The organism is Streptomyces sp. NPDC085866, assembly GCF_044541035.1.
GTDB lineage: Bacteria > Actinomycetota > Actinomycetes > Streptomycetales > Streptomycetaceae > Streptomyces.
Map to the genome: position 1 here is coordinate 542008 of NZ_JBITSQ010000003.1, position 115343 is coordinate 657350.

Here is a 115343-nt window from a genome sequence, read left to right on the forward strand (position 1 = left end):
CCGCCGGCGTGACCCTGCGGCGTCGCCGCAGCCGGCGCTGAACCCACCGCGGTCAAGCAGGCCACCGCCGTCCGCACTTGCACACCGCTCGTCCGCCCGCCCGTCCTCACAGGAGGAACTCATGTACCACCGCACGGGCCAGGACGTCCTGCGCGACGTGGTCCGCCGCGTCGCTCCGGCCGAACTGGAGAAGCTGGACGAGACCTGCCGGGCGTACCTGGCCCGGCCCCATCCCCCGCAGCGCCTGCACCGGCCGGCCGGGGACCCGCTGGGCATCGGCTTCGAGTCGGCGGTGGTGCTGCCGGTTCTGGTGGCGGTGGTCTCACAGGTCCTCGCCGACCTCGCCTCCGGGCGCATCCAGGCAGGCGGCACCCGGCTCAAGCTCTGGTGGCGACGCCGGCGCGAGGCCGACACCGAGGGCAGACGAACCGCGCTGACCGCGGCCGTCCCGGAACTCTCCGGGGTGACCCGGCAGGAACTCGCGGACTGGGCCCTGGCCGTGGGCCGTTCCGCCGGTCTGTCCGCGCCCGAGGGCGAGAGCTGCGCGGAGGTGATCGTCGTGGCAGTGGTGCGTGGGAGCGCGGGCACGCAGCCGGTGCCGGATGCGGCGGTTGCGCCGACTACGCCCATGACACCGGTTGCGCCGACGGACCCCGGGCACCGAGCGGATCCGGAGCCCGAGCGACGTGTCGCCCCGGCCCCGCGGGCTTCGGCCGCCGGGGCGGGCGACCGCGACGACGCGGGGGCGGGGCTGCCGCCGGAGACCGGTGGTGCGCCGGAGATCGATGGCGCACCGGACGTTGGTGACGCATCGGCTGCCTCGAACCCGTCGCCGTCGTGAGCGCCTTGCCGGGCCCCGAAAGCCCGCCCTGCCCCTCCCACTCCACCACCGCCACCACCGCCGCCGCCACCACCACCGAGCAGTCGGACGTGGCACGCGCACTCGTGTCCAGCCCCCTGCCGCTGCCGACCACCACCCGGCTGGCCCTGCTGGTCCTCGTCGCGGGCGCCGGTGCCTCGTTCGCCACCTGGTGGTGGCTGGTCCTGGGCCGGGACAACTGGCCGGGAGCCCAACTCGCCTGCCTGCCCGACGCCGACGCCGCGCCCGACGAGGTTCTCGCCGGTTTCACCGGCTGCGTGAACGACGTACGGCTGGCGCAGTCGGCGGTGGTGTTGTGCGGGCCGCTCGCCCTGCTGGCCCTCGCCGTGCTCTGCCGAGCCGCCGGACGCCGGCTGAGCCTGTGGCGGTGGAAGGCCACGCCGGACCACTCCTCGGCGCTGGCCCGGCGCCTTGCCGCCGTGGTGCCGGAAGGAGAAGGCCCCCGGCCGGTGCTGTGGGTGCGCGGCCGGGGCGTCGGGATCCGGGCGCGTGCCTCGGGCACCGTCCGCCGGCCCCGGATCGTGGCCGACTCCTACCTCCTCAGCCAGTCCGGAGCGTGGACGCGATCTTCCGGCATGAACTGGCTCATCTGCGGCTGCGGGACGTGGGCCGGGTACGGCTGGCCATGGCGGCCGGGTGGCTCCTGCTCCTCGGCGTCACCCTGCCGATGGTGGTCGCACTGGCCCGCGACCCCGGACTGCTGGGCACCGGCCTGCTGGTCCGGATGGCGGTCGTCCTGGTCGTCGTGCTGCTCACCCTGTGCGCCGTGCTGCGCGTGCGGGAGCACGACGCCGACCTCGCCGCGGCGGCGGATCCACGCGCACCACGGGACGCCACCGCCACCCACATCGGCCGGGCCCTCGCGCCGCGCCGCACCGAGCGCCTCGTACGGTCCCTGGGCCTCGCCACGCATCCCGCGCCCGCGGTCCGCCTGGCCGTGCTCGCCGATCCGGCGCGGTCCTGGGGGCTGTCGTCCCTGGAATGCCTCACCACCGGGCTCGCCGCAGGGCTGGTGTTCACCGACCTCACCCTGCTGGTGGCCGCCCTGCTGCCCGATCACACCCAACTGGCCTACATGGTGGGCGGTTTGTTGACGGGCTGGGCCGTGTCCGGGGTGGTGACCGTGGCGTGGTGGCGGGCCGTCGCCGTGGGACACCGGGACGCGGACGGCCCACGCGCGGCGACGGCCGGGGCCGCGATCGGAATCGGTGTGCTCCTCGGCAGCCAGCTCGCCGGGCGGGCGGCCGGTGACTGGGTACGGGACACCGGCACGGCGGACGGACTGGCGACGGCGCTGTCCCTGACCCAGGTGCCGCCTGTGCAGGCACTGGCCCTGGGGGCGGTGCTCGTGGCCGGCGGGGCGCTGTTCGCCCTCTGGAGCACCTCCCTCGCCCGAGCCCTGGGGGCCACGGTGGACGGTCCCCGTTCCGCACCGGTCTGCGCGACGGCCGTAGGACTGTCCGGGCTCCTGCTGGCCGTGCCGCTGGGCAGTTGGTTCCTGTTCGCCCGGCTGACGGCGGCCCGCGCCGCTCCCGACATCCGGTGGGCCGTGATCGACACGCCCTGGTGGGTGGCGGGGGCGCTGACGGCCGTCGTCGGCGCGCTGGTACCGGCGGCCGCCGCCCGCGGGTCGAGGCACCCGGGGCCGCGCGGCGCCGGGCGGTTCCGGCCCCCGGTCCTGCTGGCCGCTGCCACGGTCCTGGTCACGGCCGGAGCCGGCTGGGCGGCGTTCGGCAGCGAGCCGAGCCGAGCGCCGGCCACGCACATCTCCGGCGACTCACCGGTGTCCGCAGCCCGGACGGACTCGCCGAACTCGCAGAACCAGCCGGACCCTGCCGCCTCACCGGTCTCCGGCAGCGGTGACCGTACCGTCCCCCTGGACCAACTCCCCGTGCTGCCGCCCAAGGAGGAGCGGACGGATGCCATGCGGGCGGACACCGCCCTCGTCTGCCGTGCACTGTCCCTGGGCGGCGCCGCCATCTGGACCGACCCCCGACGCCGCGCCGACATGGCCGAATTGCTCGGCGGTCTCGACGACACCGTACTGCGGGCCGCCTCCGACGTCCTCCGGCGCGACCCGTCGGGCCCCGTGGACACTCACGCGCTGGTCGCCTCCGTCCTGCGCTGCGACCTGTACTTCCGCTACGGCCGCTGACCGGCCGCGCCAGACGATCCCCCGCCGTCCGAAGGAGGCACCCGTGAGCCCGAGATCCGTAGCGAATGCCGCCACCGGGCGCCGACGGCTCGCCACCCTGTCGGTCGTGGCGGCGGTGCTGGCGGGTGCGACCCTCGCCGGCTGCGGCAGCGAGGGCCACCGATCGGACACCGTGCCCCCGACGCAGGCACCCGCGCCCTCGGCCTCCACCGGCACCGAGGACCTGTCCGCGGCCCTGCTCACCACCGCCCAGTTGCCGGCCGGCTATGTGAAGACCGTCCTCCGAGACGATCCCCCGACGCGCTCCGACCGGCCCGAATGTCTCACCGCGCTCAACTCCCTGGAGTCCGCTCGCAGTTCCCACCCCGACGCGGTCGAGGCCAGGGTCAACTTCGCCATGAGCCAGAGCGGCCCGTTCCTCCAGCAGGTGCTGCGCCGGCTGCCGGGAACCGGGGCACGGCAGAACCTGAGGCAGGCCGCGCGCACCCTGTCCGGCTGCCCCTCGTTCTCCATCGGCTGGAGCGACGGATCCACGGGTACGGAGCAAGCGGTGCCGCGCGGCTCCGCGGGGATCGGTGACACCTCGTGGCACGCCACGGTCACCGCGACCACCGGGACGTTCACGGTCCAGGAGACCCTGGTCCTGGTGGCCGTGGGCAGGACCCTGCTCGTACTCAGCGACGCGGGCAGCCCCACGGCACCCGAGCGCTCCCGGACACTGGCTCTGGCCCGCACCGCCGCATCCAGGCTCCCTTGATATCCCTGACCAGTCGCTTTCCGAGGACGGCGGCGGACGCGGCGCCGGCTGTCTTGGGGCGCCTGTCAGCACTCCCTCGGCAACTGTGCCTCAAGACATCCGGGCGGGACCGTCGACGGCCCCGCCGACGCCTCAACCCGGCAGTTTCCAGTTCTGGGCCGTCGTACCGTTGCAGGTGAACAGCTGAAGCTGGGTGCCGTTCGTGGTCGAGGAGTTGGGGTCGTCCAGGCACAGGTGCGACTCGGGGTTGACCAGGGACCCGTCGGCTCCGGCGGTCCACTGCTGAGCGCCGGTGCCGTTGCAGGTCCACAGCTGGATCAGCGTGCCGTTGGTGGTTCCGCTGTGATCGGCGTCCAGGCATTTACCGAGGGCCCGGACCGTTCCGTCGCCGCCGACGATCCAGTCCTGGGCGTACGTGTTGTTGCAGCCCCAGATCTGGACGTGGGTGCCGTCGGAGGTGCCCGAAGACGCGTCGTCCGCACAGAGGTTGGAGGCCACCGCGGAGGTGAGCGGACCGATCCGCGGCGAGGTCGGCGCCGTGGTGTCCCCCGCGTACGAGGGCGGGGCCGCGCCGGCCGCGGTCGCCCACGACGTGTTGGCGCTGGTGCCCAGTGTGAAGTCCAGCGTGCCACCGGCCGTGATCGCCGTGGTGGGAGCGTAGGCGTTGTTCCACGCCGTGCCGTTCCACGCCGCGGACTGGATGTAGGGGGCGTTGTCGGCGGCACCGTTGCCGTTGACCGTCAGCGTGTTGCCCGAGGGAAGAGTGACCACGGCTTGCGTGAACAGCGGTGATCCCAGGGCGAGATCAGAGGTTCCGGGCGTCTCGGGGAACATGCCGAGCGCCGACCAGACGTACCAGGCACTCATCGCACCGAGATCGTCGTTGCCGTCGGCCAGGCCGCCCGGGGTGTTCGACCAGATCTGGTCCTGGATCGCCCGCACCGTGCCCTGCGTCTTGTAGGGCTGCCCCGTGTAGTCGTACTCCCACGGCAGTTCGATGCTCGGTTCGTTGCCGACCCAGGCGTAGCCGTTGGCGCCGGTGTAGCTGCGCAGCACGGTGTCCAGGTAATGGTTCATCGCGGTGTTGCCGCCCTTGGCGTGCGCCAGGCCGCCGATGTCGAACGGGACCATACCGGTGTAGATCCACGAGTCGGCCTCGACCATGTCCGTGCCGCTGGTGGGGTCGAAGCCACCGGTCCACGAGCCGCCGGCGTTACGGGGTTCGACGAAACCGGAGGCGGGGTTGAGCACGTTGCGCCAGTCCTGTGCACGGTTGGCGTACGTCCTCTGGTTCGCGGTGTCGCCGAGTGCCCCGGCCATCGCGGAGAGCGCGAAGTCGGCGGTGTCGTACTCCAGGGTGGTGGCGACCGGGCCGTAGAAGTTGCAGCAGCCGTAGCTGCCGTCGTGGGGCATGTATCCCGGCGAGTTCAAGTAGGTGAGGCCGGGCCGGTCGTTGTTGGCCGTGCTCGCCTGCTTGACCATGTCGGCCAGGGCGGTCTTGGCATCGAAGTCCCGGGCGCCGAAGGCGTAGTAGTCGGCGAGGATGGCGTCCGCCGGGTCACCGACCATGACGTACGACTCGCCGTTGTTCTCCGACCACTTGGGGAAGAGCCCGGTCTGCGCGTAGTCGTCGACCATCGACTGCGCGGTGTCGGAGGCGACCTGAGGAGCGACCAGGGCTTCGAGCTGGGCCTGCGAACGGTAGATGTCCCAGCCGGAGTAGTTCGCGTACACGGCGCTGTGGCCGGCGTCCACGGTGTGCGTCTTCCCGTCGAAGCCGTAGTACCGGCCGTTGGTGTCGCTGATCACGTTCGGATGCAGCAGCGAGTGGTAGAGCGCGGTGTAGAAGGTCTGCTGCTGCGCGGCCGTCCCGCCGGCGATCCGTACCTTGCCGAGCGCGCTGTTCCACGCGTTCTGCGCCGCGGTGCGGGTCGCTTCGAAGTCCCAACCGGCGTTCTCCGCGGTCCGGTTGGCGACCGCGCCCGCCACCGACACGTAGGAGATGCCGACCTTGGCCTGCACTACCGGGTTGGTCGTGGTGTCGAAGGTGACGTAGCCGTTCGAGGCGGCGGCATCCGGGGCAGCGCCGTCCTTGGTGGACTTCGCGGACTTCGAGTCCGAAGCGCTGGGGTTCTTGCCGTGCAGCACCGGCTTGTTCGGCTTCTCGGCGGCGTTCTTCGACGCCTCGGCCGGCGCCGTGGAAGGCGCGGACGCCTTGGCGACCGAGCTGCCCTGCGAGGAGAACGGCCGGTCGAAGACCATGTCGAAGTAGACGGTGTACGTGTTCGCGGCGCCGCAGAAGCGGCCGCTGGTCACCTGCCCGCTCACCTCGGTGCTCGACACCTTGGTGAACTGCGTCGACGTGGCGCCGTTCTGGCTGCCCGTCAGCTTGAAGACCAAATTGGCCTGACTGGTCGAGGGGAAGGTGAAGCGCGCCATACCGCTGCGCGTCGTGGTGGTCAGCTCGGTGGTCACCTGGTTCTTCAGCGCGACCTTGTACGACCCGGCGGAAGCCGACTCGTCGGCATGCGAGAACGCGTCCGTCGCACCGGTGTTCACGGCCCCCACCGTGGGCAGCACCGGTATGTCACCGGCCGCGCCACAACCGGGTCCGGCGATGTGGGTCAGACTGAAACCGGTGATCGACGAGTCGTTGTACTCGTAGCCCCCGCCGTCGGGGCGCGACGGGGTGTCCGGGCTCCACTGCACCATGCCGAACGGGACGTCGGCCCCCGGAAAGTCGTCGGCCTGGTTCGACGTGCCGATGAACGGGTTGACCAGAGTCGCCGGCGCGGTGACTGGCGCAGCCTTCCCGGCCGCCCACGCAGGGGTGCACAGCCCGGCCGCGGCCAGCGTCGCAGCGGCGAGGAGACCGATCGCCGTGCCTCCCGGTCTCGACAGTGGTGTCATCACGGGGTTTTCTCCTCTACTCGGAAGCGAGGGCCGACAACGTTGTCTCCGTGCCGAGAAAGCAACCCCGGGTGATGAGCGAGCTTGTCGAGATGTCTGGAGCCGGATCACCGAGGGCTGACAACGTTGTCCAACCGTGGAGATGAGGTGCCTGGAATTCGAGCGCTTCGATGGGGCCCTGGGGCTGCGGACGCCCGGAGGCGCGGGGGAACTCCTCGCGAAGCTAGCCATAAGACAGGGACATGTCAACGATTCGCGTAGGTCCGTACGGTCAGGACCGGTCGGCGGGCAGCCGGAACAACCCACGCCGTCGTCGGAGGGGAAGGCGTACGACTTCTGGGCGATCTCCCGGGACTTGGCCGGGAGATCCACCGCATCGACCAGCTGCTCGGAACCGACCCGCTGCACGGCGCCTGCCACTGCGGGGCCGAACACACCGCGCAGGACCCGTTCGAGATGTGGGAGTGGATGCTCGGGCATCCCGAAGGGCACCGACCCCAGGAGGCCGCACGTGAGTTCGCCGCCGACGGCGTTCTCGCCCGACCCTGCCAGACCCGGACTGGAACGGCAGTACTCTCTGTGCGGCGACCGGGACTCCCCTGCCTCGGAAGGGACCGGGCTCCTCAAGGACGCCACTCACCGCGAGTTCGAGGTCGAACTGGCGCGCAGCCGTCGTACCGTCGCCGTCCCGGCGGACGTCTCCGTGCTGGACGCGGTGCGCGGCGCCGGGGTCGAGGTGCTGTACTCCTGCACCGAGGGCACCTGCGATGCCTGCGGGACGGACGTCCTGGACGGCGTCCCCGACCACCGGGACTCGGTCCTCATGGAGGAGGAGCGGGCAGCGGGCGACACGATGATGATCTGCGTGTCCCGGTGCCGGGGCGCTCGCCTGGTGCTGGAGCTGTGACGCTCGGGCCGGGTCAGGAGGTGAGGTAGGCCTCCACCTCGCTGAACTGCCCGGCCGGCCAGCCCGTGTTGGCGCTGACGCTCAGGCGGAGGTAGCGCAGGTCGGTGCTGCCGGGCAGGGCGACGGTGGCCGTGTTGCCGGTGGCCGGGTCGAAGCGGTAGCCCTGGGAGCCGACCACGGTCGAGTAGGTCGAGCCGTCGGTGCTGCCGAGCACCGTGATGGTCTGGGTGCGGGCGCCCCAGGCCGAGGACGGGGGCAGCTTCAGTACCAGGCGGCGGACCGCGTAGGAGGAGCCGAGGTCGACCGTCCAGGACTGCGGGAACGCGTTGTTGGTGGACTCCCAGTAGCTGTTGGCGTCTGCGTCGACCGCCTTGCCGGGGGTGTAGACGTCCTGGGAGCCGGTCGCGGTGGCCGGGCGGCCCTTGGCGAGGTTGCGGTTCGGGTCCGGGTCGGGGTTGCCCTGGCCGGGCTGGGGCCAGGTGGAGCAGTCCGACCAGGTGCTGGACCAGCCGGAGTTGCCACCGCCGTCGGTGAGCGTGAAGGAGCCGGAGTTCGCCGGGTAGGGGCAGTTGTAGATGCCGGCGGCGCCGACCTGGGTGGCGGTGACGTTGCGGAAGGTGGCCGCGCCCTGTGCCTCGGCCTGGACGACGACCGTCCCCGTGTTCCGCACGGTCGCTCCGGTCACGTTGACGTTCCTGACCGGATGGCCCTGCCCGCCGCCGGAGACGAACTCGAAGGCGCTGTAGGGGCTGTCGGTGATCGTCGTGTTGGTGAGGTTGACCGTCGCGTTGATCGCGCTGTCGTAGGAGTCGACGCGCAGCGCCCCCATCGGATGATTCCAGTTGGGGTTCATGGCGCCGGCGCGGACGAGGGTGTTGCCGTCGACCGTGATGGTGCCGGACAGGGGGGAGAAGGGGTCGAGGAACTTCTGGTTGGAGATCGCGATGCCGCTGCCGAGGGCGTTGGTGTCGGAGATCAGGTTGTTCTTCACCGCGATGTCGGTGCCGCCGTAGATCGCGATGCCGTTGGCGAGGTTGGGCTGCGAGATCGTGTTGTTCTCGAAGCTGGAGTTCGTGTCCGGGGAGTACAGCGACCACATGGCGAGTGCGTCGTCGCCCTGGTTGCGCAGGAAGTTGTTGCTGACGCGGACGCCCTTGGCGGTGCCGTTGAGGTTCAGGCCGTCGGCGGTGGTGTCGAGGATGCGGTTGTTCTCCACCACCAGGTTGTCGTTGTTGCCGGTCAGCCAGAAGCCGACCTTCATGTGCTGGATCCACATGCCGGAGACCGAACTGCCCGGCCCCAGGGAGCCGTTGACGAAGTTGTCCGGGCTGGAGTCGACGCGCTCGGTGACCTCGCCGATCACCGCGAAGTCCTTGATGTGCACGCCGCCGGAGGAGCTGGACTGGTCGATGAACCGGGAGGTGTGCACGACCGAGTACCAGCTGCCCGCGCCCTGCAGGGTCACGTTCTGGACCCCGCCCAGGGAGGAGGTGATCCGGTAGTCGCCCGGCGGGATCCACACCACTGCGCCCTGGGCCGCCGCGATGGCGTCCCGGAAGGCCTGGGTGGAGTCGCCGTTGCCGCTGGGGTCGGCGCCCTTGGACACGACGGACACCGAACCGGCGGGCTGGGCGGCGGCCGCCGCGACCTGCTCGAAGTCGGCGACGTCCACGGTGACCTGGGTGCCGGTCGACTCGAAGGCGATCTTGTCGCCCGCCTGGACGTTCTGCCCCAGCAGCAGCCGGGCGTTGTCGAAGAAGTGGTGGGTCTTCGCGCCCGGGATCCAGCCGGTGTCGACGTAGGAGTACTTGGAGGTCACCGGGAGTGTCCTGGCGAGCTTGGTGCCGTTGACGTACACGTCGAGGGATCCGGACTGCCCGTCCGGGACGCTGTAGGCGAGGTTCACGGCGTTGGACGCGCGCGGCACGGTGAACTCGACCCGCTGCCCGGAGGTCAGCCGTACGGCCTGCCGTCCGGAGGCCTCGGAGGCCTGTGTGCCCTGCGTGTAGTCGGGGCCTGTCTTCGTGCCGGTGGTGCTCGCCGACTCGGCCTCGACGGAGGTGAAGGGGAGCGTGGCGCCCGAAGCCGCGTGGGCGGTGGGGGCCACGGCGACGAGCATGCCGGCGGCCAGGGCGACTACCGCCCCGATTGCTGGCATGCGCCTGACATGTTTGGTGGTGCTGCCGTTGTGCATGTGCTGATCCCTTCGTGGTGGGGGTGCGCGGGATAGCAGGGGGTGCTGGGGCGGCTCAGGCGCGCAGCCAGGCCGCCGTGTCCTGCGGGAGCCGGCCCCGGTCGTCCAGCGGGCCGCTGCTCAGCAGGAGTTCGCAGTGCGCGGGCAGCTCGGCGGGTGCGGCGGCGAGGTTCACCACGCACGTCATGCCCTCCGCGCGGGAGAAGGCGAGCACGCCCTCGGGGGCGGGCAGCCAGGTCAGGGGTCCGTCGCCGAAGACCGGGCGGGTGGCGATGGCCTCGCGGTAGAGGGCCAGCACGGAGGACGCGTTCTGCTGCTGACGGTCGACCGCGTACGACGGCCAGTCGACCGGCTGCGGCAGCCACGGCTCCTCGCGTGAGCCGAATCCCGCGTACGGCGCGCCGGCCGTCCAGGGCAGTGGCACCCGGCAGCCGTCGCGGCCCGGGTCGACACCTTGCGACCGGAAGTACATCGGATCCTGGATGCGGTCGACCGGGATCTCGGCCTCCGGCAGGCCCAGCTCCTCCCCCTGGTAGAGGTACACCGCCCCGGGCAGCGCCAGCGACAGCAGTGCCGCCGCCCGGGCCCGGCGGGTGCCGAGCGCCAGGTCCGTCGGGGTGCCGAAGGCCTTGGTGGCGAAGTCGAAGGCGGTGTCCTCGCGGCCGTAGCGGGTGACCGTGCGCGTCACGTCGTGGTTGCAGAGCACCCAGGTGGCCGGGGCGCCGACCGGAGCGTGTTCGGCGAGGGTGCTGTCGATGGCGGCGCGCAGCCGCTCGGCGTCCCAGGGGCAGGACAGGAAGGCGAAGTTGAAGGCGGTGTGCAGTTCGTCGGGGCGCAGGTAGCGGGCGAAGCGTTCGGGGTCGGGGAGCCAGACCTCGCCGACGAACACACCGCCGTAGGCGTCGGCCACGGACCGCCAGGAGCGGTAGATGTCGTGGAGTTCGTCGCGGTCGACGAAGGGGTGCGGCTCCGGGTGCCCGGCGAGGTCGGGCAGGTCCGGGTCCTTGGCCGGCAGGGCCGCCGAGTCGATGCGCACGCCGGCCACTCCGCGCTCGAACCAGAAGCACAGGATGTCCTCGTGCTCCTGGCGGACCGCCGGGTGGGCCCAGTTGAGGTCGGGCTGCTCGGGAGTGAACAGGTGCAGGTACCAGTCGCCGTCGGGCAGCCGGGTCCAGACCGGTTCGGCGGAGCCGACGAACTGCGAGGGCCAGTCGTTGGGCGGGAGTTCGCCGTGCGGGCCGCGTCCGGGCCGGAAGTGGAACAGCTCGCGCTCGGGGCTGCCGGGCCCCGCGGCGAGGGCCGCCCGGAACCAGGGGTGCTGGTCGGAGACGTGGTTGGGCACGATGTCGACGATCGTGCGGATACCCAGCTCGCGCGCCTCGGAGATGAGCTTCTCGGCCTCGGCGAGGGTGCCGAAGGCCGGGTCGATCGCTCGGTAGTCGGCGACGTCGTAGCCGCCGTCCTTCATGGGTGACAGGTACCAGGGGCTGAACCACAGGGCGTCGACCCCCAGTTCGGCGAGGTACGGCAGCCGCGCGCGGACCCCCGCGAGGTCGCCGGTGCCGTCGCCGTCGCCGTCCGCGAAGCTGCGGACGTACACCTGGTAGATGACGGCCGAGCGCCACCAGTCGTGGTCCGTCGGGGCATGGGTGGGCTGTCCCACTTGGCTTGCCTTTCTGTAGACGGGGCCGCTGTCTCAGCCCTTGGTGCTGCCCGCGCTGATCCCGGCGATGATGTGCCGCTGGAAGACGAGGAACAGCGCCACCATCGGGATGCTGGCGATCACCATCGCGGCGATGAGCACGGTGAGCTGGATGTTCTGCGACAGCTGGACGAGGGCCACGCTGATCGGCTGCTTGTCGGTGTCGGAGAAGACCATCAGCGGCCACAGGAAGTCCTGCCACACCGCGACGAGCGCGAAGATCGACACCACCCCGAGGACCGGCCGGGACATGGGCAGCACGACCGACCACAGGATCCGCAGCTTCCCCGCGCCGTCGATCTCGGCGGCCTCCAGGACATCGCGCGGCAACTGGTCGAAGAACCGCTTCAGCAGATAGAGGTTGAAGGCGTTGGCGACCGCCGGGAGCCAGATGGCGAGGGGGTCGTTGAGCAGGCTGGTGTGGATCAGCGGGAGGTCGGCGACGGTCAGGTACTTGGGTACGACCAGCGCCTGGGCCGGGAGCATCAGGGTGGCCAGGATGCCGCCGAGGATCACCTTGCCGAAGGCGGGCCGCAGCTTGGACAGGGCGTAGGCGGCGGCCGTGCAGAACACCAGCTGGAAGGCCCAGGCGCCGGCCGCCTGCACCACCGTGTTCCACAGGTGCTGCGGCAGCTGCATCAGGTCCCAGGCGTCGGTGTAGCCGGCCGTGTGCCAGTGCTTCGGGATCAGTGTCGGCGGGGTCCGGGCCACCTCGTCCGGGGACTTCGCCGCGCCGGTCACCATCCAGTAGACCGGGAAGAGGAAGGCGAGCGCGAAGAGCAGGACGACACCGGTGAACACGGTCCAGTAGACGGCCCTGCCGCGGGGGCGGGCGAGCGTGGCCGGCGAGATCAGGGTCCGGGTGCTCATGCGTCCCCCTCGGCGCGGGTGAGCCGCAGATAGACGGCGGAGAAGGCGCCGAGCAGCACGAGGAGCATCACGCTGAGCGCGCAGGCGCCGCCGAAGTCGTTGTAGAGAAAGGCGTACTTGTAGATGAGGTAGAGGACGGTGACCGTGGCGTTCTCCGGTCCGCCGCCCGTGATGACGAACGGCTCGGTGAACACCTGCATGGTGGCGATGATCTGGAGGAGCATCAGCATGAGGATGACGAACCGGGTCTGCGGAACCGTCACGTGCCGGATGCGCTGGAGCAGGTTCGCCCCGTCCAGTTCGGCGGCCTCGTACAGCTCGCCGGGGATGGACTGCAGGGCGGCCAGGTAGACGAGGACGGTGCCGCCCATGTTGGCCCAGGTCGCCACGATCACCAGGGAGATCAGTGCGGTGTCGGTGCCGTTGGTCCAGTTCGAGGTGGGCAGGTGCAGGAAGCGCAGCGTCTCGTCGGCGAGGCCGGCTCCGGGGTCGTAGAACCACTTCCACAGCAGGGCGCTGACCACCGGCGGGATCATCACCGGCAGGTAGACCACGACCCGGAAGAAGGCCTTCGCGTGCCGCAGCTCGTTGAGGACGAGGGCGAGGACGAAGGGGACGGCGAAGCCGATCAGCAGGGCCAGCAGGGTGAAGGTGAGGGTGTTGCGCCAGGCCGCCGTGAACTCGGGGTCGTGCCAGACGCGGGTGAAGTTGGCGGTGCCGACCCACTCGGGCGAGGAGCCTGGCGTGTACTTCTGGAAGGCGATGACGACCGCGCGGATCGCCGGGTACCAGGAGAACAGCGCGAAGCAGACGAGGCCGCCGAGCAGGAAGGCGTGGGCGCGGGCCTGTTCGGCGAGGCGGCGCCGCCCCCGGCCCCCTACCGGGGACGGCGCCTGCACCGGGTGGGTGGCGGGCTCCTCGACCGGGCGCCGCTCGGCCGTCTTCGTCATGGCGGTCAGCTCCGGGCCAGAATGCTGTCGATCTTGCCGGACGCGTCCTTGAGGAGCTGGTCGATGTCCGCGTCCTTCTTGGTGAGGACGGCGGAGACGACGCCGTCGAGGACGGAGTAGATCTGCTGGGCGTGCGGCGGCTCGATCTTCATCCGCAGCTGCTGGTTGCCGTCGAGGAAGGCCTGGTAGTTCTCCACCGGGACGTTGGCGTTGGCCTTCTTGACCTGCTGGTCCTTGGCGTCGGCGGCGCCGGTGAACAGGCGCGGCTCGGGCAGGCCGACGGGTGCGTCGTTCTTCTTGGCACGGGCGTAGTCCCCGAGGAAACCGGATCCCGGGGTGAGGAACATGTGGTCGAGCCACTTCAGGCCGGCGCGGATCTGGGCGGGCGTGTCCTTCTTGTTGAACATGTAGCCGTCGCCGCCGATGAGGGTGCCCTTGCCGCCGGGCATGGGGGCGAGGGCGAGGTCCTTGTAGTCGCCGCCCTTCTCCTTGACCAGGATCGGGATGTTGTCGGGGGCGCTGAGGTACATGCCGAGCTTCCCCGAACCCATCATCTGCTGCACGTCGTTGATGACGAGGAGCTGCTTGCTGCCCATCGAGTCGTCCGTCCACCGCATGTCGTGCAGGTTCTGCAGGACGGCATGGCCCTCGGGGGTGTCGACGGTGGCCTTCTTGCCGTCGGCGCTGACGACGTCACCGCCCTGCGAGTACAGCTCGGCGGTGAAGTGCCAGCCGCCCTGGTTCTGCGCGCTGTAGTCGGCGTATCCGACGGTGCCTTCGCCCAGGGCGGCGATCCTCTTGGCGTCGGCACGGACCTCGTCCCAGGTCGCCGGGGGCCTGTCGGGGTCGAGTCCGGCCTTCTCGAAGAGCTTGCGGTTGTAGATCAACCCCATGCTGTATCCGGTACGCGGTATGCCGTAGACCTTGCCGTCCACCGTGTAGATGTCCCGCAGCTGCTTCTGCACGGTGCCGTAGCTCTTGAGTTCCTTGAGGTACGGCGTGAGGTCGGCGGCCTGGTTGACGTCGACGACGTGCCCGGCGTCGGTGAAGTACGTGTAGAAGACGTCCTCCATCTGCCCGCCGGCGAGCTTGGCGTCGAACGTCTTCGGGTCCTGGCAGGGGAAGGCGTCGTGCGCGACGACGTCGATGTCCGGGTTCTGCTTCTCGAACGAGGCGATGTCCTGCTCGAAGAACCGCCGGTCGACCTTGGCGCTCTTGGGCGGCTCGCAGTTGACCGTGATGCGGGTCTTGCCGCTCGCCGAGCCGTCGTCGCCGGACCCGCAGGCGGACGCGGCGAGAGCGAGGGAGGAACAGACGCCGATCGCGGCGACGGTACGGCGGAACCCGGTGCTTCTCATCGGTGGACCCCTCAAGGCAGGAGCGGTGGGCGCCGCACACTCAAGCACCGACGACATCGTCCCGCAAGATGTCGCGTAGAATCTGTAATTATTCGACAGTCGAGTGGATCTCAGGGACGAGGCGCTTGCGCGGTCGACCCCCGGACCACCAGTTCCGGTTCGAACAGCAGCTCCTCCGCCGGTACGGCCGTCCCGCCGATCTGTACGTTCAACAGCTCGACCGCCGCCCGGCCCATGGCCTCGATGGGCTGGCGGACGGTGGTCAGCGGGGGTTCGGTGCAGTTCATGAACGCGGAGTCGTCGTAACCGACCACGGAGACCTGGGACGGGACGTCGAGCCCCTTGCGGCGGGCCGCCCTGATCGCGCCGAGCGCGAGCGGGTCGCTGGCGCAGATGATGCCCGTGACGCCCTGGTCGATCAGCCGGGAGGCCGCCGCGTGACCGCCCTCGATGGAGAAGATGGCCCGGGCGACGAAGGCGTCCGGCAGCTCGCCCGCGACCGCCCGCGCCGCCGCCAGCTTCCGCGCGGACGGCACATGGTCCCCGGGCCCGAGCACGAGACCGATCCGCTCGTGCCCGAGGGAGGCGAGGTGCCGCCAGGCCTGCTCGACGGCGACGGCGTCGTCGCAGGACACGCCCGGGAAGCCGAGGTGCTCGATGGCCGCGTTGACCAGCACGACCGGGATGTTGCGGTCGGCGAGCAGCCGGTAGTGGTCGTGCGGGGCGTCGGCCTGCGCGTACAGGCCGCCGGCGAAGACGACGCCGGAGACCTGCTGCTGCAGGAGCAGCTCCACGTAGTCCGCCTCCGAGACCCCGCCCTTGGTCTGCGTGCACAGCACCGGGGTGAGTCCCAGCTGAGCGAGGGCACCCCCGATGACCTCGGCGAACGCCGGGAAGATGGGGTTCTGCAGCTCCGGCAGGACCAGGCCGACGAGGCGGGCGCGTTCACCGCGCAGCTGGGTGGGCCGCTCGTAGCCGAGGACGTCGAGGGCCGTCAGCACCGCCTGCCGGGTGGCTTCGGAGACTCCGGGCTTGCCGTTGAGCACCCGGCTGACCGTGGCCTCGCTGACCCCGACCTTCTTCGCTACTTCCGCAAGTCGTCGCGTCATGCGCGCAAGCGTAGCGCAAGTTACGCAAGCCGTTTGCGTAAACTGGACAGGGGGTGTCACAGGCTCGGACCTGGGCGTCGTCGGACGGAGAAGGGTTCCGGCCCGGCCCCGTCGGCGACCTGAACGCCGACGGAGCCGGGTCAGTCCTCGGGGTCCGGGACGACCGTCAGATGGGTGCCCGCTCCGCGCGCCCGGCGCGGCCGGCGCGAGGCCGCGGCCGGACGGCGGGCGTCACGCAGGACCATGGTCAGGCGGGCACAGCCGATCTCCTGGAGTGTCCGGGGCGTCTCCTCGACGATCCGGCACTCGGTCGGACCCCGCCGCGGATCGGGGTGGACCAGGAGGCGTACGGCGCCGTCGAGCTGTGTCCCGGCCTCGCCGACGGCGCGGATCCAGTGCGGCAGACCCTGCCGGTAGGCGGCCTCCATGATCGGGTCCTGGGCGATGTCCCGGCGGACGGCCTGCAGTTCGTGATCGTGGCCGTAGCGCTCCACGGCGGTCTTGAAGTGGGCCAGCATCGGCAGGCACCAACCCGCCTCGTGATCGTCGAGGATCTCGGCGGCGTCGGGGTGGAACAGGACGAACCGGAGGAAGTTCTCCCCGGGCATGGCCGTCGGATGAGGGCGCACGCCCCGAAAAAGTGTCTCGAACGCGCCGTTGGCCAGCACCACGTTCCAGCGGTGGTCGACGACCAGGGACGGGAGCGGAACAGCCTCCAGAAGCGTGGCGTAGTCCTGTAGGTACGCCTGGACCTCGCAGCCCTCGGGGACGGGCCGCGGCGCCGGCCACTGCCCTCCTGCCTGATGTGCCATCGGGAGGTCACCCCTCTTGCCTCTGCGGCCTTCACGCGGCGAAGCGATCCTGCTGCCCCGACGAGAACCATGTCAACTATCGTGGCATTCCATGCCGGTTGACGGCCGAAATTCGCCACAGTTGTGGCGAGACCTGGCTGCGAGTTCGAAGCACCCGCTACTCTCCGGGAAGTTCACGACAACCGCTTGTGAGAAGCGACGCACCTCAAGCCCTCGAGAGACGTAGGAGTTCTGTCGGTGACGGATGGCTACGAGGATCCGGGCGCCACGGAGACCACTCAGCTGCCGGCCGTCGTCGCCCGCGTCACCGCACTCGCCGACCGGCTCGGCGTGCCGCACGCCGAGGTCTTCGACGTCGGGCGGCTCTCCGTCGCCTGCGGTGTCCCGGAACCGGTGGTCAAGGCCCTGCTCAGCGGCCGCCCGGCGGGCGAGCCGGACGTCCAGGCCCGCTTTCTGCAACGCCTGGACCTGCTGCGCCGCACCCGGCTGAAGCCCAACGGGCGCAAGCACACCCAGCAGGAGATCGCCGACGGCGCGGGCATGTCCCGGCAGCAGGCCGGCGCTCTCATCAACGGCGACCGGCGGCCCACGATGGAGCACTGCGACGCCTTGCAGCGGTTCTTCCGGGTGCACGCAGGCTTCCTCACCGCGGAGGACCCCGAGGCCCTCGCGGGCGCGCTGCAGCGCACCGAGCAGGAGCTGCTGCAGAAGCTCGCCGACCGGGAGCGGGCCGCCGCCGCGGCCGCGGCGGCGGACGATCCGCTGGAGCGGCTGCTGCAGGACCACGGGGTGCGCGGGATCGCCTGGCGGGCCGCGCAACTGCCCACCGACCAGCACCGGGACAAGGTCGCGGAGTGGCTCGACATGCTGCTGGAGAGCGTCAAGCGGCCCGAGTCGTGAACCAGGGGAGGACTGTGGGCATCGGCAGGGACATGCGCCGGTTGTGCGCCGAGCTGGTCGGGGAACTCACCCTGCCCGCGCCGGCCCCGCCGCACGAGCTGTACCGCGCGCTGTGCGACACGATGAGCCGCCGCCGCGGCCGCCCCGTCCACTTCCGTACGGCCGCCTTCCCGCCCGGTACGGCCAGCGGGCTGTGGCTGGACATGGCCGACCGCGACCTGGTCGTCGTGGAGCAACGCACCGCGCCCGCCCACCAGTTGGTCATCCTCGGTCACGAGCTGTGGCACATGCAGGCCGACCACTGCGGCCACCACCTCGACCATGCCGGAAACGGCGTCGCGACGCGTCTGCTGAGCGACGACACCGACCAGGCCGCCCTGCAGGCCACGATCCATCGCGTCGCCGCCCGCACCCGCTTCGACCAGACCGAGGAGCGCGAGGCCGAGACCTTCGGCCTCCTCCTCGCCAGCAAGTGCCGCACCTGGCTGTCCGGTTCGGCCCTGCGCGGCCCGGGCCGCCGGGACGACGTGGCCGGCCGCATCGAGACGTCACTCGGGTATCCGGGACCGCAGGGCTGACCCGCCCCGCACCCCGCCGCGAACCTCACGTCGCACCGCGTGCGCTCGCCTCGCGCGTTTCCGGCACCGGTGCGCAGCCGTACGGCCCGCACCGGGCGCCGTCGCGGCATGCCGGCCACCCCTGCATCCAGGGGTTTCGGTGGCGTTTCGCCTCGGCTAAGCGGGCGAACCGAAGCAGAGCCGAACAGCGTTGTCAGTGGTGGACGGCAAGCTGGAGGTGTGCGCCGTGCGACTGCGGTGCACGGCGCCGCAGGGCGCGCGACCGTGACGCCGAACCGGGGAGAGCCGACCGATGCCCACCGCCGTACTGACCGACCGTGAGCGCACCGCCGTACAGGCCTATCTGAGGCTGCTGCACACCGTGCGCGCAGCCTTCGACGGCCCCGTGGACGGCGGCCGGCCCGTCATGGTGCCGCCCGCCGTGCTCGCCGAGGCGGACGGGGCCCTGGCCCGGGCGGGGCTCGCGGGCAACGAGGAGGAGTTCTTCAGGTTGCTGCGCCACTGGTGCCCACAGGAGTGAGCCGGCGACGCGCGCCCGTCCCGTTCAGTGGTGCGGGACGGCGACCGTCGTCAGTACGAGACCGTCCGACACCAGCCAGCGGCCGTCGAACCCGGTCAGGCGTACGCCGTCCACCTCCGGCCCCGGGACGAGGAGCCGGGCATGGAAGCGGCCGCGCAGGCCGGGGCCGGGTTCGGGTTCGGCTACCAGCTCGATGTCGGCCTCGGAGAAGTCCAGCCAGGCGCGGGCAAGGGGAAACCACGCCTTGTAGACGGACTCCTTGGCGCTGAACAGCACCCGGCCCCAGTGGACCCCGGGCCGGGTGGTGCACAGATGACGGTGCCGGTCCTGCTCGGCGGGCAGCGCGATGCTCTCGAACACACCCTCCGGCAGTGGTCCGTGGACCTCGGCGTCGATCCCGAGGGAGGCCAGATCCGCGGCGCGGACCAGTGCGGCGGCGCGGTACCCGTCGCAGTGGGTCATGCTGCCGACCAGCCCGGCCGGCCAGCGGGGTGCACCGCGCTCGCCGGACAGCACGGGCTGCGGCGGCACGCCGAGCTTCTCCATGGCGCGCCGGGCGCAGACCCGTACGGCCGCGAACTCCCGGCGGCGCTTGGTCACCGCCCGCGCCACGAGCTGCCGCTCCTCCGGGTACAGCGAGCTCTCCTGGTCCTCGTGGTCACCGAACGCTTCCACGGCCACCACCGACTCCGGGAGCAGCTCCTCGATCACCGGGTTCGACCTCCATCGGCAGGATGCGGCGCGGCTGCCCCGGGGGTACCGAGCGCTTGCGCCATTCACGGGGGTATCCCACGGACACCTCTTCGAAGCGGACACCCTCGTGCCAGGTGGTCCGCGGGATGTGCAGGTGTCCGTAGACCATGGTCTCGACCCGGAACCGGCGGTGCCAGTCGGCGGTGAGGGCGGTGCCGCACCACATGGCGAACTCCGGGTGCCAGAGCACGTCCATCGGGTGCCGGTCGAGCGGGTAGTGGCCGGCGACGACGGTGGGCAGGTCCGCGGGCAGCTCGGCGAGTCTGCGCTCGGTCTCGGCGACGCGGGCCCGGCACCAGTCCTCGCGGGTCGGGTAGGGGTCGGGGTGGAGCAGGTACTCGTCGTTGCAGACGATGCCGGTGCTCTCCGCGTAGGCCAGCCCCTCCTCCTTCGTGGCGCAGCCGGCCGGCAGGAAGGAGTAGTCGTACAGCAGGAACAGCGGGGCGACGACGACCGGGCCGCCCGGGCCGTGCCAGACCGGGTACGGATCCTCGGGCGTGGTCACGCCCAGTTCCCGGCACAGGGCGACGAGGTGCTCGTAACGAGCGACGCCGCGCAGGGTGACGGTGTCCCTCGGATGCGTCCACAGGTCGTGGTTGCCGGGCGCCCACAGGACCTTGCGGAAGCGGCCCGCGAGGGTGGCGAGGGTCCAGCGGATGTCCTCGACGGTCTCCGCGATGTCCCCGGCCACGATCAGCCAGTCGTCGTCCGTCCCGGGCTGCATACGCTCCACGAGCGCGCGGTTCTCCGGATAGGAGATGTGCAGGTCACTGATGGCCAGCAGCTGTCCGGCCCCGGCCGTCGACTCCACCCCGCACCCCTTCCGATCATCCTGTCCGCACCACGACAACACATTTCACCGGCCGGGGACAAGGGGATCCCGCGCCGGTCGGGTCCCGCTGGACAGGCGCTGGAAATCCGTAACATCAGCGTTGCACGCGGGGGCTCTTGAAAGCCGTATGATCGCCCCAACGCCAACGCCCCTAATCCCCCTTCGCACAGGGCCGTTTGGTGACCCTTCCTCCCTCCTGCCCGGGCACGGGCCGCTGAGCCCTGCCCGAAAACCCTGAAAGGCGGCCTGCATGCTCTCTCGCGTACGCGTCTGGCTCAACCGCACGTACGCGGAGAACGTGTTCTTCATGGATCAGCTGCGGAGAAATCCCAGCGACCGGGCGGTCGAGATCCACGCCACGCACGGGGACGCCGACTCCCCCGTGCTGGCCGCCGCCGACACCGCCGACCTGGAGCCGGAGGGCCTGTCCCCGGCCGCGTACGTCGAGTACGCCCTCGACCAGTGCGCGCGGCGCGGGATCGACGTGTTCGTGCCCCGGCTGCACCAGGCGGCGATCGTGGCGCACCGCGCCGATTTCGCGGCGGTGGGTACGGCGCTGCTGGCGCCGACCCCCGAGGCGGTGGCCGTGTTCGAGGACAAGGCGACCGCGTACGAGGCGGTCCGCTCGGTCGGCGTGCCGGTGCCGCCGTGGTGGCGGGTGCGTACGGCGGACGAACTTGTCGCGGCAGTGGAGGAGTTGGAGGCGGCCGGGCACAGGGCGTGCTTCAAGCCGGCCGCCGGCGCGGGCGGGGTCGGCTTCCGTGTGATCACGCGCGCCCCCTTCTCCCTCATGCACCTCGACGGCTTCCCGGGCCCGTACGTCCAGCTGGACCTGGTCGTCGAGGCCCTGGAGCGGGCCGAGGAGACCGTGGACTGGCTGGTGATGCCGCGCCTGGAGCAGCCGGAGGTGTCCGTCGACTGCCTGACCGGTCCGGACAACCATGTCCGGCTGGCCGTCGGCCGCACCAAGAACGGCCGCCGCCGGGGCTTCACCCTGCACGAGCAGTGGTTGGAGCCGGCCCGGCTGATCGCGGAGGGCTTCGGGCTGCACTACCTGTCCAACATCCAGTTCCGCATGCTCGGCGACCGTCCGGTGCTGCTGGACGTCAACACGAGGCCCGCGGGCGGGCTGCACCAGCTGTCGCTCTGTGGGGTGAACGCACCTTGGGCGGCTGTTCAGTTGGCGCTGGGCGAGGACCCGGGTGTGGTCGAGCCGCCGTTCCTTGGGCAGGACTACACGGTGGTGTCCGGGCCGCGTCCGCTGCGGCCGGTGTCGCTGCCGCAGCAGAGGGTGGCGGAGGCGGAAGTCCTGCTGCCGGCCGTACCGACGCCCGCTCCCGAGGTCACCACGGAGGCCGGTGCACCCGCCACCGCCCCCGCATGACCTCGACACGCACACCGGTCTGGACCAATCTGGGTTCACCCTCTTGACACCCTGATTGGTCCATACCAACTTGGTTGGCGCACCCCGCACTCCCCCGCACTCCCCCGCACTCCCCTGCACACTCCCGAACACCCCATTCCCCACAGGGAGATCGCGTGCGCCACACACTCAGACGTTCCAGACGTCGGCTTCTCGCCCTCCTCGGCACCGCCGCCCTCGCGCTCGGCGGCGCCATCGCCCTCCCCGGCACCGCTCAGGCCGCCAACATCCTCACCAACCCCGGATTCGAGTCGGGCAGCCTCTCCCCCTGGAGCTGCACCGGCAACCTCGGCTCGGTCGTCTCCTCCCCCGTGCACGGCGGCTCCAAGGCCCTGCAGGGCGCGGTGACTTCGAGCGACAACGCGCAGTGCAGCCAGACCGTCTCCGTGCAGCCGAACACGACGTACAGCCTGAGCGGCTGGGTCCGCGGCTCGTACGTGTACCTCGGCGTCAACGGCGGCGCCTCCACCTGGACGACGTCCCCGTCCGCGTACAGCCAGCTCAGCGTCTCCTTCACCACCGGTGCCTCGCAGACCAGCGCGACCATCTATGTGCACGGCTGGTACGCGCAGGGCACCTACTACGCCGACGACATCAGCCTGGACGGCCCGGGCGGCGGCGGAGGCGGCGGGGACACCCAGGCGCCGACCGCGCCCAGCGGGCTCACCTCGACGGGCAAGACCTCGTCGAGCGTGTCGCTCCAGTGGAACGCCTCCTCGGACAACGTGGGCGTGACGGCGTACGACATCTACAGCGGCTCCAACCAGGTGCTCAGCGTCTCCGGTACGTCCGCCACGGTCAGCGGGCTGTCGCCGAGCACGGCGTACACCTTCACGGTCAAGGCGCGGGACGCGGCCGGGAACACCTCCGCGGCCTCCAACTCCGTCTCGGTCACGACGGACGCGGGCAGCGGCGGCGGCACCGGCTTCAAGCAGGCGGCACCGTACCTGTACGAGGGCTGGGGCGATCCACCGAACCCGAGCACGGTGATGAGCGCGACCGGCGTCAAGTGGTTCACGATGGCGTTCGTGCTGGACTCGGGCGGCTGCACCCCGGCCTGGGACGGCAGCCGGGCGCTGACCGGCGGTGTCGACCAGACCGCCGTCAACCAGATCCGCTCGGCGGGCGGTGACATCGTCCCGTCGTTCGGCGGCTGGCAGGGCAGCAAGCTGGGCGCCAACTGCTCCTCGTCGAGCGCGCTGGCCGGGGCGATCCAGAAGGTGATCGACGCCTACTCGCTCAAGGCGATCGACATGGACATCGAGAACACGGACGAGTTCGAGAACGAGGCCGTCCAGGCGAAGATCCTCACCGCCCTGAAGACGGTCAAGGCCAACAACCCCGGCCTGAAGACCATCGTCACCTTCGGCACCTCGACCACCGGCCCGACCTACTACGGCAACCGGCTCATCGAGCAGGCGCAGTCGCTCGGCGCCGGCATCGACGTCTTCACGATCATGCCGTTCGACTTCGGCGGCGGCTCCGACATGTACGGCAACACGGTCAACGCGGCCGAGGGGCTGAAGAACAAGCTGAAGTCCACCTTCGGCTGGGACGACGCGACCGCCTACTCCCACATCGGCATCTCCGGCATGAACGGCCTGTCCGACCAGCAGGAGAACACCACCCCGGCGATCTGGACCCAGATCCGCGACTGGGCGAACTCGCACCACATCGCCCGGCTCGCCTACTGGGCCGTCAACCGCGACCGGCCCTGCCCCGGCGGTGGCGTGGTGAGCAACTGCTCCGGCATCAGCCAGAACACCTGGCAGTTCACCTCGATCACGGCCGGGTTCACCGGCTGAGGACGGCATCGGCACGACCGGAATCCCCCGGCTCCCGAGCCGGGGGATTTTTTTTCCGCCCAGGGTGTATCAGGCGGCGACCTGGCCGCTCTCCATATCGGGAACGGGAAGCACGGGGGATCAACGGGGGAAGCACCAACGGGGAAACGGGGGAAACGGGGGGAACGGGGGGAACGGGGGGAACGGGGGGAACGGGGGAAGCACCAACGGGGGATCGGGTCGGTCGGTCGCGGTCACGGGGAGCGACCGGCCGACCCGATGCACATGTCCCGGGGCGAAAGCGGCTGCGCCGCCGTCAGGAGCGGCCCGCTCCCCGGTAGAGCTCCAGCTCACCGGCCAGTTCCACCGCGAGCACCGTGGCATGCGGGTCGAGGTCGGCCGGCGCGGGCGGCTCGATCCACAGCACCCCCGGCGTCTCGTGCAGACCCCCGGTGACCCGGTGGGCCAGCTCCCTGCCGCTGCCGAGCACGCTGACCCGGCGCACCTCGCCGAGCAGCCCGCGTACGTTGATCTCGGCGCGCGGGGCGTCGAACAGCACCAGATACAGGGTGCGGCGGTCCTTGGACAGGGTGCTCGGGCCGTAGTGGTGCCCGGCGGGCAGCCCCCGCACGGTCCCGTACACCGCCTCCGCGTGTCTGCGGATCCAGTCGCCGAGCCCCTCCAAGCGTTCGGCCTGCTCGGCCGGGATCGTCCCGTCCTCCCGCGGGCCGACGTCGAGCAGCAGGTTGCCCCCGCCGCCGATGGTCTCCGTGAAGTACCGGATCAGCTGGTCGACCGACTTGTGGTTGTGGTCGTGGTGCTGCAAGCCCCAGGAGTCGTTGACCGTCAGGCACAGCTCCCAGGGCCCGTCCGGCGGGACCACCGGGGCACCCTGCTCGGGCGTGGCGTAGTCGCCCTGGCCGAGCATGCGGGCGTTGAAGACGACGTCCGGCGTGTACGAACGGATCAGCGCGGCGAGTTCGGGGATGCGCCACTGCTCCTCGCTGCGTTCCCACTCGCCGTCGAACCACATCAGGTCGGGCCGGTAGCGGGAGGCCAACTCCGTGATCTGGCCGTCCCGGTAGGCGATGAACCGCTCCCAGGCCGCCAGGTCCTCGAACTCGGCCGCGACCTCGGAGTAGCGGTTGTCCTCCTGCTCCGGCGGCCGGCCCGGCCTGCGTGTGGAGGCGTAGTCGGGGTGGCTCCAGTCGGAGTGGGAGTAGTAGAGGCCCACCTTCAGGCCCTGTTCGCGCAGGGCCTCGGCGTACGGTCCGATGAGGTCGCGGCCCAGGCCGAGGTCGCCGTGCGCGGTGTCCCACAGGGCGACGCCGTCGTGGTGCCGGCTGGTCAGCACGGCGTACCGGGCACCCGCGCGGGCGAACAGGGCCGCCCAGTCGCGTGGTTCGTAGCGCGCGGCGGTGAACCGGTCGAGCTGGGACATGTAACGGTCGTACGGCACGATGTCGTCGTAGAACGACCAGGACTCCTGGACGCCGTCGACGGCGTAGATGCCCCAGTGGACGAAGATCCCCAATTTGGCGTCGGTGAACCAGGGTTGTACGGCCATGGGTCAACCCACCTCGGCGCGCCGCAGCCGCAGGGTCAGGATCTGGAAGGGCCGCAGGGCGACGGAGATCCCGCCGTCGTCCCGCACGACGGCGTCCTTTAGGGGCCGTTCCAGCAGGTCGGTGACCTGGGCACCGGCGAGCGGGAATCCGGTGCGCAGCACACCGCTCGCCCGCCCGCCCCGGGACTCGTAGAGGCGTACGACGACGTCACCGGAGCGGTCGTCGGCGAGCTTGACCGCCTCGACCGTCACGCCCTCGCCGGCCACCGAGACGACCGGCTCCGGCGCGCCCGCCGCGTCCGTCACCCGCAGCGGGAGATTGAGCGCGTAGCCCTCGGCGACCGCGTCCGCGATGTCCGCGCCGGGCAGCAGGGAGTAGGTGAAGCGGTGCCGGCCCTGGTCGGAGCCCGGGTCCGGGACGCGCGGGGCGCGCACCAGGCTCAGGCGGACCGTGGTGGTCGTACCCCCGTCCTCGCGGACCGTGCGGGAGACGTCGTGGCCGTAGGTCGAGTCGTTGAGGACCGCGACGCCGTAGCCGGGCTCGGCGACGTGCACCCAGCGGTGGCCGGAGACCTCGAAACGGGCCGCCTCCCAGCTGGTGTTGGTGTGGGTGGGGCGCTGGACGTGGCCGAACTGGATCTCGGCCGAGGAGTGCGGGGCGCGGACGTCCACCGGGAAGGCGGCCTTGAGGATCTTCTCGGTCTCGTGCCAGTCGATGTCCGTCTCGATGTCGATCCGGGGGCTGCCCGCGCGCACGATGAGGGTCTGGGTGATCTTCGAGCCCTTGCCGAAGGAGCGCGCGACGCGGATCGCGCCGACGAGCGGCCCGTCCTCGGCGACGGTGACGGAGTCGGCGTCCAGGAGGTCCGTGTACCGGTTCTTGTAGTGCTTGTCGATGTCCCAGGCGTCCCAGTAGTTGGGGAGGTCGGTGTGGAGGCGGAGGAGGTTGCCCGGCTCGGCGAGGACCTCGCGGTCCGCCCGCAGGTCGTACACGGACGACAGCGTTCCGTCTGCTGCCACCTCCACCCGGACCAGACCGTTGTCGAGGACGCCACCGCTGACCGTGACCGGCTGCGGGGGTTCCGCGTCCGCGACGGGTGCGCTGCCGTTCGCGGGCACGCGCACGTACGCCGGCGCGCCCCCGGACGTGCGGACCACCTCGGCACGGTCGTACGGGCTGGTGTTGAACACACGCGTCCCGCCGGTGCCGAGCGCGGCCACCGCCTCGGCGGTCAGCTCCTCCAGCTCCCCTGCCACGCGGGCGTACTCGGCCTCGGCCTCGCGGTGCACCCAGGCGATGGACGAGCCGGGCAGGATGTCGTGGAACTGGTGCAGCAGGACCGTCTTCCAGAGGCGGTCGAGCCGCTCGTACGGGTAGGTGTAGCCCGGCGCGTGCAGCGCGGCCGTCGTCGCCCACAACTCGGCCTCGCGCAGCCGGTGTTCGCTGCGCCGGTTGCCCTGCTTGGTGCGGGCCTGGGAGGTGTAGGTGGCGCGGTGCAGCTCCAGGTACAGCTCGCCGACCCAGACGGGGGCGTCCGGGTACTCGGCGCGGGCCTTCGCGAAGAACGTGTCGGGGTGTTCGATCTCGACCTTCGCGGAGCCCTCCAGATCCTTCAGCCGCCGGGCCCGCTCCATGATCTCGCGGGTGGGGCCGCCACCGCCGTCGCCCCAGCCGAAGGGGGCCAGGGAGCGTGTGGCGCCGCCCTTCTCGCTGTAGTTGCGGACCGCGCGGGCCATCTCCTCGCCGCTGAAGCGGGCGTTGTAGGTGTCGACCGGCGGGAAGTGGGTGAAGATGCGGGTGCCGTCGATGCCCTCCCACCAGAAGGTGTGGTGGGGGAACTTGTTGGTCTGGTTCCAGGAGATCTTCTGGGTCAGGAACCAGTCGTTGCCCGCGAGCCTGGCCAGCTGCGGGTAGGCGGCGGTGTAGCCGAAGGAGTCGGGCAGCCACACGCCCTTGGTCTCGACGCCGAAGTGCTCGATGAAGAAGCGCTTGCCGTGGACGAGCTGGCGGGCGAGGGCCTCGCCGCCGGGCAGGTTGCCGTCGGCCTCCACCCACATGCCGCCGACCGGCGCCCACTGGCCCTTCTTGACGGACTCCTGGATGCGGGCCCACACGTGCGGGTAGTTGTCGCGCACCCACTCGTACTGCTGGGCCTGCGAGCAGGCGAAGACGAACTCCTCGTACTCGTCGGCCAGGGAGGTCACGTTGGAGAAGGTGCGGGACGTCTTGCGCTTGGTCTCGCGGATCGGCCACAGCCAGGCCGAGTCGATGTGGGCGTGGCCGACTCCGGAGATGAGGTGCGCGCTGGCGTTCGCGGGCTTGGACAGGGCCGGCTTCAGCGCCTCGCGCACGTCGGCCGCCGAGCCGGAGACGTCGTCCAGGTCGAGGAGGTCCATGGCCCGGTCGAGGGCGTGCATGATCTCGTGCCGGCGCGGGTCGTGCTCGCCCAGCTGCAGCATCAGCTCGCGCAGTACCTGGATGTCGAGGTCGAGGTGCCAGACCTGCTCGTCGAGGACGGCGATGTCGGCGCGGCGGAAGGTGTACAGGGGACGGTCGCCTGCCGTCAGTACATCGCCGAGCGGGGTCGGACCCGCGAAGTCGTTGGCAAGGATGTCCGGGTTCGAGGCCGCCTCGACCAGGTAGTCGACCGTCTCACCGCCCGCCGCCGGGTTGGCGATCGGCACGTACTGGTTGAGCGGGTTGACGGCCTTCAGCGGCGTCCCGTTGGCCAGGTGCACCAGCGCCTCGGCCTGGTTGCCGGGCCAGTCGCCCACGAAGCCGAGGTCGATGACGGCCTCGACGCGTCGGCCCGCGAACTCGGCGGGCACGTGGCCGCGCATCCGGAACCAGGTCGTGCCCCAGGGCGGTCCCCACGGGGTGTTCATCGCGAAGGGCTCGTACGGCGCGGCCGCGGCCTCCTCGAAGGGGACCGGCTCTCCCGGGGCCTGCCAGGACTCCACGTCGAAGGGAACGGCGGCCGCGTAGATCGCGGGCTTGATGCGCTGGTGGTGGAGTCGCTCTACGCGCTCCTCGATCCGGCGGCGTTCATCGTGCATGGAAGTCTCCAGGGAACGGGGAGGGAAAGCGCTTACTCAAGATACGCCAGGCCCGGATGGACCTGGGTGTAGCCCTCGACCAGCCTGCGGGCCACGTTCACGGAGTCGACCAGCGGGTGCAGCGCGAAGGCCTTCACGGCCGTGGCACGCGAACCGGACTCGGCGGCGGCGAGCACCTCACGCTCGACCGCCTTGACCGCGCACACCAGACCGGTGGCGTGACCGGGCAGTGGATCGACGGCGACCGGATGGGCCCCGTTGGCGTCGACCAGACACGGCACCTCGATGACGGCGTCCGGGTCGAGGACCGACAGGGTGCCCTGGTTGCGGACGTTGAGGATCAGGGTGGTGCGCTCGTCCCGGGCGATGGCCCGCATCAGGGCGAGGGCCACCTTCTCGTAGCCGCCGGAGAGGTCGTCGGCGTCGCGCTCGCCGGCACCGGCCGTCTCCCGGGCCTCGGCCATGTAGGTCGCCTCGCGTTCGGCGCGGGTGCGGTCCCAGGCGCCGAGGGCGGAGACCTCCGCACGCCGGGCCTCCTCGTAGAACCGCGCCTGCTGGTCGCGCAGGAAGGCACCGCGGGTCTTCTCGGCCTGCTGGTAGGCGCGTACGGCCTCGCGGTTGAAGTAGTAGTAGTGCAGGTACTCGTTGGGGATCGCGCCGAGGGACCGCAGCCAGTCGGCACCGAACAGCTTGCCCTCCTCGAAGGAGCCGAGCAGGCCGGGGTCGGCGAGCAGGCGCGGGAGTTCGTCGCGGCCCGCGATGCGCAGACCGCGCACCCAGCCGAGGTGGTTGAGGCCGACGTAGTCGATCCACGCCTCGTTCGGGTTCGCGCCGAGGACCCGCGCGATTCGGCGGCCGAGGCCGACCGGCGAGTCGCAGATGCCGATGACCCGGTCGCCGAGGTGGCGGGACATGGCCTCGGTGACCAGTCCGGCCGGGTTGGTGAAGTTGATGACCCAGGCGTCGGGCGCCAGGCGGGCCACCCGCCGCGCGATGTCGACGGCGACCGGGACCGTCCGCAGACCGTAGGCGATCCCGCCCGCGCCGACCGTCTCCTGGCCGAGAACGCCCTCCGCGAGAGCCACCCGCTCGTCGTTCGCCCTGCCCTCCAGGCCGCCGACGCGGATCGCGGAGAAGACGAAGTCGGCGCCGCGCAGGGCTTCGTCGAGGTCGGTGGTCGCGGTCACGCGGGGGGCGTCGGCGACGGCCGACGCCTGCTCCTCCAGCACCCGGGCGACCGCGTGCAGCCGGCTGTCGTCCAGATCGTGCAGGACGACCTCGGTGACCCGCCCCTCCGCGCGGTCCGCCAGCAGCGCCCCGTACACGAGCGGCACCCGGAATCCGCCGCCGCCCAGAATCGTCAGCTTCACGTCTGCACCCTTCCCGCCAGGACCACTTCGACGCCCGCCTCCTCCAGTGCGGAGCGGGTCACCGGGTCGACCGGCGCGTTCGTCACCACCACGTCCAGGTCCTCGGGACCGCAGACCTTCGCCATCCCCGTACCCGGGAACTTCGCCGCGTCGGCGAGCAGCACGACCCGGTCACCGGCCTTGATCATGGCGCGCTTGACCGGCACCTCGACGACCGTCGTGTCCATCACCTGCCCGCCCGGGCGCACTCCGCTGGTGCCGAGGAAGAGCCAGTCGGCGTGCAGTTGGCGCAGGTTGTCCTCGGTGAGGAAGCCGACCAGGGAGCGGTACTCGCGCCGGACCATGCCGCCGAGCAGCACCAGTTCGATGCCCTCGTCGTCGGCCAGCTCCTCGTAGACCACCAGGTTGCTGGTGATCACGGTGAGCCGGCGGCCGTGCAGCTGGCGGGCGAGCCGGTAGGCGGTGGTGCCGATGTCGAGCAGCACCGACTGGCCGTCCTCGACCATCGCCGCCGCGCGCGCCGCTATGGCGTCCTTCTCGGCCACGCGCACCTCGGCGACCTCGGCGAAGGGCTGGTCGCCCTCCTCCGCGACCGCGCCGCCGTGGACGCGGGTGAGCAGGCCGTCCTCCTCGAGTTTGACCAGGTCGCGCCTGATCGTGGCGGGGCTGACGCCCAGCTGTTCGGAGAGGTCGGTCACGGCCGCGGGGCCGCCGGAGCGCAGGGCCCGCAGGATGAGTTGGTGTCGTCGTTCTGCCAGCACGGCATGAACACTACTCGTCATCTTCAATCAAATCCATGCTCACTTCTGCTCGGGTATTGACCAATCTCCCGCAGCGGCGCACGATTCCGTGCACCGAAATTGAACAGTTCTGACGAACGGTTCCGACGAGAGGACGTCTCCGTGGATGACGACCGGCCCGATGTGCTGCTGACCGGGCTGCTCTTCTACGACCTCGTCCTCACGGGTCTGGGCAGCCCGCCGACACCGGGCGAGGAGATCTGGACCTCGGGCATGGGCTGCGGCCCGGGCGGCATAGCCAACCTCGCGGTGGCCGCCTCCCGGTTCGGGCTCGGCACCTCGCTCGCCACCGTCTTCGGCGACGACTTCTACGGCGCCCACTGCCAGGAGATCCTCGCCGGCCAGGAGGACGTCGACCTCTCCCTCTCCCGCACGGCGGACGGCTGGCCCACCCCGGTCACCGTCTCCCTCGCACACGGTGCCGACCGGGCCCTGGTCACCCACGGCAGCGGGCCGCCGTACTCGCAGGACGCGCTGATGGGCGACCCGCCCGAGGCACGCACCGCCCTCGTGCACCTCGAGGCGGAACCCCGCGCATGGCTCGCGAAGGCCGCCGCGAACGGCACCCACATCTACGCCGACGTCGGCTGGGACCCCACCCAGCAGTGGTCCCGTGACCTCCTCGACCAGCTCTCCCTGTGCCACGCCTTCCTCCCCAACGAGGCCGAGGCGATGGCCTACACCCGTACCGACACCGCCGTCGCCGCGCTCGGCACGCTCGCCGAACTGGTCCCGGTGGCGGTCGTGACGCGCGGCGGCGACGGAGCGCTCGCCGTCGACCAGACCACCGGCGAGTACGCCGACGTCCCGGCCCTTGACATCGATGTCCTGGACGCGACGGGCGCCGGTGACGTGTTCGGGGCGAGCTTCGTCGCCGCGACGCTCTCGGGCTGGCCCCTGGCGGAACGGCTGCGGTTCGCCGTCCTGGCCGCCGGCCTGTCCGTCCAGCGGCACGGCGGGGCACTGGCGGCACCGGGCTGGTACGGCGTCGACCGCTGGTGGCGCTCGCTGACCGACCCCGAACTCAGGCGCACGTACGGCTTCCTCGCCGACCGTCTTCCGGCGGACCCGGGCCCGCCCGTGAGGTACGCCCCGGTCACTCCCCCCGCACGGCAGCACCGGCACTGAACCCCCCGCACCCATGCGAAGTCCCGAACAGATCCGAAAGGCGGTGGGAGCTGTGCGGCTCTCACGAAGAGGCCTGCTGCGCGCGGGCCTGGCCCCTGCGGCCGCCACGGCGCTCGGCGGCCTGGCGTCCGGCTGCGCCGTTCCGACCGGCTCCACCGGCCGGAACATGGTCCTGTGGTACTGGGACGGCGGCCTCGGCGACACGGTCCTGAAGAGGGCCGAGGCACGCTACGGCGGCTCCGTCGACCTCCGGCCCATCAAGATCGGCGGCTACTACCGGTCCAAGCTGATCACCACGATGACCGGCCGCGCCCACGTCCCCGACATCGCGGGCCTCAAGGGCGAGGACATGGCGTCCTATCTGCCCAACGCCGACCAGTTCGTCGACCTGCGTACCCTCGGCGCCGAGAAGTACCGCGCCCAGTACCTGTCGTGGAAGTGGGACCAGGGCACAGCCGACGACGGCACGATGATCGGCTTCCCGATCGACTGCGGCCCGGTCGCGCACTACTACCAGTACGGCGTCTTCCAAAAGGCCGAGCTGCCGCACGAACCCGACGACGTCTCCCGGGAGTTGAACACCTGGGACAGGTTCTTCGCGGCGGGCGAGCAGCTGCGGAAGCGGATCCCGGGGACCTATCTGCTCACCGACGTCAACGCCGTCTTCGAGAACGTGGTGCAGCAGGGAAGCAGGCGCTACGTCGACAAGGACCGCCACTTCATCGGCGACCAGGACCATGTCCGCCAGGCCTGGGCGCTGGCCGTGGAGGCGAAGCGGCGGAAGATCGTCTCGGACCTCGTCACCGGCACCCCGGACCAGCTCTCCGCCATCCAGGACGGCAAACTGCCGAGCCAGCTCAACGCCTCCTGGGCGACCAACGACCTCAAGAGCGGTGTACCGAAGACCAAGGGTCGCTGGCGGGTGGCCCAGATGCCGGTGCGCCCCTCCAACAGCGGCGGCTCGTTCCTCTCCGTCACCAAGGCGTGCCGCGAGCCCGAGCAGGCCTTCCAGATCATCACGTGGATCCTGAACGCGGCCAACCAGGCCCAGGGCTTCGTCGACGCGGGCCTCTTCCCCTCCACTCCCGCCTCCTACGGCCTCGGGCAACTGCGCGAGCCCGACCCCTTCTTCGGCGGCCAGGTGACCATGGACGTCTTCGGACCCGCAGCGCAGCGGATCGCGGTCGCCTACAACAGCCCGTACGACATCGCGCTCGGGCAGCCCCTCAAGGACGAGATCAAGAACGTCGGCGTCCTCGGCAAGGACCCGAAGAAGGCCTGGAGTGACGCCATGAGCAAGTGCCGGCGGATCGCGCAGCACCTGGGGGTGAGCCACTGATGGCCACCGCACTGGAAAAGCCCCGGGTCACCGTGGAACGGACAGCCACCCCGCGGCCCCGCGGGGGCCTGCGCAAACACTGGCACCTCTACGCCGCGATCTCCCCCTTCTACCTCCTCTTCCTCGGCTTCGGCCTGATCCCCGTCGGCTTCTCGCTCTACGTCTCCTTCCACCGCTGGGACGGCCTCGGCTCCATGGAGTGGGCGGGCCTGTCGCAGTACCGGTATCTGCTGGGCGACAGCGACTTCTGGAGTTCGGTCGGGAACACCATCCTCATCTGGGCGCTGGCCACCTTCCCGATGATCTTCCTGGCGATGGTCACCGCCGTGATGCTCAACTCGGCGGTCCGCTTCAGGAACGTCTACCGGTTCGCCTACTTCCTGCCGAACGTCACCTCGGTCGTCGCCGTCGCGATCATCTTCGGCTCGGTGTTCTCCACCAACTTCGGCCTGGTGAACGCCCTGTTGCAGGCGTTCGGTCTGGACCAGGTGGCCTGGCTGAACACACCGTGGGGCATCAAGGTCGCCGTCGCCACCCTGATGACCTGGCAGTGGACCGGCTACAACGCGATCATCTTCCTCGCGGGACTGCAGACGATCCCCGGTGAGCTGTACGAGGCGGCCCGTATGGACGGTGCCGGTCCCGCGCAGACCTTCTTCCGGATCACGCTGCCGATGATGCGGCCGGTGCTGCTGTTCGTACTGGTCGTCTCGACGGTCACCGGGTTGCAGAGCTTCTCCGAACCGCAGGTGCTGCTGCAGACGACGGCCAACGACTCCACGTTCTCCGGCGGTCCCGGCCACGCCGGCCGGACCATGGTCCTCTACTTCTTCCAGCAGACCTTCGACAACAACGACTTCGGCTACGGCGCCGCCGTGGCCTGGGGGATCTTCCTCGTCGTCGTCCTCTTCTCGATCGTCAACTGGCGCCTGCTGCAGCGCCGGGGCGAAGAATAGGCAGGCCGGTCACCATGGCATCCATCAAGGGAACCCGCGGCAGAGGGATCGCGCTGCACGCCGTCCTGGTCGTCGGGCTGCTCCTGTCGGCCTTCCCGTTCTACTGGGCCGTGATCATGTCGACGCACACGTCGAGCGAGATCTTCTCCTACCCGCCGAAGCTGCTGCCCGGCTCGCACTTCCTGCAGAACGTCCGCCATCTCCTCGACAGCGTCGACTTCTTCGGCTCGATGCTGAACTCGCTGCTGGTCGCGGGTTCGGTGACCGCGCTGGTGCTCTTCTTCGACTCGCTCGCCGCGTTCGTGTTCGCCAAGTTCGAGTTCCCGGGCCGGCGGCTGCTGTTCGGGCTGCTGATGGTCATCTTCATGGTGCCGGCGCAGCTCTCCGCCATCCCGCAGTTCGTGATCATGGCGAAGCTCGGCTGGATCGGCTCGATGACCTCGCTGATCGTGCCGGCGGCCGCCAACGCGTTCGGCATCTTCTGGATGCGCCAGTACATGCGCGGCGCCATCCACGACGAGCTGCTCGACGCCTCCCGCATCGACGGCGCGCACTTCCTGCGCCAGTACTGGCACGTGGCCCTGCCGGTGGTCCGGCCCGGGCTGGCCTTCCTCGGCATCTTCACCTTCATGGGCCAGTGGAACGACTACGCCTGGCCCCTGATCGCCCTGACCGACCCGGGCAACGTCACCCTCCAGGTGGCCCTCTCGCAGCTCAACGGCACCCACGGCACGACGGACTACGGCATGGTGATGACCGGCGCGCTGCTGGCCCTCGTCCCCCTGCTGATCGTCTTCGCGGTCGGCGCCCGGCAGATCATCGGGGACCTCGGCAAGGGGGCCATCCGCTGATGGACCCCCTGCTGGCGCTGCGTCCCTGGGAGGCGCCCGAGGTGACCTCCTGGGGGCGGTTGCCGATGCATGCGGTCGACCGTCGACGGGACGCGGTGTCCCTGGACGGTGAGTGGCGCTTCCAGTTGCTGCCGGCGCCGGAGGCCGCGGTGCGCGGTACGTGGTCGACCGCGTACGTGCCGGGCGTCTGGACCATGCAGGACACGGACGACCTTCCGCAGTACACGAACGTCCGCATGCCGTATGCGCAATTCCCTCCGCGGTCGCCCGCGGACAATCCGACGGGCGTCTACGAGCGTGCGGTGGACATCCCGGCCGACTGGTCCGGCCGCCGTGTCGTCCTCCAGGTCGGCGCCGCCGAGAGCGTCCTGCTGGTGCACGTGGACGGGCGGCCCGTCGGCATCTCGAAGGACTCCCACCTGGCCGCCGAGTTCGACCTGTCGGGTGTCGTACGCGCCGGGGAGCGGTGCGTCGTACGGCTGACCGTGGTGAAGTGGTCGGACGCCTCGCACATCGAGGACCAGGACCAGTGGTGGCACGGCGGGATCACCCGGTCGGTGCTGCTGTACGCGACGGATCCGCTGCACCTCGCGGACGTGACCGTTCGGGCGGGGATCGACGGCGCACTGCAGGTGGACTGCCGGGTGCGGGACGCGGGCGGTGCCGCGCTGCCCGACGGGTGGTTCGTCGGCGCGGAGCTGGACGGGCGGCCCCTCCCCCGGGACGAGGAGTTCGACCGGGCCAACGCCGAGGACGAGCGGATCTCCGACTTCCTGGGTGAGGCGCGTGTCGGCGCCGTCGTCCCCGAGGTCCGCACCTGGACCGCCGAGACCCCCGAGCTGTACGACCTCACCGTCCGCCTGCACCGCGCCGACGGCACGGTCGCCGACGTCTCCCGCCACCGCGTCGGCTTCCGCGACGTCGAGATCGTCGGACGCGACCTGCTGGTCAATGGCGAGCGCGTGTTCATCCGGGGCGTGAACCGGCACGACTTCCATCCGCTGACCGGGCGGACGGTGTCGTACGACGACATGCGCGCGGATCTCGTGCTGCTCAAGCGGTTCGGCTTCAACGCCGTCCGCACCTCGCACTACCCGAACGACCCGGCCCTGTACGACCTCGCGGACGAGCTGGGCTTCTACGTCGTCGACGAGGCCGACATCGAATCGCACGACCACGCGCACGAGATCGCCGACGACCCTCGCTACCTGAACGCCTTCGTGGACCGGGTCTCCCGCATGGTGCTGCGGGACAAGAACCACCCGTCGGTCATCATCTGGTCGCTGGGCAACGAGTCCGACTACGGCGCGCACCACGACGCGGCGGCCGGCTGGGTGCGGCGGCACGACCCGACCCGGCCGCTCCAGTACGAGGGGGCCGCCAAGCGCGGCTGGGCGGATCCGGACGTGGCGTCCGACATCGCCTGCCCGATGTACGCGCCGATCGAGGACTGTGTGGCGCACGCCCTGTCCGGGGAGCAGACCAGGCCGCTGATCCAGTGCGAGTACTCGCACGCGATGGGCAACAGCAACGGCACGCTCGCGGACCACTGGGCGGCCATCGAGTCAACGCCGGGTCTTCAGGGCGGCTTCATCTGGGAGTTCTGGGACCACGGAATTCTGCAGCGCGTGAGCGACGGAAGACCGGCCGGGCGCGCAGGCGCCGGGCTCCATGACAACGGTGTCGCCGCGCCCGGCCATCGCTGGGCGTACGGCGGCGACTTCGGCGAGACCCTCCACGACGGTGCCTTCATCGCCGACGGGGTCGTCTTCCCGGACCGCACGCCCAAGCCCGTGATGTACGAGCACCGTGAGCTGGCGGCACCGGTCCGCATCCGGTGCTACCGGCACGAGGGGATCGTCCTCGCCAACCACCAGCACTTCCGCGGCCTGAACTGGCTGGCGGCCACCTGGGAGCTGTCGCTGGCCGACGGCCGCGTCCTGACGGCGCCGGCCGAGCTGCCCGATCTGCGCCCCGGCGAGACGGCCGCCGTACCGCTGCCCTTCGCGCTGCCCCGGGACGGCGGTGAGGCGTGGCTGACACTGCGGGTGACGACCGCGGAGGACGAGCCGTGGGCGCCGCGCGGCACGGAGGTGTGCACGCCGCAGATAAGGCTGCGGGCGGCCGCCGTACCGGAGCCGCGGCCGGCCGTGGCCGGCCCGCCGGTGGAGGTGGACGACGACGGGCTGCTGACGCACCCGCTGCTGACGGCCGCGCCGGTGCTGTCCCTGTGGCGGGCGCCCACCGACAACGACGAGCTGGGCGGCGTCGCCCGGCGCTGGCGCGCCTGGTGTCTGGACGCGCTGGTCCGCAAGGTCGTCTCGGTGCGCCGTGAGGGCGGGGCGGTGACCGTGCTCGCCGAGTACGCGGGGACGGCCGGTGTCGTACGGCACCGGCAGGAGTTCACGCCGGTCGAGGGCGGCATCAGGGTGGCCGAATCGGCGGAACTGCCCGCCGGGTTCGACGATGTGGCCCGGGTCGGGTCGGTGTTCGAGACGGTGCCGGGGCTCGATCTGCTGGAGTGGTTCGGGCAGGGTCCCTGGGAGTCGTACCCGGACCGCTCGGCGGGGGCACCGGTGGGCCATCACGCCCTGCCGGTGGACGAGTTGTTCACGCCGTATCTGCGCCCGCAGGAGAGCGGCGGGCGGCACGGGGTACGGCGGTTCACGCTGTCGGCGGCGGACGCCACCGCGCCGGACGACCCCGGGGAAGTTCGGGCACGCCCCCACGCCGCCCGGCACGCACTCTCGCCGCACCGGCCAAAGTCCCGAGCAGCACCACTACGAGAGCCTTCGTCCGGCACGCCGAGCGCACGCACCGAACGACGCGGGGACGCACCCGCACTTCCCCGGGGGCGCCTGGCGGTCGAGCTGGACGAGCCGCGGCAGGTGTCCGTGACGCGCTATCGCGCCGAGGACCTGACCGCCGCCGCCCACCATGACGAACTGGCGCCGCGTCCTGGCTGCGTGGTGCACCTCGACGCCGTGCACCGGGGCCTCGGCACCGCGTCCTGCGGTCCCGACACGGCTGCCTCCTACCGCGTTCCCGCCGGGGTCCACCGCTGGAGCTGGACCCTGCGCGTTCTCTGACTCCCCCCCACGCCTCCTCTCCCCCGTCACCTCTCACGGAGCACACGTGTGTACTTCGCATGACCACCCCCAGGGCGAGGCCGCGCAGGCCGGAGCCGGACGACGCAGCTTCCTCAGGGCCACGGCGCTGCTCGGCGCCGCCGCCACTGCCGGGGTCGCCCTGCCGACCGCCGCCGAGGCGGCGCCCCGGCCGGCCTCCCGCCGGGGGCCCGATCCGGAGAGCCGCCGCTTCACGCTCGCGGTGATGCCGGACACCCAGTACCTCTTCGACGGCCCCAGCATCGACAAGGCGCCCGTCGAGGCCTCCCTGCGCTATCTGCTGGAGCACGGCCGGGACGAGAACATCGTCTTCCTGTCCCACCTCGGTGACCTCACCCAGAACGGCGCCAAGGAGGAGTTCGCCGCCATCGGCGAGGCGTTCGGGATCCTCGACCGGCGGGGCGTCGGCTACAGCGTCCTCGCCGGCAACCACGACGTGCGGTCCTCGACGGACGACCAGCGCGGTGCGACGCCGTACCTGGACGCCTTCGGGCCGCAGCGCTTCCAGGGCACGAAGACGTTCGGCGGGGCCTCGCCCGACGGCTACAACACCTTCCACCTCTTCCGGGCCGGCGGACGGGAGTGGATGGTGCTGGCGCTGGACTGGCGGCTGTCGGCGAAGGGATACGCCTGGGCGAAGGACGTCCTCGCCCGGCACCCGAAGACGCCGGTCGTCCTCACCACGCACGAGCTGGTCGTCGAGGACGACACCCTGTCGGCCTACGGGCAGCAGTTGTGGGACCAGCTGATCGAGGACCACGACCAGATCTTCCTGACCCTGAACGGCCACTACTGGCCCGCGGGCCGCGCGACCCGCAGGAACGCGGCCGGCAACGAGGTGCACCTGCATCTGACGAACTACCAGAACCGCTACTTCGGCGGCGCCGCGATGATCCGCCTCTACCGCTTCGACCTGGACCGGGGCGTCATCGACGTGGAGACGATCTCCCCGTGGATCCTGGGCCGGGCCGCGAAGGGCCTCAACGAGCTGGAGCGGCAGGAGATCGAGCTGAGCGGCGACGCGGACCGCTTCTCGGTCGAGATCGACTTCGCCGAGCGGTTCTCCGGCTTCGACCCGGTACCGGCCCGCCCGGCACGGCCCGCCTCGGAGATGCTGATAGGGGGCACGGTCGCCTACTGGCGCTTCGATTCGCCTGTCTCGGGAACCGTCCGTGACCTGTCCGGCCGCGGCAACGACCTCACCGTGGTCTCCGTGGGCGGCGGCCGGCTCGGCTGGTCCGCCGACCACCACCCCGACCAGCCCGGACACGGCAGCCTGGAGTTCCAGGGGGACAAGTCCCCGCTGAAGGGCGCCTATCTGCGCACGGTCGACGGAGCCCCGCTCAACTCGGCCACGTTCAAGGACGGTTACACCATCGAGGCGTTCTACCGCCTGCCCGCCGACTGGGACGCCCGGCACAACGCCTGGTCCGGCCTGGTCAGCCGCACCGGCCGCAACGGTTCCGTCGGACCGGTCACGGACGATCCCGACGAGCCGCTCGCCACGCTGTCGATCTCCGACGGACCGGGCCCGCAGTGGGCGGCCCATCCGCTCAACCAGCAGCGGCTCGCCACCAACTGGGGGGACGAGACCGCCCGCGAGAAGTGGTGGCACCTGGCCGTGGTCAACGACGGACGGCACACGACGATGTACGTCCAGGGCTGTCCCGTGGCCCGCAACCCGCACGCCGCCGCCGTCGGGATCGCCTCGGCCGGGCTGCCCTGGCTGCTCGGCGGCTACGAGTACGCCGACAGGATCGACCAGATCCTGCACGGCCGCCTCGGCGACGTCCGCATCGTCGAACGGGCGCTGCCCGTCACCTCCTTCATGACCCACTGACGCCTTCACAGAGGACCTTGACGATCATGACCGAGCAGCAACTGCCCGCCTGGGCAGACCCGTCCGTGTCCGCCGCATCCCTCGACGCGCAGGGCGTGTCGAGACGCGGACTCCTGCGCCGCGCCGGCCTGTTCGGCGCAGCGTTCGCCCTCGGCTCGGCCGCGACGCCCGCCTTCGCCGCCAATGCCTCCGCCTCCGCCTCCGACAAGAAGGGCTTCGGCGGCGACGACCCGCACCTCGCCTACCTCGTGGGCGACCACCACGTCCACTCCGTGTACAGCCACGACGCCAAGTACACGTTCTCGCAGCAGGCCCAGGCCGCCGCCAGGTACGGCCTGGACTGGATGGTGTTCAACGAGCACTCCAACTTCGGGCACGCCCGCTACGGCGCAGCGCTGGAACACCAGGAGATCCTCAAGGCCCGCGCCGAGAATCCGCGCCAGCTGATCTTCCAGGGCCTGGAGTGGTACATCCCGGCCGCCGAGCACTGCACGGTCTTCGCCGCCCCCGGCCCCCACGAGGTCGACCTGCTCACCCGGTTCGAGCTGGCCTACGACGGCAAGCTGCTCGGCTACACCGACGGTGCCCCGGGCAACGCCGACACCGCCCGCAACGAGGCCCATGCCGTCAAGGCGGTCCAGTGGCTGGCCGAGCAGCGCCGCACCGGCTACGTCGACGACGTCCTCGTCCTCGCCAACCACCCGCTGCGCCTCGGCATCGACTCCCCGCACGAGATGCGCAACTGGCGGGACGCGGCTCCCGAGATCGTGATCGGTATGGAGGGCGCGCCCGGCGCCCAGGGCGCGGCCATCCCGGGCTGGCGCGGCTCGACGTCGATCCGCGGCGAGTACGAGAACAAGCCGTCCGCCAACTCCTTCGCCGGCTACCCGGCGGACGCCTACCTCACCTATGGCGGCTTCGACTGGGCGACCGCGACGGTCGGCGGTCTGTGGGACTCGATGCTGGCCGAGGGCCGGCTGTTCTCGATCACCACCAACTCCGACAACCACCGCACCGTCTTCGACACCTGGAAGAACGGCGACTGGCAGCCCGGCCAGAACTTCGACAACACCGGCAGGCTGCCCGACCCCGTCGACACCGACACCCCGCAGCCCGGCAGCGACTTCTGGCCCGGCGAGTTCAGCCGCACCCACGTGGGTGTGACCCGCTACGGCTACCGTGCCGTGATGGCGGGCCTGCGCGCGGGCCGCGTCTGGCTGGACCACGGGCATCTGCTCGACGGGCTCGACGTGCGGCTGAAGCGGGACTGCGACTTCGGGCGGGGCGTCACGCTGGGCGGACGGCTGCGCGTCCGCAGGGGCGAGAAGATCACGCTGTACGTGACGGTGACCACCGCCTCCCGGGCCAACCCGCAGGGGATCCTGCCCCAGTTGGCGCACGTGGACGTGATCCGGGGCGCGGTGCGCGGCCCGGTCGCCGATCTCGACAGCTGGCAGGCGCCGGACACCAAGGTCGTCCGGACCAAGGACGTCAGCGGCCGCAACGGCACGTACACCCTGCGCATCCCGCTGACCGCGGGCGACGAGTCCTTCTATGTGCGCCTGCGCGGCAGCGACGGCAACCGGCACGGCGCCGGCTACCTCGGCGCGGCGATCGATCCGCACGGTCCGATCACCCACGAACCCGGAGACGGTGACCCGTGGGCCGATACGTGGTTCTATTCCAACCCCATCTTCGTCGACGTGGCAGGAGCCTGATGAGACGTCATCTCCTCACCCTCACCGCCTTATCGGGTGTGCTCGCCCTGGGCGCCCCGAGCGCCTCCGCCGCCGAGGGCCCCCAGTGGGCGCAGGCCGGGACGTCGTACACCGACACCCTCGGCGGCGGTCAGGGGCTCGCGAGCCGGGCGGACGGTTCGCTGCTGCACCGCGGTCTGCTGGACATCCCGCTGGACCTGCGGATCAAGGGCTGGAACCACGTGGGCGACCCGGACATCGTGCGCGGCTACGTCTTCGACGCCTACCAGGGCGCCGACACGGCCACGTCGAAGATGTACGCGGTCACCACGCCGTCCGGGAAGCGGTACGACTACGTGCACCGGCTGGATCCCGGCGAGAAGGTGAACAACTCCTTCGCGACCGTCTCGCCCGACGGCCAGTGGCTGGTGTCGGGCGAGTGGGGCGACCAGAACCGGCTCCAGGTGTTCCCGGCGCCCCTGCTCAACCCGGCCACGCCGGCCACCGGCGGGTCGCTGGCACAGGCCGGGCAGATCAGCCTGGACAAGCCGGTGCGGGACATCCAGGGCTGTGACTTCGTCACCGCCACCCGGCTGGTGTGCGCCTCGGACGACGCCTCCGGCGCGCTCTTCCCGCAGAGCAGGCCCCTGCTCCAGGTCGACCTGCCGCACCCGCTGGACGGCAAGCCCGTCACCGGCAGGGTGACGAGCCTGTTCGGTCTGGAGCAGAAGAGCGTGTGCACCGACACGTTCGAGGCGGAGGGCGTCGACTACGACCCGGGCAGCGGCACGCTGCGGGCCGAGGTGATCCCGCCGGGCGTGTGCGCGGTCGCGACCACCGTGTACGCCTACCGGCAGCAGTAGCCGCTCACGCGTAGAAACGGGAGAGACTCTGCAGGACGGCGGCGGGCTTCCCGCCGCCGTCGATCTCCATCGTGCCGTCGACGGCGATCTGCACCCCGCCCGGCACCTCCTCGACGGAGGCGAGCCGCGCAACGAGCCGGATGCGCGAGCCCACCTTCACCGGGGCGGGGAAACGTACCTTGTTCAGCCCGTAGTTGACCTTCGTGGTCACGCCCTGGACGTCCAGCAGCTCCGTGAAGAGCGGGATGAACAGAGAGAGGGTGAGGTAGCCGTGGGCGATCGGGGCGCCGAACGGGCCCTCCTCGGCGCGTTCGGGGTCCACGTGGATCCACTGGTGGTCGCCGGTGGCGTCGGCGAAGGTGTCGATGCGTTCCTGGGTGACCTCGATCCACTCGCTGGTGCCGAGGTCGCTGCCGGCCAGCTTCTTCAGCTCGTCCAGACCGCTTACGGTGACGCTCATGAGGTGCCTTTCTCCTTAGGGGAGTCGGTGACCGAAGTGCTTGCGCACCCGGGACTTGAGCAGCTTTCCGGAGGCGGTGCGCGGGAGTTCGTCCGCGACCACCAGCGACTTGGGGATCTTGTACCTGGCGAGCCGGCCGGCCAGCGAGGCCAGCACCTCGTCCGGGTCCAGGTCCACGCCCGCCTCGGGTACGACGACCGCGCGGGGCACCTCGCCCCACCTGGCGTCCGGGACGCCGATGACCGCACACTCGGCGATGCCGGGGTGGGCGAGCAGCAGGTCCTCGATCTCCGCGGGGTAGACGTTCTCCCCGCCCGAGATGATCATGTCCTTCATGCGGTCGACGATGTACACGTAGCCGTCCGCGTCGACACGGGCCGCGTCCCCGCTGCGGAACCAGCCGTCGGCGAAGGAGGCGGCCGACTCCTCGGGCAGTCCCCAGTAGCCGGGCATGACGTGCGGCCCGCGCACGACGACCTCGCCGGTCTCGCCCACGTCCACCGGGGTGAGGTCGGGCCGCACGACCCGGACGTCGCTGAAGAAGTGCGGTACACCTGCCGAGCCGGCCTTGCTCACCGCGTGCTCGGCGTCCAGGAACAGGGTGCCGGGCGCGGCCTCGGTCATGCCGTAGCCCTGCAGGAAGGTGAGACCGCGCTCCTGGTAGGCGGCGATGAGCGGTGTCGGGACGGGTGAGCCGCCACAGGTGAGGATCCTGAGCGAGGACAGGTCGGCGGCGGGCCAGCGGGGGTGCCGGGCGATCTGGTCGAACATGGTCGGCACGCCGAACATGAAGGTGATCCGATGCCGTTCGACCAGGTCGAAAGTGGCCTGTGGGTCGAAGGACTCCACCAGGACGCAGCTGCCGCCCTTCAGCAGGACCGGCAGGGTCAGCATGTTCAGGCCGGCCGTGTGGAACAGCGGGGCACAGACAAGGGCGCGTTCGTCGGTGGTCAGGTCGGTGTCCACCAGGACGTTGACCGCGTTCCAGGTGAGGTTGCCATGGGTGAGCACCGCCCCCTTGGGCCGACCGGTCGTCCCCGAGGTGTACATGATGATGCAGGTGTCGTCGGGAGTGACCGGCTCGTCGATCGGCTCGTCGTCCGCCGACGCCAGCAACTCCTCGTACGCGGCGCCCACTTCGACATGCGTCCGCACCTCGGGGGCGTCGGGCAGTGCGGTGCGGGCGGGGGCGTGGACCAGGACTCGGGCGCCGGAGTCGGCCAGCTGGTAGGCGAGTTCGGGGCCGGCGAGGCGGGTGTTGAGCGGGACGAGGACGGCACCGAGCAGGCCGGCCGCGAACAGGGTCTCCAGGTAGGCGGGGTGGTTGGGTCCGAGATAGGCGACGCGGTCGCCGCGGCGGACGCCCCGGGCGCGCAGGGCCCGGGCCAGCCGGGTGGTGCGGGTGTGCAGTGTGCGGTAGTCGGTCGACCGGTCACCGTGTACCAGCGCTGTGCGGTGCGGGGTCTTGCGAGCCCGGCGTGCGGGCCACGACCCCAGTCCCTGGTTGCGCATCCGGCACCCCTTACGGTTTCGTCAGCCCGAGCAGGCGGGCGGCGTTCTCCTTGAGGATCTTCGGCCTGACCTCGTCCTTGACGGACAGCGCGGCGAAGTCGGCGAGCCAGCGGTCCGGGGTGAGGACGGGGAAGTCGGAGCCGAACAGGACCTTGTCCTTCAGCAGCGTGTTGGCGTACTGCACCAGCTGCGGCGGGAAGTACTTCGGCGACCAGCCGGACAGGTCGATGTGCACGCCCGGCTTGTGGGTGGCGACGGCCAGGGCCTCGTCCTGCCAGGGGAACGAGGGATGCGCCAGGATGATCTTCAGATGCGGGAAGTCGGCGGCGACGTCGTCCACATGGAGCGGGTTGGAGTACTTCAGGCGGATGCCGCCCCCGCCGGGCACGCCCGCGCCGATACCGGTCTGGCCGGTGTGGAACAGGGCGATGGCGCCGGTCTCCTCGATCACCTCGTACAACGCGTACGCCACCGCACGGTCGTTGGGGAAGAAGCCCTGGATGCCGGGATGGAACTTGAAGCCCTTCACCCCGTACTCCTCCACCAACCGCCGGGCCTGCCGTACGCCGGCCTTCCCGCGGAAGGGGTCGACGGAGGCGAAGGGGATCAGGACGTCCGCGTTGGCCGCGGCCGCCTCCGCCACCTCCTCGTTCGGGACGGGCGCGGTGCCGGTGGCGGACTCGGCGTCCACCGTGAAGATCACCGCGGCCATCCTCCGCTCGCGGTAGTACGCGGCCGTCTCCTCCAGGGTGGGCTTCCGCTTGCCCTCGACCTTGAAGTACGCGCAGGAGGCGTCGTGCAGGTCGTCGTCCAGGGAGGAGTGGCCCTTCGAGGACACCTCCGCGTGGGTGTGGACGTCGATCGCGACCAGGTCCTCGATGTCCATCACGCCCCCGGAACCTTCGGAGCCGGGATGCCGACGGTCTGGGGTTCTGCGCCCACCGACGTGTGCCAGGCGTCGGCCAGCGTCTCGGGGCTCCAGCCGCCGTCCGCATAGGCGGCCCGGATCTCCTGCGGGTGCGACCAGAGTGCCACCTTGTCGCCGCCGATACCGATGGCCTGGCCGGTGATGCCACGCGCCGCCTCGGAGGCGAGGAAGGGTACGAGGGCCGCGCAGTCCTCGGGGGTGCCGAAGCCCTCGCCCCTGCGCAGGAAGTCCGGCAGCGCCTCGCCGCCCCGCATCGCCTCGACGTAGGGGGCGAAGGCCGGGATCGTCTCGGTCATCGCGGTCGCGGCGACCGGCACGATCGCGTTGACGGTGATCTGCGCGCGGGCCAGCTCCATCGACCAGGTGCGGGCCATGGCGGCGATGCCTGCCTTGGCGGCGGCGTAGTTGGTCTGCCCGAAGTTGCCGCGCTGCCCGGCCGGGGAGCCGACCAGGATCAGGGTGCCGCCCTCGCCCTGCGCGCGCATGCGGACGGCGGCGGCGCGGGCGCAGGTGAAGGTGCCCCTGAGATGGGTGGTGACCACGGCGTCGAAGTCCTCGTCGGTCATCTTCCACAGCACCTTGTCGCGCAGGATGCCGGCGTTGGTGACCAGGACGTCGAGCCGGCCGAACGCCTCGACCGCGCGGGCGACCAGCCGGTCGGCGGCCTCGGCGGTGCCGACCGGGACCACCTCGGCCACGGCGGTGCCGCCGGCCTCGGTGAGGGACTTCACGGCCTGTTCGGCCACGGCCTCATCGACGTCGTTGACGACCACCGAGGCGCCGTGGGCGGCGAGGGCTTGGGCGTAGGCGAGGCCGAGACCCCGGCCGCCGCCGGTGACGACGGCGGCGTTGCCGGTGAGATCGATGGGGGGCACGTGCGGGTCCTTTCGGACGGGAACGGCTCGAGAGGCGGACGGCTGCGTCCGCGAGATCGAAGCTAAGAGCAATAATTGTTGTCGTCAATAGTTGTTGCTGCCCTTCGGATGCGGCATGCTGGGCTCCACCCACCAGCCGAGAAGACCGAGACCAGGGGGCCCGCCATCACCCGCCGGCACACGAAGAACCCGAGCCCGATCGACGCGGACGAGCCCTGGATGCGCGGCCTGCACGCGGACACGGGCTATCTGCTGTACCGCCTCGGTCTGCGCTCCGGGCAGATGTTCAACGCCTCCCTGCAGGAGTCCGGGCTGCGGCTGCGGCACTACGCGGTGCTGCGCTTCCTCGCCACCTCCGAGGGCGCGCTCCAGCGCGAGCTGAGCACCCGGCTCGGCTACGACCCGAGCGCGATCGTGGGCCTGGTCGACGACCTGGAGAAGCTGGGCTTCGCCGAGCGCCGCCCCTCCCCCGACGACCGGCGCAGCAGGATCGTCGTACTGACGGAAAACGGCCGTACGTTCCTGCGCGACACCGACCAGGCGGGCCTGAGGGTGACGAACGACCTGCTGGCCCCGCTCGACGCCGCTGAGCGCGAGACCCTGCACGCGCTGCTCCTGCGGGTCGCCGACCAGCCGTGACCGCCGTCCGCTCGGCGCACGAGCGGCCCGCGGGCCCGGCGCTCCGGCAGGTCGCGCTGCCGTACCTGGAGGACCTGCACGAAGCGACCCGCGAGAACGTGCAGTTGGCGGTGCGCGACGGCGCGGACGTCGTCTACATCGAGTGGCTGTCGGGGCGTTCGATGGTCGGCGTGCACCTCCGCGTCGGCGCCCGCCGGCCGCTGCACGCCACCGGAGTCGGACTCGCCGTCCTCGCCCACGGCGACCCCGGCATCCAGGAGGTGTACTGCGCCGGACCACTCGCTTCCTTCACACCGGACACGATTCGCGATCCCGTACGGCTGCGCCGCACTCTGGCCGAAGTCCGGTGCGCCGGCGCAGCAGTGAGTAGCCGTCAGGTCACTGACGACGCCCTGTCGGTGGCGGCCGCGGTTCGCGGCGGCCGGAGAAGAAGTCCGGATGAGCGGCCCGTGCTTGCGAGCTCGCAGTCTCCTCGGCCACAGGGGGCGAATCACTGGGTGGGGCGCTCAGCCTGAGCCCTCCCCAGGAGTTCCGTGAAGGGTGTCTGTGCCATTGAGCCACGCACGTCTTCGAGGCCGTACCGATCAACGGCATCTTGGTTCGCGTGGATGTCGTATGAGTCGAAGCCCTTCCTTTCACCCGGTGGCGCCACATTCACATAAATGGCCGGCTTCTCGCGATCATCAACCCGCCACAGCGTCACGCGTTGCCGACCTCGAGTCAAATTGAGAATCTCATCACTGTTCGAGATGTCGGATTGATATCTGAGATATTCGCCGTCAGGCCCCTGAGGGTCTTTGTCTTTATGCTGCTCCTTGAGTCGCCAGGCATGCTCCCCCGAACGATCATAGCCGGCACCCATTCTCACCCTGTCTCTCCTGATCACGTAAACCTCGGTCTGGACCCTGACTGCATCATATTTGGACTTTTCAGGGTTCTTGATTTCCACGACCGCATCCTGCGCAACTTCTTCCCCTGGGTTCAATGCTCGCCCCAGTGGCGTGACGAAATCGCCAGAGTTGATCAAATCGTATGTTGCACGCTCATCCCTGCCGTGAATCCAGAAGATACTACCGAGGATGTAGACGGAGATCTTGCCGGAATTCTTTACATAAAGATGGACCGGCAGATACATCACCGTCCCCTCCCTGTTCATGCTCGGCGTCTCGAATTCAGCTCCACTCTGCACCAGCGGATCTGTCGTATAGGGAACATAGACTTGCGAATACGTCAAGTTGGCGATCGCAAGGAGGGCGGATGCGGTCGCCCCGATCGCGATCCGCCTAGGATTTCGAATGCCCTTCCATGCCTGACCACGGACGAGTATCCACAGGGCCCATGAAGACCAGAACACAAGGGCTACCCAAAGCAGAAGGCGACCGTTGACCACCCGGCCGTGGACTTGCACGGCGAGTAGCAACAAGCCGACACTGAGGGCGACCAGGACGCCGAACAGAATGACCGCCCCCGAGTATTTCATTTTCCGCTTACGCCAATAGTCGAGAGTGGCGAAGGCGGCAACTAATTCCACGAGGGCCAGGAAAATAAAAATCGCCCCTGTGATTCGCCCGGCATAGGTCAGTGAATTAGTGGAATCCACTACGCCGATCCTGATGAGCACACAATCTGCAGCCACAAGACCGACTGCCATGAGGGCGCCGATTGTTCGCCGCCGCCACGGGCGGTCTGGCCAGACAGTTCCGTCGACGCCGAGCCATTCGATGTCGTACCCGGATGCCAGACCAACGCGACGCAGGAGTCTTTGCAGCTCCCTCGGACACCGCACCCTGTCCACGGTCCTGCCGCCGATCATGACTTTCCGCAAGCCGAGGTCATCCGGTGCCCCGACCGTCACCACGGGTGTGTTCGCCATGACATCAGCCTGCTGCTCGCACCCGGTGAGTGCACCTCTGGAGCGCCTCCCGTGTCACGGCACGGGCACGCCCATCACCCGATTGGAGTAATGGGGCGCGCACCTCGCATCGCGCGGGGTGAACCTGGCCATGTCCTGTCACTCGTCCGTACAGGAGCTCCTCATGCGCACACGACGACTTCTCGGGTTCATCGCCGCCGTGATACTTGCTGCTCTTGGCGCCATGGGCCCTGTTGCCCAGGCTGCCGTGACTGGTGTCGACGGGCAGAAGTGTATGAGCGCCGGCGGAAAGGTGAAGTACGACTCTGGTACCGGCCTGTGGACCTGCATCGGCGGCAAGTACGACGGCGAGCCCATCTCCTGACAAATTCGGTTTGCGAACACCTCGAACCCTCGCCGTCATCGGCGAAGTCCCCGTGCCGTGGGGTTCCGGCACGGGGATTTTGACGGCGGGCGAACTCCGCCGCGGGGATCAGCAGTTGCCCTTCGTCTCCTTTCCGTCGAACCGGTCGCCGAGCCAGGCCACGACATCGCCGACCGCCTGGGCGTCGCCGGTGAGGTGGTCACCGACGTACGACGTCCACTGGGTGGTGATCCCGGCGGCGCAGTAGGCGCGGCGGGTCTCACTCGCCATCTGCGCCGGGATCACCTCGTCCGCCAGGCCCCGATACTGCAGCACCGGGAAGCCGATCTCGTAGCGGGCGCCCGAGCCGGGGGTGCCGACCCCGGCGCCCAGTTTGTTGGCCGCGACGACGTCGCCCCAGGTGGCGCCGCCGGAGCCGTGCAGGGCGTACATCTGGTCGAGCGTCAGCCCGTCCTTGGTGTACTGCTCGATCCGCGCGCCCGGGAAACGGCTCACGGTACCGACCGCGCACAGCGACTCGGCGTCCTTGACGGCCTTGCGGCCGCTGTCGTTGAGGAGGTCGTCGAACGGCATGTCGGGATGGGTGACGGACAGACCGATGAACGCGTCCATCAGGAACCCGGCGAAGAACTGTCCGTCGAGGTTGCTCGCCACCTGCTTGAGGTCGGCGGGGACCCCGCCCGAGGCCGAGCCGACGACGTTCAGTCCAGGGGCGTAGGACCGGGCGAGCTGGGCCGCCCACAGGCTGCCGGAGCCGCCCTCCGAATAGCCCCAGATCCCGATCTTGGCATCGGGGCTCACCCCGGTGCCGGGCACCCGGGAGGCCGCGCGGGCCATGTCGAGGGTGGCGTGACCGGCCTCCACCCCCGAGGCGTACGGGTGGACCTTGCCGTCCATGTAGCCCTGGCCGTCCGTCGCGGCGACGGCGTAACCGGCGTTGAGCAGCGCCGCGATGTTCGGACCCTCGTAGGCGTCCTGGTACTGGCCCGCGAGCTGCTTGGAGAACGCGCACTGCGGTCCGATGCCGAGGGTGCCCGGCACGAACGCGACCAGCGGCCGCTCGCCCGGTCCGGTCCACGGCTTCCGCGGTACGACGACGGTGCCGACGACGGAGACCGGCCGGCCCCGCCCGTCGGTGGAGCCGTACTGCACCTTCCAGGCGTTCAGCGGCGGACCGCCGATCACCATGGGCAGCGAGTCGACCTTGCGGCAGGCGACGACGGCGCCCGGTGCGGCGGTGGGGCTGTCCGGGGGCCGGTAGATGTCGGCGTCAGCGGCGGAGCACGCCTCCGGCGTCCCGGCCGCAGCGGTCGCCGCCGGCACCGCCAGCAGTCCGCCGAGCAGGCTCGCGGCGGCGAGCAGTGCGGCTCTCTTCGGCAACGGCTTCCTGGGCCTTGGGGAGTTCACCTCAGAGCGTCCCTTCTGTGGGGTGAAGAGTGAAGCTGAGCAGGCCGAGAGGTTACGGAGGCGTAGGTAAGCGCTGATAGTTAAAGGACGATGAACCGGCGGGGGCGGGGCTGTGCGCCGGTGACTAGCGCGGCGGGAGGACCGATCGGCTCTCCGGGCAACCGGAGGCGGGCCCGGCGTCGTCCTCGTGATCACCATGCCCACTACAAATCCGGCCGGCTCTCCGGCCTCCCCGATCGGTCAGCTGCTCGATTTCACCTGGGTGCAGACCCGGGCCTGCGCCTTCGCCATCGCCCTGCTGGCCGGGGTGGCGGCATCGACCCTGCTGCCGCCGCTGCCGGTGGCCCGCTACGACCTGCTCGCCTGCTACGGCGTGCTCCTCACGCTGCTGTTCTGGCGGCGCGGCTGGGAGAGCGGACGCGACGTCGCCGTCATCGCCGCCTGCCATGTCATCGGTCTCGCCTTCGAGTTGGTGAAGGTCTCGCTCGGCTCGTGGAGCTACCCGGAACCGGCCGTGCTGAAGTTCGCGGGCGTCCCGCTGTACGGGGGCTTCCTCTACGCGGCCGTCGGCAGCTACATCTGCCGGGCCTGGCACCTGTTCGACCTGGAAGTGGTCCGCTACCGGCCACGGGCGACGGCCCTGGTGGCCACCGCCGTATACATCAACTTCTTCAGCCACCACTGGCTGCCCGACGTCCGCTGGCCCCTGGCGGCCCTCCTCGTGGCCGTCACCGCGGGCACCACCGTGCACTTCACGGTGCGCGGGACACGGCGCCGCATGCCGCTCGCGCTGTCCTTCACCCTGATCGGGTTCTTCCTGTGGCTGGCGGAGAACATCGCCACCTATGTGGGCGCGTGGCGCTACCCGTACCAGCTGCACGGCTGGCAGCCCGTCGACGTCGGCAAGTTCGGCGCCTGGGCCCTGCTCATCAGCGTCACGTTCGTCCTCGCGGCGTTCGGCCGGTCCAGGACGCCCTCTGCACCTCGGTGACTGCCGTTGCGCCCCAGGCTCCCCCGGCAGGGGGAGCCTGGGGCCGGTTTCCGGCATGCGATCGAGTCGGGGCCCCAGTGGAGGCGGACGTCCGGTCAGCCGGACAGGCCGGCCAGCAACCGCCGGTCCCGGGGAGCCGGTTTGCGGTCGAGGCGGGCGTCCAGGAGGCGGCGGGCGGCGTCACTGCGGCCCGCTGCCACGAGGGCGTACAGCAGTGTCTCCTCGACGACCTCCCGCTGGGCCGCGCTGCCGCCGACGCTGCGCAGCACGGGCAGCAGCGCGTCGAGGCCACGGGCCGCCTCCGCGAAGCGTTCCTCGACGAGCGCGGCCAGCGCCTCGCACAGCGGCGCGACGACCTCGCGTTGCACCAGGTCCGCCCCCAGGGCGTGGTCGCGCAGCCGGCGCAGGGCGGGCAGGTCCCCGGCGGCGGTGCGGGCGACCGCGACGTGCAGCGCGGTGAACGCGGTCGCCGGCCGCTCCAGCACCTCCCGCTCGACCGACTCCAGCACGTCGGCCGCGGGCAGTTCGCCCCGCCAGCTGTCGCTCAGCCGCGCCCGCCACAGCAGCGACCCCGAGTCGACCAGGGCCCGCATTCCGGTCACCCGGCCGGGCGCGAGCTGCGCGAACCAGCGCCTGCGGACCGCCGCCGGGTCGTCGAGGGCGAGTTCGTGCAGCGCGATGTGCCAGGAGAAGTGCGCCCGGTGGACCGCACCCCGGCCCCGGCCCGACACCCAGCGGTCCAGCCAGTCGCGTCCGGCCTCGTGCGCGCCCGACTCGTAGTGCACGTGCGCCAGGGCGTGCACAGCGTGCCCGGAGGCGGGCTCGACGGCCAGCGCCCGGTGTGCCAGCTCGCCCGCCTCGTACAGGCGGCCCTCCTCCTGGCGCAGGAAGGCGAGCAGCGAGGTGTGGAACCAGTGTCCGTCGTACGCCGGTGACGTCAGTTCGAGCAGACCGAGCGCGTCGTCGTCGTGCAGGTCGCTGACCCCTGAGAAGGCGATGGTGGGCACGGCGGCGGCGAGCGCGAGTGCGTCGGCGGGGTAGGTCCGCAGGTGTCGTACGAGCGCCTCGTCCCCGTCGTCGCCGGTGATCCGCTGTGTGACCACGTCCACGAAGGACCGCTCGCGTGTGTCGGCCCGCTCGCGGGCGCAGCGCTGTGCGTCGGCGAGGGCGCGGGGCACGTCGACGGCGGCCCCGCACTCGTGGCCCAACAGCGCGAGGGCGGCGTGGCCGAGGGCGAAGCCGGGGTCGAGGGCGACCGCGCGGGCGAAGGCCTGCGGGGCACCGGAGCGGACCTTGAGGACCCGGTCGAGTCCGCCGCGGTAGGCGGCGGCCGCCTCGGCGTGGGTGGTCAGGGCGAGGCCGTGCCCGTCGACGGGGCGGCGGGTCGTACGGCGCCTCGGGGTGATCGGGGCCAGCAGCTGTTGGGCCAACTCGGCTGCCTGGACGCGGATTTCGGGGATCGCGGTGGTCTCCCACAGCTCGCCCCGGCGCGGGGCGCCCAGCGTGAACAGCGGGAGCCCGGCACCGCCCCGGTCGTCGAGGAGGCGGCCGTCCCGGGTCGCGACGCCCATGCCGAGCGGACCGGGAACCGCCGCCCCGGACGCGAACAGCCCGCGCCACAGCGGGGCGTCGAGGTTCCGCCCCGGGCCGGTGCAGTCGACCACCCAGCCCACGTGCAGCGTACGGCCGCCCGAGAGCTCGACGGCGAGCCCCGCGTCGTCGGACGCCATGGCCCGCACGACCGCGCCCGTGTGGACCTGGAGGCGGCGCGCGGTGCGGGCCCGGGAGACGTGCTCGGCGGTGGCGGGGGCCATGCGGTGGCGGTGGGTGTTCCACAGGGCGCCCTCGCGGGCGAGGAACTCCTCCCGCTCCTCGGGGGTGAGGCTGCGCCACAGACGCGTGGTGTGCGGGCGGAGGCTGTCGAGGCCGGGGCGCCAGTCGCCGTGCGTGCGGACCGAGCGGCTGAGGTGCCGGTAGACGGCACGGCGCAGCCGGCCCAGGGACGCGTCGTGCAGGTCCTGCGGCGCGGGCATCACGGCGGCCGGGCCGAGCGCGTGCGGCTGGGGCAGCAGGCCGTTGCGGGAGAGGGCGTGGAGGGTGCGGCCGGGGCGGTCGAGGGTCAGCGCCAGGTCGACAGCGGTCAGGCCCGTGCCGACGAGCAGCACGTCGTCGCTGCCGTCCCGGGCGCCGTCCGAGGCGCCCTCCAGGGCCCCGTCCAGCGCGCCCGGCGCCCACGGCGCGCCGACGAAGCGAGGCGAGGCGCGCAGAGCGGGCGGAGCCCATGCGGCGGTCGCGGCGGCGGGGCCGGTGGCGAGGACCGCGGCGTCGGCGGTCAGGTGTCCCCCGTCGGCGAGGCTCAGCTCCACCCTGCCGTCGGGGGTGCCGGTACAGCTCTCCGCCCGGGTGCGCAGCCGGCGTACGGCGACCGTGCCGTGGGCGCGGACGATCGCCTGGCCGAGGGTGTCGGCGAGGTAGGCGCCGTAGCGGTAGCGGGTGGCGTAGTCGGCGCCGGTGACCTCGGGTTCGCCGTGCCGGCACAGCCAGCGGGTGAAGTGGCCCGGATCGTCCGGGTAGGCGCTCATGTTGCCGGCGGGCACGTTCAGGCGGTGACGTGGGTCGCGGGTGGCATAGGCGGTGCCCCGGCCCGCCTCGGGGGCCGCGTCGATCAGGACGACGTCGAGGGGAGTCCGGCGGCGGGTCGCCGTCTCGCAGAGCTGGACCGCGGTCAGGGCGCCTGCCGCGCCGGCTCCGACGATGGCCACGGTCTGCCGCTTGCGGACGTCGGTCACGGATACCTCCGGCTGGTCGGTGAAACTGTTTCTTCACTCTTCCGATCGGGTCCCGGCCCCCACAACCACGACTTCCAGCCGTCTCGGCGTGTCCTCATGGGAATCTCAGGGAGCACCCCGCGGATTCAAAGGGCCGGCCCAGACAACCGGCGCAGGATGCCCACGCACCGACAGACAACTCAGGAAGGCGTGTCGTGGGCGTCTCGCACATATCGAACCGGTCCGGACAGCGGTCGCGCGGGTGGTCCCGGCGCGGAATCCTCGCCGTTCTCGGAGCGGTACCGGCCGCCGCCCTGGCGGGCTGCAGTTCCTCGACGGATGCCTCGACGGCCTCGGAGGGCAAAGGCGCGACGGCGTCCGCGCGGGCCGCGACGACGAAGCAGGCGACCGTCGCCGTCACGCCCGCGGCCGGCAAGAAGTTGGCCGATTTCACCAGCCCCGTCGAGGTCACCGTCACCGACGGCACGTTGACCTCCGTCCACGTCACCGGCAACGACGGCTCCACCCTGGCGGGCACCCTCAACCCGGCCAGGACCAAGTGGACCTCGGCCCGAAATCCCTACTCGGGCACGAAGTACACGGTGACGGCCAAGACGGAGGGCGCCGCCGAGGAGACCGTGTCGACGTTCACCACCAGGTCGCCCGGCGCCACGTTCGTCAGCTACTTCACACCAGAGGCGGGCTCCACCTCCGGTGTCGGCATGCCGGTGTCGATCAACTTCACGCACGCCGTCGCCGACCGGGCCGCCGTCCAGAAGGCGATCACGGTGACCGCCGAACCGGCCGTCGAGGTGGTGGGACACTGGTTCAGCGACACCCGGCTGGACTTCCGCCCGGAGACCTACTGGGCCCCCGGCACGAAGATCACCCTCAGCCTGCGGCTGAAGGACGTCGAGGGTGCGGACGGCGTCTACGGCATCCAGCACAAGGACGCCACCTTCCACATCGGCCGCGAGCAGATCAGCACGGTCGACCTCACGACGAAGACGATGACGGTCCGTCGGGACGGGAGGACCGCCGCCGCCTACCCGGTCACCGGCGGCGACTCCGGCCACACCACCTGGTCCGGGATCATGGTGATCAGCGAGCGCTTCAAGCAGACCCGCATGCAGTCGTCCACGGTCGGCCTCGGCGACGAGTACGACATCCCGGACGTGCCGCACGCCCAGCGGCTCACCACCTCCGGCACCTTCGTGCACGGCAACTACTGGGCGGCCGCCTCGGTGTTCGGGCACCGGAACGCCAGTCACGGCTGCATCGGCCTGCACGACGCCAAGGGCGCGGGCGACAGCTCCGTGGCCGGCTACAAGTTCTACGAGAGTTCGATGCTCGGCGACGTGGTGATCGTGAAGAACTCCGGCGAGAGGACCGTGGACCCGGCCAACGGGCTCAACGGGTGGAACCTGTCCTGGGCCGACTGGAAGGCGGGCAGCGCGGTCTGAGCCGGTCTGGGTGGCTTCATGGGGTGAACTCCCGTGCGGCAAAAGGAGTTTCTCTGCTTTAACTCTTGACGACCGCAGGGCCGGGGAGCACATTGGCGGCACCTTGAGAGCGCTCTCAATTCATCATGGGAGCGCTCTCACGGGGCTCCCGCACTCCCCTCCGTACCCGAGAGGCCCTCCCTCATGAGCGAATCCTCCGGCATACCCAGACCCCGCGCCTTCCGCCGCGCGCTCGTCGCCGCGGTCGCCACGCTCGGTCTGGCCGCCGCCGTGGCGACGGCGGCCACCGCACCCGCCAGCGCCTCGGCCCCGACTCCCCCGTCGGGCTGGACGCAGGTCTTCCTCGACGACTTCAACGGCTCGGCCGGCTCCGGCGTCAACACCTCCAACTGGCAGTACGACACCGGCACTTCGTATCCCGGCGGCGCCGCGAACTGGGGCACCGGCGAGGTCGAGACAATGACCTCCAGCACCAACAACGTCGCGCTGGACGGCAATGGCAACCTGCTCATCACCCCGCGCCGCGACGCGTCCGGCAACTGGACCTCCGGGCGCATCGAGACGACCCGCACCGACTTCCAGCCACCGGCAGGCGGCAAGCTGCGCGTGCAGGCCCGTATCCAGATGCCCAACGTCACCGGCGCGGCCGCCAAGGGCTACTGGCCGGCGTTCTGGATGCTGGGCGCGCCCTACCGCGGCAACTACCAGAACTGGCCGAGCGTCGGCGAGCTGGACATCATGGAGAACGTCCAGGGCCTGAACACCGACTGGGCCACGATGCACTGCGGCACCAACCCGGGCGGCCCCTGCAACGAGACCTCCGGTATCGGCAATTCCACCCCCTGCACCGGCAGCACCTGCCAGGCGGGCTTCCACACCTACGCGATGGAGTGGGACCGCTCGACCAGCCCCGAGGAGATCCGCTTCTACCTCGACGGCGTCAACTTCCACACGGTCAAGGCCAACCAGGTCGACGCGACGACCTGGGCCAACGCCACCAACCACGGCTTCTTCGTCATCCTGAACGTGGCGATGGGCGGCGGCTTCCCGGCCGCCTTCGGCGGCGGCCCGGACAGTGGCACCGAGCCGAACCACCCGATGACCGTGGACTACGTACAGGTGCTCCAGTCCACGGGCGGCGGCGGCACCACTCCCCCGCCCTCCGGCAACCGGGACGCCTACAGCGCGATCCAGGCCGAGTCCGACGACAGCCAGTCCGGCGTGAGCACCGAGACCACCACGGACACCGGCGGCGGACAGGACATCGGCTCCCTCGCGAACGGCGACTGGGCCCTCTACAAGGGCGTCGACTTCGGCTCCACTGCGGCCACCCAGTTCTACGGGCGGGTGGCGAGCGGCGCCGGGTCCGGGGTGAGCGGCCTGGTCGAGGTGCGCCTCGACAGCCGCAGCAACGCACCCGTCGGCAGCTTCGCCCTGTCCAACACCGGGGGCTGGCAGAGCTGGAAGACGATCCCGGCGAACATCACCTCGGTGACCGGCACGCACGACGTCTATCTCACCTTCACCAGCGGCCAGCCGTCCGACTTCGTGAACGTGAACTGGTTCGACTTCGGCCACTGACAGGGGTGCCGACGCCGCCCCGCGAGCGGGACCGCCGCGGCCGGCGCATCCAGCCCGGTCCGGGAGCGAGTTCACACTCCCTCCCGGACCGGGCCGATGCACGCACGGCGGGGCTGCGAGGATGGGGCGTGTGGTGACGGATGCGAAGTGGGAGCGGATCCGGAGGGGCCCTGATTTCGAGACCTGGTGGGCGGACAGCCGGCAGCAGATCCGTCTGAAGCCGGCCGATCCGCGCTACCTGCGGAGGGACTTCGCGGAGTTCACCGCACGTTTCAGGCCCGGCCGGCCGGCCGACGTCGGCCGACCGGTACTCGCCGGCCGACCACCGTCGCCGTCAGGCCGACTGCGGTCGCCGTAGCCCCCGAAGGAGCAGTTCGACCAGTCGGCGGGGGTCGTAGCGGGGGTCGCTGTCGCGGCCGATGCAGAGGTTGCCGATGCCGCGCATCAGTTCGTAGGGGTGCGTACCGGGCCTGATCTCGTCGGCGTCGACCGCGGCGTCGAGCAACTGCGCGCAGACAGGCACCAGTCGGTCGAGGAAGTAGGAGTGCAGCGCCTCGAAGCCGCTGCTGTCCGACTGCATCGCGTTGGCGAGTCCGTGCTTCGTGACCAGGAAGTCGACGAAGAGGTCGACCCACTGACGGAGTGCCGCGAACGGGGAGTCGGCGCTGACCAGCAGGCTCGGGCCGGCCTCGGCGCAGGCCTCGACCTGGTGGCGGTAGACGGCGACGACGAGGTCCGCCCGCGTCGGGAAGTGGCGGTAGATGGTCCCCACCCCGACCCCCGCCCTGGCCGCGATCTCACGGATCGGCGCATCGACGCCGGAGGTGACGAACACCGCGGCGGCGGCGGCAAGCAGCGTCTGCTGATTGCGCTGCGCGTCGGCCCGCCTGCTTCGGGCCGGCACCTCCCCGGACTGGCCTGCAGTGGGCACCACGCTCTCCTCCCGATGATCCTTGCCTAACCGGAACACTGTTCCGTATATTAATCGGAACGACGTTCCGGTTTCAGGGTAGCTGAAACCGGACGCTCCCGACCGCCTCCCCCCGCCGGACGAACGAGACCGGCAGCAGAGGCAATCGAAGGGACACACACATCGTGAGTGCATCGACCTCCACAGCCGGCAGTCCCGGCTCGCCCACCCCCGTCCTCTCGGTCAGTCCGGTGGCGCTGCCGGCCCCCGACCGCGCCGTGGACCTCCAGGTGCGCGTCTCCGCGCCGGTGACCGGAAACGACCTGCCGGTCATCCTTCTCTCGCACGGCCAGGGCTACTCGAACCACCTGTCCTCGCTGAACGGCTACGCGCCCCTCGTCAACTTCTGGGCGGCGCACGGGTTCGTCGTGATCCAGCCCACCCACCTGAGCTCACGGACCCTGACACTGGATCCCGACACCCCCGGGGCCCCTCTGTACTGGCGATCACGCGCCGAGGACATGACGCGCATCCTCGACCGGCTCGACGCGATCGAGGCCGCCGTCCCGCAGCTCCTCGGGCGCTTGGACCGAAACAAGGTCGCCGTGGCCGGGCACTCGATGGGCGGGCACACCGCGAGCCTGCTGCTGGGCGCCCGGCTCACCGATCCGGACGACGGAAAGGAAGTGAACCTGGCCGAGCCCCGGATCACGGCGGGGGTGCTGCTCGCCGCACCCGGCCGAGGGGGCGATGCCCTCACCGATTTCGTGGCCGAGAACTGGCCCTTCTTCTCGACCACGGACTTCTCCGGGATGACGACGCCCACGCTCGTGGTCGCCGGCGACAAGGACGACTCCGCCCACCTCACGGTCCGGGGCCCGGACTGGCACGCCGATCCGTACTTCCTCTCCCCGGGCCCCAAGTCCCTGCTCACCCTGTTCGACGCGGAACACGGCCTCGGCGGTGTCTCCGGATACGACGTCGCCGAGACCACGGACGAGAACCCCGGGCGCGTGGCCGCGATCCAGCGGCTCACCTGGGCCTACCTCCGCAGCCGGCTCAACCCCGGGGACCCCGCCTGGCAGGCGGCGTGTGAAGCGCTGGCGGCCGGCCCGAGCCCGCTCGGACGGGTCGAGTCCAAGTAACGCCGAGGCGCTACCGCAGCTCCGCCCGGAACGCCGCCGGCGGGACGCCGGTGTGCAGATGGAAGAACTTGGAGAAGTTCGCCGCGTCGGGGAAGCCCACGGCCGCCCCGACGCGGCCTATCGGCATGTCCGTGTGGGCGAGCAGGCGCTTGGCCTCCAGGACCACCCGCTTGTCGATGAACCCCTTCGGCGTCTCACCGGTGGCCGCGCGGACCGCGCGGACGAGGGTGCGGCGGGAGTAACCGAGCGCGTCGGCGTACGCGCTGACGCTGTGGTTGGTCGCGAAGCCCTGCTCCACCGCGTCCCGGAAGAGGGTGAAGGTGGTGTCCGCCTGCTCCCGGGACGACTCCGCCGAACTGGCCGCGAGATGGGCCAGACGCAGCAGGAACGCGGTCAGCGTGTGCCGGAGCACGGCCGTGTGCAGGCTCAGCGGGAGCGTCGCGGTGTCCTCGTACTCGCGGCGCAGCTGGTCGAGGGCCGCTTGCAGGGCGGCCAGCCGTGCCGGGTCGGGGTGCAGCAGCGGGGGCAGGTCGTAGCGGTAGAGGCCGGTGGCCTCGACGGTGGCGCGGGGCAGGAAGCCGGGCTGCATGGTCAGGACGGTGCCGCGGTACTCACTGGTCCGGGAGAACCGGTGGACCTGTCCGGGGCGGATCCACAGCAGGTCGCCGGCCGACGCCTCGTACTCGGCGAAGTCGATCATGTGCCGTACGGGGCCCCCGGTGAAGAGCATGACGACGTGGAAGTCGATGCGGTGGACGCGATGCAGCGGCGCGTCGACGTGCCAACTGTGGTCGGTCCCCATGGGGCCGACCTGCATGCCGACACCGCCGACGGCCAGCTCGGTCGGGAAGGGGAAGGTCCTGATGCCCTCACCGTCGCCTTGATGCGTTCTGTCCGCCATGTCTTGATCGTGCCGCCCTGTCGCCCGTTCGCTGTCCCAGATTCACCACAGGCTGACACACCTCTCCCTTCCCTCTAAAAAGTCAGACTTTTAGTTTTGAACGCGTCCAGCCAGCGATCCCGCACTGAACGAGGACTTCTTGAAGATGAGCACGCAGACATCCGACGGCTTCGAGTGGACCGACCTCGACCGGCGTGCCGTGGACACCGCCCGACTTCTCGCGGCTGACGCGGTGCAGAAGGTCGGCAACGGCCACCCGGGAACCGCAATGAGCCTGGCCCCTGCCGCGTACACGATCTTTCAGAAGGTGATGCGACATGACCCGGCCGACCCGGAGTGGACCGGCCGTGACCGCTTCGTGCTGTCCCCCGGCCACACCTCGCTGACCCTCTACACCCAGCTCTTCCTCGCCGGGTACGAGCTGGAACTGGACGACCTGAAGGCGTTCCGCACCCACGGCTCGAAGACGCCCGGCCACCCGGAGTACGGGCACACCGCCGGCGTCGAGACCACCACCGGCCCGCTCGGCCAGGGCGTCGCCAACGCCGTCGGCATGGCGATGGCCGCCCGCTACGAGCGCGGCCTGTTCGACCCCGAGGCCCCCGAGGGCACCTCCCCCTTCGACCACACCGTCTGGGCGATCGTCTCCGACGGCGACCTGGAGGAGGGCGTCTCCGCCGAGGCCTCCTCCCTGGCGGGCCACCAGAAGCTCGGCAACCTGGTCTTCCTCTACGACGACAACCACATCTCCATCGAGGGCGACACCGCGACCGCCTTCTCCGAGGACGTGCTGAAGCGGTACGAGGCCTACGGCTGGCACACCCAGCGCATCGAGCCCACCGCCGACGGCGACGTGGACGTGCCCGCCCTGTACGCGGCGCTGAAGACCGCGCAGGCCGAGACCGAGCGGCCCTCGATCATCGCGATGCGCACGATCATCGCCTGGCCGGCCCCGAACGCGCAGAACACCGAGGCCTCCCACGGCTCCGCGCTCGGCGCGGACGAGATCGCGGCCACCAAGCGCGTCCTCGGTTTCGACCCGGAGCAGTCCTTCGAGGTCACCGACGAGGTCCTGAATCACACCCGCCGAGCCCTGGACCGAGGCGCCGAGGCGCACGCGGCCTGGGACAAGCGGATCGCCGAGTGGCGCACGGCCGACCCGGAGCGGGCCCAGCTGTTCGACCGGATCAGCAAGGGTGAGCTGCCCGAGGGCTGGCAGGACGCCCTGCCGGTCTTCGAGGAGGGCAAGTCCGTCGCCACCCGTGCCGCCTCCGGCAAGGTGCTGCAGGCGCTCGGCCCGGTCCTCCCCGAGCTGTGGGGCGGCTCCGCCGACCTGGCCGGCTCGAACAACACCACCATCGACAGGACCAGCTCCTTCCTGCCCAAGGGCAACCCGCTGCCCGAGGCGGACCCGTACGGCCGAACCGTCCACTTCGGCATCCGCGAGTTCTCGATGGCCGCGGAGATGAACGGCATCGCCCTGCACGGCAACACCCGCGTCTACGGCGGCACCTTCCTGGTCTTCTCCGACTACATGCGCAACGCCGTCCGGATGTCGGCGCTGATGCAGCTGCCCGTGACGTACGTGTGGACGCACGACTCCGTCGGCCTCGGCGAGGACGGGCCCACCCACCAGCCGGTCGAACACCTGGCCTCGCTGCGCGCGATCCCGGGCCTGAACGTCGTCCGCCCGGCGGACGCCAACGAGACCGCGGTCGTCTGGGCCGAGATCCTGAAGAGGCACGCCACCGCCCCGGCACCGCACGGGCTCGCACTCACCCGCCAGGGCGTGCCGGTGTACGCGCCCCACGAGGACGCGGCCAAGGGCGGCTATGTGCTGCGCGAGTCCTCGACCGAGACCCCGGAGGTGATCATCATCGCTACGGGATCCGAGGTGCAGCTGGCCGTCGCCGCGCGGGAGCGGCTGGAGGCCGAGGGGATCGGCACGCGGGTGGTGTCGATGCCGTCCGTGGAGTGGTTCGAGGAGCAGCCGCGCGCCTACCGCGAGAGCGTGCTGCCGCCGGCCGTGAAGGCCCGTGTCGCCGTCGAGGCCGGTATCGGTCTGACGTGGTACCGGTTCGTGGGCGACGCAGGTCGGATTGTCTCACTGGAACATTTCGGTGCCTCCGCCGATGCGACCACACTGTTCGCCGAGTTCGGCTTCACCCCCGAGAACGTCGCCGCCGCTGCCCGCGAATCGCTGGCCGCCGCGCGCGCCTGATACCGACGCGACTAGAAAGATGATCACTGTGACCGAAGCAATCGCGACCCCGGGAGCCCTCGAGCGCCTCGCCGACGAGGACGTGTCGATCTGGCTGGACGACCTGTCGCGCAAGCGGATCACGTCGGGCGGCCTGGCCGAGCTGGTGAAGAGCGGTGGCGTCGTCGGCGTCACCACCAACCCGTCGATCTTCCAGGCGGCCATAGGCTCCGGCGAGGGCTACGAGGAGCAGCTGACCGACCTCGCCGTACGGAGTGTCACGGTCGAAGAAGCCGTGCGGATGATGACGACCGCCGATGTGCGCGCGGCCGCCGACATCCTGCGTCCGGTGTACGACGCCACCGGTGGCCGCGACGGCCGGGTCTCCATCGAGGTCGACCCCCGCCTCGCGCACCACACCATGGCGACGGTCGCCGAGGCCAGGCAGCTGGCCTGGCTGGTCGACCGCCCCAACGTGATGATCAAGATCCCGGCGACCGAGGCGGGCCTTCCGGCCATCACCGAGGTCATCGGCCTCGGCATCAGTGTGAACGTGACGCTGATCTTCTCCCTGGAGCGCTACCGCGAGGTCATGGCCGCCTACCTGGCCGGCCTGGCGAAGGCCCGCGAGCGGGGCCTGGACCTGTCGCGGATCCACTCGGTGGCTTCCTTCTTCGTCTCCCGCGTGGACAGCGAGATCGACAAGCGGCTGACCGCCCTCGGCACCGACGAGGCCCTCGCGCTCAAGGGCCGGGCGGCGCTCGCCAACGCGCGGCTCGCCTACGAGGCGTACGAGGAAGTCTTCGCCTCCGAGGGCTGGCAGGCGCTCGCGGCGGACAAGGCGAACAAGCAGCGCCCGCTGTGGGCCTCCACCGGCGTGAAGGATCCCGCGTACAAGGACACGCTGTACGTGGACGAGTTGGTCGCGCCCGGTACCGTGAACACGATGCCGGAGGCCACCCTGAAGGCCACCGCCGACCACGGCGAGATCACCGGTGACACGGTGACCGGCGGCTACGCGCAGGCCCGCGCCGACCTCGCCGCCGTGGAGCGGCTCGGCATCTCCTACGACGAGGTCGTCCAGCAGCTGGAGGACGAAGGCGTCGCCAAGTTCGAGACGGCCTGGCAGGAGCTGCTGGACGCCGTCACCAAGTCCCTGGACAGCAAGGGAGTTGACGCGTAATGACGACCAATGCTCCGGAGCCCGAGACGCCTCCCGCCGCGCTGGTCGGCGTCCCGGACGCCCCGGCCACCGACTGGGACAACCCGCTGCGCGACGCCCGCGACCGCCGGCTCCCGCGGATCGCGGGCCCCTCCGGTCTGGTCATCTTCGGTGTGACCGGCGACCTGTCCCGCAAGAAGCTGATGCCGGCCGTGTACGACCTGGCCAACCGCGGCCTGCTGCCGCCGGGCTTCTCCCTCGTCGGCTTCGCCCGCCGCGACTGGGAGGACCAGGACTTCGCACAGGTCGTCCATGACGCGGTGCGCGAGCACTCCCGCACCCCGTTCCGCGAGGAGGTGTGGCAACAGCTCGCCGAGGGCATGCGGTTCATCCCCGGCGACTTCGACGACGACACCGCCTTCAAGCAGCTGAAGCAGGCCGTCGAGGAGCTGGACGCCTCCCGCGGCACCGGCGGCAACTTCGCCTTCTACCTCTCCGTGCCGCCGAAGTTCTTCCCCAAGGTCGTGCAGCAGCTGAAGAAGCACGGCCTGGCCAACCCGCCGCAGGGCTCCTGGCGCCGGGCGGTCATCGAGAAGCCGTTCGGCCACGACCTGAAGTCGGCCCAGGAGCTGAACGCGGTCGTGCACGACGTGTTCGAGCCCGACCAGGTCTTCCGGATCGACCACTACCTGGGCAAGGAGACCGTCCAGAACATCCTGGCGCTCCGCTTCGCCAACCAGATGTACGAGCCGATCTGGAACCGCAGTTACGTCGACCACGTGCAGATCACCATGGCCGAGGACATCGGCATCGGCGGCCGCGCGGGCTACTACGACGGCATCGGCTCGGCCCGTGACGTCATCCAGAACCACCTCCTGCAGTTGATGGCACTCACCGCCATGGAGGAGCCCATCGCGTTCGACGCGGAGGCGCTGCTCACCGAGAAGCTGAAGGTGCTCAAGTCGGTGCGGCTGCCGCAGGAGCTGGGCAAGCACACCGTGCGCGGCCAGTACGCGGCCGGCTGGCAGGGCGGCGAGAAGGTCGTCGGCTACCTGGAGGAGGACGGCATCGACCCCAAGTCGAAGACCGACACCTTCGCCGCGATCAAGCTGGGCATCGACAACCGCCGCTGGGCGGGCGTCCCGTTCTACCTGCGCACCGGCAAGCGGCTCGGCCGCCGGGTCACCGAGATCGCGGTGGTCTTCAAGCGGGCCCCGCACTCCCCGTTCGACTCCACCGCCACCGAGGAGCTGGGCCAGAACGCGATCGTCATCCGCGTCCAGCCCGACGAGGGCATGACCGTCCGGTTCGGCTCGAAGGTGCCGGGCACCTCGATGGAGATCCGGGACGTGTCCATGGACTTCGCCTACGGCGAGTCGTTCACCGAGTCGAGCCCGGAGGCGTACGAGCGGCTCATCCTGGACGTACTGCTCGGCGACGCCAATTTGTTCCCCCGTCACCAGGAAGTGGAAGAGTCCTGGAAGATCCTCGACCCGATCGAGGAGTACTGGGCGGCGCACGGCAGGCCGGCGCAGTACGCATCGGGCAGCTGGGGACCGAGGGAAGCCGACGAGATGCTCGCACGAGACGGACGGAGCTGGCGCAGGCCATGAAGATCGACCTGACCGACACCACGGCAAGCAAGATCAACAAGGCGCTGGTGCAGGGCCGCCGCGCCATCGGCACCCCTGCCGTGGGCATGGTCCTGACGATGGTCATCGTCACGGACGAGGAGAACGCCTACGACTCGATCAAGGCCGCCGAGGAAGCCTCGCACGAGCACCCCTCGCGCACCCTGGTCGTCATCAAGCGGCACGCCCGCACCCTGCGCGACCGCACCGCCTCGCGGCTGGACGCCGAGGTCCGGGTCGGCTCGGAGGCCGGCACCGGCGAGACCGTCGTGCTGCGGACCTACGGCGAAGTGTCCGACCACGCCGGCTCCGTGGTCCTGCCGCTGCTGCTGCCGGACGCCCCGGTGGTCGTGTGGTGGCCGGTGGACGCTCCGGACACCCCGTCCAAGGACCCGCTCGGCGCGCTCGCCCAGCGCCGGATCACCGACCTGTACGCGGTCGAACGGCCGATGGAGGTCCTGGAGACCCGGGCCGGCAACTACGCGCCCGGCGACACCGACCTCGCCTGGACCCGGCTCACGCTGTGGCGGTCCATGCTGGCCGCGGCCCTGGACCAGGCCCGCGAGAAGGTCACGTCGGCGGCCGTGGAGGCCGAGGCGGACAACCCCAGCGCCGAACTCCTCGCCCGCTGGCTGGAGGCCCGCCTGCACGTCCGGGTGGACCGCGTGGTCACCGCGGGCCCGGTCGTCACGGCCGTACGCCTCGGCACCGCGAACGGCGAGATCGTCATCGACCGGCCCGAAGGCCCCCTCGCGACGCTCACCCTGCCCGGCCAGCCGCCGCGCACCCTCGCTCTGAAGGTCCGTGGCACCTCCGAACTCATCGCCGAGGAGCTGCGCCGCCTCGACGCCGACGAGATGTACGCCATCGCCCTCAAGGGCGTGGCCGCCAAGGAGAACGCCTGAGATGTCCGACGCACCGTCAGACTTCCCCAAGCTCACCCGCCGGCCGGAATGGACGGCCCTCGCCGACCACCGCGCCGAGGGGCAGCCGCACCTGCGTGAGCTGTTCGCGACGGACCCCGGCCGCGCCGAGCGGTACGTCGTCCGGGTGGGCGATCTGCACATCGACTACAGCAAGCACCTGATCACCGACGAGACCCTGGCGCTCCTCCAGGAACTCGCCACCGCAACCGGCGTATTCGCGCTGCGGGACGCCACGTTCCGCGGCGAGAGGATCAACATCACCGAGCGGCGGGCCGTCCTGCACACCGCGCTGCGCGCCCCGCGGGACGCGGTGGTCGAGGTCGACGGCGAGAACGTCGTACCGCGTGTGCACGCCGTCCTGGACAAGATGGCCGGGTTCGCCGAGCGGGTCCGCTCGGGCGAGTGGACCGGCCACACCGGCAAGCGGATCCGCAACGTCGTCAACGTCGGCATCGGCGGGTCCGACCTCGGCCCGGCGATGGCTTACGAGTCCCTGCGCGCCTTCACGGCACGGGAGTTGACGTTCCGGTTCGTGTCGAACGTGGACGGCGCCGACCTGCACGAGGCCACCCGCGACCTGGACCCGGCGGAGACCCTGTTCATCGTCGCGTCCAAGACGTTCACCACGATCGAGACGATCACCAACGCCACCTCGGCCCGCTCCTGGCTGCTGAAGGCCTTTGACGGCGAAGAGAAGGCGGTCGCAAAGCACTTCGTGGCCCTGTCCACGAACGCCGAGAAGGTTGCCGAGTTCGGCATCGACACGGCCAACATGTTCGAGTTCTGGGACTGGGTCGGCGGCCGCTACTCCTACGACTCCGCGATCGGCCTGTCCCTGATGATCGCCATCGGGCCCGACCGGTTCCGGGAGATGCTCGACGGCTTCCGCCTGGTCGACGACCACTTCCGCACCGCGCCCGCCGAGTCCAACGCGCCCCTGCTCCTGGGCCTGCTGGGCATCTGGTACGGCAACTTCCACGACGCCCAGTCGCACGCGGTGCTGCCGTACAGCCACTACCTCTCCAAGTTCACCGCCTATCTCCAGCAGCTGGACATGGAGTCCAACGGCAAGTCGGTGGACCGGGCCGGCGACCCGGTGGAGTGGCAGACCGGCCCGGTCGTGTGGGGCACGCCCGGCACGAACGGACAGCACGCCTACTACCAGCTCATCCACCAGGGCACCAAGCTGATCCCGGCGGACTTCATCGGCTTCGCCGAGCCGGTCGCCGAGCTGAGCGGTGAACTCAAGGCCCAGCACGACCTGTTGATGGCCAACTTCTTCGCCCAGACCCAGGCCCTCGCCTTCGGCAAGACGGCCGAGGAGGTCCGCGCGGAGGGCGTGCCGGAGGAGCAGGTGGCGCACCGCACCTTCCGCGGCAACCACCCCACCACCACGATCCTCGCGCGCGAGCTGACCCCGTCCGTGCTCGGCCAGCTGGTCGCGCTCTACGAGCACAAGGTGTTCGTCCAGGGCGCCGTCTGGAACATCGACTCCTTCGACCAGTGGGGCGTGGAGCTGGGCAAGGTCCTCGCCAAGCGCATCGAGCCCGCCCTGACCACCGGCGCGGACGTGCCCGGTCTCGACCCGTCCACCACGGCCCTCGTCGCCGCCTACCGCAATCTCAGGAAGTGAACTGATCATGCAGCTCGGTCTCATCGGTCTCGGCAAGATGGGCGGCAACATGCGCGAGCGGATCCGCCGCGCCGGCCACACCGTCCTCGGCTACGACCGCAACCCGGAGGTCTCCGACGTCAAGAGCCTCGAGGAACTGGTCCAGCAGCTCGACGCGCCGCGCACCATCTGGGTGATGGTCCCGGCCGGCACCGCCACCCAGACGGTCATCGACGAACTCAAGGACCTGCTCTTCCCCGGCGACGTGGTCGTGGACGGCGGCAACTCCCGCTGGACGGACGACGAGAAGCACGCCGCCGAACTCGGCATCAAGGGCATCGGCTTCGTCGACGCGGGTGTCTCCGGCGGTGTGTGGGGCCTGCAGAACGGCTACGCGCTCATGGTCGGCGGCGACAAGGAGCACGTGGAGCGCCTGAAGCCCATCTTCGAGGCGCTCAAGCCGGAGGGCCCCTACGGCTACGTCCACGCCGGCCGGGTCGGCGCCGGGCACTTCTCGAAGATGGTCCACAACGGCATCGAGTACGCCATGATGCAGGCCTACGCCGAGGGCTGGGAGCTGCTGGAGAAGGTCCACTCGGTGGAGAACGTCCGCGAGGTGTTCCGCTCCTGGCAGGAGGGCACCGTCATCCGTTCCTGGCTGCTGGACCTCGCGGTCAACGCCCTGGACGAGGACGAGCACCTGGAGAAGCTGCGCGGGTACGCGGAGGACTCCGGCGAGGGCCGCTGGACGGTCGAGGCCGCCATCGACAACGCGGTGCCGCTGCCCGCGATCACCGCCTCGCTGTTCGCCCGGTTCGCCTCCCGGCAGGACGACTCCCCGCAGATGAAGATGATCGCCGCGCTGCGCAACCAGTTCGGCGGGCACGCCGTAGAGACCAAGGGCTGAGCGGCCGTGGGGGACCTCCTGCTGGTCCGCCACGGCGAGACGGAGTGGAGCGTGTCGGGACAGCACACCAGCTGGACCGACCTGCCCCTCACCACGCACGGTGAGGAACAGGCCAAGTCCCTCGCCCCGCTCCTCACCGAACGGACCTACGCCCTCGCGCTGACCAGCCCGCTGGACCGCGCGATACGCACCGCCGAACTGGCCGGCCTGACCGGGGCCGTACCCGACCCGGATCTCCACGAGTGGGACTACGGCGGCTACGAGGGTGTCACCACGGTCGACATCCATCGCACCCGCCCCGACTGGGACCTGTGGACCGACGGCGTACCGCCCGGCCCCGAAGGGCGCCCCGGCGAGTCGCCCGAGCAGATCGGGGCGCGCGCCGACCGGGTGCTGGCCCGGGTGGAGAAGGCGCTCGCCACGGACACCGGTGACGTGATCCTGGTCGCGCACGCCCACTTCCTGCGGGTGCTCGCCGCCCGCCGGCTGGGTCTGCCGCCTGCCGAGGGCAGGCTGTTCCAGCTGGCGACCGGCACGGTCAGCCGGCTCTCCACGGAGCACGGACGGCCGGTCGTCGCCGAGTGGAACCGACGCCCGTAGCAGCCACTTTCCGCGGCCCGGGTCACCCCGAGTGACCCGGGCCGCAGTCGTACAGCAGCCGGGTCCGGTCGCCGGGGTCGTAGGCGGCGGGCGGGACGAGCCGGCAGTGGGCGGTGGTCCAGCGCACCAGGGTCGCGGCCGGGACGCGTGCGGTACGGGCGCCGGGGCGCAGGTCGGCGCGCGACAGGACGACGTAGCGCAGCCGCCCGGAGCCGATCAGGCGGTGGAAGGCCGCCGGTGCCGGGTACGGGACGCGGCCGGTGAAGCCGCCCATCGGCAGCACGGGCGCGTCGGCGGCGATGACGTAGGGCGCGGCGGCCTGCCAGCCGGGGACCGCGGCCAGGTAGCGGGCGCCGTCGCGGTGCGCGGTCAGGTAGGCGAGGAGCCGCTGCCGCTCGGGGCCGAGCGTGGACAGCACGGAGCCGGTGCGGGTGCTGGTGGGGCCGACCCGGCCGAAGCCGCCGGGCTGGTTGTAGCGCAGGGACAGCGCGGAGGCCGACCACACGGCCGGGATCAGCAGGACGGCACAGACGCCGACGGCGAGTGCGGCCGGCCGGCGCGCGCCGGCCAGGAGCAGCGCGAGCAGGCCCAGGGCCACGGCGTACGCCGCCGACCAGGCGAAGAACCGCGGGTACCACAGCGTCAGGGCCGCGCACCAGAAGACATTGACCAGCAGCACCACCGGCAGCACACGACTGCGTCGCGCCCGCGCGATCCCGGCCGCGGCGAGCGCGCACACGGCCACCGCGACCACGCCCATGTAGTAGGTGTGGCCGGTCACGCTGCCGAAGCTGAACACCAGGAAGAAGGTCGCCAGCCACACGCCCCACAGCAGGAACCCGGCGAACAGCGGGTCCGTGCGCGGCAGGCCCCGCCCGCGCAGCGCGAGCAGCCCGCCGACGAGGCCGAACGCGGCGAGCGGGTACAGCCAGCCCGTCTGGGTGGCCAGGCCCGGGCCGAACATCTTCCAGACGCCGTCGCCCATGCCGGGCGGCAGCCGGTGGCCGCCGTGGGCCGCCCGGCTCGCGACGATGCTGCCGGTGCCGGCCGCGTCGACGCCGACGGCATGAAAGCGTGTCAGGAAGTTGTAGCCGACGACCATCCCGAACGGCGAGTCGTCGGTGGTGCCGTCGAGGTACGGGCGGGCCCCGGACGGGGTGAACGCGGCCACCAGCATCCACGACAGCGACACCACGACCATGACCGCTGCGGCCAGGGCGAGATGGCCGACGCGGCGGCGGAGCGTGGTGGGGGCGGCGACGGCATAGGTCACGGCCAGGGCGGGCAGCACCGCCCACGCCTCCAGCATCTTGCACTGGAAGGCGAGCCCCACCCAGAACGCGGCGAGCAGCAGGGTGCGCGGCCGGGCGTGCACGGTGGCCCGCCAGGTGGCCTCGGCGGCCAGCAGCAGGAGCAGCACGAACGGCGCGTCCTCGGTGACCGAACGGCCCAGGCCCACGGTCACCGGCGTCAGCGCGAGGAACGCGGCGGCGAGCAGCCCGGCCGGCACCCCGGCCCAGCGGCGCACCAGGACGTGGAGCAGCAGCACGCAGGCCACCGTCTCCAGCGCCTGCGGCAGCACCAGCGCCCACGGGTGGAATCCGAACAGCAGCGCGGAGAGGGCCTGCGGCCACAGGAACCCGGGCAGCTTGTCCAGGGTGATGGAGTTCGCCGGGTCGAAGGAGCCGTAGAAGAAGGCGACCGGGTTGTCGGTCATGCTGCGTACGGCGGCCGCGTAGAAGGCGTGGTAGGCGCTGTTGCCGAGCCCCCACAGACACAACACGGCCGTGAGCGCGGCGAGGGCCGCCAGCACCGGGCGCTCGTAGCGGTCGGCGCCGGTGCGTACGGCCGTGGTGGGTATGGGCGGTGGGGCATGGCGGACGAGGAGTGGCTTGCTGGCGGGGCTCGGCATGTACGGCCTTCCAGGCATCCCGGGGATGTCACGGTCCGGGACGCTGGGCACGCCTCGCACCGTGGTGAGTATCGGCCGGGGCTGCGGGGCCGGTGGCCGAGGCGGGGCCGGGTCTCACCGAGGTCTCACCGCGGGCACACCTGCTGCTTGGCGGGCTCTCACCGGGGGCGAGCCGCTGCCCGGGGCGCCCTCACGGGGTGCGAACACGGCCTGCCTCCGGCTCACCGACGTACGGGGGCTGTCCGACGCGCGTACCGGCGCCGACCGCAGCCACCGCGTCCGTATGTGTTCGTATGTGTTCGTATGCGTCCACGGTCGAGCCGGGGTGCTCGGCCACCGTGGCCCGGCCGGCCTGCCCCGGCTGCGTGGCACCCGGCGCCTCGGCCGCGTGGGCGCCACCGCATGACATCCCGCGGCTCGGCCGCGTGGGCGCGACCAGCCGTGGACGGCCCGCCCCTGTACGCCGCCTGACCCGCGTCATAGCGCCTGCCCCGCGTCAGACCGCGGCCCGCCCCTGTACGCCGCCTGACCCGCGTCATAGCGCCTGCCCCGCGTCAGACCGCCCGCCCCGCGGAGTACTCCGCGCCGGCCAGTTCCGTGATGTCCGCCAGCATGCGGACCGTATCGGGCTCACGGCCCGTGAACAGGCGGAAGGCGTCAGCGGCCTGGAAGACCGCCATCCCGCCCCCGTCCAGCACCGCGCAGCCGGCCGCCCGCGCCGTGCGCAGCAGTTCGGTCTCCAGCGGGCGGTAGACGACCTCGGCGACCCACAGCCCGGGGTGCAGGAGGTCCGCGGGCAGGGGCAGGCCGGGGTGGGCGGCCATGCCGGTGGGGGTCGCGTGGACGAGGCCGTCGGCGCGGGACAGCAGGTCCGCGAGGCGCTCCGGGGGCGCGGAAGCCGCCCGGCCGGCGCCGAAGTGCCCGTTCAGGGACGCGGCGAGGGCGGCGGCGCGCTCCGGCAGCGCGTCGACGACCGTGACCCGCTCGGCGCCGAGGGTGAGGGTGGCGTGGGCGACGGCCGCGCCCGCTCCGCCGGCGCCGAGCTGCACGATCTCCCGCAGGGGTGCGTCGGGCAGGCCGCGCGCGAAGGACGCGGCGAAGCCCGTGACGTCCGTGTTGTGCCCGACCGCTCGCCCGTCCGGCTCGAGGACGACCGTGTTGACCGCGCCGAGCGCCTCGGCCTGCGGGGCGAGCGCGTCGAGGTGCTCGATGACGAGCTGCTTGCACGGGTGGGTGATGTTGAGCCCGTCGAAGCCCAGGTCACCGGCCGCCCGGACGAGATCCCCCACGGCCTCGGGCGGCATGCCGAGCGCGTCGATGTCGATGAGCCGGTAGAGGTAGCGCAGCCCTTGGCGATCGGCCTCGCGTTCGTGCAGCGCGGGACTGAGCGACGGGCCGATGCCGGAACCGATCAGCCCGACGAGATACGCGTCCTTGGCCACGGGGACCTCCTGGTACGACTCACTAATGTACGAACTAGTACGTTAGCTATATCAGTCTCCGCCCGCTTCGGAAAGGCCGGGCCGGTCCGGCGGGTCCTGCTCCGGGCCCTGCTTCTACAATCACCGGCACTGGCCCCATGCCCGAAGGAACCCGATGACCAGCGTCGAAGAACCGGTACACCCCGGCGGGCGGACGCGTGACGCCCTCCGCACCCAGGCCGAGATCCTCGACGTGGCCACGCAGGAGTTCGCACGGGCCGGCTACGACGGCGCCCGGGTGGACGAGATCGCGGCCCGCACCCGCACCACCAAGCGGATGATCTACTACTACTTCGGCGGCAAGGAGCAGCTGTTCACGGCCGTGCTGGAGCGTGCGTACGGCGTGATCCGCGAGGTCGAGCAGCGGCTGGACGTCGAGCACCTGGACCCGGTCGCGGCGATCCGGCGCCTGGCCGAGCTGACCTTCGACCACCACGAGCAGCACCCGGACTTCATCCGCCTGGTCAGCATCGAGAACATCCACGGAGCCGAGCACATCGCGGCCTCCGAGAAGCTCGGGCGGATGGGTTCCCCGGTGCTGGACGTGATCCGCCGGATCCTGGCCGCCGGACAGGACTCCGGGCTGTTCACGGCCGAAGTCGACGCCGTCGACCTGCACGCGATGATCAGCTCGTTCTGCTTCTTCCGGGTCGCCAACCGGCACACCTTCGGCGCCCTGTTCGGCCGCGACCTGGTGGACCCGGCGCAGCGCGAGCACTACCGGACCATGCTCGGCGACATGGTGATCGCCTACCTCACCGCGGAACGAGCCACCGACTGACGCGGACCGACGCGCACCGACCGGCTCACGCACGACCTCTTGACACGGCGGAAACGCGGGCGCAACATCCCACCCACCACAACTAACTATCCAGTGGGTTAATTAGCTGCCGAGATCCGGCCCTCCGCCCCGCCGCCCACTCCGCCCCTCCGCAGGGTGGAGTTCCCCCGAAGGAGCACCGCCGTGTCCGTCCCCACCCCCGCGCCCGCCGCCGAGGCCCCACCCGGCCAGCCGAGGAAGGCCGCCACCGCCGCCTGGATCGGCAGCGCGCTCGAGTACTACGACTTCTTCATCTACGGCAGCGCCGCCGCGCTGATCTTCCCGAAGGTGTTCTTCGACGCCTCCGACCCGGCGACCGCGACCCTGCTGTCGCTGGCCACGTTCGGGGTGGCCTATGCGGCCCGGCCCATCGGCGCCCTGTTCCTCGGGCACGTCGGGGACCGGCTCGGGCGCAAGAAGATCATGGTGTTCACGCTGATCCTGATGGGTCTGTCGACGTTCCTGATCGGCTGTCTGCCGACCCGCGCGCAGGTCGGCACCCTCGCTCCGGTGCTGCTGGTGCTGTGCCGGGTCCTGCAGGGCATATCGGCCGCCGGTGAGCAGGCCAGTGCCAGCTCGATGAGCCTGGAGCACGCGCCACCGGACCGGCGGGGCTTCTTCACCAGCTTCACGCTCAGCGGCACCCAGGGCGGCCAGCTCATCGCCACCCTCGTCTTCATCCCCATCGCCCAGCTCCCCGAGGACCAACTGCTGTCCTGGGGCTGGCGGGTGCCGTTCTGGCTGAGCGTGGCGGTCGCCGTCGTCGGCTACGTCATCCGGCGCAGGCTCCAGGAGACCCCGGCGTTCGCCCGGCAGGCGGCGACCGAGGGCGTGGTCCGACTGCCGCTGGCGGTGCTGATGCGGGAACACTGGGCGGATGTGCTGCGGGTGATCGCGGGCGCGCTGATCGCCTCGGTGAGCACGATCCTCACGGTGTGGGCGCTCGCGTACGCCACGAGCGACGCGGTCGGCATGTCCCGCACGTCGATGCTGTGGGTGGGCGCCCTGGCCAACCTGGTCGCCCTGGCCGCGATCCCGCTGTGGGCGACGCTGTCCGACCGGATCGGGCGCCGCCCCGTCTACCTGATCGGCGCGGTGGGCAGCGCGGCGGCGATGGCCGGCTACCTGTGGGCGATCTCCACCGGCTCCTACCCCCTCACACTGACCCTCGGGATCATCGCCTTCGGTCTCGTCTACAGCGCCGCGAACGGCGTGTGGCCCGCCTTCTACGGCGAGATGTTCGCGACCCGGGTCCGGCTGTCCGGCATGGCGATCGGCACCCAGATCGGCTTCGCGGTGGCGGGATTCGCGGTCACCTTCGCCGCCGAGATCGCCGGCCCCGGCGGCGACGACTGGCAGGCGGTCGCCCTGTTCACCGCGGCTCTGTGCGTCCCTCCGACCCTGGCAGCCCTCTCCGCCCGCGAGACCCACACGGTCCCGACGGAACTCCTGGGCGAACGGGCGGGCCGCAGCGGGTCACACCAGGAGACGGTGTCGGCCTGACCCGCTTCGACCTGCCGGCAACCGCACGACGCGCCGGGCTGCCGGGCCTGCACCGCCTCCACACGGCAGGCCCGGCAGTCCGACAGCCGACAACAGCCGCCCCGACCGCGCCCCGGCGACTCCCGGTATCCGGACGTGAACGCCGGCACCGACCACCCGCCCCGTACCCTCGCAGCGCTACGGCCGTGGATGGCGCGGCTCGTACAGCCCGAGCCGACCGCCGCCCGGCAGCCGGAGCGCGGTGAGCCGGCCCCACCGAGCCTCCTCGACCGACTGCGTGAACTCCACGCCTTTCTCGGCGAGTTGCTCCCGTGTCGCGTCGAGGTCGTCGCACATCAGCATCAGCTCGTGCGACGGGCTGCCCTCCGTCGGATGACAGGCCACCTCCGTGGGCGGCGCCTGGAAGATCAGCCAACCGTGGCCCGCGTCGACGTGCGGCCATCCGAGGACGTCCCGCAGGAAGGCCCGGTCGGCTTCGGCGTCACGGCTGTAGATCACCACATGTGCCCCATTGATCACGCGCGGAGGCTAGTGCGGGAGGCCGCACGGAACAAGCACCTGCGCGCCGGGCGTCACCCGGAGGAGACCACCGCGGCGTCGAGCAGCGGCCCGAGTTCGCGGACCACGGCCTGCAGCGGGCGTACGTCCTCCTCGGCCCGGGCCATCAGAATCGCGCCCTCCAGGGTGCTGATCATCAGGGTGGCGAGGGAGTCGGCGCGGGCGGCGGGGACGCCCATGCCGGTCAGGGCCTCGGCGACCGGGGCGCGCCAGGTCGCGAACGCCGCGGCGGCCGCCTCGCGCGTGGAGGTGCCCGCGGCAGCACCGTCCACGGTCGCGGCGGCGACCGGGCAGCCGCCGGCGAAGCCATCCGTCTCGTACTCGTCCGTCCACTGGGCCGCCATCGCCGCGAACAGACCGCTCGGCGTCGGCTCGCCCAGGCCTGCGAGGAAGCGGGCGACGCGCTTGCCGGCGTACCGCCCGGCCCAGCCAACGGCCTCGTTGACCAGCTGTTCCTTGCCTCCCGGGAAGTAGTGCTGGAGCGAACCGCGCGGTGCCCCGGCGTGGGCGGCGACGTCCCGCATGCCGGTCGAGCCGACCCCCTCGCGCCGGATCAGCTGGGCCGCGCTGAACACCATCCGCTCGCGCGGCCCGTGCCGCGACTGCGCCATGGCCCACCTCCGATCATCCTCATCCTCGGCCTTCACCCTATGACCAGCGTCATAACACTCGCTACTATGACGGCGGTCATAGTCGGCCGGCAGACGGAAGGGCGGCCCCCGTGCACGTCGGTTTCATCGGTCTCGGAGTGATGGGTCAGCCGATGGCGCTGCGCCTGGCGACCTGCGGCACACCCCTCGTGGTGTGGAACCGGACGCCGGAGCGCACCGCGCCGTTGCGGGCGGTCGGCGCCGAGGTCGCGGCGGACGCCGACGAGGTGTTCGCGCGGGCCGAGGTGGTGCTGCTGATGCTCGCCGACGAGGCCGCGGTCGACACCGTCCTCGGCCGCGGCACCCCCGCCCTCGCCGCACGGGTCGCCGGACGCGTGGTCGTCCACATGGGCACGACCTCCCCCGAGTACTCCCACGCCCTGGAGTCAGACATCCGCGCGGTCGGCGGCCGGTACGTCGAGGCGCCCGTCTCCGGCTCCCGGGTGCCGGCGGAGCAGGGGCAACTGGTGGCGATGCTGGCCGGCGAGGAGTCCGCCGTGGACGTCGTACGACCGCTGCTCGCACCCCTGTGCCGGGAGACCTTCGCGTGCGGCAAGGCGCCGGGCGCACTGCTGATGAAGCTGTCCGTGAACCTCTTCCTGATCACCCTGGTGACCGGGCTGACCGAGGCCTTCCACTTCGCCGACCGGCAGGGTCTGGACCGGCGCCTGTTCCTGGACGTCCTGGACGCGGGCCCGATGGCCAGCGGGGTCTCCCGGATGAAGGCGCCCAAGCTGCGCGAGCGGGACTTCGCGGTGCAGGCGGCCGCCCAGGACGTCCTGAAGAACAACCGGCTCATCGCCGAGGCGGCCCGCAAGGCACACCTGGCCTCGCCCCTGCTCGACGTCTGCCACAGTTTGTTCGAGGAGACGGTGACGCAGGGGTACGGCGGCGAGGACATGGTGGCGGTACTGCGGGCGATCGAGGCGCGGACCGCCGAAGCACCGTAGGTCAGCCCTGGCTCGTCGGGATGCCGTACGCCCGCTCGACGGGCAGCCGCAGCACCAGCCGCCGGTCGCGGACCATCGCGGCCCGGTAGTCGTCCCAGTCCGGATGTTCGCCGAGGACGTCCCGGTAGAGCCGGACCAGCTCCTCGACGGTCTCGTCGTTCGGGTCCTCGGCGACCGGCGACAGCTCGGCCGTGCCCTCGGCGACCGTGTACGCCCAGCGGTCCTGGCTGGTGACGTGATAGGAGGCCCGGGGGTCGCGGCGGAGGTTGCGGGTCTTGGCGCGGTCGTCGGTGATCGAGATCCGGATGACCCGCTCGTCGGGGTAGTAGGCGTGGCTGACGTTCGACAGCTGGGGCCGGCCGTCGCTCTTGAGCGTGACCAGCACTCCGCCTCGCGTCTCGGAGAGCAGCTTGAGCAGGGCGTCCTGCGTCGGGTCCTGAGTCATATGAGGGTCAACTGGCCCGAGGGCATGGGCATTCCCTCGCACGGACACGCGAGTAGACACCGTCTACGCACACCTGGTAGACACTGTCTATGACTGAATCCGGCACGTCGCTGCGCACCCGCCTCGTCGACATCGGCGTGGACCTGGTCGCCGCCGAGGGTGTCCAGGCGCTGACACTCCGGGAGATCGCCCGCCGCGCGGGGGTCTCGCACGGGGCGCCACGCCGCTACTTCCCCACCCATCTGGAACTGCTGTCCGCCATCGCCCGACGGGGGTTCGCCGATCTGGGCGACCGGGTCCGGCCGACGCTCGACGGCACCAGCGACCCACGCGCACAGGTGCGAGAACTGGCCCGCGTCTACCTGGAGTTCGCTCTGGACAACCCGGGCATGTACGAGCTGATGTTCCGCCACGATCTGCTGGAGAGCGGCCACTTGGGACTGCGCGAAACGAGCCTGTCGCTGTTCGCTCTCCTCGCGGACCTCGTCGGCCAGGTCCGCCCCGAGACGGACGCCCGGCGCACGGCGGGCGCCCTGTGGGCGAACCTGCACGGCATCGCCCAGCTGTGGCGCTGGGGCAGCCTTCAACTCGCCACGGCCGAAACGGACTTCAAGGCACTGCTGGACACGGCCCTCCTCGCCCACCTGGGTCCGGAGGGCGGGCGGTGAACCGCCGACTGGCCTTGGTGAGCAGTGTGGGCGCCGTACTCGTCGCCCTCGACGGCACAGTCCTCACGGTCGCCCAGCCCTCCCTGCAGCGGACGCTGCACGCGTCGTACGCGCAGGTGCAGTGGACCAGCACCGCGTACCTCGTGGCGGTGGCGAGCCTGCTGGTGTTCGCGGGCCGCCTCGGCGACCGCTACGGGCAGCGGCGGATGTTCGCGCTCGGCATGCTGGGGTTCGGCGCGGCCTCGGCGGGTGTCGGACTGGCGCCCTCGATCGGCTGGGTAATCGGACTGCGGGCGGCGCAGGGGGTGTTCGGGGCGCTGCTGCAGCCCGCCACGCTCGGGATGCTGCGGGCCGCCTTCCCGCCGGACCGGCTGGCGATGCCGCTCGCGGTACGCACCAGCGCGATCGGGCTGGCGGCGGCAGCGGGGCCGCTGGTGGGCGGGGCACTGGTGAACGGGCTGGGCTGGCAGGCGGTGTTCTTCCTGAGCGTGCCACCGGCCGCAGGCCTCGGACTGGCGGCCCTGGTCCTGCCCGACCCGGACCCCGAGCCAACTCCCCGCACCCCATTGGACCTACCGGGGGCACTGCTTCTCGCCGTGACGCTGGCCTGCCTCGTCCAGACGCTGGTCGCGCTGCCCGCCTCCGGTGCGCCCATCGCCGCCGGGCCGGCCGTTGCCGCGTTCGCCGCTGCCACCTTCGTACGGCACGAACGCCACACCACAAGCCCCCTGCTCCCCCCTGACGTGATCCGCTCACCCGCGGTCGGGGCGGCCCTCACCCTGCTGGTCGCCGCGTCGGCCTCACTCTTCGGCACCCTGTTCGTCGAGACGTACGTGCTGCAGCGCCGGCTCGGCCTCGACCCGTTCCAAAGCGCCCTGCGCAGCCTGCCGTTGGCGGTGCTGATGGTGGGGTCCGCTCCCCTGTGCCCGATGCTGCTGCGCAGGCTGGGCGCACGGCGCACGGGAGCGACGGCAATGGCACTGCTCGCACTCGGCGTCCTGGTCCTGTCCGGGGCAACCGGCGCGCTCGCCCAGGGCTGCGCCTTCGCGCTGCTGGGAGCCGGGTTCGGCACGGTGATGGTGGCGGCCACCCATGTGGTCGTACGCCAGGCCCGGGTGGCGGTGGCCGGAGTGGCAGGGGGTCTGCAGCAGACCGCGCTCAACATCGGGCCCGTCCTCGGCGTGGCCGCGGGCACCGCGCTGATGGGCGCGGGCCCGAGGACGGCGCTGCTCGTGCTCGCCGCAGTGGCCGCGATCGCCGTGCCGGCGGCGCGCGCGCTGCCGGGGCCCGGGGTCGCGTCGATCACACACACCGCTGATGAACAGGTCCGTTCCGGGGTTCCTGCGCGACGATGAGGTGTGCGTTGCGGCGCAGGTGCCTGCCCGCACGCGCGTACGACGCGACCGGAGGAGAGCGATGGCACAGCTGCGACAGGAAGTCGACCCGGACGAGGCCGGACTGGACGCGAAGGCCCTGGACCGCCTCGACCAGCACTTCGCCCAGCACGTCGACGAAGGCCGCCTGCCCGGGTTCCTGTTGGCCGTGGCCCGCGGTGGCCGCGTCGCGCACCTCACCACGTACGGCCACCGGAACGTCGCGGCCGGGCTGCCCGTCGAGACGGACACCCTCTGGCGCATCTACTCCATGACCAAGCCCGTCACAGCGGTCGCGGTGCTGCAACTGGTGGAGGAGGGCCGCCTGTCCCTGGACGACCCGGTCGACCGCTACCTACCGGAATTCGCCGACCCCCAGGTGTACGAGAGCGGTGCGGGCACCGAGGTACGCACACGCCCCGCCTCCGGCCCGATCCTCATCCGGCATCTGCTCACCCACACGGCGGGCCTGACCTTCGGCTTCTACTACAAACACCCCGTGGACGCCCTCTACCGCGAGGCCGGCCTGGAGTCGTCCGTGCCGCCGGGCGCGAACCTGGCCGAGACGATGCAGGTGTACGCGCGCCTGCCCCTGCAGTTCGAGCCAGGCACGCAGTGGAACTATTCCATCGCCTCCAACGTGCTGGGCAGAATCATCGAGGTGGTCTCCTCACAACCCCTGGACGACTACTTCACCGAGCGCATCTTCCGCCCCCTCGGCATGACCGACGCAGGCTTCCACATCACCCCCGAACAGGCCGAGCGACTGGCCGAGATGTACGGCGAGACCGAGGACGGCGGCATCACACCGATCCCGGGACTGCCACTGCGCGGCCGGCCCCGCTTCCTGTCCGGCAGCGGCGGCACGGTCGCCACGGCCCTGGACTTCCACCGCTTCATGGAGATGCTCCGCCGGGGCGGCGAACTGGACGGCACCCGCCTCCTGTCCCCCGACACGGTCGCCCTGATGACCCGCAACCATCTCCCCGGCAACACCGACCTGCGCACCTTCGGCGCCCCCACCCACCAGGAACGCAACAACGACGGCCTCGGCTTCGGCTTCAACGTCTCCGTCGTCATCGACCCCAGCCGCACCCTGGCTCCCCAGGGCCTCGGCACCTACGGCTGGACCGGCGTGGCCACCACGGCCTTCTGGATCGACCCGGGCAACGACCTGACCGTCCAGTTCATGACCCAGGTACGCCCGAAGAAGCTGAAGGTCTTTCCGGAGCTGCGGCGCATGGTGCACGAGGCTCTGGTGGGCTGATCGCTCGGCTACGGTGCTCTCCCGCCGGCAACCCAGGATGCGGGGACACCGGCGTCCAGCGCACGGTCGATCATGCGGGCGGCGATGCCGGTGTACTGCCAACGGGCAGGATCTACGCTGTGGCCTGCGGCCACCGCAAGATCGTCGGTCTTCACACACCGATGATCAGCGGTGGCCGTCACTGTCCCTCAGCCGGCTCCCGGCAGGACCGCACCGTACGGCTGGAGCACCAGGTCGCGCTGGTACCAGGTCCCTGGCTTACCGCCGAGGTGGGCCGGGTCGGCGGGCCCGACGGGGACGAAGCCGGCTTTGGTCAGCACCCTCTGGGACGCGGCATTCTGGTGGGCGGTCGCCGCCCGCAGTGTGCGCAGCCCGTGCCGGGCCGCCGCCGGCCGACACAGCTCCCGGACCGTCGCGGTCGCCACGCCGCGGCCGGCGACGTGCTGCGCGACCCGGTAGCCGAGTTCCGCAGTACGGTCCTCGATGTCGACCAGATTGAACCTGCCCAGTACCGAGCCGTCTTCGGCCACGAGCAGGTAGAAGGCACAGATGCCGGCCTCCTGCTCGGCCAGCAAGGCGTTGTACCGGTCGGTGAACTGATCGAAGAAGTCGTCGCCGCGGTCGGAGACCGAGGCAGCGAAGTAGGCGCGGTTGGCCAGCTCGAAGGCCAGGACCGCCGGGGCATGGCTGGCATGCAGCCGCTTCAGCTCGGGCATTGCTCGACCGTACCCAGGTCGTACGCCGGCCCCCACCTGGTTTCCGTCAGCGGAGGCTGGATTGCAGAGCCTGTCAGTGGCGCTTAGCGTGATGTCGGGGACTCCGGGCCGCACGACCCAGCTCGCTCACATGATCATGGTGGGCGAGTCGGTAAAGGCCTGGAGGGGACCTGCCGCCGATGACGCTCTGCGCACGGGCCTGCTCCGTCGAAGGAGAAAGGTCCGGGGCCTGGTCGCCGACGTGGGTGCCGCCATCGGCATTGTTCCTGTCCAGAACGCCCCCCCGAGTTCGTCTGGCGCTGAGAGACGAAAGGTCACTCATGCCACAATCCATGCGCGCGCTCGTAGCCGGACGGGTTGGCGAGCCGGCCGATGTCCTGCGGCTGGAATCCCGTCCTGTTCCCACGCCAGCAGCCGGCCAGGCGTTGATCCGCGTGAAGGCGACTCCGGTTCACGCCAGTGATCTGCACGTACTGCGCGGCCGCTACGGTTTCTCCCCCGAGTTTCCCGCTGTCGGGGGTCACATGGAATGCGTGGGCCGTATTGAGGCCCTGGGCCCGGACACCGAGGCACTGAAGATCGGCGAGCGCGTGGTGGCCGTTGCCGTCCCGGCGGTACCCGGGCCGCATGTGTCCGGCACTTGGCAGGAATACCTTGTTGCCGATACACGAAGGCTCCTGCCCGTCCCCGACCGACTGAGCGATTCCAGCGCCTGTCAGCTCGCCGTCAACCCGTTGACCGCGTTACTCCTGGTGACTCGCGAACTCGACGTACAGCCGGGTGAATGGTTGTTGCAGACGGCCGCGGGCTCCACCGTCGGCCGGCTCGTCATTCAGCTGGCCAGGCATCTGGGTATACGCACGATCAATGTCGTACGGCGGCGCGCTGCCGTCGAGGAGATCAAGGCGCTTGGTGGTGACGAGGTCATCTGCACTGAGGACGAGGACCTGTTGCAGCGTGTGGCCGAGATCGCAGGATCGGCCGGCGTGCGCAAGGCCATCGACTGTGTCGCGGGCCAGGTGGGTGCCCAGGTGTCCCAGGCGTTGGCTCCGGGAGGAGTTGTCGTGGTCTACGGCGCACTCTCCACCCATCGGCAGACAGACCCGGCAGCGCTGACGATCCCGCTGCTGGCACGCTCGGTCATCTACGAGACCAAGGCAATCCGTGGCTTCTGGCTGAACCGCTGGTTCGGCACTGCCTCACCTGCGGATGCGCTGCGCGCGCTGTCCGAGGTTCGCAGTCTCGTCGCTGATGAAGTGCTGAGCATCCCCCAAGGCGAGCCGTTCCCGCTCGAACGCTTCCCTGAAGCCATCTCGCTCGCCGAAGCACCCGCACATGGCGCGAAACCGCTCTTCGTCTTCGAGGACGGCCGGGACGAAGACGGCAGGTAGGACGCAGACCAGGGGCATCAGGCCGGCGCCCGCGATCAGGTCTCGCCGGAACAGCCTCGGATCGAACTGCTCCTGAGCCGGCCCTTTACTCTCTGTCAGTAGGCAGCAGGCGATTCAGGCGCGTTGCTACCGCACGTCCACGTAGTCGCCGGCCGTCTTGTCGAACGCGATGACGGCGCCTGTCGCGCGCGTCCTCCGTGCACCGGCCGATGATGGGAGTACGGCCGAACACGCGGAGCTGATCATGACGGGTTGGCGTGTCAGGGACTACTCCCAGGACGATCTCGAGGCGGTGGTCCGCGTCGATGCGGAGAGCGGGACGACCGGGGAGCCTCCTCTCTTCCCGCTCTCGGACGCCGTGGCGGCCCTCCAGGCCCTCCACCCGGCGGTGGTGGCCACGGCGGACGACGTGGTCGTCGGCGTCGCAGTGAGCAGAGTGGAGGGCGACCGTGCATGGATCCTGCGCATCTGCATGGCACCTGCCTGGCGGCAACGCGGGCTGGGCAGTGCCCTGATCACGGCCCTTGAGCAACGGCTCTTCGCCGACGGCGTCCGAGCGGTGTACGCGGGCCTGCCCGAGGGCGAGACAGGTGCCGCGGCACTGCACAACTGCGGCTTCGGCGCCCGCTCGGGCCTGGTCCTCTTCACGAAGCGCGGACCGGTGACCCCACAGTCGGCCGGGGTGCTGTCCTCGCTCGGAGCGGAGCTGCCGGCCGGGGGGCTGTGGCAGAAGGTCGCGGGCATGCAGAGGGAGAAACAGCTCATCGAACGCCGCCTCGTCCTGCCCTTGGCCCATCCCGAACTGGCCGCCCGGCACGGAGTGGAACTGCCGCGGGCGGTCATGCTGTTCGGTCCGCCCGGGACCGGCAAGAGCACGTTCGCGCACGCGATCGCCAGCCGTCTGGGATGGCCCTTCCTCGAACTGTTCCCCGCGCGGCTGGCCGCCGAGTACGGCCTGGCGAGCGGCCTGAGCCGTCGCTTCGACGAGATCGCCCAGCTCGACCACGTGCTCGTCTTCATCGACGAGGTCGAGGAGGTCGCCGGGACACGCAGCGGTGCGGACGCGACCGCGGTCGGCGTCGTCAACGAACTGCTCAAGGCTATCGTCCGGTTCCGGAGCCAGGAGGGGCGACTGCTCGTCTGTGCCACGAACAACGTGACCACGCTCGACCCGGCCTTCCTCCGGCACGGCCGCTTCGACTACGTGCTGCCCCTCGGCCCTCCCGACCACACCGCCAGGATCGCACTCTGGAAGAGCTACCTGGCCCGAGCAGGCGCCGAGGCCGACAGCGCGGCACTGGCGTCCGCCAGCGAGGGGTTCACCCCGGCCGACATCGCCCACGTGGCGCGAACCGTCTCCCAGGCTCAGTTCGAGCGCACCTTCGACACCGGAACCCGGACCGCCCCCACCACCGACGACTACCTGGACACGATCCGCGACACCAAGCCCACGGTCAGCGCCGCCATGGCCCAGGAATTCGCCCAGCACACCGAGGAGTTCGCCCGCATCTAGCGTCCTGGCTCGCGGGGATCGCGGCTGCGGTGCGGAGGTGTCAGGTCGGCGAAGACGGCAGGTCGCTGCCGACGTCGATCTCGATGAGGATCTGCTCGGCCTCGGTGACGTTGTCGGCCCGGACGGCCCTGGCCATCGCGGCGCGTGCCGCGTCAGGTGCCGTGTCCGGTGGAACCACCAGCAGGGAGAAATGGTCCCGATCCCCCCGGGTGATGAGGACGGTGTCGTCACCGACCGGGAAGGAGTCGATGTGCACGACCCGGCCGTCGACCGTCAGCCGTGTCGGCAGTTCGTCCCAGGTGCCGGCGTCGAGTCCGACGCGGGTGACAGGTCCGAGATGCTCGGTCAACGCGGTGATCAGCGAGGGAAGCTCGGCACCGATGTCCCGGGACCGCGGCCACCAGGCACCGTCCAGGACTCCCTCGCGTACACGTGTCGTCTCCAGCCTCAGCAGGGCCGTCCCGGGTCTCACCGACTCGTGGACGGCGTCCGGCAGGAACCTGGAAGTGCCGGAGATGTCGGAGTCGGTCATGGTGTCCGCCCGTCCTTCGTATGCCGGTCGCACGCCCCGCGGCGGCCGCACTGCCTCGGTGAACGCGGCTCAGCCACGTGCTTCCTCCTGTGTCTCCATCTGCCGGATCCCCTGGTGCGTCAGCGTGATCATCGCGGGCGTGTTGCCCCTCGCCCAATCGACGACGACCCAGCCTTCGCCCGCCAGATACGTACAGGCAGCGGCCATGTCCTGCTCAGGGATACCGAGGTCGTCGCGGAGCTTCGCCCCGTCGACGCCCAGGAGCCGATTGCCCTCGGCGGCTTCGTACACAGCCCGCAAGATCTTCTCGCGATACGTCTTCCGCTCGCGCAGTGTTGCCATGACGTGCCGTCCTTCGCCGTCCTCGGTCGTGCCGAAGTCGATGTCATCCGCGGTCGCCGTCGCGGTGGGGCGCGTCGGAGCGATCGCGTCCACCGCCGCCCGGCGGTGCCTCCGGGTCCGACGACCGATCCCCGGCAGGGCATCGCCATAGTGGAAGGCGGCGATCCGTTCGGCGTGCTGAGCATTGAGCCGGTGGATCAGAACGACTCCGACGGCGATCGCGACAAGCAACACAGCCGCGGCGATGAGTGTCACGGCTCTCTCACATCCCTTGGCCGGAGGGCGGACGGCCGCCCTGGCAAGCCGATGTGCCGCGGCAGGGCCGACGCCCTGGATGCCCCGCCATCGGTCTCCCACGCTTCTTCCCGGCTTCGGGCATCGACGCTGTCTGTCTCTTCCCGGCCACCGGCGCCTTGCAACCTGCCCGGAACCGGGCGCGCCAGTGTCAGCGAGAAGCGGGCCGGCGGCGAAGGTGCGCGCTCACTCGGTGTCGTACGGTTGATGGTCACGTTCATGGCGCGAACCTGTCCCCGGGCTCGTCTGCGACAGCCCCGGCATTGTTGATCACCGGGAACGACACCCGCGTAGGAGCCGGTGCGCGAAAGACTCCCGGTGCCTTCAGCCTACTCCGCTTCCGAGCCCGAAAATGTGCGTATGACCAGCGATTTTCCTCGCTCGGGAGCGACCGGTCGGAGCCAGTGCAGCGGTGTCGCGCAGGCGCCGTCGTGTCGACCGCGCGGCCGGGTACTCGCAAAGGGACCATCGTGGCACCGATGTCTCCGTGGCCCTGGGGCCAAAGGCCCCGGCGGCGGTGTGGTCTGTGCAGGGAAAGGCGGCGGCGTGGTGGACGGCGTGAGGCCCGACGGAGAGCGGGAGTGGCGGCTGTCGGCAGCGGAGCCGGGTCTGTGGCAGCACGTGGTCGACCAGCTGGGTACGGCCGTGGTCGTGCTGGACCCGGCGGGACTGATCGTCGCGGTCAATCCGGCCGCCGAGCGGCTGCTGGGGCGGGCGGCAGCGGTGATGTACGGGCAGGACCTGCATGACCTGTGCCACCGGGACCCGGGAGGCACCCGGATCCCCCGAGAGCGCTGCCCGCTGCTGCAGGCACTTGCCGAGGGGCGTTCGGCGCGCGGGGACGACGACAGGTGCCTGCGGGGTGACGGACGGCTGATCCCGATCTCCTGGTCGGCCACGCCTCTGACGGACGACGGCGTCTCCCAGGGCATGGTCGTGCTGGTCGTCGAGACCGCGGCGGACCGCCGTGCCCGTAGGGAACGCGCGGAACGGGCGGAACGGGCGGAACGGGCGGAACAGGCGGAACGGGTGGAACGAGCCGCCCATACGAGTGCTCTGGAGAGTCTCACCGAGCGGTTGACACTCCTCGCGGAGATCACCGACGTGCTCGGCCAGACCCTGGAGGTGGACGAGGCCCTCGCCCGGCTGAGCCGGCTTCTGGTTCCCCGCCTGGCCGACTGGGCGGTGGTGGATCTACGGGTCGGCTCCCATCAGGTGCACCGGGTGGCGGTGACCGGCCCCGAGGGCCGTGACGCCGGACAGGAAGACTGGCGTGGTCCACTTCCGTCGGCCGGAGATGCGGCCCACTCGCCCCTGGTGCAGGTGCTGAACGGAGGCGGTCCCGTCCTGCAGGACCGGGCGGACATGGACGCACCACCCGACTCCCCCTTGGCCGCCGTGCACAGTGCCTTCCTCGGAGCAACCGGCGCGGCATCCGTCATCACAGTGCCGCTGGGCAGCAGACGGCAGGTCACCGGTGCCCTGACACTGGTGCGCACCGACCCGGCACGCCCCTTCGGCACCGGCGATGTGGACGTGGTGAGCGACATCGGCCGCCGGGTCGGCCTCGTCATCGACAACGCCCGCCGGTTCGGCCGCCAGCGCGCCGTCGCCGAGGCCATGCAGCGCAACCTCCTTCCCCCGCTGCCCCAGCCCGGCCGGATCCAGCTGGCCGCCCGGTACCAGCCCGCCCCGGCCGGCTCGCAGGTCGGCGGCGACTGGTACGACGCGTTCACCCTGAGGGATGGCACGCTCGCCCTGGTCATCGGCGACGTCGAGGGCCACGATCTGACCGCCGCGGCCGGCATGGCGCAGTTGCACGGCATCCTTCGCTCGCTCGTCTGGGACCACACCGAGCCGACCGGTGCCGTCGTGGACCGTCTCGACAACGCCATGCACGCCATCACGACCGTGCCGACGGCCACCCTCGTCCTCGCCCGGGTGGAAGGCCCGGACACCGGCCCCTGGACGCTGCGCTGGACCAGTGCCGGGCACCCGCCGCCCCTGCTGCTGACCCCCGACGGGAACGCGCAGTACCTCGAAGCCGGGCAGGGACTGCTCCTCGGAGCAGACCTGAGCGCCGGCGGTCATCGGCCGAGCGCCGCCCACGCGCTGCCGCCGGGATCCACGCTCCTGCTCTACACCGACGGCCTGATCGAGGTGCCCGGCAGCGACCTGGACACCGGTCTCGGCCGACTGCGCCGCCATGCCCTCGCCCTCGCCCACGAACCTCTGGACACGCTGTGCGACCGGCTGTCTTCCCGGATGCCCCCCGGCAGCACCGACGACATCGCCCTCCTCGCCCTGCGCCTGCCCATGCCCTGACCGGGTCCGAGGCATGATCGACGCCAGGGGTGCTCATGCCCCCGGAGCCAGCACCAGAACGCGGAACGGGCCGGTCGGCAAGGCCGCAAGGATGTCGTCTCCGGCGCACTGCCAGCCCCAGGACCGCAGTGTCTCGATGGTCCCGTCGTCCCAGGCGTCCACCAGGGTGACGCCGAGCGCGGCGCCGTGGTCGGCGAGCAGGCGCCGCTGCAGGCGCCGGGCGAGGTTCCAGACATGGTCCCGGTACTCCCGGCGTACGCGAGGCGGGACGACGATTCCAGAGACGACGAAGAGCCGCCCGGAGGAAGCGCGGCGGAGCCGTTTCCCCGGAAGATGTCCGTCGAAACCCTCTTCCCACCCCGGACCGGCACCGTCCACGGGAAAGCCGTAGGCACATCCGGTCAGGGCGGTGGTCTCCGCGATCAGCAGCGAGAACCCCGGGCGTCGTGCGTCGGCCACGAGATGGCGCAGAAAGGCGGCCCGCGCCTGGTTCCACGCCCATGGGTCGCCACCGGAGAGCTCCGCGTAGAGGTCGCCCAACTCCTGCAGGCGGTCCCCGACCTGACCACGCGTCAGCGGGCGGACACGTTCTGCCACCTGGGGCGAGGACCTGCGCTCGGCCCTCGGCGGGCCCGGCACGCGGGTGCGCGGCCTGCCCCGTGCGGGCCGGAGCGTGGGGAGGGCCAAGGTCGTCGGGAGGAACACGTGCGCGGTCATGGCCAACCCTGCCCCGGGTGCGGACGAAGGCCGACCCGGCATCGCCGATCCCCGAGAACGGCACCGGTCTCGGAGGCGGTGCGCGGCGTACCCTCGGTGTCTCCACCGTACTCCCGGCCGGGCCCGCCTCGGCGGCCCCGCGGCCGGCGACGACCGCGGCGGTCGGCGCCGGCGACGGCACCGATCTTCCGGGAGCTGTAGCCGCCTCCCGGCTCGGCCCGGCTCATGCGACCACCGGGCTCGGGCGACCGGCAAGCGGCCGGACGGCCATGGCACGCACGGCCCCCCTTACCCGGCATACCCTTCAGACGAGGGCCGCCGTGGAAACGCGCCCGCGGCCCCCGCACCGTCGCCCGGCGTGTCGGGCAGCGACCGGATTCGTGGTCCGTACCCGTCGCCTGCCAGGAGGTCCGTATGGAGAACAAGCCCTTGCCCTCCGAGAGCCACGCCGAGGTCCGCATCGTCGCCGCGACGCCGGAGGTCGCCCGTCGCGTAGCCGAAGTACTCCGGCGCTGCTTCGCCTCGACCGAGCAGCGCAGCTACCCCGCCGGCCGCGAAGGAGGGACCCGGCTCCATCTCACCCTCGACACCGCGCACACCGCGGAACCCGCACGGTCCTGGCTCGCGACCAGTAAATCGACAGACCAGGCGCACGCTCACGCCGACGAGGTGTGACCCGGGTCCGTGAAGCCACGAGGATCCGCTGTCGTGTCCGTCCCCGCGCGGCCGTCACCGCGGAGAACGACAGCGAAGAGGACGATCGGGAGAGGACGGCGAAGACACAGTCGGACGACTGACCCGACCGCTTGTCCTCGGCAGGGAGTAGCCTGACCGTACCGAGAGCTTTTCGCGCAGCGCGTTCGGCGGTGCCGTTCCCGGCGAGTGACGAAACGGGCAGTCGTCCCACGGCTCCCGGGACGGGACCGCACGATGGAACGCAGCAGAACGCCGGCCGAAGGCGTGCCCGCGGCCGACGCTCAGACGTACCGCATGCCCCTGCCCCGCCTGACCCTCACCCCGGACGTGAGCCATGGCCCGCTGGACGGTGCCTGGTGGCCGCGCTGCGACGCGCTGGAAATCGAACTTCCGTCGCTCGTCGGCTCGTTGGAGCCTGACCCGGGCGCCGCGGTACGGGTCACCGTGGACCCCGCCGAATGGCCCGACGCCCCGCGCACGGTCATGGCGCCCGGCGGGGTGATCGCCGTGGAGCCGACCGAACCCGGAAGCGAGACGCACGTCATCACCCTGGACTGCGGCACCGTGGGACGCTGGGTGCTCCTGGTCGTCCCGCCCGAGGAGCCCGCCGGAACAGCCGCCCGACTGCTGGCCGCCGCTGCCGATCCCGAAAACCTGCTGACCGCCGCACGGATGCTGGCGCTCGCCGAAACGGGTCGCCCGGTGGACACGACCGGGGAGACGGAATGAGGCACGCGGCTCCTTGGGAGCCCACGGCAGGGACAGCCTACCGACCTCAACTACCTTCATCGCGCGAGCCGTTGACCACCCAGGACGAAGCGCCCACGCTCTTCGAGGAGTGCCGTATCGTCCGTGCACGCGGCGAACTGGACACGCAGACCGTGGCACCACTGGTCCGCGCCCTGGCCGAGGCCCGCGCGGCCCGGCCCGGACGGCTCCTCCTCATCGTGGACCTGAGCGAGGTGACCTTCACCGACTGCGGCATCCTGACGCCACTGTGCGAGGCGTGGTCCGACTGCCGCGCCCGGGGCGGCTGGATGCGCATCGTCCACGACAACCACACGACCGACCTGGTCATCCGTCACGCCGGCCTCCTCGCCCACTTCCCCGCCTACGCAAGCGCGCAGGACGCCTGGGAGGGACGAACGGCCCACCCCGCCCTCCCTCTCACCGCGAGCGCGCTCCCGACCGCCAGGGCATACCGTCCGCCCGAGGGCGACGTACCGCGCCTGACCACTCGACGGGACACCTCATGAGCGACCGACCACGGCTCCCGTCAACGGCCCCGCCTCTCCTCCGCCTGTACCTCGCGCCCGAGAGCACCGTGCCACGCCGTGTCGACGGGGCCTGGTGGCCGCGCACCTTCGATCTCCTGACGGAACTCCCGCCACTGCTCTCCGGCCTGCCCCGCACCTGGGGCCGGATCGCAAGTGTTCTGGTGAACGGCACGGCGTTGACCGGTGCGCCGGGCCGCATGTTCGTCTGCAACCAGGCCGTCCGGCTGCGCAGGACCACTACGGCACACCTGCCGAGCACGATCGTTCTGATGGCCCCCGGCCATGGGCGCAGGGATCTGCTGGTCGTGCCACCGGAGGCGACCGAGCAGGCCGCCGAATCGCTCATGTCCGCAGTCGGGCTGACATCGGAGCGGGGCCACTTCGCGAGCTGAGCGCGCGGGGAAATCTGTCACGGCGAGACCACATCCTCATGCCTGCCGGAGTTAGGGTTGTCGCACGAGGCAGATGGCGCTGAGTCCTTCGGAGCACGGGTGCCACGCACGCCCGGATCCCTTGCCGCGCCCCCGAAAACGAAGGTGCTATGCCCACTGAGAACGACGCCCCTGTCGCCGGCAACCTCGACGACGACGACTATCCCGCCTACACCATGGGGCGAGCCGCAGACGTTCTCGGCACCACCCCCGCCTTCCTCCGGGCCGTCGGCGAAGCCGGGCTGGTCACTCCACTGCGCTCGGAAGGCGGCCACCGCCGGTACTCCCGCCGCCAGTTGCGCATCGCCGCCCGCGCCCGTGAGCTGGTCGACCAGGGCACCCCCATCGAGGCCGCGTGCCGCATCATCTCCCTTGAGAACCAGCTCGACGACGCCCTCCGCCTGAACCGGGAAGTGCGCCCGAAGCTGGACGAGCACGGTGCGCATACCTAGTCTCGCCGGTACAGAAATACAGACTCCGGCCGGATAGGAATGACCGACCGAACACGGAAACGCACGACCGCTTCCGCTTTACCTGTGTTAGCCTGATAGCAGTTGCAGTTTTGGTTGCCAGAGATTTTTTTCTTTGCAGAGCTTTCCGGATCTTTCCGGAGGGGTGATCATCGCGGCGACTCGGCTCCGCGAAGTGCGGAGTGCGGACCTGCCCCCAAGGGAGATTCAATATGGCATCTGGCACCGTGAAGTGGTTCAACGCGGAAAAGGGCTTCGGCTTCATCGAGCAGGACGGTGGCGGCGCCGACGTGTTCGCCCACTACTCGAACATCGCCACCACCGGTTTCCGTGAGCTTCAGGAAGGCCAGAAGGTCACCTTCGACGTCACGCAGGGCCAGAAGGGCCCGCAGGCCGAGAACATCGTTCCCGCCTGACACTGACGCGTACCGTCGCGAGCCACTGACTCGCACATCACATGGCTGGGGCCCGCGCTCTTGGGGTGCGGGCCCCAGCTCATTGCTTTACCCGGTTTTTTTGCATTTCCCTTCGGCTCATTCTTGTGAATCCTGCGCGGCCGCCCGCCGCTGGACGGAATTCCTCGATACGCCGCATCGAGGAAGGTTCCTCCATGAACCGCACCCGTCGCAGCGGCGGCAGTTCCGGCCGCTTCCGCACAGACAGAAATTCGACGCGCTCGACAGGCTCCCCTCGCGGCAGCCACTTCCGTACGCAGGAGACGGGCCGACAAGGCCCTCGTCCGGGGACCGGACGAAAGAACGGTCAAGGAGCACGCTCCACGACACGCCGACAGGAGTTCACCCTGCCGGTCACCCTCACCGAACCACTGCCGGCGGTCGAGACGTTCGCCGAACTGGACATGCCCGCGCGTCTGCTGGCCGCGCTCGGCGCCCAGGGCGTTGCCGTGCCCTTCCCGATCCAGGCGGCGACGCTGCCGAACGCGCTGGCCGGCCGGGACGTCCTGGGCCGGGGGCGCACGGGCTCGGGCAAGACGCTCGCCTTCGGTCTGCCTCTGCTCGCCCGTCTGGACGGGCAGCGGGCCCAGCCCCGACAGCCACTCGCCCTCGTGCTCGTCCCCACCCGGGAACTGGCCCAGCAGGTCACTGACGCGCTCGTCCCCTATGCCCGTGCCCTGCGGCTGCGACTCGCCACCGTGGTGGGCGGCATGTCGACAGGCCGTCAGGCGAGTGCGCTGCGCGGCGGCACCGAGGTCGTCGTCGCGACGCCCGGCCGTCTCAAGGACCTCATCGAGCGGGGGGACTGCCGACTCGACCAGGTCGCCGTCACCGTCCTGGACGAGGCCGACCAGATGGCCGACATGGGCTTCATGCCGCAGGTGACCGCACTGCTCGACCAAGTCCCTTCCGGCGGCCAGCGATTGCTGTTCTCGGCCACCTTGGACCGCAACATCGACCTCCTGGTGCGCCGCTACCTCCACGACCCCGTGGTGCACTCGGTCGACCCGTCAGCGGGCAGCGTCAGCACCATGGAGCACCATCTGCTGCACGTGCACGACGCCGACAAGCACACCGCCGCGACCGAGATCGCCGCCCGCGACGGGCGAGTGATCATGTTCCTGGACACCAAGCACGCGGTGGACCGGCTGACCGAGCATCTGCTGTCCGTGGGTGTGCGCGCCTCGGCCCTGCACGGCGGCAAGTCCCAACCGCAGCGCAACCGGACACTCGCCCAGTTCAAGGACGGCCACGTCACGGCCCTGGTGGCCACCAACGTCGCCGCCCGCGGAATCCACGTCGACAGCCTCGACCTCGTCGTGAACGTCGACCCTCCGAGCGACCACAAGGACTACCTGCACCGCGGCGGCCGTACCGCGCGCGCCGGCGAGTCCGGCACCGTCGTCACCCTCGTCCTGCCGCACCAACGTCGCGCGGTGGACCGTCTGATGGACGACGCCGGCATCGCTCCGCGTACGGTCCGGATCCGCCCGGGCGAAGCTGAGCTGCATCGCATCACCGGCGCCCGGACCCCCTCCGGCGTGCCCGTCAGTGTCACGCCACCAGTCGCCGAACAACGCGAGGGCAAGGGATCCGCCGGCCGCAGTCGCCGGGGCCGGGCTGCCGGCCGTGGCAGGACCGGCCCGGCCGCCGCCCGAGTCCGTCGGTCCGCCCCGAGGAACACCCCATAGCCACAGCACGGGGATGCGCTCCCAGCGGCCGGGACGAACCGTCGCCCGCCCTGCCCGCCCGACGAAGAGGAGAAGCCCTTGACACCGACTCCGCCCCGAACGTGGCAGGCCGACGGCACCGGTCTGACCGCACGTGACGCCATGCACGCACCCGGGCCGCAGGTGGACGACCACATGGCCGTCGACGTGGCACTTTCCGTGCTCATCGGTGCCCGCGTAGCGCACTTGCTCCTCCAGGACGAAGACGGGCGGTGCGCGGGACTTGTCACCCGGGCCCAGCTCGCCGCACACCGCGGCGGCTCGTGGTACCGCGACCGGACATGCCTGCGGGACATCCCGTTCGACCGCGGACCGTTCACCTCGTCCGTGGCCGCACTCAGCGAGGCCGTAGCCGCCATGCAGGACCGTGCCCTGGACGTGTCTCCCGTGATCGACGAGCACGGATACGCCCTGGGCGTTCTCGCTCTCACCCCCTGACCGTCGTCCGACCGCCGTCGCGCGGTCGGCCTCTCCGGTGTTCTTCCCCACCCCTGTGGAGGCCTCCATGCGCTGTGTCATCGCCCGTTTCCCCTTCGACCTGACCAAGAGTGAGGTCGAGCAGTCGATGAGCCGCATCACGCCCGCCCCCGTCACCGGCGTGTCCGTGACCATCGCTCGCAGCATCTACCCCGTGATGCAGGTCGGGGAAGTGATCACCAGGCTGAACCGCAGGGACTTCACGACGGGTGAGATGCGCCGGGCACTGACCCGCCTCGGCTTCACCTGCCACGACGCGCGCCCGGTCATGCCGGTCCGAGACGCGCGAGCCGACGAGGATGCGCTCGGCTGGTGACGCTTTCCGCGGCGGCAGGTCATGCGCCGTTTGCGGGTCGGGAAGCAAGTTCGTCATGGGCGAGCGAGTCCCTGGGCGGTTGCGACACCGATCCCCCCTTCTGACAGGCCCGAGCAATCGGGCTCGCGCAGCGGTCCTGTTTGACCTTGACACGGTGACAGGGTCTTCACTGCTTGCCAGGGAGGTGGTCTCGATGACGATCACGAGACAGGACGGGGATGCGGTACGAGTTCTCCAGGGGTTGGAGGACAGCCGTTCGTCCGTACGACTGCGGACTGCTCTGGCGGTCGGCACGACGCCCGACCCGCGCTTCGTCGACAAGCTCGTCGAGCGATGCGCGATCGAGCCCGAGTTTCTCGTCCGCGACATGCTGACCTGGGCGCTCACCCGCTACCCGGTGTCCATGACACTTCCCGAGCTGCTCCGCGAAGTCCGCTCGGAGCGTGCGCAGGCACGGAGTCAGGCGCTGCACACGCTGTCCAAGATCGGGGACCGGCAGGCGTGGCCGGCGATCACACGGACGCTCCTGTCCGACGCCGACGACGAGGTGGCCAGAAGCGCGTGGCGGGCCGCGGTCGTGCTCGTGCCGGAAGGCGAGGAGTCCGCGTTGGCCGAGGTGTTGGCGACGCAGCTCGGGCGCGGTGAGCGGGAGACGCGGCTGAGTCTCAGCCGGGCGCTGGTCGCGCTGGGTGAAGCGATCGTGCCGGCTCTTCGTTCTGCGACGGCGGCCCCTGACCCGCGCATGCGCGCGCACGCGCTCGCCACACAACGGCTGCTGCGCGACCCGGACGCCGGATTCGAGTTCGCGATCGAGGAGGCGAAGCGCGTCGTGGCCCTCGGCGGGTCCGGCCAGGAGGGACGATAGGACGTGTTGATCGGTGACGTGGCGCGGCGGTCCGGGGTCAGTGCCCGCATGCTCCGGCATTACGAGTCGCTCGGTCTGGTGCGCCCTTCGGGTCGTACCGGCTCCGGATACCGGGAGTACTCCGGCGAGGACATCCAGCGGATCTTCCATATCGAGAGCCTGCGGTCGCTGGGACTGTCGCTGCGTGAGATCGGACGCGCGCTCGACGATCCCAGCTTCACGCCCTCGGCACTCGTCGACGACCTCATCCGTCAGACGCGCGACCGCATCGCGGCCGAGACCGAGCTGCTCACGCGGCTCCGCCGGATCCATGCCGCGGACCCCGTCGACTGAGAGGGCGTCCTCCAGGTCGTTGCGCTCCTCCAGGCACTGGGTTCGAAGAGCCCCGGTGTGCGCCAGCGCGCGGCCCTCTCCTCGGACGAGGTTCCGGTGCCGGTGGAGGCCCTGGTCGAGGCGGCACTCAGCGAGACCGAGCCGAACGTCGCCGGAGCCCTTCGATGGGCGCTGGCGCGATCGGGCGACGGCGGCCTGGCACTGCTGGCGAGGGGCCTCGGCTCACCGGTGGCCGCGGTGCGGGAACGTGCCGTCAAGTCCCTCGCCGAAATACCCGGTGGCGAAGCTACCGCGCAGCTGCGGGATGCCCTCGCGAACCCCGATGTCGTGGTCCGCGGGTATGCGGCTTTGGCGCTCGGCACACGTGGTGGGGCCGATGCGGTCCCGACGCTCATCGACATGATCGCGGAGGGAAGGAACGACATCGATGCGGCCGATGCGCTGAGCGTGCTGGCGAGCGACACCGAGGCGGCGGATCGGATAGCCGCCAGGCTCGTCGACCGCCTCACCCACGACACCACCGAGGCGCCTGAACGCTGGCGGCTGACCCAGGCGCTGGCGGGCATCCCGGGGACGAGGGCGTCATGTGCCCTCGTGGAGCTGTCGCATGACGTGGACCGTGCCGTTGCGCTGACTGCGGCGTACCTGCTTCAGCTACGCGCCGCACGGTGAGGATCTCTCTACAGGACGACCGCATCGTGCGGGCGTCCGCACTTGTCGTGCTGGAGGTGCAGTCGGCGGAGGTCTTGCAGTGCAGCGACGGGAAAGGGGTGCTGGACCCGCTTCGCCATACAGCCGTCCTCACCGTGGAGCCGCAGTACTGATTGAGCAGTCGATCATCTCCGGAGACGGTACAGCGCAGAGCCAGGCGGTGCGCGCGCTTCCCTTCCGACGCGACCGAGGGCGATGACCTCACCGGTCAGCGTCAGAGGGTGTTGATTCGCCAGGCAAGAACGCCCGTAGAGCGCTTGGTACCGACAACATCGATCCGGACTGTTCCGCTCCCGGTGATCCGCTGCTGGACTACGGACCGGTCGCAAGGAACCGTTGCGCCGGAACCCGAGGTCGTAGGGACGACAGTCAGGCGTGCACTGCCCTGACCGACGCACGTCAGGACGAGTTGGTACGTCTTCCCCTTGTTCAGTACCGGGCGAGTGTGGATGCCGTCTCCGACACGCTCCGATCCGCCCTCCAGCAGTACGCCTCCGGACACGCTCGCCACGACCGATGTCGCCTGCCCCAGCAAAGCCGTATCCGGCGTCGAACTTGACGCAGGAGCGAGGGTGGTGGGGTGCGGAGGGGGCGTGGAGCGCCCCGCGCCGCGCTTATCGGAATCCTGGCTGCAAGAGGCAAGGAGGAGGACCGATGCGGCTACGGCGGCGCTTACCGGAACAGCGCGCCGAATAATCGGACGGCTCATGACGACGTCTCCCACTGCTTCCACCCCGTCTCGACCGTCGGCAGGATCGTCTTCCCTGCCTGCTCGGTCGTTGATGTCCGTCGCCTCGTCGTCGGCGAGTGCAGGAGCAGCGGCCGGTTGGCGATCAAGGCCCTAACGCTATCCGCCAGCCATGAGCACGACAATCACAGCCGGGGGTTCTGAGGAGCATTTGAGGGTCTGTGACGGTGGCGAGCGGGGACAGGGCCATCAGCGCCGGCGACAGCCGCATGCCTGCGGCCGTTACCAGGAGGCTGGTGCGCGTCCCCCGCACTTCCGTGAGAAAGCCGCCGAGGAGCGAGCCGAGCGGGGTCAGCCCCATGCCGACAAAGTTGATCGTCGCGGCCGCGCGGCCTTGCATCCCGTCCGGAGTGACGTGTCCCGGCGGCAGTGACCACCCCTCCCAACGGGGCTCATCCCCACCTTGATGGCGTAGCGGGGCGTGGTCCGTCTGTCAGTCCCGCAACCACGGCGGAAACAACGGAGGTCACCACGAAACTCCCTATCATGACCATCCCCACGCCGACCATGAAGAGGCCGCTGGCGTCGTCCGACCAGTCGAAACCGGCAGCAACCGTCAGGCCGGCCGTGGTGCCGAGCACAGCTCCTGTCCTGTAGCGCCGATACGCCGCCCAGCACACCGGTGCCAGCAGTGTCAGCACCAGCCCGATCACTTGCCACGCTTCGTACGGGCCGGTCGTCGAACCGTCAGGGTGGACGTCACGATGCTGGTCCCAGCCGAGCCAGGCTGCCCACAGTGCCAGCGACACCCCGGCCAGCACGGGGATCGACAGCAGCCGGCGAACGGGTTCTGGTTGTCTTTGACTCATGGCTCCAGCGTTCCGGCTCGCCCCGTCACCGCCCAGAGTTCAAGTACTCAGGTGCACGTGAGTAAGGGCAACAGTGGGGCGCAGCCGGGCACCGCACCCGTAGTCGGTGCCGCCTGCTCTACATGAGCCCACGACCGGGTGACTACAGGTCCGCATCGACGACCAACGCGACAGCAGCGCCTCCTCTGCTACTGGCCGACTCGCAGAGTGAAGCTCAGTCCCTCCTCGGCGAGTTCGGCGAGCCAGGCGTCCGACCGCTCCGCCGTCTCCGCCGCCCGGTTCAGTCCCGCCGGCAGGCTGCCGTCCAGGATGTGGCGGACGCCCAGGGCCAAGGGGCGGGAGACACACCGGGCCATGGCCGACTCCTCGGCGGTACCCACGAGGTCGAGGAAGTAGCTGCCCGTCCAGGTGCGGTCCGGGGTCTCGACCTCCAGGGACACCGAAAGCACCACGCGGTCACGGTCCTCGTCCGTCGTCGGGTAGGTGGCCGCCAGCTCGCGGGCCAGGGCGGCGACACTCTCGTCGTCACCCGCCTTCAGCTCCTCGAAGACCGGCTCCCACGCCTTCAGCCAGCCGTCCAGGCGCAGGGTGCCCCGTACGAAGGTGCGTGGGGTCCAGGCGGGCGGGAGGCCGTACTGGGCGATGAAGGGGATGCTGTCCCTGTTGGGGTAGGCCTCGAAGGTCTCCCCGGAGAGGACGTGCGGCCTGGTCGCCTCCCAGGGGCGGGGGGCCGTGGTCTCGGTGCCGTTCTCCAGGTAACGGGCGGGTGAGCGCAGGGCGTTGAGGACGCCCAGGGGTGCCCAGCTGAAACGGTACCGGAAGTCGTTCGGGACCGCCGGGACCCCGCCGCAGTAGGAGGTGAGGCGGTAGGTCGCCGGAGTGTCCGCGCCGATCTCCGTGCGCGCCCTGCCGATGAGGCTGTGCGCGAAGAGGTGGTCCATGCCCGGGTCGAGGCCCGCCTCGGTGAGGACGACCAGGCCGGCTGCCTCCGCTGTCGGCACCTGGTCCAGGACCTCGGGCGAGACGTAGCTGGAGCAGGAGAAATGGGCTCGCGCGGCTGCACACGCGGACAGGAGTGCGGCGTGCTCCGGCGCGGGCAGCATCGATACGACGACGTCCCCGGGCGCCAGTTCGGCGGTGAGCGCGGGGAGCGTGAAGGCGCGAGGCTCGGCCCGGTCGGTCAGGCCCAGGGCGGCCAGGGCGTCGGCCGCGCGTGCCTCGGTGCGGTGCCACAGCCGTACCCGCTGGGCCTTGCCGCAGAGTACGGCCAGTCCGCAGCCGGTGGACAGGCCCGCGCCGACCCAGTGGACGGTGCCGGACGCCGGGACTCGGTCAGTCATGGGGCAACTCCCTTTCGTCGACGATGCCCAGCTCACGGCAGGCCTGGTGGAAGCGGTCGAGGCAGCGCCCCCACTGGCCCGAGGTGCCGAAGTCGAGGAGCTGGGGCAGGAGGGCCGCGGAGAAGTCGGTGCTGGACTCGCGGGGCAGCAGCGAGGGCAGGTTGTCGATGGCGATCAGGGCCAGCGGTGGCTCCTTGCGCAGCCGTCGCACGGGGTCCGTCCAGTCGGTGGTGCGGTCGTAGACGGGCAGGACGTTCAGCGGGGAGCCGACGTCGCAGGTGACGTCGCAGAGAGTGCGCAGGCGGCGGGCCGGGTCGTCCAGGTCCGCCTCGCGCAGGAAGGGTGGGACGGGGGTGGTGGCCAGGACGCAGTTCACCATCACGTCGTGGCGGAGCAGGGCCGGGCGGTCCAGGGTGCGGGTCTCGGCGAGGTCCCAGTGGGTCGCGGTGACGCCTGCGGTGGCGAAGGCGGCCGCGGCGCCCCGGCCGCTGCGGCCCAGCGCGCCGATGACGAGTGCCGTGAAGTCCGCGTCTCCGGGCGTCGGTTCGAGGGTGGCGTCCAGGTCCTCCTTGGTGGTGGGGTGCAGGGGTGCCATGAGGCGGCCCCGGTGCTGGAGCACGGCAAGCGCGGCGCCCAGGTAGCCCGCCCAGTAGCCGAAGGCCGCCAGTCTGCGGCCCTGGTCGTCCACCAGGTACTCCAGGTCCAGCAGCGCTCCTCCCCCGGCCGCGAAACGGCGCAGCAGCTCCGCCGCCCCCGGCTGCTGCTTGTAGGCGTGCCCGAAGAAAATGTGACGGTGCGGCAATGACGGCGGCTCGTCCGGGAGTTCCTTCAGGCCGAGGATCACCGCAGCGCGCGGTGCCGTCGGCCAGGAGCCCGCCGGTGCGCGGCGGCAGCCGGCCGCCTCGTACTCCTCGACGGGGAAGATCCGCTGCGGGGAATCCTCTACGGTCAGCCGCACCCCGCTCTCGGTCAGGCGGCGGGCGTCGGCGGGGACGATCGGTGTGCGCCGCTCGGTGGTACGGGCCTCGTGGCGCAGCCACAGGTGGAGCTCGCTCATACCAGGTTGGCCTCCGGGCGCGGGGCGTCGGCCGCGAACCGGCCGGCGCTCAGGGGGCGGACGTCGAGGAAGGGTACGCGGCCCAGGTACAGGTCGCGGACGATCTCGCCCACGGCGGGTCCCTGCAGGAAGCCGTGGCCGGAGAAGCCTGTCGCGTACAGGAAGCGGGACACCGAAGGCGCTTCGCCGATCAGGGCGTTGTGGTCGGGGGTGTTCTCGTACAGGCCCGCCCAGGTGCCGGCGCGGCGCAGGTCGAGCAGGGCGGGGGCGCGGTGCTGCATCGCCTCGTACAGCCGGGGGATCCAGCGGTCGTGGGTGTCGGTGGCGAAGCCGGGTTTCTCGTCCGGGTCGGACATGCCGAGGAGCAGGCCGGGGCCCTCGGCGTGGAAGTAGAGGCTGGTGGTGAAGTCGATGGTCATGGGGAGCGTCGGCGGCAGCCCGGGGACGGGTTCGGTGACCGCGATCTGGCGGCGCAGCGGTTGCACGGGCAGGTCCACGCCCACCATCGCGCCGACCGCCCTGGACCAGGCGCCGGCCGCGCAGATCACCGTGTCGGTGGCGATGCGGCCGAGGGTGGTGCTGACGGCGGTGACGGTGTCGCCGTGCAGTTCGATGCCGGTCAGTTCGGTGTGGCGCAGGATGCGGACGCCGTGGGCGCGGGCGGCGGCCGCGTAGCCGTGGACGACGGCCTCGGGTGTGCAGTGGCCGTCGTCCGCGGAGTAGGCGGCGGCCAGCAGCCCGTCGGTGGTGATCAGCGGGGAGAGCCGGCGGGCCTCCCGCGGGGTGAGCATCCTGCTGGGCACGCCGAGGGAGTTCTGCAGCCGCACCCCGGCCTCGAAGGAGGCGACCTCCTCGGGCGTGGACAGCAGGAACAGATAGCCGACCCGGTGCAGCCCGATGTCCTGTCCGATCTCCTCCGTGAACCGGCCGAAGGCCTCCAGGCTGCGCGCGCCGAGCTGGATGTTCAGCTCGTCGGAGAACTGCGCCCGTACTCCGCCCGCGGCCTTGGAGGTGGAGCCTGCGGCCAGTTCGTCGCGTTCGACCAGGACGACGTCACGCACTCCGGCGCGCGCCAGGTGGTAGGCGATGCTCGTGCCCATCACCCCACCGCCGACGATGACCACCCGGGCCTGAAGGTTCACTCGGCTGCCTCCTTCGCGGCGCGGATCACGGCCCAGGCCGCCGCGGCGTCCTGGATGCCGAGTCCGGTGCTGTTGTAGTAGACGATGTCCTGCGGTGCGGTACGGGCGCCGCGGCGTCCGGTGAGCACCTCGCCCAGCGGGATCAGGGCGTCGGGGGTGAGCTGTCCGTCGCGTAGGGCGTCCACGACCGGCCCGGCGTGCCCGGCCGCGGTACCGGCGTCGTCCACGACGACGGCCGCGGCACGTCGTACGACGTCGGCGTCGACCTCGTGGCGGGTGGGCTCGAAGGAGCCGACGCTGACCACCGTGCAGCCCGGGGCCAGCCATGCGCCGCGCACCACGGGCGTCGTGCTGAGCGTGCAGGCGGCGACCACCCCGGCGCCGGTCACGGCCTCCTCGGCGTTGTCCACCGCCCGGACGGGAACGCCGAGCCCGGTGGCGAGGGTGTCCGCTGCGGCGGTGCGGCGGCTCCGGGTCGGGCTCCACAGCCGTACCGCCGTCACCTCCCGCACCCGGGCGATCATGCGGGCGTGGGCGAGGGCCTGGGTGCCGGAACCGAGCAGCGCCAGCTCCGTGCGGCCGGGCACGGCGAGGGCGTCCACGGCCACGGCGCTGCCCGCGGCCGTTCGCAGCGTGGTCACCGCCGTACCGTCCAGGACGGCCGCGAGCCGCCCGGTGTCCGGGTCGAGCGCGGTGACGACCGCGTGCACGGTGGGCAGCCCGGCGGCCGCGTTGCCCGGGTTGACGCTGCCGAACTTCGCCACCGCCCCGGTGTCCTTGGACAGCCGGGACACGTAGGCGAAGACCACGCTGTCGTCGAAACGGCTCGGCTGCATGATCTTGCCGGGCAGATCGGCCTCGCCCGTGCCGAGCGCGGTGAAGGCCGCCCGCTGCGAGGCGATCGCCGCGTCCGGGCCGAGCAGCCGGGTCACCTCGGCCGCGGAGAGGAAGAGGACGTCGTCGGTCATCCCCTGATCCTGTCCGGACGGCCGCCCGTCGAATCAGGAGCCGTGGGCGACCGCGTCCAGATGGGGCAGGTGGTGGTCCAGCCGCTCCCGCTTCGTCCGCAGATACGTGATGTTGCTCTCGCACGGCTCGATCAGCAGCGGCACCTGCTCGGCGACCTGGATGCCGTGCCGCACCAGCGCCTCCCGCTTGCGCGGGTTGTTGGACATGAGCCGCACCGAGCGCACCCCGAGGTCGTGCAGGATCTGCGCGGCGACGCCGTAGTCGCGGGCGTCGACCGGCAGCCCGAGCGCCAGGTTCGCCTCGACCGTGTCCAGGCCCTCCGCCTGCAGGGCCATCGCGCGCAGCTTCGCCAGCAGACCGATGCCGCGGCCCTCGTGACCCCTCAAGTACACGACGACACCGCTGCCTTCGGCGACCACCGCACGCAGCGCCGCAGCCAGCTGGTCGCCGCACTCGCAGTGCTGGGAGCCGAACGCGTCGCCGGTCAGGCACTCCGAGTGCAGTCGGACGAGAACGTTGTCGGCGCCGATCTCCCCGTACACCAGGGCGACTTGCTCGTCACCGCGGTCGTGGTCCAGGTAGCCGATCGCCTGGAATTTCCCGTACACGGTGGGCAGCGGGGTATTCACAACGCGTTCCGCGCCCGAACGCCGCGGGGACTTCTTGCCGAGGATGCCGATGTTTTCTGTCATGATCTGATTCCTAAGCAGAGACGAAAGGCCGGGAAAAGATGAGTGGTTCGGGCGCGCGTTCGGCGGCATACGGGGTGGTGCCGGCAGACACCACGGAAGACGTACGGATGCGGGGGGCGAGCGTTTCAACTCAGGTCGCGGTCCTTCCCGTCGGCAGCTTCGAACAGCATGGCCCCTTCCTTCCGCTGGCGACCGACACGCTGATCGCCTGTACCGTGGCGCGGGAGATCGCCGCCGCGTACCCGGTACACCTCCTCCCTCCGGTGACGGTCTCCTGCTCGCACGAGCACGCGACCTGGCCGGGGACCGTCAGCATCTCCGCCGTGACCCTCCATGCGGTGGTCCGGGACATCGCGGCGTCGCTGCGCCGCTCCGGAGTCGACGCGCTCGTCGTGGTCAACGGGCACGGCGGCAACTATGTGCTGGGCAACGTCGTACAGGAAGCCTCCGCGCGCGGCGAGACGATGGGACTGTTCCCGGCTGCCGAGGACTGGGAGGCGGCGCGGGAGGCGGCGGGAGTGCGCACCTCGCTGCTCACCGACATGCACGCAGGGGAAATCGAGACCTCCATTCTGCTGCACGCTCATCCCGAATTCGTCCGTCCTGGATACGAGTCCGCCGATTTCACCGCGGACGACCGTCGTCATCTGCTCACCGTGGGAATGTCCGCCTACACCGAGTCGGGCGTCATCGGCCGTCCCTCCCTGGGTTCGGCGGAAAAGGGGAAGGAACTGCTGGCGAGCCTCACGGAATCGTTCGGCGCGATTTTCGCGCTGCTCACGTCCGCCGAGGGCTCCGAGGACGCACGGGGGTAGCCGCGCAGCCCGCTGTACCAGCGGGCGACGAGGACGACGGCGCCGGGCAGGCTCGCCACGAAGCTGAGCACGCCGTACACGACGGCGACGGCCACTCCGCTGCTCGCGCCGAGCCCGGCGGCGCCGAACGCCCAGGCGGTGACTCCCTCGCGGGGGCCGAAACCGCCGACGTTCAGCGGCAGGCCCATGGCGACCAGGGCGAGGACCGCGAGCGGGAGCAGCACCGCCACGGAGGCGGCGGAGCCGGCGACCCGGGCCGCCACAACGAACATCGCGACGTGCCCGGCCAGAATGACCGCCGAGGACAGTGCGACACCGGGCCCGGCCTGACGGGACAGCAGCCCCTCCCGCATCTCGCCGAGGCCCCTGCGCAGGGCGCCGCCGCGGCGGGAGGCCGCGCGGTTCATCCGTACGGCGAGGAACACGGCCAGCGCACCCGCCGCGGCGAGGGCCGTCGGCGCGGCGATGGTGCGGACGTCGTTCCGGACGGGCGACGGCAGGGTCAGCAGCACCGCCGCGCCGAACACGGTCAGCGCGACCTGCCCGGCGACGCGCTCCAGGACGACCGCCTTCACCCCGCGCCGCAGGTCACCGGCGCTCTGCCCGTGCCGGACCGCCCGGTGCACATCGCCGAGGACCCCGCCGGGCAGGGCCGCGTTCAGGAACAGCGCCCGGTAGTAGTCGGCCATCGCGGGGCCGAAGGGCAGCCGGATGCGCAGCCCCCGGGCCACCAACTGCCAGCGCCACGCGCTGAACACGGTGGTGACCACGCCGATGCCCAGCGCGACCAGCAGCGTCACCGTGTCGATCCGCCGCAGCCCGTCGAGCAGCACACCGGTCCCCAGCCGCCACAGCAGGGCGCCGAGGATGGCCACGCCGGCGACGGTTCCGAAGTGGGTGCGCAGGGCGCGGGAGTTGAAGCGGCGGGTGCTGCGCTCCTCGGACTCGAGGGCGACGCGTCCGTCGGGCTCGGGGGCGACGCGCTCCTCGGCCCCGGAGGCGACGCGCTCCGCGGGCTCGGAGGCCACGCGCTCCGCGGGCTCGGAAGCAGTACGCTCCGCGGGCTCGGAGGCAGTACGCCCCGCAGGCTCGGAAGCAGTACGCCCCGCAGGCTCGGAAGCAGTACGCCCCGCAGGCTCGGAAGCAGTACGCCCCGCAGGCTCGGAAGCAGTACGCTCCGCAGGCTCGGAAGCAGTACGCCCCGCAGGCTCGGAAGCAGTACGCCCCGCAGGCTCGGAAGCAGTACGCCCCGCAGGCTCGGAAGCGATGCGCCCCGCAAGCCCGGAGGCAGCACGCCCCGCAGGCTCGGAGAGGACACACCCCTCGGACACGGAGGCAGTACGCCCCGCAGGTACGGAGGCAGTACGCCCCGTGGGCTCGGAGGCAGCACGCCCCTCGGCCTCGGAGGCGATGTGCCCCGCAAGCCCGGGGGCGATGTGCCCCGCAACCCCGGGGGCGCATGCATGCGTCGCCTCGCCGACAGGCGGCTCCAGCAGTGCCGTCACGGCTTCCGGGGCCGACACAGCGCCCGCCTGCCCGCTCATGACGCCCCTCCCGCCGGCCGCGGCAGCGCAAGCAGGTCGCTGTGGTGGAGGACCACCTGCAACTCACCGGCCTCGCAGGCGGCCAGGCGTTCGCGCAGATAACGCTCGGCGGGCTCGCGCAGTTCGGGCCGCTGTTCGACGGCCGCGCCCACCCAGCCCCGCAGCCACTGCGCGGTCAGCGCGGACTCCTCGGGGCCGAGCCGCCACGGGCTCGGATGCACCCGTACCGTCGCCCCGCGCTCGGAGAACGCCTCGCAGGCCACCGTGACCGCGTCCGGACCGAGCATGCCGCTACGGCGCTGGTGGGCGTTGAACGCCTCGGTGATCTCCGCGTCCAGCGGGTCGGACGGGGTGAGTTCGACGCGTCCGGCGACGGACAGCGTGAGCAGGGCCGGGCAGCCCGCTCCGGTGCAGGCCGCGGCGAGGGCCTCGATCTCCTCGCGGGTGAGGACGTCCAGCAGGGCCGAGGCCGTCACCAGGGAGGCCCCGGTCAGCGCGTCCGGGGTGAGCCGGGCGACGTCGCCGCGCCGGGTCTCGACCGAGACCCGGCTGCCGTCGGCGGCGGAGCGCGGGGAGGCCACGGCGGCGAAGTGCAGCAGGTACGGGTCGCGGTCGTGCAGGACCCAGTGCTGGGCGCCGTCCAGGCGGGGTGCGAGCCAGCGGCCCATCGAGCCGGTGCCGCAGCCCAGGTCGTGCACGACGAGACCGCCGGTGCGGCCCGGCAGGTCGGCCAGCCGGATCCGCAGCGGGTCCAGCAGGTCCTCCGCCCGGGCGGCGGCGTCGACCGGTTCCCGCAGCTGCAGCCACTCGGGCGCGTAGCGGGCCTGCTCCTCTTCCCCGCCTTCCCGCAGCCGTACGGTGGCCCGCTCGCCGGGACGGGCGACGGGCCCGGCGCCGGCGATCACACCGGACGAGTCGTCGTTTCGGGGAGGCGTGCCCGGCACCTGCTCGTCGCTCGGCCCGGGCTGGGCCGGGATCCCTCCGGTCACGGTCCTGGTGTCGCTCATGCCGCCCTCCTCGGTGCCTCGGGCAGCCGTCCGAGGACGCCGGCCAGGCTGCGCGCGGTGGTCGCCCAGCCGTCCAGGGCCGCGCGACGACTGCGGGCGGCGGCCTTCAGACGGCGGCGTACGTCGGGTTCGCCGAACCAGCCGCGCAGTTCGGCGGCGAGTGCGGCCGGGTCCTCCGGCGGGACGAGGATGCCGGGGACGCCGCCGTCGGGAGCGCGGCCGACAGCTTCGGGGACACCGCCGACGTCGGTCGCCAGCACCGGGATGCCGCGGGCGAGGGCCTCGGTGATCGCCATGCCGTACGTCTCGGCGTACGAGGTGAGGACCATCAGGTCGGCCGCCGCGTAGGCGGCGTCGAGTTCGGCGCCGGCCTGCGGTCCGGCGAGCCGCAGCCGGTCCTGGAGGCCGTGGCGCCGGATCAGCTCGCGCAGATGGGCGACGTACTCCGGGTCGTGGGTCAGCCCACCGACGCAGACGCAGTTCCACGGCAGGTCGGTCACCGCGGCCAGCGCCTCCACCAGTCGGTGCTGGCCTTTGCGCGGGGTGACGGCGGCGACGCACACCAGCTGGGAGACGCCGTCGGTGCCGGGCGCGAGGGGCGCGATGTCGGCGCCGGGGGCGGCGACGTGCACCCGCTCGGGGGCGAGGCCGTGGTGGGAGACGAGGCGGCGGACCGCCCAGTCGCTGGTGGCGATGACCGCGGGCACCGCCCGCAGCACCTGCCGCTCGCGGGCGTCGAGCTCGGCGGCCACGGCCGCGTCCAGGCCGGTCTCGTCACCGAGGGGCAGGTGCACCAGCACGGCGAGCCGCAGGCGTTCGACCTCGGGGACGACGACCTCGGGGACGCCGCAGGCGACCAGGCCGTCGAGGAGCACGACGGTGTCGTCCGGCAGGTCCCGCAGGACGCGGGCGAGCACGTCACGGTCGGACCGGCCGGGGCGCGGCCAGCTGCCGGGCACGGAGTGCCGCACGGCCTGCCAGCCGAAGCCGGGCAGGTCCAGGCAGACCCGGCGGTCGTAGGCGTTGCCGCCGCTCGGCGCGGCCGGGTCGTCGACACCGCCCGGCATGACGAAGTGCACGGTGCGCAGGGACATGGGGATGATCCCGACGTTCTCGGAAGGGGCCGGCTGCTGGGGCACGTAGGCGAGCCGCGTCTTCGCCACGGTCGTCTCGGTCACAGGCCACGCTCGTAACTCGCCCAGGCGATGTGCGACTCGTGCAGCGTGACGGTCATGTTCTTGAGGCCCTTCGCGCCTTCGCCCAGCGCGCCCTTGTGGATGCGTTCGGCGAGCCGGTCGGCGATGACCTTGGCCAGGAACTCCGTGGAGGTGTTGATCCCGGCGAACTCGGGCTCGTCGTCGAGGTTGCGGTAGTTCAGCTCGGCGACGACGGCGCCCAGTTCCTGCGTGGCCAGGCCGATGTCCACGACGATGTTGTCCTCGTCCAGCTGTTCACGGCGGAAGGTGGCGTCCACGAGGAACGTGGCGCCGTGCAGTTTCTGCGCGGGCCCGAACACCTCGCCGCGGAAGCTGTGGGCGATCATGATGTGATCGCGGACGGTGATGCTGAACAACGGACGACCCTCCAGGTGCGGCGCGTCTGGTGCCCCCTGCGGTTCCCTGCCGGGGGATTGCCGTGTAGTACGGCTCTTCGCTTCCCCTTGTTCAGCCTCCTCTCACTCTTTTCTCAGGTCAGGCCGTTGCCGGTGTAGTTGATGCGGTGGCACAGGGCGGGGATCTCGCCGGCGGCGAGCTTCGGCATCACTTCGGGCAGCTCCTCGAAGGCGCTTTCGCCGGTGACGAGGGCGTCCAGGCCCGGGTCGGCGAGCAGGTCGAGGGCGAGCGCCATCCGTTCGGCGTAGCCGCGCCCGGCGCGGGCGGCCGGGGAGACGGTGCCGACCTGGCTGCTGCGCACGGTGAGCCGGCGCGAGTGGAAGGCCTCGCCGAGCGGCAGGGCTACGCGCCGGTCGCCGTACCAGCTCAGCTCGACGACCGTGCCCTCGGCGGCGAGGAGTTCGAGGGAGCGGGTGAGGCCCTGTTCGGTGGCGCTGGCGTGCACGACGAGGTCACAGTCGCCGAGGGCGTCCCCAGGTGCGGCGAAGTCCACGCCGAGGGCCTCGGCGGTCTTCGCGCGGTCCGGGTCGGCGTCGACCAGCTGCAGCCGTACGCCGGGGAAGCGGGCCAGCAGCGCGGCCACCGAGCAGCCGACCATGCCGCCGCCGACCACCGCGATCCGGTCGCCGATCAGGGGCGCCGCGTCCCAGACGGCGTTCACCGCGGTCTCCACGGTCCCCGCGAGCACGGCCCGCTCGGCGGGCACCCGCTCGGGTACGACGGTGACGGCGCTCACCGGAACGACGTAACGGCTCTGATGCGGATACAGGCAGAACACCGTACGGCCGACGAGCGCGTCCGGCCCCTCCTCGACGACGCCGACGTTCAGGTAGCCGTACTTCACCGGCCCGGGGAAGTCGCCCTCCTGGAACGGCGCCCGCATCACGGCGTGTTGGGACTCGGGCACCCCGCCACGGAAGACCAGGGTCTCCGTGCCACGGCTGACTCCGGAGTACAGCGTGCGGACCAGAACCTCGCCCTCGGCCGGCCCCACGAGGGTGACGTCGCGGATCTCGCCGTGCCCCGGCGAGCGGAGCCAGAACGCGCGGGCCGAGTGGTTCATCGGCATCCTCCTGAACGATAGGGAAGTTGTTCACGTACCGAGAAGTGCACAGGCCGCGCACAGTACGCGGCGTTGATCGACTCTGTCACTCGGCCGGAGGAATGCGCGGTGGCCCTGAACAACACGTTTGACGCGAGGCTTCAGCAGGAGACCGCCGTGGGAGCGGGCGTGCAGATCCTGCTGCTGGCCCTGCTCGGCACGGCGATCGGCATGGGGCCGGCCGGCTGGCTGACCGGGCTCGCCTTCGCGTTCGCCACCTGGGCGGTCCTCTCCCGCGCCCTGCACCGCTCCCGGCTCAGCTCCTTCGGTCCCGCCAACCGGGTCACCCTCGGCAGGGCCACCCTGGTCGGCGGGGTGACCGCGCTGGTCGCGGACTCCTTCGAGAGCGCACCGCCGGTGACCCTGCTGGTCGCCCTGACCGCCGTCGCCCTGCTCCTGGACGGCGTGGACGGCAAGGTGGCCCGCCGCACCGGCACCTCCAGCGCACTCGGCGCCCGCTTCGACATGGAGGTGGACGCGTTCCTGATCCTGGTGCTGAGCGTGTACGTGTCCATGCAGTTCGGCCCGTGGGTGCTGCTGATCGGCGGCATGCGCTACGGGTTCGTCGCCGCGGCCCGCGTCGCCCCCTGGCTGAACGCCCCGCTGCCGCCGTCCTTCGCCCGCAAGACGGTCGCCGCGCTCCAGGGCATCTGCCTGCTGCTGGCGGGCGCCGAGCTGCTGCCGCAGGTGGCCAACCTGGCGATCGTGCTGCTGGCCCTGGGCTCGCTGGTGTGGTCGTTCGGCCGGGACGTGCTGTGGCTGTGGCGGAACTCGCGTACGGCTGCCGTGGAGGTGCCGGCGGAGCACAGGGTGCTGGAGCTGGCAGGGCGCTGAGGGCGTACGACGAAGGGCCCGGACCGATCACCGGTCCGGGCCCTTCGTCGTGCTTCGTGCGGTCAGGAGCGGGCGGACCGGCCCCGTACGATCGCGAACGCGGCGGCGGCGAGACCGAGCACGCCGACCACCAGCCCGGCGACGCCGAGACCACGGGCGGTCGAGTCGCTCGAATCAGCGGCCTTCGACGTGCTGCCCGAGCTGCTCTTCGAATCCGCCGGCGTCGTCTTCTCCCCACCGGCCGTGAGCTTCAGCACCGGCGCCGGGTTCTCCGGCTCGTCCCCGCCGGTCTGCTCCTCGATCCAGCGGGCGACCTTGCCGTCGGAGTAGGTCTGCAGCGTCTTGAAGGTCAACTGGTCGCTGTCGTCCGGCAACTGCCCGAAGGCGACGTCGAAGTCCTCGTACTGCCCGGCGCCGATCTTCCCACCGGTCCAGGTGATCGCGGAGACCGCCTCGGTGATGGTGCCGTCGTCGGTCTTGACCGGCGTCTTGAGCTTGGTGGTGGTCACCTTGGCCGTCCACCCGTCCCGCGGGTGGACCAGCACGCCGAGCACGGGGTGGTCGGTGGGCAGGAAGACCTGCACCTTGGTGGTGGAGGCGGTGTCCTCCTCGTTGGGCACACGGAAGGTGAGCAGGCCGTCCGTGGCTCCCTTGGCGTAGCTCTCCGGGTGGACGGTGACGTGCGCGGAGGCGACACCGGCCGCGGCAAGGACCCCGGCGGCGGTGAGAGCGGTGACGGCCGCGGCGCGCCGCAGAGTGGTGCGTGTCGAGGTCATGTGCTTGGACATGGGTGAGTGGATCTCCGTACGACTGAGGGGTGTTGGTCGGTCAGCTCGGGTACGGGATCGGGGCCGGGGGTCCGCGCCGGCTGACGGCGTGCCGCAGCGTCGGCCGACGGGGCGGTTCGGGGCCGGCGGGAAGACTCGGGATGCGCCCGGCGGGGGCGGGCAGCGGGGCGTCCCGCCACCAGGCGACGAGCCCCGGCACGAACGCGACCGCACGCCGCAGCAGCGCCCACAGCGCGGCCTCACCACGCCTCAGCCACCAGGCGGCGACCAGGGCGGCGAGGAGGTGGGCGAGGGTGGCGTGGGCGGTGGTGGCGTGGGGCGTCGAGTGGGCGTGCATCGCCACCATGGAGTGACCCGGCATCGATGCCATGTGCATGGCGTGCGCGCGGTCGGCGCCGCCGCTCCGGTGCGCGGCGTCGAATGCGACGTGCAGACCTGCCTGGGTGAGGAGCATGGCAGCACCGATGCCGGGCAGCGACCGCTCCCGTCCCCCGAGCGTCCAGCCGAGCGCGAAGACACCCAGGAAGGCGGCGGCGTCGGCCCACAGGGGCGGCATGTCACCCATGGCCAGTCCGTGCCCGGCGGCAGCGAGCAGCACGCACACCGCGGCGAACACCGCGGCGCGCAGGCTTCTCACTGCCGGGGATGCGGTCATGGTGAGGGATCTTCCCACGGTCGGGTCATACGTGAGGCAGCGATGTCGTGTTCACGGTGTTCCGCGGGCTGCGCCGACCAAGCTGTCACCCATCACTGTGGCCGGCACGGACGCGGTGCGCATAGCGACAGTCGCTCAATTCACTCCCTTGCCTTCTCCGAAAACCTCCACGGCTGGCAGCCATCTCAGGCGTCGCGCCGTGTCGGACGGCACGACCGTGGCATCGGGTGAGACCCGGGTGAAGCCCGACAGGGCGCGGACTTCGCGCAACCGGTCGGCGAGGACGACCGACGCGCGGGGTGATCACGTTCCCTGCCTCGCCGCAGACCTCACCGCGCCCCCGGACGCGGAGTCGGGTCGTGGCCTGCTCATGGTGACCGCCCTGGCCGACCGCTGGGGCACAGAGCCGTGTCCGCCTGGCGGCAAGACTGTCTGGGCGGAACTGGTCATGCTCCGTTCGCACCCAGACTGAAGCACGACCCACCCTGGTGCCGTTACGCCCCGCAAATCCTCGTGCGATAGAAAAGGCATTCAACTGGCCTTAGGTGTCTGGTCATTCATCGTGAGGAGATTCGTGTGGGGCTGCGGCCGGACCTGAAGGACAACGCAGCCTACTGGGAGTCGATGACGGCCATGAGCGGTGTCAGTGGCTCCGCGCGGTACGTACCCTGAGAGTGAAGGACTTCTGTGGCAGCCGAGTACAACCTCCGGTCGAACTTCGTCTTCGCCCCGCCCGAGGACAACCCAGCCGCGTGGCAGGCGAGCCTGGACACCTTCCGAGACGCGTTGGAGCGGGACTTTCCCGGCGCCTTCCTGGAGGCAGACACTTCCACCCTGCGCGGTTTTCCTGTCCTGGACTTCGAGATCGAGGTCGCTCCGGACGTCTACATCACCGGAACGTCAGCGATGCCGACCGTGGACTACGCCTACATCAGCATCATCGAGGCGACCGCCGACGAAGCAGCCGCGTTCGCCGTGTGGCTCCGCGACTCGAACGTCCCCTCACCTGCCAGTGTGCGTTTCATGAGCAGCTTCGTGATGGAGAACGGTGACGAGATGTCGTGGTGTCTCCCGGCGACAGGAGATGCCACGGACATCGCGGCCGTGATGCGCGAGCACCTGGCAGCCGCGGGAGCCGAGTGACCCGCACCTCCGGGTGGTCAGGTGGCGCGCATTCTTGAGGCATGCACGCCATAAATCGCCCTAACGTCCCCAGGACGAGTGTGGCGCCTCAGCCAGTCACCGGCTCCCAGCGGTAGCCCTCGCCGCCTCCTCATACGGCAACAGAAGCGGCCCCAGTTCCGCACGCACCAACTCGGTGTCATCCGGCGGCAGGTCAGCGAAGCACGACGCATGCGCACGCTCCACGTCGCCGGGTCGGGGACCACCGACAGGCGCGGTACGAGATCGCGCACGACGAGCCCTTCGCGGAAGCGGGTCAGGCCTGACACCTCCAACCGGCACCCTTCCGCGAAGCTGCGCTCGCCGAAGACGACCGGCTCCTCCAAGGCCCGGACGGGGCTGGCGACCGAGGTCCGACCCACGACACGGCCAAGGTCGCACCGATCACGATAGCCGGGCGAGGACTCGTGCTCGACGGGCGAGGGGACTCGCGCCGAAGGCCCGTCCCGTCTCGTCTCCGTACCGTCGTCCTACGACCCCGCCCTCGCCAGCAGCACCGGCAGCGCCTCGGGTTTCACCTTCCGCACCGACCTCACCTGGCCGAGCTTCAGTTCCTCCTGCGCTTGCCGTAGGCGGCCTCCCAGTCCAGGACGACCCGGTCGACGCGGATCACGGCGCCGAGGTCGACGCGGATCCAGGCGTCGTCGGCGAAGTTGCTGGACCAGCGGGTGGCGCCGTTGCCGTCGACGGCGAGGTCGGGGGTGAGGCCGGCGTTTTCGCTGCCGGAGGCGGTGACGGCCGCCGGGTTCACGGCGTAGGCGGCGGCCGCGCGGTCGGTGTCCCAGGAGACGGCGGCCGCGGCGGCGTGGGCGGGGGCGGCCAGGAGGGGGCCGGAGGCTGCCAGCAGGGCCGCGGCGACGGCGGCGAGCAGGGGCAGGGTGCGGGGGGTACGGGACGGCATGCGGCTCTCCTTGCGGGGTGGATGTGCTCCTCGTGCTCCTCGTGCTTCTCATACTTGGCGTGGACTTGTTGCGTTCATGACAGTCACGGGAGGGGGCGGGCCGGTGGACACGGGCTCCCGCACCGTGGCCACCGGCCCTCCGGCCCCGGCTCAGGCAGCCCGGCGCCCCCGCCCCCGGTGCGCGCGGACGATGTCCGCGTACCGGTGTCCGCTGCCCTTGATCGTGCGCACCTGGGTGCGGTAGTCGACGTGGACGAGGCCGAAGCGCTTGGCGTAGCCGTACGCCCACTCGAAGTTGTCCAGCAGCGACCAGGCGAAGTAGCCGGCGAGCGGGGCGCCCTTGCGGGCCGCCGAGGCGCAGGCGGCGAGGTGGCGCTCCAGGTAGTCCTGGCGCTCCGGGTCGTCGACGGTGCCGTAGGGGTGGACCACGTCCGGGAAGGCGGAGCCGTTCTCGGTGACGTAGATCTTCCGTGCGCCGTACTCCTCGGTGAGGCGCAGCAGCAGGGTCTCGATGCCGCTCGCGTCGATCTCCCAGTCCATGCCGGTGCGCGGGACGTCCGGGCGGCGTACGGCACGGACGCGGGGGGCCTGGCCGTCGGGGTCGTCGGCGACGTACGCCGGGAAGTAGTAGTTCAGGCCGAGCCAGTCCAGCGGGGCTGCGATGGTCTCCAGGTCGCCGGGCTGCTCCGGGAGTTCGACGCCGTACGTCTCGAGCATGTCGGCCGGGAAGCCTCGGCCGTGCACCGGGTCGAGCCACCAGCGGTTCACATGGCCGTCGTGGCGGCGGGCGGCCGCCAGGTCCTCGGGGCGGTCGGTGACGGCGTGCACGGTGGACAGGTTGTTCACGATGCCGACCTGCGCGTCGGGGACGGCGGCGCGGATCGCCTGCGTGGCGAGGCCGTGGCCGAGGAGCAGGTGGTAGGAGGCGCTTACGGCCGCGGTGAGGTCGGTCCAGCCGGGGGCCATCTTGCCCTCCAGGTGGCCGATCCAGGCTGAGCAGGAGGGCTCGTTGAGGGTCGCCCAGAGTTCGACGCGGTCGCCGAGGCGTTCGGCGACCGTCGAGGCGTACTCGGCGAACGCAAGGGCGGTCGCCCGCTCCGGCCAGCCGCCGCGGTCCTGGAGCACCTGCGGCAGGTCCCAGTGGTAGAGGGTGACGGACGGGGTGATGCCCGCCTCCAGCAGGGCGTCCACCAACTCGTCGTAGAAGGCCAGGCCCTTGGGGTTGACGGGGCCGTCGCCGCCGGGGATCACCCGTGGCCAGGCAACGGACAACCGGTAGGCGTTGGTGCCGAGTTGCCGCATCAGGCCGAGGTCCTCGCGCCAGCGGTGGTAGTGGTCGCACGCGACGTCGCCGTTGTCGTCGTTCGCGATCTTCCCCGGGGTGTGCGAGAAGGTGTCCCAGATCGACGGTGAACGACCGTCCTCGGCGACGGCCCCCTCGATCTGGTACGCCGCTGTGGCCGTGCCCCACAGGAAGTCGTGCGGGAGTGCGGCGAGGTCGATGCGTTCGGACACGGAAGTCCCTTCGGGATACGGGGTGTTGGTCACTCGGGTCACTTGACGGCGCCTGCCGTCAGACCGGCGACGAGATAGCGCTGCAGGAGCAGGAACCCGGCGACCACCGGCACGCTCACCACGAGGGAGGCGGCCATGATCTGGTTCCAGTACACGTCGTTGAGGGTGGAGTAGCCCTGGAGGCCGACGGCGAGGGTCCGGGTGGTGTCGTTGGTCATGACGGACGCGAAGAGCACCTCTCCCCACGCGGTCATGAAGGCGTACACGGCGACCGCGACGATGCCGGGGATCGCGGCCGGCACGACGATCCTGAGCAGCGCGCCGAGCGGGCCGCAGCCGTCCACCAGCGCCGCCTCGTCCAGGTCGCGGGGCACCGAGTCGAAGTAGCCGATCAGCATCCAGATCGAGAACGGGAGGGAGAAGGTGAGGTACGTCAGGATCAGGCCGCCGCGGGAGCCGAACAGGGCGATGCCGGTGGCGTTGCCGATGTTGACGTAGATGAGGAAGAGCGGGAGGAGGAAGAGGATGCCGGGGAACATCTGCGTCGACAGGACGGTGACGGTGAAG

General features: G+C 71.0%; 99 protein-coding genes and 6 pseudogenes (2 of these 105 only partly in view). 56 read left to right on the plus strand and 49 right to left on the minus strand.

All coding sequences use genetic code 11. The annotated features are described in order from the left end of the window. The 4 genes from ACIF83_RS09255 to ACIF83_RS09270 all read left to right on the plus strand — a co-directional run. Positions 1–41: the 3' portion of a hypothetical protein gene (locus tag ACIF83_RS09255; RefSeq protein WP_399724882.1), read on the plus strand. It extends 775 nt beyond the left edge of the window; 41 of the gene's 816 nt are visible here — the last part of the coding sequence; the start codon falls outside the window, past its left edge; its stop codon occupies positions 39–41. 80 nt (positions 42–121) lie between these two features. Further along, positions 122–841, plus strand: coding sequence for a hypothetical protein (locus tag ACIF83_RS09260; RefSeq protein ID WP_399724885.1), 720 nt, complete (start codon positions 122–124; stop codon positions 839–841). A gap of 595 nt (positions 842–1436) precedes the next feature. Then, a complete protein-coding gene (locus tag ACIF83_RS09265; protein WP_399724888.1) occupies positions 1437–3035 on the plus strand; it encodes a M48 family metalloprotease in 1599 nt (532 codons plus the stop codon). A 43-nt stretch (positions 3036–3078) separates the two neighbouring features. Continuing rightward, positions 3079–3792 (plus strand): hypothetical protein, encoded by a 714-nt coding sequence (locus ACIF83_RS09270; protein ID WP_399724891.1) that lies wholly within the window; start codon positions 3079–3081, stop codon positions 3790–3792. Positions 3793–3924: 132 nt separating this feature from the next. On the opposite strand, the gene ACIF83_RS09275 is transcribed toward ACIF83_RS09270, so the two are convergent. Then, on the minus strand, positions 3925–6702 hold the full coding sequence (locus ACIF83_RS09275) for a lectin (RefSeq protein WP_399724894.1): 2778 nt from the start codon (positions 6700–6702) through the stop codon (positions 3925–3927). Positions 6703–7345: 643 nt separating this feature from the next. Between ACIF83_RS09275 and ACIF83_RS09280 the strand changes: the two are divergent. Then, positions 7346–7609: pseudogene (locus ACIF83_RS09280) on the plus strand (2Fe-2S iron-sulfur cluster-binding protein); the annotation flags it as partial. 13 nt (positions 7610–7622) lie between these two features. Here ACIF83_RS09280 and ACIF83_RS09285 read toward each other — a convergent pair. The 7 genes from ACIF83_RS09285 to ACIF83_RS09315 form a co-directional block, all read right to left on the minus strand. Beyond that, positions 7623–9803 (minus strand): discoidin domain-containing protein, encoded by a 2181-nt coding sequence (locus tag ACIF83_RS09285; protein ID WP_399724897.1) that lies wholly within the window; start codon positions 9801–9803, stop codon positions 7623–7625. Between the two features lie 55 nt (positions 9804–9858). Then, positions 9859–11466: a glycoside hydrolase family 13 protein gene (locus ACIF83_RS09290; protein ID WP_399724899.1), complete on the minus strand. Its 1608-nt coding sequence runs from the start codon at positions 11464–11466 to the stop codon at positions 9859–9861. Positions 11467–11499: 33 nt separating this feature from the next. Further along, positions 11500–12375 (minus strand): carbohydrate ABC transporter permease, encoded by an 876-nt coding sequence (locus ACIF83_RS09295; protein WP_399724902.1) that lies wholly within the window; start codon positions 12373–12375, stop codon positions 11500–11502. Continuing rightward, the gene (locus ACIF83_RS09300) at positions 12372–13325 is read right to left on the minus strand and encodes a carbohydrate ABC transporter permease (protein ID WP_399724905.1); all 954 of its coding nucleotides are present in this window, start codon (positions 13323–13325) and stop codon (positions 12372–12374) included. Before ACIF83_RS09300 ends, ACIF83_RS09295 begins: the two co-directional genes overlap by 4 nt. Positions 13326–13330: 5 nt before the next feature. Next, positions 13331–14683 (minus strand): ABC transporter substrate-binding protein, encoded by a 1353-nt coding sequence (locus ACIF83_RS09305; protein WP_399724908.1) that lies wholly within the window; start codon positions 14681–14683, stop codon positions 13331–13333. Between the two features lie 110 nt (positions 14684–14793). Beyond that, the gene (locus ACIF83_RS09310; protein WP_393470060.1) at positions 14794–15792 is read right to left on the minus strand and encodes a LacI family DNA-binding transcriptional regulator; all 999 of its coding nucleotides are present in this window, start codon (positions 15790–15792) and stop codon (positions 14794–14796) included. 140 nt (positions 15793–15932) lie between these two features. Next, positions 15933–16604, minus strand: coding sequence for a hypothetical protein (locus ACIF83_RS09315; protein ID WP_399724911.1), 672 nt, complete (start codon positions 16602–16604; stop codon positions 15933–15935). Positions 16605–16841: 237 nt separating this feature from the next. Between ACIF83_RS09315 and ACIF83_RS09320 the strand changes: the two genes are divergently transcribed. The 3 genes from ACIF83_RS09320 to ACIF83_RS09330 all read left to right on the plus strand — a co-directional run bounded on the left by ACIF83_RS09320 (position 16842) and on the right by ACIF83_RS09330 (position 18602). Further along, entirely contained in the window at positions 16842–17504 is a 663-nt protein-coding gene (locus ACIF83_RS09320) for a helix-turn-helix domain-containing protein (RefSeq protein ID WP_393470055.1), read from the plus strand. A gap of 32 nt (positions 17505–17536) precedes the next feature. Beyond that, on the plus strand, positions 17537–18082 hold the full coding sequence (locus tag ACIF83_RS09325; RefSeq protein ID WP_393471275.1) for a toxin-antitoxin system, toxin component: 546 nt from the start codon (positions 17537–17539) through the stop codon (positions 18080–18082). 292 nt (positions 18083–18374) lie between these two features. After that, positions 18375–18602 carry a hypothetical protein gene (locus ACIF83_RS09330; protein WP_094220990.1) on the plus strand — a complete coding sequence of 76 codons (228 nt, stop codon included), beginning with the start codon at positions 18375–18377 and terminating at the stop codon, positions 18600–18602. 24 nt (positions 18603–18626) lie between these two features. Here the strand turns inward: ACIF83_RS09330 and ACIF83_RS09335 are convergent, their stop codons facing one another. Both ACIF83_RS09335 and ACIF83_RS09340 read right to left on the minus strand, forming a co-directional pair. After that, complete coding sequence (locus ACIF83_RS09335; protein ID WP_399724916.1) at positions 18627–19313, minus strand: 4'-phosphopantetheinyl transferase; 687 nt, start codon at positions 19311–19313, stop codon at positions 18627–18629. Continuing rightward, a complete protein-coding gene (locus tag ACIF83_RS09340) occupies positions 19261–20166 on the minus strand; it encodes a metallophosphoesterase family protein (RefSeq protein ID WP_393470049.1) in 906 nt (301 codons plus the stop codon). The genes ACIF83_RS09335 and ACIF83_RS09340 overlap by 53 nt, the downstream gene beginning before the upstream one ends. 271 nt (positions 20167–20437) lie before the next feature. On the opposite strand from ACIF83_RS09340, the gene ACIF83_RS09345 reads away from it, so the two are divergent. Beyond that, positions 20438–21571 carry an ATP-grasp domain-containing protein gene (locus tag ACIF83_RS09345; RefSeq protein WP_393470046.1) on the plus strand — a complete coding sequence of 378 codons (1134 nt, stop codon included), beginning with the start codon at positions 20438–20440 and terminating at the stop codon, positions 21569–21571. A 155-nt stretch (positions 21572–21726) separates the two neighbouring features. After that, positions 21727–23415 (plus strand): carbohydrate binding domain-containing protein, encoded by a 1689-nt coding sequence (locus ACIF83_RS09350; RefSeq protein WP_399724920.1) that lies wholly within the window; start codon positions 21727–21729, stop codon positions 23413–23415. 295 nt (positions 23416–23710) lie between these two features. On the opposite strand, the gene ACIF83_RS09355 is transcribed toward ACIF83_RS09350, so the two are convergent. Genes ACIF83_RS09355 through ACIF83_RS09370 form a run of 4 tightly spaced genes read right to left on the minus strand, consistent with a single transcriptional unit; the run spans position 23711 to position 30149 of the window. Continuing rightward, positions 23711–24961 carry an alpha-L-fucosidase gene (locus tag ACIF83_RS09355; RefSeq protein WP_399724923.1) on the minus strand — a complete coding sequence of 417 codons (1251 nt, stop codon included), beginning with the start codon at positions 24959–24961 and terminating at the stop codon, positions 23711–23713. 3 nt (positions 24962–24964) lie between these two features. Continuing rightward, entirely contained in the window at positions 24965–28018 is a 3054-nt protein-coding gene (locus ACIF83_RS09360; RefSeq protein ID WP_399724926.1) for an alpha-mannosidase, read from the minus strand. A gap of 32 nt (positions 28019–28050) precedes the next feature. Continuing rightward, positions 28051–29388, minus strand: coding sequence for a 6-phospho-beta-glucosidase (locus ACIF83_RS09365; RefSeq protein ID WP_393470035.1), 1338 nt, complete (start codon positions 29386–29388; stop codon positions 28051–28053). Next, the gene (locus ACIF83_RS09370; RefSeq protein ID WP_393470033.1) at positions 29385–30149 is read right to left on the minus strand and encodes a DeoR/GlpR family DNA-binding transcription regulator; all 765 of its coding nucleotides are present in this window, start codon (positions 30147–30149) and stop codon (positions 29385–29387) included. Before ACIF83_RS09370 ends, ACIF83_RS09365 begins: the two co-directional genes overlap by 4 nt. A gap of 141 nt (positions 30150–30290) precedes the next feature. Between ACIF83_RS09370 and ACIF83_RS09375 the strand changes: the two genes are divergently transcribed. The 8 genes from ACIF83_RS09375 to ACIF83_RS09410 are packed head-to-tail and all read left to right on the plus strand — an operon-like array spanning position 30291 to position 41990. Beyond that, the gene (locus ACIF83_RS09375) at positions 30291–31316 is read left to right on the plus strand and encodes a carbohydrate kinase family protein (protein ID WP_399724929.1); all 1026 of its coding nucleotides are present in this window, start codon (positions 30291–30293) and stop codon (positions 31314–31316) included. A 52-nt stretch (positions 31317–31368) separates the two neighbouring features. Further along, positions 31369–32655 carry an ABC transporter substrate-binding protein gene (locus tag ACIF83_RS09380; protein ID WP_399724932.1) on the plus strand — a complete coding sequence of 429 codons (1287 nt, stop codon included), beginning with the start codon at positions 31369–31371 and terminating at the stop codon, positions 32653–32655. Further along, complete coding sequence (locus tag ACIF83_RS09385) at positions 32655–33611, plus strand: carbohydrate ABC transporter permease (protein ID WP_399724936.1); 957 nt, start codon at positions 32655–32657, stop codon at positions 33609–33611. Before ACIF83_RS09380 ends, ACIF83_RS09385 begins: the two co-directional genes overlap by 1 nt. A gap of 14 nt (positions 33612–33625) precedes the next feature. Further along, positions 33626–34462, plus strand: coding sequence for a carbohydrate ABC transporter permease (locus ACIF83_RS09390; protein ID WP_399724939.1), 837 nt, complete (start codon positions 33626–33628; stop codon positions 34460–34462). Then, positions 34462–37551, plus strand: coding sequence for a glycoside hydrolase family 2 TIM barrel-domain containing protein (locus ACIF83_RS09395; RefSeq protein WP_399724942.1), 3090 nt, complete (start codon positions 34462–34464; stop codon positions 37549–37551). The genes ACIF83_RS09390 and ACIF83_RS09395 overlap by 1 nt, the downstream gene beginning before the upstream one ends. Before the next feature lie 46 nt (positions 37552–37597). Next, positions 37598–39430 (plus strand): LamG-like jellyroll fold domain-containing protein, encoded by a 1833-nt coding sequence (locus tag ACIF83_RS09400; RefSeq protein ID WP_399724945.1) that lies wholly within the window; start codon positions 37598–37600, stop codon positions 39428–39430. A gap of 26 nt (positions 39431–39456) precedes the next feature. Further along, entirely contained in the window at positions 39457–41148 is a 1692-nt protein-coding gene (locus tag ACIF83_RS09405) for a PHP domain-containing protein (RefSeq protein ID WP_399724948.1), read from the plus strand. Beyond that, the gene (locus ACIF83_RS09410) at positions 41148–41990 is read left to right on the plus strand and encodes a hypothetical protein (RefSeq protein WP_399724951.1); all 843 of its coding nucleotides are present in this window, start codon (positions 41148–41150) and stop codon (positions 41988–41990) included. Before ACIF83_RS09405 ends, ACIF83_RS09410 begins: the two co-directional genes overlap by 1 nt. A 4-nt stretch (positions 41991–41994) precedes the next feature. Here the strand turns inward: ACIF83_RS09410 and ACIF83_RS09415 are convergent, their stop codons facing one another. Genes ACIF83_RS09415 through ACIF83_RS09430 form a run of 4 tightly spaced genes read right to left on the minus strand, consistent with a single transcriptional unit; the run spans position 41995 to position 45765 of the window. Continuing rightward, positions 41995–42450, minus strand: coding sequence for a MaoC family dehydratase (locus ACIF83_RS09415; RefSeq protein WP_393470009.1), 456 nt, complete (start codon positions 42448–42450; stop codon positions 41995–41997). 15 nt (positions 42451–42465) lie between these two features. After that, the gene (gene menE / locus ACIF83_RS09420) at positions 42466–43962 is read right to left on the minus strand and encodes an o-succinylbenzoate--CoA ligase (RefSeq protein WP_393470007.1); all 1497 of its coding nucleotides are present in this window, start codon (positions 43960–43962) and stop codon (positions 42466–42468) included. Positions 43963–43972: 10 nt separating this feature from the next. Beyond that, the gene (locus ACIF83_RS09425; protein ID WP_399725223.1) at positions 43973–44848 is read right to left on the minus strand and encodes an amidohydrolase family protein; all 876 of its coding nucleotides are present in this window, start codon (positions 44846–44848) and stop codon (positions 43973–43975) included. Continuing rightward, positions 44848–45765 (minus strand): SDR family NAD(P)-dependent oxidoreductase, encoded by a 918-nt coding sequence (locus tag ACIF83_RS09430; RefSeq protein ID WP_399724955.1) that lies wholly within the window; start codon positions 45763–45765, stop codon positions 44848–44850. Before ACIF83_RS09430 ends, ACIF83_RS09425 begins: the two co-directional genes overlap by 1 nt. 219 nt (positions 45766–45984) lie before the next feature. Here ACIF83_RS09430 and ACIF83_RS09435 point away from each other — a divergent pair, with 219 nt between their 5' ends. Then, a complete protein-coding gene (locus ACIF83_RS09435; RefSeq protein WP_393471269.1) occupies positions 45985–46404 on the plus strand; it encodes a MarR family winged helix-turn-helix transcriptional regulator in 420 nt (139 codons plus the stop codon). A gap of 26 nt (positions 46405–46430) precedes the next feature. Then, positions 46431–46823, plus strand: a pseudogene (locus ACIF83_RS09440) (IclR family transcriptional regulator); the annotation flags it as partial. A 71-nt stretch (positions 46824–46894) separates the two neighbouring features. Here the strand turns inward: ACIF83_RS09440 and ACIF83_RS09445 are convergent. Continuing rightward, on the minus strand, positions 46895–48277 hold the full coding sequence (locus ACIF83_RS09445) for a Yip1 family protein (RefSeq protein WP_399724958.1): 1383 nt from the start codon (positions 48275–48277) through the stop codon (positions 46895–46897). Between the two features lie 163 nt (positions 48278–48440). Between ACIF83_RS09445 and ACIF83_RS09450 the strand changes: the two genes are divergently transcribed. Beyond that, positions 48441–48641 (plus strand): hypothetical protein, encoded by a 201-nt coding sequence (locus tag ACIF83_RS09450; RefSeq protein ID WP_399724961.1) that lies wholly within the window; start codon positions 48441–48443, stop codon positions 48639–48641. A gap of 108 nt (positions 48642–48749) precedes the next feature. On the opposite strand, the gene ACIF83_RS09455 is transcribed toward ACIF83_RS09450, so the two are convergent. Then, positions 48750–50021 (minus strand): lipase family protein, encoded by a 1272-nt coding sequence (locus ACIF83_RS09455; RefSeq protein ID WP_399724964.1) that lies wholly within the window; start codon positions 50019–50021, stop codon positions 48750–48752. Between the two features lie 223 nt (positions 50022–50244). Between ACIF83_RS09455 and ACIF83_RS09460 the strand changes: the two genes are divergently transcribed. After that, positions 50245–51039, plus strand: a complete 795-nt coding sequence (locus tag ACIF83_RS09460; protein WP_393469993.1) for a DUF817 domain-containing protein — start codon at positions 50245–50247, stop codon at positions 51037–51039. A 95-nt stretch (positions 51040–51134) separates the two neighbouring features. On the opposite strand, the gene ACIF83_RS09465 is transcribed toward ACIF83_RS09460, so the two are convergent. Next, the gene (locus ACIF83_RS09465; protein ID WP_393469991.1) at positions 51135–53828 is read right to left on the minus strand and encodes an FAD/NAD(P)-binding protein; all 2694 of its coding nucleotides are present in this window, start codon (positions 53826–53828) and stop codon (positions 51135–51137) included. A 194-nt stretch (positions 53829–54022) separates the two neighbouring features. Between ACIF83_RS09465 and ACIF83_RS09470 the strand changes: the two genes are divergently transcribed. Continuing rightward, a complete protein-coding gene (locus ACIF83_RS09470; RefSeq protein WP_399724967.1) occupies positions 54023–55270 on the plus strand; it encodes an Ig-like domain-containing protein in 1248 nt (415 codons plus the stop codon). Between the two features lie 183 nt (positions 55271–55453). Further along, a complete protein-coding gene (locus ACIF83_RS09475) occupies positions 55454–56851 on the plus strand; it encodes a glycoside hydrolase family 16 protein (protein ID WP_399724970.1) in 1398 nt (465 codons plus the stop codon). Between the two features lie 334 nt (positions 56852–57185). Here ACIF83_RS09475 and ACIF83_RS09480 read toward each other — a convergent pair whose 3' ends face one another. Then, positions 57186–57782, minus strand: coding sequence for a TetR/AcrR family transcriptional regulator (locus ACIF83_RS09480; RefSeq protein WP_393469982.1), 597 nt, complete (start codon positions 57780–57782; stop codon positions 57186–57188). A gap of 164 nt (positions 57783–57946) precedes the next feature. On the opposite strand from ACIF83_RS09480, the gene ACIF83_RS09485 reads away from it, so the two are divergent. Beyond that, positions 57947–58906: an alpha/beta hydrolase family protein gene (locus ACIF83_RS09485; protein ID WP_399724973.1), complete on the plus strand. Its 960-nt coding sequence runs from the start codon at positions 57947–57949 to the stop codon at positions 58904–58906. A gap of 10 nt (positions 58907–58916) precedes the next feature. Here ACIF83_RS09485 and ACIF83_RS09490 read toward each other — a convergent pair whose 3' ends face one another. Further along, positions 58917–59807, minus strand: a complete 891-nt coding sequence (locus ACIF83_RS09490; protein ID WP_393469976.1) for a helix-turn-helix domain-containing protein — start codon at positions 59805–59807, stop codon at positions 58917–58919. Positions 59808–59952: 145 nt separating this feature from the next. On the opposite strand from ACIF83_RS09490, the gene tkt reads away from it, so the two are divergent. From tkt to ACIF83_RS09525, 7 genes are read left to right on the plus strand one after another with little or no spacing between them, the layout of a single operon-like run. Then, complete coding sequence (tkt, locus tag ACIF83_RS09495) at positions 59953–62028, plus strand: transketolase (RefSeq protein WP_393469974.1); 2076 nt, start codon at positions 59953–59955, stop codon at positions 62026–62028. Between the two features lie 19 nt (positions 62029–62047). Further along, positions 62048–63190, plus strand: a complete 1143-nt coding sequence (gene tal, locus ACIF83_RS09500) for a transaldolase (protein ID WP_399724977.1) — start codon at positions 62048–62050, stop codon at positions 63188–63190. Further along, positions 63190–64782 (plus strand): glucose-6-phosphate dehydrogenase, encoded by a 1593-nt coding sequence (gene zwf / locus ACIF83_RS09505; protein ID WP_399724980.1) that lies wholly within the window; start codon positions 63190–63192, stop codon positions 64780–64782. The genes tal and zwf overlap by 1 nt, the downstream gene beginning before the upstream one ends. After that, entirely contained in the window at positions 64779–65705 is a 927-nt protein-coding gene (gene opcA / locus ACIF83_RS09510; RefSeq protein WP_399724983.1) for a glucose-6-phosphate dehydrogenase assembly protein OpcA, read from the plus strand. Before zwf ends, opcA begins: the two co-directional genes overlap by 4 nt. Position 65706: 1 nt before the next feature. Next, positions 65707–67359 carry a glucose-6-phosphate isomerase gene (gene pgi, locus ACIF83_RS09515; protein ID WP_399724986.1) on the plus strand — a complete coding sequence of 551 codons (1653 nt, stop codon included), beginning with the start codon at positions 65707–65709 and terminating at the stop codon, positions 67357–67359. Positions 67360–67366: 7 nt separating this feature from the next. After that, on the plus strand, positions 67367–68245 hold the full coding sequence (gnd, locus tag ACIF83_RS09520; protein ID WP_398140394.1) for a phosphogluconate dehydrogenase (NAD(+)-dependent, decarboxylating): 879 nt from the start codon (positions 67367–67369) through the stop codon (positions 68243–68245). 6 nt (positions 68246–68251) lie between these two features. Next, entirely contained in the window at positions 68252–68845 is a 594-nt protein-coding gene (locus ACIF83_RS09525) for a histidine phosphatase family protein (RefSeq protein ID WP_393469956.1), read from the plus strand. A gap of 22 nt (positions 68846–68867) precedes the next feature. On the opposite strand, the gene ACIF83_RS09530 is transcribed toward ACIF83_RS09525, so the two are convergent. Beyond that, positions 68868–70757, minus strand: a complete 1890-nt coding sequence (locus ACIF83_RS09530; RefSeq protein WP_399724990.1) for an ArnT family glycosyltransferase — start codon at positions 70755–70757, stop codon at positions 68868–68870. A 554-nt stretch (positions 70758–71311) separates the two neighbouring features. Then, positions 71312–72199, minus strand: coding sequence for a shikimate dehydrogenase (locus tag ACIF83_RS09535; RefSeq protein WP_399724993.1), 888 nt, complete (start codon positions 72197–72199; stop codon positions 71312–71314). 154 nt (positions 72200–72353) lie between these two features. Between ACIF83_RS09535 and ACIF83_RS09540 the strand changes: the two genes are divergently transcribed. Both ACIF83_RS09540 and ACIF83_RS09545 read left to right on the plus strand, forming a co-directional pair. Further along, positions 72354–73019 (plus strand): TetR/AcrR family transcriptional regulator, encoded by a 666-nt coding sequence (locus ACIF83_RS09540; RefSeq protein WP_399724996.1) that lies wholly within the window; start codon positions 72354–72356, stop codon positions 73017–73019. Positions 73020–73202: 183 nt separating this feature from the next. Continuing rightward, complete coding sequence (locus ACIF83_RS09545; RefSeq protein ID WP_399724999.1) at positions 73203–74561, plus strand: MFS transporter; 1359 nt, start codon at positions 73203–73205, stop codon at positions 74559–74561. Between the two features lie 177 nt (positions 74562–74738). Here the strand turns inward: ACIF83_RS09545 and ACIF83_RS09550 are convergent, their stop codons facing one another. Together ACIF83_RS09550 and ACIF83_RS09555 are read right to left on the minus strand one after the other, a co-directional pair. After that, entirely contained in the window at positions 74739–75080 is a 342-nt protein-coding gene (locus ACIF83_RS09550; protein WP_399725002.1) for a VOC family protein, read from the minus strand. 53 nt (positions 75081–75133) lie between these two features. Further along, positions 75134–75730 carry a TetR/AcrR family transcriptional regulator gene (locus ACIF83_RS09555; protein ID WP_399725005.1) on the minus strand — a complete coding sequence of 199 codons (597 nt, stop codon included), beginning with the start codon at positions 75728–75730 and terminating at the stop codon, positions 75134–75136. Positions 75731–75840: 110 nt separating this feature from the next. Between ACIF83_RS09555 and ACIF83_RS09560 the strand changes: the two genes are divergently transcribed. Then, positions 75841–76719, plus strand: a complete 879-nt coding sequence (locus tag ACIF83_RS09560) for an NAD(P)-dependent oxidoreductase (RefSeq protein ID WP_399725008.1) — start codon at positions 75841–75843, stop codon at positions 76717–76719. 1 nt (position 76720) lies between these two features. On the opposite strand, the gene ACIF83_RS09565 is transcribed toward ACIF83_RS09560, so the two are convergent. After that, positions 76721–77164 (minus strand): PPOX class F420-dependent oxidoreductase, encoded by a 444-nt coding sequence (locus ACIF83_RS09565; protein ID WP_399725011.1) that lies wholly within the window; start codon positions 77162–77164, stop codon positions 76721–76723. Between the two features lie 89 nt (positions 77165–77253). On the opposite strand from ACIF83_RS09565, the gene ACIF83_RS09570 reads away from it, so the two are divergent. From ACIF83_RS09570 to ACIF83_RS09580, 3 genes are all read left to right on the plus strand, one after another. Further along, the gene (locus ACIF83_RS09570) at positions 77254–77832 is read left to right on the plus strand and encodes a TetR/AcrR family transcriptional regulator (protein ID WP_399725014.1); all 579 of its coding nucleotides are present in this window, start codon (positions 77254–77256) and stop codon (positions 77830–77832) included. Further along, positions 77829–79187 carry an MFS transporter gene (locus ACIF83_RS09575; RefSeq protein ID WP_399725017.1) on the plus strand — a complete coding sequence of 453 codons (1359 nt, stop codon included), beginning with the start codon at positions 77829–77831 and terminating at the stop codon, positions 79185–79187. Before ACIF83_RS09570 ends, ACIF83_RS09575 begins: the two co-directional genes overlap by 4 nt. Before the next feature lie 61 nt (positions 79188–79248). Continuing rightward, positions 79249–80472 carry a serine hydrolase domain-containing protein gene (locus ACIF83_RS09580; protein WP_399725020.1) on the plus strand — a complete coding sequence of 408 codons (1224 nt, stop codon included), beginning with the start codon at positions 79249–79251 and terminating at the stop codon, positions 80470–80472. Positions 80473–80660: 188 nt separating this feature from the next. Here the strand turns inward: ACIF83_RS09580 and ACIF83_RS09585 are convergent, their stop codons facing one another. After that, on the minus strand, positions 80661–81188 hold the full coding sequence (locus tag ACIF83_RS09585) for a GNAT family N-acetyltransferase (protein ID WP_399725023.1): 528 nt from the start codon (positions 81186–81188) through the stop codon (positions 80661–80663). A 332-nt stretch (positions 81189–81520) separates the two neighbouring features. Between ACIF83_RS09585 and ACIF83_RS09590 the strand changes: the two genes are divergently transcribed. Both ACIF83_RS09590 and ACIF83_RS09595 read left to right on the plus strand, forming a co-directional pair. Then, the gene (locus tag ACIF83_RS09590) at positions 81521–82579 is read left to right on the plus strand and encodes a zinc-dependent alcohol dehydrogenase family protein (protein WP_399725026.1); all 1059 of its coding nucleotides are present in this window, start codon (positions 81521–81523) and stop codon (positions 82577–82579) included. 244 nt (positions 82580–82823) lie between these two features. Next, positions 82824–84092, plus strand: a complete 1269-nt coding sequence (locus ACIF83_RS09595) for an ATP-binding protein (RefSeq protein ID WP_399725029.1) — start codon at positions 82824–82826, stop codon at positions 84090–84092. Between the two features lie 40 nt (positions 84093–84132). On the opposite strand, the gene ACIF83_RS09600 is transcribed toward ACIF83_RS09595, so the two are convergent. Together ACIF83_RS09600 and ACIF83_RS09605 are read right to left on the minus strand one after the other, a co-directional pair. Next, a complete protein-coding gene (locus ACIF83_RS09600) occupies positions 84133–84624 on the minus strand; it encodes a DUF5994 family protein (protein ID WP_399725032.1) in 492 nt (163 codons plus the stop codon). Positions 84625–84693: 69 nt separating this feature from the next. Continuing rightward, a complete protein-coding gene (locus ACIF83_RS09605; protein ID WP_399725226.1) occupies positions 84694–84966 on the minus strand; it encodes a hypothetical protein in 273 nt (90 codons plus the stop codon). 852 nt (positions 84967–85818) lie between these two features. On the opposite strand from ACIF83_RS09605, the gene ACIF83_RS09610 reads away from it, so the two are divergent. Next, complete coding sequence (locus ACIF83_RS09610) at positions 85819–87585, plus strand: SpoIIE family protein phosphatase (RefSeq protein ID WP_399725035.1); 1767 nt, start codon at positions 85819–85821, stop codon at positions 87583–87585. Between the two features lie 33 nt (positions 87586–87618). Here the strand turns inward: ACIF83_RS09610 and ACIF83_RS09615 are convergent, their stop codons facing one another. Continuing rightward, positions 87619–88182, minus strand: coding sequence for a hypothetical protein (locus tag ACIF83_RS09615; protein WP_393469909.1), 564 nt, complete (start codon positions 88180–88182; stop codon positions 87619–87621). 534 nt (positions 88183–88716) lie between these two features. On the opposite strand from ACIF83_RS09615, the gene ACIF83_RS09620 reads away from it, so the two are divergent. The 12 genes and pseudogenes from ACIF83_RS09620 to ACIF83_RS09675 all read left to right on the plus strand — a co-directional run bounded on the left by ACIF83_RS09620 (position 88717) and on the right by ACIF83_RS09675 (position 96176). Beyond that, on the plus strand, positions 88717–88977 hold the full coding sequence (locus ACIF83_RS09620) for a hypothetical protein (RefSeq protein ID WP_393469906.1): 261 nt from the start codon (positions 88717–88719) through the stop codon (positions 88975–88977). 255 nt (positions 88978–89232) lie between these two features. Further along, positions 89233–89727, plus strand: a complete 495-nt coding sequence (locus tag ACIF83_RS09625; protein ID WP_393469903.1) for a DUF5994 family protein — start codon at positions 89233–89235, stop codon at positions 89725–89727. 71 nt (positions 89728–89798) lie between these two features. Continuing rightward, positions 89799–90254: an STAS domain-containing protein gene (locus ACIF83_RS09630; protein WP_393469900.1), complete on the plus strand. Its 456-nt coding sequence runs from the start codon at positions 89799–89801 to the stop codon at positions 90252–90254. Then, positions 90251–90667 (plus strand): DUF5994 family protein, encoded by a 417-nt coding sequence (locus ACIF83_RS09635; protein ID WP_393469897.1) that lies wholly within the window; start codon positions 90251–90253, stop codon positions 90665–90667. Before ACIF83_RS09630 ends, ACIF83_RS09635 begins: the two co-directional genes overlap by 4 nt. A 149-nt stretch (positions 90668–90816) precedes the next feature. Continuing rightward, positions 90817–91158, plus strand: a complete 342-nt coding sequence (locus ACIF83_RS09640; protein ID WP_399725041.1) for a MerR family transcriptional regulator — start codon at positions 90817–90819, stop codon at positions 91156–91158. Positions 91159–91388: 230 nt separating this feature from the next. Then, the gene (locus ACIF83_RS09645; protein ID WP_030736617.1) at positions 91389–91592 is read left to right on the plus strand and encodes a cold-shock protein; all 204 of its coding nucleotides are present in this window, start codon (positions 91389–91391) and stop codon (positions 91590–91592) included. A 194-nt stretch (positions 91593–91786) separates the two neighbouring features. Then, positions 91787–93322, plus strand: coding sequence for a DEAD/DEAH box helicase (locus tag ACIF83_RS09650; protein ID WP_399725044.1), 1536 nt, complete (start codon positions 91787–91789; stop codon positions 93320–93322). Positions 93323–93400: 78 nt separating this feature from the next. Then, on the plus strand, positions 93401–93799 hold the full coding sequence (locus tag ACIF83_RS09655; RefSeq protein WP_393469889.1) for a CBS domain-containing protein: 399 nt from the start codon (positions 93401–93403) through the stop codon (positions 93797–93799). Between the two features lie 67 nt (positions 93800–93866). Further along, positions 93867–94154 carry an SCO5918 family protein gene (locus tag ACIF83_RS09660; RefSeq protein ID WP_399725047.1) on the plus strand — a complete coding sequence of 96 codons (288 nt, stop codon included), beginning with the start codon at positions 93867–93869 and terminating at the stop codon, positions 94152–94154. Between the two features lie 193 nt (positions 94155–94347). After that, on the plus strand, positions 94348–95019 hold the full coding sequence (locus ACIF83_RS09665) for a HEAT repeat domain-containing protein (RefSeq protein WP_399725050.1): 672 nt from the start codon (positions 94348–94350) through the stop codon (positions 95017–95019). A 3-nt stretch (positions 95020–95022) separates the two neighbouring features. Further along, positions 95023–96024, plus strand: a pseudogene (locus tag ACIF83_RS09670) (MerR family transcriptional regulator). Next, complete coding sequence (locus ACIF83_RS09675) at positions 96021–96176, plus strand: hypothetical protein (RefSeq protein ID WP_399725053.1); 156 nt, start codon at positions 96021–96023, stop codon at positions 96174–96176. The pseudogene ACIF83_RS09670 and the gene ACIF83_RS09675 overlap by 4 nt, the downstream one beginning before the upstream one ends. 720 nt (positions 96177–96896) lie before the next feature. On the opposite strand, the pseudogene ACIF83_RS09680 reads toward ACIF83_RS09675, so the two are convergent. From ACIF83_RS09680 to ribA, 7 genes and pseudogenes are all read right to left on the minus strand, one after another. Next, a pseudogene (locus ACIF83_RS09680) lies at positions 96897–97166 on the minus strand (hypothetical protein); the annotation flags it as partial. A 37-nt stretch (positions 97167–97203) separates the two neighbouring features. Then, entirely contained in the window at positions 97204–97620 is a 417-nt protein-coding gene (locus ACIF83_RS09685) for a hypothetical protein (RefSeq protein ID WP_398140413.1), read from the minus strand. 188 nt (positions 97621–97808) lie between these two features. After that, entirely contained in the window at positions 97809–98960 is a 1152-nt protein-coding gene (locus tag ACIF83_RS09690; protein ID WP_399725056.1) for a saccharopine dehydrogenase C-terminal domain-containing protein, read from the minus strand. Beyond that, a complete protein-coding gene (locus tag ACIF83_RS09695) occupies positions 98953–100017 on the minus strand; it encodes a saccharopine dehydrogenase (protein WP_393469872.1) in 1065 nt (354 codons plus the stop codon). The genes ACIF83_RS09690 and ACIF83_RS09695 overlap by 8 nt, the downstream gene beginning before the upstream one ends. Continuing rightward, the gene (locus tag ACIF83_RS09700; RefSeq protein WP_399725059.1) at positions 100014–101159 is read right to left on the minus strand and encodes an NAD(P)/FAD-dependent oxidoreductase; all 1146 of its coding nucleotides are present in this window, start codon (positions 101157–101159) and stop codon (positions 100014–100016) included. The genes ACIF83_RS09695 and ACIF83_RS09700 overlap by 4 nt, the downstream gene beginning before the upstream one ends. Further along, positions 101156–102127, minus strand: a complete 972-nt coding sequence (locus tag ACIF83_RS09705; RefSeq protein WP_399725062.1) for an ornithine cyclodeaminase family protein — start codon at positions 102125–102127, stop codon at positions 101156–101158. The genes ACIF83_RS09700 and ACIF83_RS09705 overlap by 4 nt, the downstream gene beginning before the upstream one ends. A 33-nt stretch (positions 102128–102160) precedes the next feature. Next, positions 102161–102820: a GTP cyclohydrolase II gene (gene ribA, locus ACIF83_RS09710; protein ID WP_393469863.1), complete on the minus strand. Its 660-nt coding sequence runs from the start codon at positions 102818–102820 to the stop codon at positions 102161–102163. A 38-nt stretch (positions 102821–102858) separates the two neighbouring features. Between ribA and ACIF83_RS09715 the strand changes: the two genes are divergently transcribed. Further along, the gene (locus ACIF83_RS09715) at positions 102859–103635 is read left to right on the plus strand and encodes a creatininase family protein (protein WP_399725065.1); all 777 of its coding nucleotides are present in this window, start codon (positions 102859–102861) and stop codon (positions 103633–103635) included. Between the two features lie 101 nt (positions 103636–103736). On the opposite strand, the pseudogene ACIF83_RS09720 reads toward ACIF83_RS09715, so the two are convergent. From ACIF83_RS09720 to ACIF83_RS09740, 5 genes and pseudogenes are all read right to left on the minus strand, one after another. Beyond that, positions 103737–105179, minus strand: a pseudogene (locus ACIF83_RS09720) (lysylphosphatidylglycerol synthase domain-containing protein); the annotation flags it as partial. Next, the gene (locus tag ACIF83_RS09725) at positions 105176–106186 is read right to left on the minus strand and encodes a class I SAM-dependent methyltransferase (RefSeq protein ID WP_399725068.1); all 1011 of its coding nucleotides are present in this window, start codon (positions 106184–106186) and stop codon (positions 105176–105178) included. The pseudogene ACIF83_RS09720 and the gene ACIF83_RS09725, both read right to left, overlap by 4 nt. Then, the gene (locus ACIF83_RS09730) at positions 106183–107364 is read right to left on the minus strand and encodes a glycosyltransferase family 4 protein (protein ID WP_399725071.1); all 1182 of its coding nucleotides are present in this window, start codon (positions 107362–107364) and stop codon (positions 106183–106185) included. Before ACIF83_RS09730 ends, ACIF83_RS09725 begins: the two co-directional genes overlap by 4 nt. Beyond that, entirely contained in the window at positions 107361–107759 is a 399-nt protein-coding gene (locus ACIF83_RS09735; RefSeq protein ID WP_386575976.1) for a 6-pyruvoyl tetrahydropterin synthase family protein, read from the minus strand. Before ACIF83_RS09735 ends, ACIF83_RS09730 begins: the two co-directional genes overlap by 4 nt. 113 nt (positions 107760–107872) lie before the next feature. After that, entirely contained in the window at positions 107873–108862 is a 990-nt protein-coding gene (locus ACIF83_RS09740) for a zinc-binding alcohol dehydrogenase (protein WP_399725074.1), read from the minus strand. A 108-nt stretch (positions 108863–108970) separates the two neighbouring features. Between ACIF83_RS09740 and ACIF83_RS09745 the strand changes: the two genes are divergently transcribed. After that, positions 108971–109735 carry a CDP-alcohol phosphatidyltransferase family protein gene (locus tag ACIF83_RS09745; RefSeq protein ID WP_393469850.1) on the plus strand — a complete coding sequence of 255 codons (765 nt, stop codon included), beginning with the start codon at positions 108971–108973 and terminating at the stop codon, positions 109733–109735. Positions 109736–109797: 62 nt separating this feature from the next. Here ACIF83_RS09745 and ACIF83_RS09750 read toward each other — a convergent pair whose 3' ends face one another. Then, positions 109798–110511 carry a YcnI family protein gene (locus tag ACIF83_RS09750; RefSeq protein ID WP_393471263.1) on the minus strand — a complete coding sequence of 238 codons (714 nt, stop codon included), beginning with the start codon at positions 110509–110511 and terminating at the stop codon, positions 109798–109800. Between the two features lie 52 nt (positions 110512–110563). Continuing rightward, a complete protein-coding gene (locus ACIF83_RS09755) occupies positions 110564–111178 on the minus strand; it encodes a hypothetical protein (protein WP_399725077.1) in 615 nt (204 codons plus the stop codon). A 687-nt stretch (positions 111179–111865) separates the two neighbouring features. Between ACIF83_RS09755 and ACIF83_RS09760 the strand changes: the two genes are divergently transcribed. Then, entirely contained in the window at positions 111866–112321 is a 456-nt protein-coding gene (locus ACIF83_RS09760) for a hypothetical protein (RefSeq protein ID WP_399725080.1), read from the plus strand. A gap of 598 nt (positions 112322–112919) precedes the next feature. Here the strand turns inward: ACIF83_RS09760 and ACIF83_RS09765 are convergent. The 3 genes and pseudogenes from ACIF83_RS09765 to ACIF83_RS09775 all read right to left on the minus strand — a co-directional run. Beyond that, positions 112920–113261, minus strand: a pseudogene (locus tag ACIF83_RS09765) (discoidin domain-containing protein); the annotation flags it as partial. A 150-nt stretch (positions 113262–113411) separates the two neighbouring features. Continuing rightward, positions 113412–114776: a GH1 family beta-glucosidase gene (locus ACIF83_RS09770; protein WP_399725083.1), complete on the minus strand. Its 1365-nt coding sequence runs from the start codon at positions 114774–114776 to the stop codon at positions 113412–113414. Positions 114777–114814: 38 nt separating this feature from the next. Beyond that, on the minus strand, positions 114815–115343 hold the 3' portion of the coding sequence (locus ACIF83_RS09775; RefSeq protein ID WP_393484755.1) for a carbohydrate ABC transporter permease. Its footprint extends 311 nt past the window's final position; 529 of the gene's 840 nt are visible here — the last part of the coding sequence; the start codon falls outside the window, past its right edge; it ends in the stop codon at positions 114815–114817.

Bases quoted from the DNA above. Each gene is read 5' to 3' on its own strand.
- ACIF83_RS09715 (WP_399725065.1), top strand. From the start codon at position 102,859: ATGAGTGGTTCGGGCGCGCGTTCGGCGGCATACGGGGTGGTGCCGGCA.
- ACIF83_RS09305 (WP_399724908.1), bottom strand. From the start codon at position 14,683: ATGAGAAGCACCGGGTTCCGCCGTACCGTCGCCGCGATCGGCGTCTGT.
- zwf (WP_399724980.1), top strand. From the start codon at position 63,190: ATGACGACCAATGCTCCGGAGCCCGAGACGCCTCCCGCCGCGCTGGTC.
- pgi (WP_399724986.1), top strand. From the start codon at position 65,707: ATGTCCGACGCACCGTCAGACTTCCCCAAGCTCACCCGCCGGCCGGAA.
- opcA (WP_399724983.1), top strand. From the start codon at position 64,779: ATGAAGATCGACCTGACCGACACCACGGCAAGCAAGATCAACAAGGCG.
- ACIF83_RS09445 (WP_399724958.1), bottom strand. From the start codon at position 48,277: ATGGCGAACACACCCGTGGTGACGGTCGGGGCACCGGATGACCTCGGC.
- tal (WP_399724977.1), top strand. From the start codon at position 62,048: ATGATCACTGTGACCGAAGCAATCGCGACCCCGGGAGCCCTCGAGCGC.
- ACIF83_RS09395 (WP_399724942.1), top strand. From the start codon at position 34,462: ATGGACCCCCTGCTGGCGCTGCGTCCCTGGGAGGCGCCCGAGGTGACC.
- ACIF83_RS09345 (WP_393470046.1), top strand. From the start codon at position 20,438: ATGCTCTCTCGCGTACGCGTCTGGCTCAACCGCACGTACGCGGAGAAC.
- ACIF83_RS09640 (WP_399725041.1), top strand. From the start codon at position 90,817: ATGCCCACTGAGAACGACGCCCCTGTCGCCGGCAACCTCGACGACGAC.
- ACIF83_RS09580 (WP_399725020.1), top strand. From the start codon at position 79,249: ATGGCACAGCTGCGACAGGAAGTCGACCCGGACGAGGCCGGACTGGAC.
- gnd (WP_398140394.1), top strand. From the start codon at position 67,367: ATGCAGCTCGGTCTCATCGGTCTCGGCAAGATGGGCGGCAACATGCGC.
- ACIF83_RS09385 (WP_399724936.1), top strand. From the start codon at position 32,655: ATGGCCACCGCACTGGAAAAGCCCCGGGTCACCGTGGAACGGACAGCC.
- ACIF83_RS09690 (WP_399725056.1), bottom strand. From the start codon at position 98,960: ATGACTGACCGAGTCCCGGCGTCCGGCACCGTCCACTGGGTCGGCGCG.
- ACIF83_RS09660 (WP_399725047.1), top strand. From the start codon at position 93,867: ATGCGCTGTGTCATCGCCCGTTTCCCCTTCGACCTGACCAAGAGTGAG.
- ACIF83_RS09705 (WP_399725062.1), bottom strand. From the start codon at position 102,127: ATGACCGACGACGTCCTCTTCCTCTCCGCGGCCGAGGTGACCCGGCTG.
- ACIF83_RS09635 (WP_393469897.1), top strand. From the start codon at position 90,251: ATGAGCGACCGACCACGGCTCCCGTCAACGGCCCCGCCTCTCCTCCGC.
- ACIF83_RS09285 (WP_399724897.1), bottom strand. From the start codon at position 9,803: ATGCACAACGGCAGCACCACCAAACATGTCAGGCGCATGCCAGCAATC.
- ACIF83_RS09595 (WP_399725029.1), top strand. From the start codon at position 82,824: ATGACGGGTTGGCGTGTCAGGGACTACTCCCAGGACGATCTCGAGGCG.
- ACIF83_RS09425 (WP_399725223.1), bottom strand. From the start codon at position 44,848: ATGGACATCGAGGACCTGGTCGCGATCGACGTCCACACCCACGCGGAG.
- ACIF83_RS09435 (WP_393471269.1), top strand. From the start codon at position 45,985: ATGCGCGGCCTGCACGCGGACACGGGCTATCTGCTGTACCGCCTCGGT.
- ACIF83_RS09685 (WP_398140413.1), bottom strand. From the start codon at position 97,620: ATGAGTCAAAGACAACCAGAACCCGTTCGCCGGCTGCTGTCGATCCCC.
- ACIF83_RS09740 (WP_399725074.1), bottom strand. From the start codon at position 108,862: ATGAACCACTCGGCCCGCGCGTTCTGGCTCCGCTCGCCGGGGCACGGC.
- ACIF83_RS09600 (WP_399725032.1), bottom strand. From the start codon at position 84,624: ATGACCGACTCCGACATCTCCGGCACTTCCAGGTTCCTGCCGGACGCC.
- ACIF83_RS09310 (WP_393470060.1), bottom strand. From the start codon at position 15,792: ATGACGCGACGACTTGCGGAAGTAGCGAAGAAGGTCGGGGTCAGCGAG.
- ACIF83_RS09275 (WP_399724894.1), bottom strand. From the start codon at position 6,702: ATGACACCACTGTCGAGACCGGGAGGCACGGCGATCGGTCTCCTCGCC.
- ACIF83_RS09540 (WP_399724996.1), top strand. From the start codon at position 72,354: ATGACCAGCGTCGAAGAACCGGTACACCCCGGCGGGCGGACGCGTGAC.
- ACIF83_RS09645 (WP_030736617.1), top strand. From the start codon at position 91,389: ATGGCATCTGGCACCGTGAAGTGGTTCAACGCGGAAAAGGGCTTCGGC.
- ACIF83_RS09695 (WP_393469872.1), bottom strand. From the start codon at position 100,017: ATGAGCGAGCTCCACCTGTGGCTGCGCCACGAGGCCCGTACCACCGAG.
- menE (WP_393470007.1), bottom strand. From the start codon at position 43,962: ATGCGCAACCAGGGACTGGGGTCGTGGCCCGCACGCCGGGCTCGCAAG.
- ACIF83_RS09325 (WP_393471275.1), top strand. From the start codon at position 17,537: ATGCGCCGGTTGTGCGCCGAGCTGGTCGGGGAACTCACCCTGCCCGCG.
- ACIF83_RS09415 (WP_393470009.1), bottom strand. From the start codon at position 42,450: ATGAGCGTCACCGTAAGCGGTCTGGACGAGCTGAAGAAGCTGGCCGGC.
- ACIF83_RS09300 (WP_399724905.1), bottom strand. From the start codon at position 13,325: ATGACGAAGACGGCCGAGCGGCGCCCGGTCGAGGAGCCCGCCACCCAC.
- ACIF83_RS09475 (WP_399724970.1), top strand. From the start codon at position 55,454: ATGAGCGAATCCTCCGGCATACCCAGACCCCGCGCCTTCCGCCGCGCG.
- ACIF83_RS09755 (WP_399725077.1), bottom strand. From the start codon at position 111,178: ATGACCGCATCCCCGGCAGTGAGAAGCCTGCGCGCCGCGGTGTTCGCC.
- ACIF83_RS09620 (WP_393469906.1), top strand. From the start codon at position 88,717: ATGGAGAACAAGCCCTTGCCCTCCGAGAGCCACGCCGAGGTCCGCATC.
- ACIF83_RS09360 (WP_399724926.1), bottom strand. From the start codon at position 28,018: ATGCACGATGAACGCCGCCGGATCGAGGAGCGCGTAGAGCGACTCCAC.
- ribA (WP_393469863.1), bottom strand. From the start codon at position 102,820: ATGACAGAAAACATCGGCATCCTCGGCAAGAAGTCCCCGCGGCGTTCG.
- ACIF83_RS09665 (WP_399725050.1), top strand. From the start codon at position 94,348: ATGACGATCACGAGACAGGACGGGGATGCGGTACGAGTTCTCCAGGGG.
- ACIF83_RS09530 (WP_399724990.1), bottom strand. From the start codon at position 70,757: ATGCCGAGCCCCGCCAGCAAGCCACTCCTCGTCCGCCATGCCCCACCG.
- ACIF83_RS09750 (WP_393471263.1), bottom strand. From the start codon at position 110,511: ATGACCTCGACACGCACCACTCTGCGGCGCGCCGCGGCCGTCACCGCT.
- ACIF83_RS09585 (WP_399725023.1), bottom strand. From the start codon at position 81,188: ATGCCCGAGCTGAAGCGGCTGCATGCCAGCCATGCCCCGGCGGTCCTG.
- ACIF83_RS09555 (WP_399725005.1), bottom strand. From the start codon at position 75,730: ATGGCGCAGTCGCGGCACGGGCCGCGCGAGCGGATGGTGTTCAGCGCG.
- ACIF83_RS09410 (WP_399724951.1), top strand. From the start codon at position 41,148: ATGAGACGTCATCTCCTCACCCTCACCGCCTTATCGGGTGTGCTCGCC.
- ACIF83_RS09330 (WP_094220990.1), top strand. From the start codon at position 18,375: ATGCCCACCGCCGTACTGACCGACCGTGAGCGCACCGCCGTACAGGCC.
- ACIF83_RS09315 (WP_399724911.1), bottom strand. From the start codon at position 16,604: ATGGCACATCAGGCAGGAGGGCAGTGGCCGGCGCCGCGGCCCGTCCCC.
- ACIF83_RS09390 (WP_399724939.1), top strand. From the start codon at position 33,626: ATGGCATCCATCAAGGGAACCCGCGGCAGAGGGATCGCGCTGCACGCC.
- ACIF83_RS09355 (WP_399724923.1), bottom strand. From the start codon at position 24,961: ATGGCCGTACAACCCTGGTTCACCGACGCCAAATTGGGGATCTTCGTC.
- ACIF83_RS09295 (WP_399724902.1), bottom strand. From the start codon at position 12,375: ATGAGCACCCGGACCCTGATCTCGCCGGCCACGCTCGCCCGCCCCCGC.
- ACIF83_RS09725 (WP_399725068.1), bottom strand. From the start codon at position 106,186: ATGAGCGACACCAGGACCGTGACCGGAGGGATCCCGGCCCAGCCCGGG.
- ACIF83_RS09490 (WP_393469976.1), bottom strand. From the start codon at position 59,807: ATGGCGGACAGAACGCATCAAGGCGACGGTGAGGGCATCAGGACCTTC.
- tkt (WP_393469974.1), top strand. From the start codon at position 59,953: ATGAGCACGCAGACATCCGACGGCTTCGAGTGGACCGACCTCGACCGG.
- ACIF83_RS09590 (WP_399725026.1), top strand. From the start codon at position 81,521: ATGCGCGCGCTCGTAGCCGGACGGGTTGGCGAGCCGGCCGATGTCCTG.
- ACIF83_RS09565 (WP_399725011.1), bottom strand. From the start codon at position 77,164: ATGACTCAGGACCCGACGCAGGACGCCCTGCTCAAGCTGCTCTCCGAG.
- ACIF83_RS09650 (WP_399725044.1), top strand. From the start codon at position 91,787: ATGAACCGCACCCGTCGCAGCGGCGGCAGTTCCGGCCGCTTCCGCACA.
- ACIF83_RS09260 (WP_399724885.1), top strand. From the start codon at position 122: ATGTACCACCGCACGGGCCAGGACGTCCTGCGCGACGTGGTCCGCCGC.
- ACIF83_RS09570 (WP_399725014.1), top strand. From the start codon at position 77,254: ATGACTGAATCCGGCACGTCGCTGCGCACCCGCCTCGTCGACATCGGC.
- ACIF83_RS09405 (WP_399724948.1), top strand. From the start codon at position 39,457: ATGACCGAGCAGCAACTGCCCGCCTGGGCAGACCCGTCCGTGTCCGCC.
- ACIF83_RS09450 (WP_399724961.1), top strand. From the start codon at position 48,441: ATGCGCACACGACGACTTCTCGGGTTCATCGCCGCCGTGATACTTGCT.
- ACIF83_RS09605 (WP_399725226.1), bottom strand. From the start codon at position 84,966: ATGGCAACACTGCGCGAGCGGAAGACGTATCGCGAGAAGATCTTGCGG.
- ACIF83_RS09625 (WP_393469903.1), top strand. From the start codon at position 89,233: ATGGAACGCAGCAGAACGCCGGCCGAAGGCGTGCCCGCGGCCGACGCT.
- ACIF83_RS09460 (WP_393469993.1), top strand. From the start codon at position 50,245: ATGCCCACTACAAATCCGGCCGGCTCTCCGGCCTCCCCGATCGGTCAG.